The following is a 115,343-nucleotide window of genomic DNA, read 5'->3' as shown; positions in this document are numbered from 1 at the left end:
ATCACTGTTGGGTTATTAATATGACCTTCCACTACATATGGTAATTGCGGGAATAACACCAATTCAGGGTCTCCATCTTTAGATAGATGTCCTTTCACAACACCATGATGACGAGTTTCTTCCGCTGCTGCTAAGGCATCAGAAATAGCAGTACCTAAGTTTGTTACATCTGCTTCCGTCACTCCACCAGGTAACATCATATTTGTATAATCATAAACAAAACCAGAGTCTAATTGAATCCGTTTCATAGTTTCCTCCTATGTACAGTATGATTGTAATTGTACTTTTATTGTACATCAAATCATGGAGAGATTAAAGGAATTTTATGAGAAATTTCCTACCAGTGTTATTTTAGTAGCGTTCCTTTCTTTGCTAATGCATCTGCACGGTCGTTATAGGCAATACCAGAGTGAGCTTTTACCTTATGAAAGTCGATACGAAGTTGTTTGCTAGCTTCTTTCATTCGTTTCGCATAGTTAGTTGTTAATGGATTATTTGTTTTCCATCTACCTGTAGCCCACATTTCAATGCCCATATAATCATAATAAAGAGAGCATGAGGTATATCCATGGTTTAGTGCATAATCCACTACATGAAGAGCTGCTAATAGTTCCCCAGACACATTCCAATATGCCACATGATTCGGATCGACACTAGAAAGAGAAAACTCTACTTCTTCCGTACCAATGAGCATAACTCCACCAGAGCCAACCACACCTTTTCGCTTATCAAAACTGCCGTCGATAAAGGCACGAATTTCACAAGGATCCGATTCTACGATTTGACTTATGTTATCAGTCTGTGTCTTAAGGTATTCACCTACGCTCATACGTTTAGACGCACTAGCAGATGTTTTCTTTGTACCAGTTCTAGTCGGTTTAATCCCTGCACTCTTAGGTAAATCGATAGAGCCCATATAGGCTTTTGCTTCTGCTTCTGTAGGGAATGACTTATACTGCGCACCAGAAAAGCCTTTGACTTGCACTTCACAGTCAGCCCAAGTCACATAGATTCCTGGATTGTGCCCTACTCGAACAGCATAATATTTCTTTGCCATACTTACCCCATTGTCAATGGCGCTATCGTGCCACCTACTACGTCTACTAATGCTTGTGGATTGACCTGTACTTGCATCCCTCTAAGACCTGCACTGACATAGACCATAGGAATAGATGTAATACTATCATCAAAATAGGTAGGAAATGCTTTTTTCATCCCTAAGGGAGAGCAGCCACCTCGTAAGTAACCCGTCAAAGGCAATAAATCTTTTACTGCAATCAGTTCTACCGATTTATTTCCACTCACTCGTGCGGCTTGTTTCATATCCAATTCCCCTTCTACAGGAATACAGAACACCACATGACCAGTTACATTGCCTTTCCCCACCAACGTTTTAAACACTTGTTCAGGCGGAATATGCAAAGATTCAGCTACATGTATACCAGCTCCGCGTTCTTCAGACCATTCGTAGGTAAACACTTCATAGTCAATATGGTGAGTATCTAATATGCGTAATGCATTTGTTTTTTTATGTCCTTTTTTACTCATAAGACCCCCTATTTGTTGGTAATCTTTGAAATATTTTTTAATTCAATACGTAAGGTACCATTTTCATTCGTTGAAATTTCTATGAACTCACGATCATTCATATATTCTACTGGAAATGAAAGTTCAATACCTGTATCTGTTTTAATTTTATGTTGCTTGCCCACTTTAGTAGCATAGGTCCGACTCACTGGCAATGGTTCAAGTAAATCTTCTTCTGCTAGCTCTTTCATAGCTGCTTCTCGCTGAATGGGGTTCGTACTAAACACTTGCTCAATAATATGTCGTGCTTCTAACGTGTCAGATACTTCTGCATTCTTAGCCAGTAATTCTTTTGTTTTAGCCATAGCTGCCACACCATCTTGCTCATGAGCTTTAGAAATTCGATCTACCACAGTGCGTACTTTTTTCACTGTATCTTTAGAAGACGGATTCGTCGTAACCTGAAAGATTCGTTCTTCCAAGAAGTGCATTTTCTCTCCATCATATTCTCCTTTCGGCTCAAAGAGACGAATGGATAAATCTGAAAGTTTAATACTTGCAAAGGCATATAGTTTTTGTGTCACTGTTGGTAAGACCACACGATGCTCTACTAATTTTGTTGCTAATGAACCATCCTCTTCTGAATATAATTGATGAGTATATCCATCATGAGCTTTACAAAGAAGAACACAAAGGTAAGCTTGCTCTCCTTGTGCTTCACAGACAATCATATCTAGTACACAAGGGTCCATTGCTTGTGCCATATAGGTAAATAAAGTCTCACCTAGTTCTTTACCAAACTCTACAAGGCTTACTTCTTGATTCTCCAATTGTTTGATCTTTCGCCCCCATGGTGTTTGGTCCGAGATATAACCAGTTCTGGCTCCAGGGTCTTGTAACGCTTTCATTACATGCATTTCAAGATAGCTCTGTATTTCTGGTTCAGTAATATCCATAGGATGATCTGAATAGGCCGACATAGATGATGTAAAGTCAAACACTTCTAGTACAGCTGCATTAATTTGCATAGTTCCTCCTCAATAACAAAGAGCTTTGCCTTCGCAAAGCTCTTATGATGTTATCTATTATCTTTCACATAGTGATAGGTATTTTCCAGTCCTTTTTGTAATGTCCATTTAGGCGTATACCCTAAACATTGTTTTGCTTTTGCAGTGCTCAATAAAGAATGTTTAATATCACCAATGCGCGGTTCTTCATAATGACGTTCTACCGTAGTGCCAGCAATATCTTCTAATGTATCAATTAAATCATTCACGGAAATTCCAGTTTCTGTACTCACATTGATGACACCTGTTACATCATTATTCAATCCCAATATATTTGCTTCTACTACGTCATCCACATAGACAAAGTCACGTGTTTGTTCTCCATCGCCAAAAATTTTGATGGATTCACCATTCGCCACATGTTCGCAGAAAATGCTAACAACGCCACCTTCACCACCATTTCCTTGACGTGGTCCATATACATTAGAATAGCGATAGCAAATATAAGGTAATCCAAAAGATTCTTGGTAAATACGCAAATAGCCTTCCGTAGTTAATTTTGTCAATCCATAGCAAGAACGAGGCACTCCTGCCAATTCTTCCGTAAGAGGTAATACCTCTAAATCACCATATACAGCAGCAGAGGATGGCATAAGGAATTTTTTTACTCCCACTTTAACTGAGGCTTGTAATAAATTCAATAGTCCCATTAGATTGATATCACAATCTTCTGTTGGATGTACCATGGATTCTGCTACTACTGTTTGCGCTGCCTCATGAAATACATAGTCCGGTTGAAAGTCTTCAAACACGTCATATATTCTTTCATCTCGTATATCCAATTCTAAAAATTCAGCTTGTTCATTCACAAATATTCGCAATCCACTGCTTAAATTGTCAATGACAAGTACACGATGTCCCTCTTGAATCAATCTGTCTACTAGATGTGATCCAATAAAACCGGCACCGCCTGTTACAATTATATTCATGTTCCTCATTCCTGTATCAATGACTGTCTTAGTAATATAAATTATACACCGTATCTAGTATAGCGCAATAGTATGTATCCTATAGGGCACTTAAGCGTCTATATACTGAACTAATTGCTCACAGTGTTCTTTTGCTTGTCTATGAATCACTTGTAGCTGTGCTTCTTCACCTGTATACAGCATATTGCCAGTGAAAACACCACCTTTAAAATTCATTTTACAGAACTTACAAGTAGCTTCACAAGTTTTAAAGATTTCATCAATGGTAATGCCTTTATCACCTTGCAATGTATATTCATCATTACCACAAGCAGCGGTAAGACCAACAACCATATCCTTACCGGCTACTGCATAGGTATCTGCTCCATAGGCCCAACCATAAGCAAACACTTCTTCAAACCATCTCATAATCAGAGATGTTAAAGAATACCAAAATAAAGGAGACTGAATCACAATCGTATCCGCCCATAACAACTTCTCACGTTCTGCTTCTACATTAATCTTGTAATCTCCGTAGAGCACTTCCAAACGATCAAACTCGGCATTAGGATATTTTTCTTTAAGCAACGCGAGAATCTCTTTGTTTGCCACAGAATTTTCTTCGTGGGTATGACCTGTTACAATTAAAATGTTTTTCATTTCTATACCTCCCCTAATTTAGATACTTATATAGTACACTCTATTATCGTTCTCGTTGGATATCATAGTCTGTACCATTTGTCCGAATGGTAACAGTCCCCATCGTATCTGTACGATAGATATCTACATGTTCCTCCAATAAACGTGCCATAGCTTTCTCACCAGGATGTCCATAAGAATTATGTAAACCTGCAGAAATAACAGCTACTTCTGGTCGAACAGAACGAATAAAATCTTTTTGACTGGAACCATTACTACCATGGTGTCCCACTTTTAAGACCTTACTAGACATTTTTGTATTTTGCTCTTTAATAAGACGTGCTTCTTCTTCTTTTTCCGCGTCACCAGTCATAAGCATAGAAAACTTACCAAATGTCAGCTTACCTACAATGGAGTTATTATTTTGATGAACTTCACCTTTTTTGTCAGCCATCACTTCCCCTTTCCAAGGGGCATAGACCTCAAAATACGCTCCATTTCCTAAGTCTAACCGATCACCTTTATGAAGTGTTTCACGATGAATCTGTTTTGTCTCTATCGTTTTTAAATAGGTTCTATAGGTACCACTATCGATATCGATGCCATTATCATAGACATGTTTAATCGGGATTGCTTTGGCAATAGCATAGAAACCGCCAATATGGTCCGCATGAGGATGTGTCAAAATGACATTTTCTAATTCCTTCACACCATATTTTTTTAATAAGGCGACCACCTGTGGTCTATGTTCAATATCACCTGTATCAATCATGGAAAATCTATCACCAATTTGGAGTAAAATTGCATCTCCTTGTCCGATATCTAGTACATGAACTTTCATAGTACCAGTTGGTGCTTGCGTAGATTGACTGACTTCTGTCTTTGCAACATTTGCATTCACCTGTGAAAGTTCTTTTCCACAACCTAGTAGGCTAAGTAGTGATACTACCAACACACCTAACAAGAGTAGATATTTATATATTGTTTTTTTCATTTTGAAGTACTTTCTAATTTCTACGTATTATCACGATTATCTCAGAGGTATCATCTGCATATAACCATCTATCGTTGGTAATACACGTCCAATTCGCTGTGCCACCTCTGTAGGAGTAAACCCAGGACCAAGGTCCTCTAAGGCTATATCTCCGGCTCGACTATGGGCATATATTGCAACATTGATTGCATTTGTAGGATCCTGTTCTTGATTCAACATAGAACCAATAACACCAGCCACTACATCACCCATGCCACCAGTCCCCATATATGGGTTACCATTCGTTGTTACAAACACCTTACCATTAGGCGTAGCCATTATAGTAGGTTGTCCTTTTAGGACAACATATACGCCGTGTTCTTTCGCAAATTCACTAGCATATCCAATAGGATCTTGGTTAATGTCTCCTATACTTTTTCCTGTAAGAGCAGAGAATTCGCCTAAATGCGGTGTTACTACAACGACATACCCTTTCTTACCTAATGTATACGAGCACTGTTTTAACAGCGATACATCATTAGAAATCGCTATGAGCCCATCTGCATCAACCACCATATGGCTACCTGTAACAGATTGCATCCATTGAAGTAAATGTTTCCTATCACTATTGCTTCTGCCACCACCAGGGCCAATGACTACTGTTCTATTTCCATCTAGTTGTTCTACATTGTTACAATCACGAATCATCATTTCAGGGCGACTCAAGGAACGCAACGCATCTAACTCATTTGTACCAGACAGTATAGTCACTTTTCCAGCTCCACTGCGTAAAGCTCCTTCAGCACTTAATATAGGGGCCCCATAAATCCCTGGAGAACCACCAACAATATAAACATGTCCATTTGTCCCTTTATGGGCAATAGGAGAACGAGGCTCTACAGACAAGGAGTCTGCATTGTTCCAATAGATTTCCTGACAATTCTGATCAGATTCCCCTAATGCATGATGGGGAAAAGGATATCCAATACTGCCTAAAGTCATTTTCCCTACGCATTGACGCCCTGGATACATGAGCATTCCCACTTTAGGAGCTAACAATGTAATTGTTTCATCTGCTCTGAATGAAAAGGCGTCGGCATTTCCTGTTAAGCCGTTCACACCACTAGGAATATCGATGGCAATACATGTTCGTGTCTCACTATTACAACGCCATGCTTTACATTGCTCAAAGATAGTTCCTATCTGTTTGGGTAGTTCACCATGGAAACCTGTACCAAACACACCATCTACCACAACACTTACATCCCGTAATATATGGGAGGGTATTAGATTTCCATTAAACTCCATCATCTCATCAGTCACAATCGTAATCGTATCTTCTAGAGTATGTACCACCTTCCATTGTTGTTGAAACAAAGGAGAACCTTCTTCTGGATTCCCACATACAACAACATAGGGCGTCACTTCAGGCACTTCTGTTAACAATCGTGCTGCCACTAAGGCATCACCACCGTTATTGCCAATGCCACAAAGAAATAAAACTCCCTTGGGCCCCTTTACTTCTTGTATATATCTATGTACTACCTCAAAAACAGATCGTCCCGCTTGTTCCATTAAATGAGATACTGGAAGTCCTAAACTTTCAATATATTGATCTACTATGTTAACTTGCTTTGGTGTTAATAGTCGCATAGGTCTATCCTCTAATATACAATGACAGTACTCGTAGCATATTCACGACAATGACTAATAGAAACTTGCATCGTTTCATATCCTAAGGCTTTCATTTGTTGTCCAAAATAACCGGTACAAGTCAAAACAGGAGCTCCCCAAGCATCATGCGTCACTTCTATATCTTGCCACGAACCATGGCGAAATCCTGTCCCCAAGGCTTTTACACACGCTTCTTTAGCCGCAAAAATGCCCGCAAAGGATGCTGCTGCTTGTTTGTTACGTCCCCACGCATAGTTTCGTTCGTATTCTGTAAATACTCGTTGTAAAAAAGTATCCCTTTCAATCGCTTGTTCCATACGATGAATTTCTATGATATCTGTACCTACTCGAATCATCTTAGCCTCGTAATTTGGCAATCATCATCGCTCTATCTTCTGCTCCGAATACAGCAGAACCAGCTACTAATAGAGTAGCCCCGGCTTCACGAACTAATGGAGCTGTTTCCAAGTTAATACCACCATCTACTTCTACAACAGCTTTTGTATTACCTACCGAGTCCAATAGTTCTCGAGCTTGCTTTACTTTTTTCACTGCATTATGAATAAACGATTGGCCGCCAAATCCTGGATTTACACTCATAATTAAAATTAAATCTAAATCTTCTGCAATATCTTCTAGTAAGGATACTGGCGTAGATGGATTTAAAGAAACGCCTGCTTTCATACCAGTTGCTTTGATAGCTTGAATCAAACGATGCGCATGTGGCACAGCTTCCCAATGAAAGGTAAAATACTCCACCCCTATCTTGGCATACTCTTCTACATAATCACCTGGATTTTCTACCATTAAATGTACATCAAAAGGCAATTTCGTATGTGGACGCAATGCTTTTACCACAGGAGCACCAAATGTTAAGTTTGGCACAAAATGTCCATCCATCACATCAATATGTAATAAGTCAGCACCACCTTCTTCGATAGTACGAATATCTTCTCGCAAATTAGAAAAATCTGCCGATAACATAGATGGGGCAATTTGAATCATTTTATCGTCTCCTTTGATCTTCAAGTTCTGATTTAATCGTCAAATAGGATTGGTATCGTTGCTCACTAATCTGCCCATTAGCTAAGGCATCTTTCACAGAACAAATAGGTTCATGACTATGGGAACAAGGACTAAACTTGCATCCCCTATCATGGTCACCAAACTCGGGGAATGTATGCACTAACTCTTCTACAGTCATCCCTGTATGCTCTAGAGCTGAAAATCCTGGTGTATCCATGATAAAGGAACTTTCATCTAAGCTGTATAAAGAGGCATGGCGCGTCGTATGGCGACCACGTTTAATCTTATCGCTAACAGCTCCTGTTTGAAAGGCAAAATTCGGATCTACTGCATTTAGCAAACTACTTTTACCTACTCCAGAAGGGCCGGCAAAGGCACTGATTTTACCATGTAATACATGGCGTAACTCATCAATCCCTTCACCAGTATACGTGGACGTACAGAGTACAGTGTAACCGATATTTTCATAGATAGATTTCAGTTTCATCGTATCTTCTGTATGCAAATCATATTTATTAATCACTAGTACTGGAGGAATACGACTATGATGAATCATCACTAATAAACGATCCAATAATAAAGGATGAACATCTGGCTCTCGAGCGGCTACGACTACAATGACTTGGTCAATATTGGCGATAGCTGGTCTACGTAATGAGTTTCTTCTCTCTTCAATAGAATCAATCCAACCATCGTCTGTAATATGCACCGTATCTCCTACTAAGAGAGAATATCGTTCTTTTTTTAACCGTCCTCGAACCTTACATTCATGTACATCTCCACTTGGAGTTTGTACATAAAAGTACCCATTCATATTCTTAATTACAACACCTTGTTTCATAGTTTCTCCTATAAGGATTGCTCTTGTACTAATGCATTATTTAAGTAAATCTGAACTCGTACATTGCCGGATCCAGACACACTTTTTACAATGCGATCTCCTGGTGCATTAGTGCCATCATAGACAACACGTCCACCGTCATCATCGATGACTACTAATTTCACATGTTGCGAGGCACGTCCATTCGGTACCGTTACATCCACAACACCTTTCGTAGTACCTTGTTTCGCATTAGCTCCGTCTTTTTTGCCATCTTTTGGTTGTCCAACCAATGTGATACTTTCATCTCGTTTCACCGAAGACCCTGGAGCAGGGCTGACAGCTGTAACAACAGCAGAATCTTCATTAGAACCAGAAATTTTACTAATGCTTAAGCCTAAATTTCCTAAAGCTTCTTTCGCTTCTTTAATGGTCATACCCACAACATTCGGAATCTCTACAGTAGTCGATTTAGTTTGATTAATCGTAATATCTACAGTGGCTCCTTTGGAAGCTTTGCCTCCAGCTTGTAGACCTTGGCTAATCACTACACCATCTTCTTTACTAGAATCACTTTCATAAGATATTTTACCAATTGATAAGCCTAACGCTTTTAATTTTTCTCTAGCTTGGTCAAAGCTCATACCCTGCAAGTCTGGTATCGTAATATCTCCCGCACCTTTGCTGACTACTAAATGTACCATACGCTGTTCTTTGACAGATTCCCCTGCTTCAGGGCTCTGTGAAATGACCTGTCCTGCGGGCACATCCGAATTAGTTACTTCTGAGCTAGATACCCGTAGATGTCGTTCTTCTAACAATCTCGTAGCTACACTTAGTTGTTTACCTACCACATTTGGTACGTCTACAGTAGAATTACTCCAGAAGTTGCCAAAGCTCAAGAAGGCCCATAAAAAGGCAAGTAAGAAAGCAAATACGGCACCACCAATGACATATTTTTGTGGCAAACTACCTAATTTTGCCAATATGCCTTCTTGCTGTTCTTCCTCTTCTTCTAGTACCTCTGTCTCCAATGGAGGCAGCACTTGTGTCGCAAAATCATGTTGCATTGGCCGTGCTGATGTGCCGCCACGATAGCCTAATGACATACGTAACGCCTGAATCATTTCAGAAATAGATCCAAACCGTTTGCCTGGCTCTTTTTCTAAAGCTATCAATACCACCTGCTCTAATTGTGGCGGAATCATAGCATTCTTAATACGTGGTGCTACTACAGGGTCTTTCACATGTTGTAATGCCACACTAACAGGCGTTTCCCCTCTAAATGGAACTTCTCCTGTTAGTAATTCATAGAGAACAACACCTAATGAATAAATATCGGTACTCACATTGATGCTCTTACCGCTAGCTTGTTCTGGAGAAATATAATGGGCTGACCCCATCACAGAATTGGTATACATCATCGTCGTAGCTGAGTTAATAGCTCTGGCAATACCAAAATCTGTTACCTTCACACGTCCAGAATCAGTAATCAATATATTATGTGGCTTTACGTCACAGTGAACGATACCCATCATGTGAGCATGCTCAAGGCCCTCTGCAATGGCTACTGTAATTTTTACAGCTTCTTGCACAGTCACCTGAGCGCCATGATGCTGAATGTATTCTTTCAACGTACATCCAGATACATATTCCATAATGATGTAATGAAAGCCCTGATCAAATCCAACATCGTACATGCTCACTACATTGGGATGATTTAGTTTCCCTGCCGCTTGTGCTTCCCGTTTAAAACGAGCCACAAAATCTTGATCGCTACCAAAATTTTGATGCAGAATTTTAATAGCCACAGGTCGTCCCAATAGTGTATCTTTTCCACGATATACATCGGCCATACCACCAACGCCTATCTTCTGTTGTACCTCATAGCGATGGTCAAAGACCAATCCCACTAATGTATGTCTATCCATAAGTCACCTCTTTATATACGTCCAAGTACGATTGTTACATTATCTCGTGCTCCCGCATCATACACAAGGTGCACTAAATCTTCCAAAGCTCTACTTTCATTGTTTTCTTCTGAAAGCACTTGTTCAATCTTAGATTCTTCAATATAACCAGACAAACCGTCACTACATAATAGGATACGGTCATTCTGATGCACTTCAACTACGCCTGTATCTACTTCTACAGTTTCATACACTCCGATGGCTCGAGTCAACATATTTCGTTTCGGATGATGAATGACTTCTTCTTCAGTAATCGTTCCTGCTTCTACTAATTGCTGTACCATAGAATGATCTTTTGTCATACGGTGCAAACCATCTTCTCCATACCTGTACAAGCGACTATCACCTACATGAGCCCAATACAGGGTATCTTCTTGTACATAGGCGACAACCGCTGTTGTACCCATACCTTCCAGCTCCTTGTAGGATTGGCTCTTTTCATAGACAATGCGATTTGCTTTTAGAATGGCGTTCTTTAATACTTCTGTAGACATTTCAGTAGCCTCATTAACTACTTCTACAATGGTATCAACTACCATGGTACTAGCATATTCTCCACCTGTGTATCCACCCATACCATCTGCTACTATTAGCAGTGGCCCTTGGGCATAAAAACGATCTTCATTACGTTGGCGAACTAATCCAGTTTTACTGATTCCTAAACTAATCATAACATCCCTTCTTTCAAAGATTGTTGATGTTGTATTTTCAACTGTCCACAAGCTGCTTGAATTTCATCGCCCATTTCTTTACGAATCGTTACAGACACGCCGTAGGACTCTACAATAGACTTAAACTCTTGCATAGCTTTCATAGACGGTTTATATAAATTAATATGTTCATTTCCATTCACAGGAATTAAATTAACATTACAATGAGGAAATTGTTTTGCAATCGTACCTAACTCATGAGCTTCTTTATCAGAGGCATTCACATCTTTAATTAAAATATATTCAAAGGTTACACGGCGTTCTGTCCGTCGATAATATTCTGCCACAGCATCTAGCACATCTTGTAACGCATAGGTGGCACCGATAGGCATAATTTTCTTTCTACTTTCATCTGTAGTAGCGTGCAGTGATAAGGCCAATGTTATGGGTAATTCCAACTCGGCAAATCGGTAAATATTCGGCACTAATCCACAAGTGGATACTGTCATACGACGATAACCTATATTAAAGCTTTCTTTTTTATGAATGAATTGCAATGCTTCCATCGTATGGTCAAAATTTTGTAATGGTTCTCCAGATCCCATAACAACGATGGAGTGCACTTCTTCTTTAATGATGCTTTCAAACAGTAATAACTGCCCTACAATTTCAGCTACCGTCAAGTTCCGAAATAGGCCTTCTGTGGTGGATGCACAAAAAATACATCCCATAGCACATCCCACTTGAGATGACAAGCACACAGAGTTCCCATAATGTTGCTTCATCAGTACCGTTTCTACTTGATGCCCATCAGAATATCTGAGCAGTAATTTTTTTGTATTTCCATCTGAACTAGTAGATTCTCTCACCACTGTAGGAAGTGTAATCGTACAGTGTGTGGTAAGCCATTCACGCATTGTCTGTGGAAGCTGTAACATATCTTCCATAGAGAATACGTGACGTTGATAGATATAATCCATAATCTGCTTCGCTCTAAATTTGGGAAACCCTCCATCTGTCACAAATTTACTTAAAGCTGGCAATGAAAGTCCAATTAATTCTATCATGCTCTCTCCTTACGTAAACGGGCTATAAAAAATCCGTCCATATCATATACGTGTGGCAATAAAGTAACCATATAACCTTCTGCTGCAAACGGCAACAGTGGAGCCACATCTTCTAAGACGAAATTAGGGTTATCTTGTAAAAATCTTTCCACAACCCCTTCATTTTCCAAAGTATTGATAGTACATGTAGAATATACTAAGTGTCCTCCTACTTTTACATAGGAACTAGCATTTTGTAATATTTGTTGCTGCAACTTTGGCAATTCTTGTAATTGGGATTCTTCTTTTCGCCAACGCATATCTAGTTTTTTCTGTAAAATTCCTAGACCTGAACATGGTGCATCTACAAGTACGGCATCAAAAGAATCTTTCCATTGTGCCTCTTTTACTGTAGCATCACCTTGTTGAGTCTGTACATTAGACATACCCATGCGTTTAGCATTTGCCTGTAACAGTTCTACTTTATGCTCATGAATATCCGTAGCTACAATGGTTCCTGTATTGCCCATAAGGGTTGCCATATGCAATGTTTTGCCACCCGGTGCTGCACAGATATCTAAAATCTGCATATGTTGTTTAGGTTGTACTGCATAAGCTACAGCCATAGAGGCTTCGTCCATGAATGTCATCAATCCCTCTTGTACCCATTTTGCTTCCTGCAATTGTCCTTTGTGAGATTTGATGATAATCGCATCTGGAATCATATGACTAGGCTCTACCATCCAGTTTGCCTCTGAGAGCTCTTCTAATAAATCATCCCGGCTAATTCGTAAAGTATTCACTCGCGCTGTCAATAATGGAGTTTCATTGAACCATTCGCAGAGATCTATCGTTTCTTCTACGCCTCGTTGCTCTATCCATAAACGGACTAGCCATAAAGGTTGATTATAAATATAGGAAATTCTCCCCGCTTCCGAAGTGGCTAAAGCATCTACTCCAATATCTTCACGCTGTCTATCTACATTACGAAGCACAGCATTGACAAAGCGGTCTGTACCAGGAGCCACTTTTTTGGCAAGCTTTACACTTTCATTCACAGCCGCACTCGATGGTACCTTATCCATATAGAGTAATTGGTACACACCGAGTCTAAGAATCTCTAATACAAAAGGAGATAATTTTTTTACTGGTTTCTTAGTGAAGTGAACGATAATCGCATCTAAATAGTTTTGACGTCGCACCACACCATATACCAATTCTGTGAAGAATCTACGATCTAAATCTTCTAGTCTTTCTTGTATCATATACTGAGGCAATACAATATTGGCATATTTCTTATCTCGATGTATATCTACCAAGGCTTTCATAGCTAGGCGCCGAATATTTTTATGTTCTTTCTTTTGTTTCGTTTCCATACAGTAACCTTTCTATGACAAGTCTAATGTCTTCTGTATTGACTCGCGTATTACAACAAGGGCCACAAGGTCGTTCATTTAAGACACCTATTACGGGAATGGGAAACACATCTGCCATACCACTAACTAAGTCTCTTTCACAGGCAATTGCCACAATCGCTTGAGGACGAATTTCCTTAATTTTTAAACGTGCTAAAGTACCACCTGTAACGACCACAAAGTGGCATCCATAGGTATCGGCAATATCTAGCAAGGTTCCTACTTGGCATCCCCCACAACGCTTACAATTATGTACATCTGTAGTCACTTTATGTACACAGCTAGATAATTGTATGCAATGCGGTGTAAGTAATAATAATCGTTCTAGTTCCACGCGATATACTTGAGTGCTCACAAGATGATTGATTAACGCAATTAAGGATTGACTCACTTCATCCTTCGTATATCCAAAGCATCTAGCTAAGACCGTTACCAAAGGAAATAAAAGATATAACCCACGATTAGACAGTCGCAGTAGAATCGGATGTTGTATAGGGTACATTGTAACTAATGCCATGTATATCCACATGGACCACCCTATCAATATGGGTAGTAGTAGCGCCCCTTCTCCGATAGATCCTGCAACAGGTCCCCATTGAGACAAGCTAGGATGCATCATCCACACAATCCAACCCCATACCATTGATATCAATAGTATTGCCACAGCCGTCACTGTTAAATACAGACGATAGGATTTATTCATCGCCAAAACAAGCTCCTACTGCTAACTGATGACCACGAGCAAAATCACCGGCATTCATTCGTTTTTTATTGTCTGGCTGCACTTCAGTGACACGTAAGACGCCATGACCAGTGAAAATACTGAAAGATTCTTTATCTACATTTACTATTGTACCCTCTTTAGGATAGCCACAAGCTCCTTGTAAATGCTCAGGAGAATACTTAGAGGTAGGGTCAACTTTCGCATGCCAGAACTTAATCCGTTTTCCCTCTAAGAATGTATAACACCCAGGGCTTGGATTGAAAGCTCTAATTTTCGCAGCTAATGTATGTGCTGGTTCTGTAAAATTGAGATGCCCCATCTCTTTCGTAATTTTTCCTGTTCCAATGGCTTCTTCATGATTTTGAGTGATTCTAGTTAATGTACCTGCTTGTAAAGCATCTACGGCTGGTACAATCATTTGTGCCCCTAATTGTGCTAAGGCGGTAAAAATCGTACCAGATGTATCTTCTTCTGTCACTGGAATGCGTTCCATTAGTAGAATATCCCCTGTATCTAAGCCTTCATCCATATGCATAATCGTCATACCAGTTTCTGACTCTTCATGAAGAATCGCATATTGGATAGGCGCTGCACCTCTAAATTTAGGTAGCAAAGAGGCATGTAAATTAATGCACCCCAATGGAGGCTGATGAATGAGCCACGGAGGTAAAATCTTACCATACGCAATGACTACGACAATATCAGGAGCCAAAGTTTGCAACACTTCCTCTGCTTCCTCATTGCGTAAGGATTTCGGTTGATACACAGGAATATCATACTGTAACGCCAATTCCTTCGTCGGTGGCATTTGCAATTTATTGCCTCGTCCTTTCGGCTTATCTGGTTGGCAAAAAACACCTACTACTGAATGGGTACTGTCAATTAAAGCCTGTAACGTAGGAACTGCTATATCTGGCGTTCCCATGAAAACTATACGTAATGGATTCATTATTGTTGTTCCTTTTTATGGATAAAAATCTCATTGGGATTCACTAACTTTTCCACAAATAAAATGCCATTCAAATGGTCGATTTCATGTTGAAAAATACGCGCTAAAAATCCTTCTGCTTTGATTTTAATCTTTTTGTTATTTCGATTGATGCCATGTACTTCAATTTTATCGTATCGCTCTACATCGCCAAATAATTCAGGTACGCTCAAACACCCTTCTAAACCTATTTGAGAGCCTTCTTTTTTCACGATTTCTGGGTTAATTACTTCAATTAATCCATTTCCATCATCTAACACAATGATTCGTTTGGATACATTAACTTGTGGTGCTGCTAAGCCTACACCATCTGTTTTATACATCGTTTCCGCCATATCATCTAATAATTGACGAATTTTTTTATTTACGAACTCTACTGGTTCTGCAATTTGTTTTAATACAGGATGACCTGTTTTCATTACTTCTAAAACTGCCATATTCCCTCCTATACTGGATCCACATCTATATAGATATGGGGCAATGTAAATATATCTGAATGATACATGTATGATTTTAATTCTGATAAATCAATTCCACGAATCATAATACAAAGTCGATACATATCTCGTATCTTTGCGGCACCATTTTCATAAGGGCCTAGTATATCTATCCGCTGACCTGTACAGGCCTGACGCAACGTATTGACTAATTCTGTCGCTCTTGTTCGCACTACTGAAAGCTTTTCATCCAACAAGGTTATTTGTATCATTTCGCCGATGGGTGGATACAACAAGGCTTTTCGAGCTTCTATTTCTTCTTGATAAAAGCTAACATAATCATGATGTGTACTATGCTGAATCGCGTAATGTTCAGGACTATAGGTTTGTACTACTACGTTTCCTGGTTTATCGCCACGGCCAGCACGGCCAGCTGCTTGTGTTAATAAATTAAACGTTCTTTCAGAGGCCGTATACACAGGAATGTGCAAGACAGAATCAGCTGTAATAATTCCTACTGCGGTAACATTTGAAAAATCATGTCCTTTTGCCACCATTTGCGTGCCCAATAAAATATCATATTGACCTGCACCAAAGGCTTCCAAAATACGCTGAGATTCACCTTTTTTAGATGTTGTATCTTGATCTAAACGAGCAATTCTAGCTTGGGGAAATCGTTTGGCTAATTCTTCTTCAACTTTTTGTGTACCTGTACCGAAAAATTTAATCTTACGGCTACCACAATGAGGGCAGATTTGAGGTACTTTTTCATGATGGTCGCAGTAATGACAACGCAAATCCTGTCCCGCTTGATGATACACCATTGAGATATCACAGTGAGGGCATTGGATAGGTTTACCACAGTCTCGACACATCACAAATGTACTATGACCTCTTCGATTCAACAAGAGAATTATTTGCTCCCGTTTCTGTAGCGTTTCTTGGATTAATGTATCCAATGCCATAGAAAATACTGAGTAATTCCCATAGAACATTTCTTCTTTCATATCCACAACATTTACCTTAGGCAATGGTTGATGAAAGATACGATGTTCTAAAGATAGTAACTGATACTTGCCTTGGTTAGCTAAATAATAGGCCTCTATAGACGGTGTGGCAGAACCAAATATAATTGGACATTGATGACTTTCACTGCGCCATCTTGCCACCATACGTGCATCGTAACGAGTCATATCCTGTTGCTTATATGATGGATCATGTTCCTCATCGACTACAATGAGACCGATATCTTCTGTTGGTGCAAACACGGCAGAACGGGCACCTATGATAATATGGCTATCTTTCCGGCGTAATCGCTCCCAATTATTGTAACGTTCTGATTTTGTTAACTGACTATGGAAGACCACAACTTCTTGGCCAAACTTTTCTACAAATCGTCTTACAATTTGCGTCGTTAAAGCAATTTCTGGAACTAAAATAATAGCAATCTTATCTTGTCGAATCGTTTCTTGCGCAGCTTTTAGATACACTTGTGTTTTTCCGCTGCCCGTTACACCATGGAGCAAAAAGGATTTATTTGTATGATTAGCAATACATTCCTGAATAGGATCGTATACAGACTGCTGTGCTTCTGTCAGAGGAATGTCTATCCTACCTGCAACTTCCTCGTAGCGTGTTTTCGTCATTGCATAGCGCCATTCTACATCGATATGAGAAGATTCTTTTACTTGTTTAATGACAGGTAAACTAAATCCTGCCAATCGTAAGGCACTCACCGAAGTTGCTCCATGCTCAACTAAATATTTCGCCAATAAACGCTGCTTTTGTTTCCTCACTCCGAATAGTTCTATGTGAAAGGAATCCTTAGGCACAATCCATTCCATTTTGGGTCTGTCATAAGATTTTAATTTACTTTTATCCACAGTAAATAAGCTTAATGCCTCTGCAAAGGTGCATAGGTAATACTCACTTAGCTTACGAGCTGTACTCAGCATTTCCGATGAAAACCAAGGCGTTGGATCTAACACGGCTAATATGGGTTTAATCACAAATGGTGGATTTTCTATGTCACAATAACCTACAAGGATCCCCTCTTCTTTGGAGGATCCCAACGGAACTGCCACACGGGTTCCAATAGGTACGTCCCCAAATGAGTCAGGTATTTCATAGGTTAACGGTTTATTCAATTGTTTCGCAGGACGATTGATAATAATTTCACCTAAACGCATCATAACCTCCTGACTAAACACTCTCCATTATACCACGTTTATACCTATGATTCATACTATTTCATACCCTAGTCCTACACATTTTCACGTCATAGTGTTTCTTATAAGACAAATATATATGAGGGTACAGGAGCAAATAAGTTAGTGCACTAATCCCATCCTCTATATGAAATGTCTGCAAGATAACCTAAACTCTTATAATTAATACTGGAATAACAAAAATAGAGGACAAAGACATATGTCTCTATCCTCTATATATGTATCACTCAAAAGCGAATGACAATTCTTTTACCTTATTATAAACCAGCTTCTTTACGAAGTGCTTCTGCTTTATCTGTACGTTCCCATGGAAGGTCTACATCTGTACGACCGAAATGACCATAAGCAGCAGTTTTTTTATAATGTGGTTTCAACAAGTCTAACATTTCAATGATGCCTGCTGGACGAAGATCAAAATGTTTGCTTACTAATGCAGAGATTTTTTCTTCTTCAATTTTTGCAGTACCAAATGTTTCCACCATGATAGATACAGGTTTTGCTACACCAATCGCGTAAGCTACTTGTACTTCACATTTATCAGCAAGTCCAGCTGCTACGATATTTTTAGCTACATAACGAGCTGCATATGCTGCAGAACGGTCAACTTTTGTAGGATCTTTACCGGAGAAAGCTCCGCCACCATGACGAGCCATACCGCCATACGTATCTACGATAATTTTACGACCAGTCAAACCAGCATCACCTTGCGGACCACCGATTACGAAACGACCAGTTGGGTTGATGAAATATTTAGTATTTTCATCAATAAATCCTTCTGGAAGCACTGGGTCAATCACATATTTTTTAATATCTGCTTGAATTTGTTCTAATGTTACTTCTGGACCATGTTGTGTAGAAATAACGATAGTTTCAATACGTTTTGGCTTGCCATCAACATATTCTACTGTTACTTGTGTTTTACCATCTGGACGAAGGTAAGGCAATGTACCATCTTTACGAACTTTTGTTAATTGACGAGATAAACGATGCGCTAAGCTAATAGGCATAGGCATTAACTCTTCAGTTTCATTAGATGCGAAACCAAACATCATACCTTGGTCACCAGCACCGATTTTATCGAACGCATCACTACCGCCTTCGCGAGATTCTAATGCTTCATCTACACCCATTGCAATGTCTGCAGATTGTTCGTCAATCGCTACATTAACGCCACAAGTATCCGCATCAAAACCAAATTTTGCACGTGTATATCCGATTTCACGAATTGTATCACGAACAATATGAGGAATATCTACATACGTTTTTGTAGTAATTTCACCTACTACATGAACTTGACCTGTAGTTACTAATGTTTCGCAGGCAACGTGCGCTGTTGGATCTTTTTCTAAAATAGCATCCAATACAGCATCTGAAATTTGGTCAGCAATTTTGTCTGGATGACCTTCTGTTACAGATTCAGAAGTGAAAAATACATGTTTTTCTGCCATGAATAAAACCTCCAATAAAAAAATTCCTCATCACAAGATGAGGAATCATATCCCCATCTTCCGATCAAAGATCGTTGGATTTAGCACCTTCTCCCCTAAGGAATGGTTGCTGTAGCTTCAAAGGGCCTCTCCCTCCACTACTCTTGATGAGACTTGTATCATACATATAATACTTAGTTTAAAACCACTACATGTCATTATAGCACACATTTATAGGTCTGCCAAGGCTTGAATAATACGTTCTGCCACATCAAGTTTTGACATATTCGGTAAATTTACAATTTGATCTCCAGGATAAATAAAGGTCACTTCATTCGTATCCACATCAAATCCAGCGTTGGATTTACTCACATCATTAGCCACTAACATATCCAAATTCTTTTTGCGCACTTTTTCTTTTCCATAGGTAATGACATCTTGCGTTTCCGCAGCAAAACCAATTAATTTTTGATGCTCTTTACGGTCCCCTAAGCTTGCTAATATATCCGGATTTTTTACCAACTCTAATGTCATAGTTTCTTGTTTTTTTATTTTATTATCCGCTACTTCAGCTACACGATAGTCCGCCACAGCTGCTGCCATAATCACAGCATCTGCAGAGTCATAGTGACTATCGATAGCCTCTTTCATCTCCGTAGCAGAACGAACTATAATACATTCTACCCCAATCGGTACAGTAAGATCTGTGGGAGCGGACACCAAAATTGTCTTAGCTCCCGCTTGGGCCGCTTTTAGAGCCACTGCATATCCCATCTTTCCACTGGAACGATTCGTAATGTACCGAACTGGATCAATAGCTTCTTGCGTACCACCAGCGCTGACAATCACAGTTTTGCCTTCTAATAGTTCTGTTTTACCTAAATGAAAGTCTACCCAATCCATAATTTTTTGTGGATCAGGTAAACGACCTTTTCCTTCTACCCCACATGCGAGAAGTCCGCTATCTGGTTCTAACACATGGACACCTCTACCACGTAAGGTGCTTAAATTTTCTTGCACAGTTGGATGGGCATACATGTTACTATTCATAGCTGGACATACAAATACTGGAGCCGTTGTGGCCAACAATTGCGTCGATAACATATCATCTGCAATACCATGAGCCATCTTCGCAAGCATATTAGCCGTAGCTGGAGCTACTACATAAGCATCTGCCCAAGTTGCATAGGCAATATGCTCCACATTCCAATCCTGTACGTTTTCAAACATTTCCACGGCCACTTTATGTTTACTAATTTCACCAAACACAAGAGGACTCACAAATTTAGTGGCATTTCTAGTCATTACCACTTTTACTTCTGCTCCCACTTTATATAAACGGCTTACTAACTCCACTGCTTTATAGGCTGCAATTCCTGCTGTTACACCTACTACAATATGCTTACCCTTCAAAGGTCTCACCTTCCTATAGAACTAATTCGATTAACAGACTCTCTTCACTCACCCTATTATACAGTATCTTGCCTAGTAATACATCTATATTTTTCTCTATGAAAGGTCAAGAAACTCCATTTGTAAAAAAGCCGTAACAAATTACGATGTACATAATTTGTCACAGCTTCTTTCTTATGTGTCTTATGAATAAAAAATCCATCAATGATTAGCCTCTATAAAGGCAATGATAGATGAACTACAGTTTTTACTGCTTTTTTCGTATTATCTAATTTTTTAAATCCTAACGTTGTGTATAACTCTTTTGCATTTTCCATACTCGGTAATGTATCTAACAATAATGCTTTATATCCAAATTCACGAGCATCTTCCACTACTAATTTTGCCATATTGGTACCTAACGAGCTATGCCTAAATGCAGGGCGAACGTACAAGCGTTTCATAGCTGCTGTTTTACTATCTACATTGCGTAACGCTACACAACCAGCTGGTTTGTTATCAATGAAAGCAATATACAAAGCTTCTCCTTCACCTTTATATTTGTCCTCCAACCCATGAAACTCCCTCACATTAGCCGATACACCTAAGGATCGTACGTACTCTACAAATAAATCTTTAACTTCATCAATATAATCGTGGCCATTACGAATTTCAAAATTCATAGTATACCTCCTTTTAGTATTACATGAAACTGATATTGTTGGTATTCGACAAGAGTATGAAAACTCCTTTTAATTTCTTTAAAAATTAACTATGAATTATCCCTTGCTTACATAGGCATATAGTACTTTAAGTCGATAGTATCTAACATGGCATTTCTAATACCGTTAAAACTAAAAGTGTATACCATCTATTTTACATACAAAAGACTGTAACAAATTATATCTTGCTACAGTCTAAAGTGAATTATTTATATAATGTTTGACGATTTTCTTGTAATGCTTCTAAAGTGCGTTCTAAATTAGATTCTACATATTTGAACACATCACTAGCGTATTGAATAGAGCTATTTTTAAGTTCTTCGGAGGATTTGTTAGCTTCCGCAATAATATGATTAGCATGCTCTTGAGCTTGTTTCACTAATTCACTTTCTTCTGTCAACTTTTGGATATATTCTTTTGCTTGCTCAATCAAAGCATCTGCTTGTTTTTGACCTTCCGCTACAATGCGATCACGTTCTGCTACAATACGACGAGACTCTTCTAATTCAAGTGGTAAAGATTCTGTTAAGGCATCTACTATACGCATAATTTCTTCTTCTTCAATTAATTTTTTATTTGTCATAATCATATTGTTACTTGTAACAATCAAATTTTCCAACTCTTCTAATAATTTTTCCGTTCTCATAGTCTCCTCCTATTGTTCTTGTACTGTTTTAAATTTATTCTCTAGGGCTTGTTTCACAACAGTAGGCACCAAACCCTCTAATTTACCACCATATTTAGCTAATTCTCGTATACCCGTAGAGCTTACAAAGGCATATTTATTATTAGTCATAATAAATACAGTTTCAATATCATCATCCAAATATTTTGAAAATAAAGCACGCTGAAACTCGTATTCAAAGTCACTTAGTGCACGTAGACCACGGATAATAATATGGCTATCTCTTGATCTGACATAATCATTCAACAAACCAGTTCCAAAATCCACTTCAACATTTGGGATATGTGCTACTGATTGACGAATTAACCGAGCCCGTTCATCCAAGGTAAATAAATACTTTTTATTCGGATTTTCTAAAATCACTATGATTAACTTATCTACTAGTTTACTAGCTCTCTCAAATATATCTATATGTCCATTGGTGACAGGATCAAAACTACCTGGACAAACCCCAATTCTCACGATATAAGCCCCTTTCTACGGTTCTCGACATAAAATGTCAACGCGAGTATACCCAAAGGATAAGGCTTTTACAACCACCCACTTGGGCAATAATTCTAATGTTTCATTCTTATGGCGTTCTATAATTAAAAAGCCATCTTCGGTAAGTAATTGTAACTCTTCCACTAAGACCAACGTTTTTTGAACATACCCTTTTTCGTAAGGAGGATCTGAAAATATCAACTGAAACTGCTTCCCTTGTAACCTTGAAAGTGCCGATTCCATAGTGCATTTCATAATTTCCATGCGGTCTTCTACCTTACAATGTTGTGCATTCTTCCTAATACACGTATCAGTACGCGTATCCACCGCAATAGCATGACTAGCACCACGACTTAAAGATTCAATAGCTAGCGCACCTGTCCCCGAAAATAAATCAAGTACCTGCATCTCAAAAAAGCCTTTACGACTTTGTATGACATTGCAAATGCTTTCACGCACTCGATCTTGCGTAGGTCTAGTATCTATACCTTTCGGAGCTTGTATGGTATGCCCTTTGGCTGTTCCTGAAATGATTCTCATATATTTTACTACCTATACCTGTATATTCTACATGATTTTACTATGTGGTACAATAGATTTTTTATGAAATCTTCCTCATAGTTCATTACTTATTGCAAACTTCTTGTTTTACATCACGCATCATCAACTGCATCAACACTTTCGTAGGAGGAACCTGATGATATAATACCTCATACAGTGCATTCGTGATAGGCATATCAATCCCCTTTGCCTTGGCTAAGTCATAAATGATACGAACAGCAAAAAATCCTTCCACCACCATTTGGGAATGATTGATAATATCTTCCATAGTCTCTCCATCGGCTAACTTTTGACCCGCCCGACGATTTCGACTATGAGGACTCATACATGTAGCGATTAAATCCCCCATTCCTGAAAGTCCTGCATAAGTTTCCGCCTTTGCTCCCATGGCAACGCCAAACTTCGTCATTTCATGAAGTCCACGAGTCAGTAAGGCTGCCAACAAATTATCTCCTAAACACATGCCATGCGCTATACCTGCTGCTAAGGCTATGATGTTCTTTGTAGCCCCCCCTAATTCAACACCGATTACATCTGTATTACCGTACACCCGAAAGCTTGGTCCCCCCAAAGCTTTTTGTAATATACAGATAGCCTCTTCCTGTTGGCTGGCTACCACTGTAGCCGCTGGTAAATTTCGCCCCACTTCTTCCGCATGATTTGGACCAGATAAAATAGCCATCGCTTTCACTAAGCCTTGAACTTCTTCTTCAATAACCAAGGATAATCGCTTTTCACTATCTTTTTCCAATCCTTTAGAGCACCCTACAATAATCATAGATGGTTCTAAATACTGTTTCAACTCCTGTAAAGTACTTCGTACATAACTAGATGGTGTAACTAATAACACTACATCTGCACCTTCCAAGGCAGTTTCGTAAGAATGCTGAAACTCAAGTGAACTCGGTAATACTACCTCTGGTAAATAAGGATTAATCCGATATTCACGTAAATAATTGGCCTTTTCTTCCGTACGGCAATACATAGTCACTTGATGACCTGCCTCTATTCCTTTCAGAGCTAATGCTGTTCCCCAACTGCCAGATCCAATAACTGCAATTTTCATACTTACTCATCCTTTGTAATACGTTTCACAGCTAACTCTTTTCCTTGTAAAAGACGCATAATATTTTCTCTATGACGGAATACAACGAACAACGCCGCTACAGCACCAAAGATAATATACGGCAAAGGTTCAGATAAACAGTACATCACGATAGGCACTAGGGTAGCCGCTACAATGGAGCCTAGGGATACATAAGAAGTAAACTTAACAATAATAGCCCATACAGCAAAGCAAATTAACGCTGCTATTGGTGATAATGCAATGAGCACTCCCAATCCTGTCGCCACTCCTCTACCACCGGAAAACCCAAGAAAAATAGACCAATTATGCCCGATCATAGCGCATAATCCACCTACAATCATCCATTCTGGATTCGGTGAAAACAAGAGTACACCTACAGCACCTTTTCCAGCATCACCTAAGAACACAGGTAAGGCCGCTTTCATACCTAACACTCGATAGGTATTAGTAGCACCAATATTTTTACTACCATATTGGCGCACATCAGTATGGAAAAAGAGCTTTCCAATAATTAACCCTGTTGGAATTGATCCCACTATATACGCCACCAAAACTAATATTGCAATTTCCATAGTTATCATTCTTCATCAGTTCCCTTCTTACCACGAAGTACTAATCGAATCGGAGTACCTTCAAATCCGAAAGATTCACGAAGGCGATTCTCCAAGAAACGCATATAGGAGAAGTGAATTAATTCTGGCTCATTTACAAATAAAATAAACGTAGGAGGTTTTACACTTGCCTGTGTCATATAGTAAATTTTCGGGATCCGTCCTCCACGAGATGGCACTGGGTTGACTGTTTGTGCATCCGATAACAGTTGGTTCAATACACTCGTAGAAATACGCATATGTTGTTGCTCAGATACATATTTAATTAATTCTGCTAAGCGATGAACGCGTTGTTTTGTTAAAGCCGACGCAAACAAGATTGGTGCATACCGCAAGAAAGCCATTTCATCATAAATGTCTTCTGTAAATCGTAAAGTGGTCTTGTCATCTTTTTCAATCAAATCCCATTTATTCACAACGATGACCAAACCTTTACCAGATTCATGGGCATAACCAACAATTTTTTTATCCTGTTCTGTAACCCCATCTGTAGCGTCCAACACTAATACTACAATGTCAGAGCGATCAATGGCTCGAAGTGAACGAACAATACTGTACCGCTCTACCGGTGCATCAATACGGGATTTACGTCGCATGCCCGCTGTATCGATTAATACAAAATCCTGTCCATCATGGCTCCAATGGGTATCGATAGAATCACGTGTTGTACCAGCCACATCACTAACGATAACACGCTCTTGCCCTAACAATGCATTTGTAAGAGAAGATTTACCAACATTAGGACGACCAATCAGTGCAACATGGATTGTATCTTCATCTTCCTCGCTAGCACTTTGTGGAGGGAAATGTTTCACCACATCATCTAGCAAATCACCTAAGTTCATCAAGTTTTTCGCAGAAATACCGATTGGATCGCCAATTCCTAAATTATAAAATTCATAAATATTTGCTTCTTGGTTCACACTGTCAATTTTATTAACTACAAGAATCACAGGCTTACCGCTAGCACGCAATAGATTTGCCACTTCTTCATCAGCAATGGTAATCCCTTGCTTACCATCTACAACAAAAAGGATAACATCCGCTTCTTCAATAGCTAATTGCGCCTGAAAGCGCATCATTTTAGGAATTTCATGACTTTCTGCAGTGATGAACTCAATTCCACCAGTATCGATCATAGTAAATTCTCGTTGTAACCACTCTGCATCGAAATAAATTCTATCTCGTGTTACACCTGGAATATCTTCCACAATAGAAATTCGTTTATTCACAATGGCATTAAATAATGTAGACTTCCCTACATTTGGTCTCCCTACGACCGCAACTAATGGTTTCGACATACTTTCACCTCATATTTCAACTTCCTCACAGGAAGAGTAAGAACACATACTTTATCAACTTATATTGTATCACATAAACGAAAGCAAAAAAAGAACAGTAAGTCCATTGGACCTACTGTTCTTCTATTATGTAGAAATTATTCAGCTTCTTCTTCAGTTGCTACTGGTTCCATTAACTCAGTTAATTTTAAACCTAATTTCTTTTCGTCTTTGTTGAAAGAAATTACTTCTACTTCTACTTCTTGACCGCGGCTCAAGTAATCTTCTACTTTCGCATTGCGTTGTTTAGTCACTTGAGAGATGTGAAGTAAACCTTGGATGTCATCGTTGATAGCAACGAATGCACCGTATTGAACTGTGCGAACTACTTTACCAGTTACTTTATCGCCTACATGGATAGTTTCTTCTGCAACGTCCCATGGGCTTTTGGATAACGCTTTTAAAGATAAAGAGATTTTGCTGTTTTCTTCATCAAAGGATTGTAATTTAACGTCGATTTCTTGACCTACTGCTAACACGTCTTCAACGCGTTTAATTTTTTGCCAAGAGATGTCGGAAATGTGAAGTAAACCTTCGATTCCTCCGATATCAACGAATGCCCCATAAGGCATGATTTTGCGAACAGTACCTTTGTAAGTACCACCAACTTCTACATTTGCTAATGCTTCTTTTAATTTAGCTTGGCGTTCCACTTCAAGTACTTCACGACGGGAAAGAACCAAACGGTTTTTCTTTTCTTCAACTTCAAGTACTTTAGCTTCGAATTCTGTACCTACTAAGTTATCAAGGGATTTCACGAAGTGAATGTCACCTTGGGAAAGTGGAATAAAACCACGTAAAGACTTAACAGTTACGACTAAACCTGCAGGAATTGCATCCACACCTTTACAGATGATTGGCTCATCTTTTTCTTGTGCTTCAATAACATATTGCCAATCTTCATCTTTAGCCAAACGAGTGATAGAAAGATAGATTGGGCTATCTTCTTTGATGTGGTTAAGGATAACAGCTTTGATTTTATCGCCTTCCTTTAATACATCTTTAGCAGAAGCTGGTGTAGGGTATGCCATTTCTTTTCTTTCTAACTGTGCTTCTGTTTTGTAGCCAAAGGATACGTATGCACGTTCGTCATCGATTTGTACAACTTCCCCTTCAATCACATTACCTTTCTTAAATTCTTCTGCTTGCGCTTCTGATGCTGCAAATAATTCTGCAAAATTTTCCATCGTCTGAATGACCTCCTTAATTATCCAGTCTGGTGTCGATGCACCAGCCGTGACTCCTACTGTTGTGACGTCCTTCAACCACGTCATTTGTATTTCAGTAGAAGTTTCTATGTGATATGTAGTACACCCTACATCACGACATACTTCTGCTAATCTAGTCGTGTTGCCAGAGTTCTTCCCACCTACCACGATCATAAGATCCACTTCTTTCGCCAAAGCTACAGCAGAATTTTGACGTTCCTCAGTAGCCTGACAAATTGTCTTGAAGATCTTTTGATCATTAGATTTTTGTTCTAATATTTTTATTATACTTTGAAACTTAAATTGTGAAAAGGTAGTTTGTACTACAACCCCAATTTTTTCCACGAATTGAATATTTTTGGCATCTTCTTCTGTTTCTACAATAATACCTTTATTACCTGCCCACAGATTAATACTCTTTACCTCTGGATGTTTCTTCTCCCCGAGAATGACTAAAGTTAATCCTTCATCCACTACAGACTTTGCATCTCGCTGTGCCTTCTGTACATGTGGACAAGTAGCATCAATCACTGGTAATCCACGTGCTTCTGCCTCTTCATATACTTCTGGTCCAACCCCATGGGAGCGAATGATAATAGTACCTTCTTCTACATCATTCAATTCATTAATGGCATATACACCATTATCCTCTAGTCGGCCTACTACTTGAGGGTTATGAATAATAGGCCCCAATGTATAACTCACATCTTTTGAGTCTGCTGCTTTTTCTGCCATAGTGACAGCACGCTTTACGCCATAGCAAAAGCCACAATTTTCTGCCAATCGTATTGTAAACATAGCATTCCCCTATTTATACTTACCTGCTTTATATTCATCAATCATAGTTTGAATAGCTGTTTTTACCACATGGTTCACCTCTGCAATAGCTTCCACTGTTGCTTTTGCTTTTTCTACGGCAATCGGCTTTCCAATAATAACAGCTACTTCTCCACGAATCATTTTGTCGCTACCGACAATGGCAACCGGTACTACTGGTACACCTGTGCGCAATGCCATCGAAGCTACTCCATCGTGAAAGCGACCTAAGGTGTCACCCTTTTGTCGTGTACCTTCTGGAAAAATACCTAGCATTAAATTATCTTTCAGCAAATTCATAGCATGACGGATAGCTAATTTATCGACTCCACCACGGCGTACCGGAAAAGCTCCTAACCAAGTACAAACTAATTTAGAAATCGGATTTCTAAATAGTTCTTCTTTCGCCATGAAATTCACATGACGTGGCAAGGCAAATCCACATAAAGGGGGATCATTATTGCTCTTATGATTGGGAGAAATGATAACCGGCCCTTCTTTAGGTACATTTTCTTTCCCATATACCTTTGTTCTATACCACCATCCATAAACGATGGTAAATGCAGAACGCCATAAGCATTCAGAAAATTTATCCATGACGGCCTCCTAATTCCGCTTTACGAATTAAGTCGATAAGAGTTTGTACAGTTTCTTCTATACTGAGATGATCCGTTTCTATAACCACGGCATCATCTACACATACAAGAGGAGATTCTTTTCGATTCATATCCATCGTATCTCGCTCTGCTACAGTACGACATACCTCTTCTAGAGAAATGTTCTCGGAATCTTTCAATTCCAACCATCGTCGATGACCACGAGTTTCCACAGAGGCTGTTAAATAGACCTTTAGTTCCGCATTAGGTAACACAACGGAACCAATATCCCTGCCATCTAGAATCACTCCGCCCGCTGAAGCCATATCTCGTTGCATTTCTACCAACTTAGTGCGCACTGCTTTTTGTGCAGCCACTTGAGACACATGACTTGTCACATATTGTGTACGGATTTCCTGAGATACATCACGACCATTTACCAATATCACAAGGCCACTTTCAGTAGCTTGTAATCCCAATTGAATATGAGGTAAAGCTTGTGACACAGCCTCAGCATCGTCAATAGCTACACCCATATCTAATAAAGCCCATGTAATGCCACGGTACATAGCTCCTGTATCAATATATAAATAGCCTAATTTCTTGGCCACTACCTTAGAAATACTGCTTTTACCTGCCCCAGCAGGACCATCAATAGCTACAGAAATTCGACGACTCATATTAGATTCCTCCTTCTGCTGCATGAGTAGCAGCTACATAGGCTGTAGAAAAAGCAACTTGCAGGTTATAGCCCCCTGTGAAAGCATCCACATCCAAGACTTCTCCTGCCATATATAAACCATTCACCAGCTTAGACTGCATCGTTTTGGGATCTACTTCTTTTACAGAAATGCCACCAGCTGTCACAATGGCCTCCGCTATAGGGCGAGGTTTATGTACGGTGAGTCGCATATGTTGTAAGGTATCCACCAGTCGCAAGCGCTCCTCTTTCGTAATATCGTGAATAGCCTTGGTTCCTTCCAATTCTGCTAATTGACATATAACTGGAATTAATTTAGACGGTAATAAACTTTTCAACACATTCACTAATTGCTTATTTTGAGATTCATTAAAATCACGTTGTACTCGCTTATCTAAAACCTCTCGAGATAAAGCTGGTTTTAAATTGATTTCAACGATAATTGGGTTTACTTGTTTCTTTAATAACTTTGTCACTGTATGTGAAGCCGATAAAATAATGGGCCCTGTCACTCCAAAATGGGCAAATAGCATTTCTCCAAATTGCTTTGTTTGCATTTTGTTTTTCGCAAAAATAGAGACTTCTACATTTTTTAAACTCAGCCCCATTAAGTCTTTCACCCAGTGCTCTTTCGTTTCCAAAGGAATTAAGGATGGCCTGAGTTCCACGATGGAATGTCCCACAGAAGAGGCTAATTCATACCCATCTCCAGTGGAGCCAGTCAATGGGTAGGACATCCCTCCTGTAGCGATGATGGCTGCATCGCAATTATAGGTTCCCTTATCTGTAATAACCCCTGTAATAGTACCGTTTTTTACAATTAAATCCTTAACAGTTTCTTCTAAGTGAAGTTGCCCCCCTAATTTACGGTACGTATCTATAAATGCATTACGTACATCTGTAGCTTTATCAGACTCTGGAAATACACGGCCACCTCGCTCAACCTTAGTGGGGACACCCCAACTATTGAGCAAATGAACCATATCTTCATTCGTCCATTGTTGGTACGCACTATATAGAAATTTACCATTTCCAGGCGTTTGCTTAATAAAATCTTCTATAGGAGCCGCATTCGTCACATTACAGCGTCCCTTGCCTGTAATCCCCATTTTAAGGCCCACCATCTTCATTTTTTCAATGATGCGCACAGAGGCACCTAATTGTGCAGCTCGAACGCCAGCCATAAGACCTGCAGCGCCGCCACCGATGACAATAATTCGTTTCATATTCATCCTTATTTTATAGCTTGTAATTGTTTCACTTCTTCACGGGTTAATTTACGAAAAGCCCCACGTTTCAACCCTTTCAAATTCAATCCTGCATAGTTGATGCGTTTCAAATTATGAATAGAGTACCCAAAGTGTTCAAACATACGACGGACTTGACGATTACGCCCTTCATGGATGGTAATTTCTACAGTGGTAAGACCTGTTTTTCCATTGAATCCGTAGTCTGTAATTTCACAAGGCGCCGTCATACCGTCTTCTAATTTGACACCTACTGCTAACTGTTCCAAATGTTCATCAAGCACACGATCTTTTACTTTTACTTCGTAGGTTTTCGTCACACCTTTTGATGGATGGGCTAAGTTTTGCGCCATAGTTCCATCATTTGTCAATAGCAATAATCCTTCTGTATGGTAATCTAATCGACCTACAGGATAAATACGAACTTTTACAGAATTAATATAATCCATGACAGTTTTGCGTCCTTCAGGATCTGTGATGGATGTAATCACCCCTTTTGGCTTGTTAAAAATATAATATTCCAATGCCTCCGGCTCCAATAGTTGTCCATCCACTTTAACGCGGTCCCGTGTAGGATTTACCTTTGCACCCAGTTCTTTTACATATTTACCATTCACAAGTACTTTGCCAGAAGTAATCAATTCTTCTGCTTTTCGTCGTGATGCCACACCACAACGGGCAATATATTTTTGCAAACGTTCTAGTTCCATATTAATCTCCTTCTATATCTATGGATAACCCCGCTGAAAGAGGCATAGACTGTTGCAATTCTTCAATAGAATTGGCACCTACAGTCCTTAAAAAGTTATCCGATGTTCCGTAAATTACAGGACGTCCGATAGTTTCCTTTCGTCCTAACTCTACAATCATGTCACGGGCCAATAATTGTTTTAATACTTTTTCACAGTTCACACCACGAAATTCTTCTACTTCACCTTTTGTGATAGGCTGTTTGAAAGCAATTACAGCCAACGTTTCCATAGCCGCTCCAGATAGCTTTTCATCTCTATGGCGAATTTTAGTAACAAATTCACTGCATTCTTGGGCGCTCACTAGTTCTATGCCCGATGCACTTTTACGAATCCTAATTCCTCGCCGTTCCTGTACTAACCTTTCTTCGTAACCTTTGATAGCTTTTTCAACTTCTGGTGCATAGACTTCAAAAATATCTGCTAATGTATCTATCGTTAAAGGGGTAGCTGCTGCAAATAATACAGCCTCTAACTGCTGAAATTCAATGCTATTCACAGCGCATCTCCTTCTTCTATACCTTCTACAATCACATTATATATATCGTGATTGCCCACTATAATTCGCAATAGTTGACGTTTCATTAACTCTAATAACGCCAAAAATGTAACCACACTTTCTTCCTTCGTCTGTACCGAAGCAAATAAATTTACACAGGGCACTTGTTGATTCCTCGTCGCTAGTAATACATCTTCAATCCCTTGTTCCAATGTATATTCTTCACGTTCCATCATAACTTTGGGAGCTTCTACCTCAGGTCGATCATATCGTTCCTGCACTTTCTGAAAGCATGCCACTAATGCATCCCACTCCACAGTACAAACAAGATCTAATCCCACTTGGCTAAGCTCTTCCGGTCTATTAAATACATAGGATCCATCGGATACACGTTCTTCTAGGAGCTCCGTCAATTCTTTGATGCGTTTAAACTCCACCAATCGATTCACCAATTCGTCTCGTGGATCTTCTGTATCACTTTCATCCTTATGATTTATCTTAGGCAATAAAAGGCGTGACTTAATCTGCAACAACGTAGCTGCCATCACTAAAAACTCACTACTATAGGCAATATCAAATTGATTCCAAGTTTTGAGTATATCCATATATTGTGAGGTGATATGCACAATGGGAATATCGTATATATCAATCTGATTCTTTTCAATCAAATGCAACAAAAGATCCAAAGGACCTTCAAAAATATCCAGTTTAAAATCGTAGGTATTCATGAAAACTCCTTTCTACCAAAAATAAAGGTATGGCTTTCACCACACCTTGTATGAAAAAATTGCATTTCCTATTAGAAACAGTTAGAATAATACATAGACATACCAACGTATGTATCTAATAAGTATTATAAATGAAATGGGCGAAAATTGCTACACCCAGAAAGAGAGGCGACACTATGCATCGTCAAAGATGGAAACAGCTAGGACTGTATACCATCGTGTCCACTATCATCGCAGTGGCACTATTTTACATCTACGAACCAATTACTTTAGGGTTTGACATAGAAGATATACTTACCTTATTCGTTCCTACCATTGTAGGATTAACAGTCTTACAATTGATCATTCGTAGCTCCTTTACAAAAGGATATCTCATTGGTCATGGTATCGTGGGTATCAGTTGGGCATTAACATTCCCGCTCCTATTCCATTGGTCCTATGAAAAGCCTTTTTACTTCTACGAATTCGCCAACGATTTTTTATTTGGTCTAGTCTTATTCTGTGGTCTTAGTGTCACCCACTATTGGCTACTACAATGGGGAAAGGCAAAACGTATTTGGTCTGCTCTATACAGCATCCTTGACGTAGTATTGCTCCTCATCCCAGTTGGTCAAATCGGGTACTATCTATCCACTTGGCATTGTATTACTCCTGCCACTATGATGGCATTGTATCAAACCAACCCCGAGGAAGCCTTAGGATTTGTAAAAAATATTATCGGCGTAGGTGGCATCGGAGGGGCTATCATAGGTATCGCTATCATATTTGGTCTTTTATACTTTGCCAATGTAAAAGCTCAAACGAACGATGAGCCTACTGTGTTCTATTCCTCTTTCTTTCAGCGATATCAAGATGATATAAAATGGATTCTATCCATCGCCCTCATCGTGTATGGTGGATATTACCTTTTCCCTCGTACAGATATTGTCAGCAATTGGCTAGAAGTTCGAGCCTATATGAAAGAGTTGCAATCTTATAATGATAAGCATGTTAGTGTATTTAACAATTTACAATTAAGCACTACCGAAACAGCGGCGCAAAAAACTCCAGGTACTGTCATCTTAGTCATTGGAGAATCTTCTTCTAGAGATTACATGAAAATGTATACTCCTGACTTCCCTTACGATGATACTCCATGGCAAGGTTCCCTGTATCAAAATCCAAACTTCAATGTCTTTAAACACGCTTACTCTTCCTATGTGCAGACTGTACCAACCTTGGAAAGAGCCTTAACAGAGCGCAATCAATATGACGACAAACCATTCTTTGATGCCACAACCATTATCGATGTAGCAAAAAAAGCTGGATATCACACCTCTTGGTTATCTAACCAAGGTGTATATGGTGAATACGATACAGCTATCTCTCTCATTGCAAAAGCAAGTGATACGCCCCGTTGGGCTCATGAATCCTATGCCTTCTCTGATCAATATGATGGCGCTTTGTTACCACTTTTAAAAGACGTACCAAAGAACCAAAATAATTTCATCGTCATCCATATTATGGGTAGTCATATCTACTACAACGATAGATATCCTCACGAGTTCAGCAAATGGAAACAAGGTCCAAACCCTGAAGGAATTGAAGCCTATGCCAATAGCCAACTATATACTGATTGGCTGTTACAAGAAATTTACACCTATGCTAAGGATAACTTAAACTTACAAGCCATGGTCTATTTCTCTGACCACGGAGAAAATATTAAAACATCTCACAATCCAGACATTTTCAACTTTGGAATGACACGGATACCAATGTGGGTGTACTTATCTCCTACATATCGTAATGCGTATCCAGAAACAGCAATTACCCTAAGCAATCATGAACAACAATATTTCACCAATGACTTATTATATGATATGCTAGTAGGCATCATACATGCTCCATCTGGTAACTATGATGTAACACGAGATTTCTCCAATAAAGCCTATCGCTTTAATGTCAATAACTTAACTACAATGTTAGGTACACAACCGTTGTCCTTAGATCCTGAGGCGAAATAAACTACTACAAGCACAAAACAGGCACCAGCTATTGCGTTGGTGCCTGTTTCATATCTATTTTTTATTTAAACAAAGTATAAATTTCTAATTATCTTTTTATATTTTCTTAAATGCTCGTAAAGCCTTATTCTATGTGCTTTCGAGTATTTTTACTGTAGGAAGATACTTCACGTTTCTTTGCATATTTCCTCATGTCTTAGCTGTCAGAAGTGGTAAATAAGTAGTAAATTCATTTGTACTACTAAGCAACAAGACGCTCCTGTTGCTTCTCTTTATTCAAGCGTTTCATTTCTGCCATTGCAGAATCGAATGTTGCATGTGCGTAATAGTTCAGCGTCATGGCTATATTAGCATGTCCCATAATGTACTGTAATGCCTTTGGATTCATTCCTGCATTTGCATAGTTGGTACAGAATGTATGTCGCAAACTATGTGGAGTGATGTGTGGCAATTTATCCTCGTTATACTTATTGTATTTCTTAACAAGACCTTTCATCATGCCGTTGTAATCACTTGCCACTTTTGGATAGTTCTTTCTATTAAGAAAGAGAAAATCACTATATCCATCAATCTCAACACGCTTATCATTCTTTCGATTCGCTAACACTCGCTTAAATGCTTGATAGGCTTCTTCAACCATAGGAACTTGACGTTCGCCACTTTTGGTCTTTGGTGTTTCAATGTAGTACCCAATTTCAGTATCTCTCAATAGCTGATGGTCTATATTGACAAGACGATTCTCAAAATCTAAATCTGGAAGTGTCAAACCACCAAACTCTGAAATACGAAGACCTGTTTTTAAGAGTATCAGAATTTCATCATAATTTTTGCTGTAGGTTTTATCAGCTTTTGCAAAGGCTAACAGTTTTTCTTCCTGTTCTTCTGTTAGTACGGTCTTAGGGACAGTATCATCATCAAGAACTGCTTTCAGTTGAAAGTCAAATGGATTCTTCCGAACACAATCATCTTGTATAGCAATATAGAATGAAGCCTTTAAAGAACGTTTGTAGTTATTGATGGTTTGATAAGCATAACCATTTTCACTCATTCTAATAGCCCATTCTTTAGCGTCTGATGGCTTAATACTGTCAATACTTCTTACACCTAACTTGTCTTTCTTCAAAATATCCATAAGATATTTGCGTCCAGTTTCAGTGTTTTTTCTAACCTTTGGTCTTTGAGCGTTCTGTTTTGCGTAAAGCTGGCAGAGTGTCATTTTCTTTCCTACAACATCAATACCATCATGAATGTCTTTCTGTAACTCTGCGATTTTCTCTCTAAGTGAGATACAATCACGCTTTCCTGCTGGTACTCGGTCTGTAGCCACAAGTTTCCACGAGTAAACAAATTGCGGTTCTCCAAATGAATCTATATATTTGTATAAGTATCTTCCGTCTTTTCGTTGGCTCTCTCCAGTCTTTAAGATTCGACCTTTATTGTCACGTCTTTTTTCTGACATGGCATTTGCTCCTTTCCTTTATGGAAAGAGCCTTGATACGACTTAATACTATTTTATCATATACAAGACCCTTTGGCGACGCTAGATTGCGTCCAATGTATCTATAATTTTTTCAAATTGTTTTCGTTTAATCTGAATACGATTGCCATTCATAATCAGCCAATTTGCATTTTTATTTTCCTCTGCCAAGCGTCGTAGCTTGTTTTCGCCAATACGAAAATATTTTGACGCTTCTTCAATGGTTAGGGTATAACGTTCCCAAATAGGAATGTCAGTCTGCTTCATAAAATCCTCCTTTCCAAATCACTTATTTGGATTTCATAAAAGTTGTTTTACCAGCAATCGAACAGCTTTAGCAAAGCTCACGGGAGTTCCACCCCTGCATGGTTCTCATGTAGCCATACTCATTGCCTGCGACGGTTTTATCACGCTCGGACTATTGACTGTATGGGAGTATCATTATCACGATAAGAATGTCGTTGCAGGCAATCCTGCTAAAGATTGCTTCTCGGATCACTAACATGAATCGCTCGCTATCTTTATAAGATAGGTCATGGCGGTTAGTTCCGTTGGCTCTTTTCTTATCGAAACGTATTCGATTACTTTTATTCAGTTTTCAAAGAACAATGGCTCGTTAGCCTATCAAAACACATTGAAAGCTCAATATGCTTTGGTGGAATAACAAACCTCCCTGTTCGGGAAGCGTGGAATGGTTTAGCACGCTTCCACGAAAGGAGAGAGGATATTACTTAATTTCAAATGACAAAATCTTTGTAATCAGTCTGGTTTCCATTCTTCCACGTAAGACTTCATCAACGACCATACTTTGATTGCCATATTCATCTTTCATAAGTCGTAGGGAACGCTTCGTTATGTACCCTCTGTAATGATGTAGAATCTGGTTAATCGCTTCGGTATCGCCATCTGTTGCCTTTACAATGAGAGGAAAGGGAATCATAGGATATTGTGTTTTCATTCTTCAAATTCCTCCATAAACTTTTTAATTAAGGCTAGTCCACTGGTTCTATGCCGATAGACAGTAGAACGTTTCAATTTCAACAGGTCTGCAATTTCTGAATCGCTCATGTCCATAAAGTAAAACAGCAGTAGAATTTCACGTTTCTTGTCTGGCAACTCACGTAATGCTTCACTCAACAAATCATTTTCAACGCCTACTGATAACCCATTGAGTGTAAAAATCTGAAAGTCAGTTGAATAGTTATCTGTTGTCGCAAACTGGCTAACAAGATAATCGCCAACATCCGAAAAGGACACCTCACGCTTTGCAATCCTTGAAAGATAAAGCATATAATTCTTTCGCTCGTCTTCCATAGCACGTTTACAGATATAGTCAAACTGATTTTCTATTGTGGTCTGAAAAGAAGATGGTTTCATGTTTCTCACCCCCTTTCTGTCTAGGAAAGGAAGTGAGCCTTGCTCGTTTATCTCCTTTCACTCTTAGTCCCAATGTGAAAGGGGGATTTGTTGCATTACTGATAAATAAACTTTGTAAAAAAGTTCTGAATAGCCAAAAAAGCATATAAACAGATTTATTTCTCTGTTTACATGCTTCTGTTATTCTATCTATATGATTTATAAAACCACATTGGTGGACGTACTTATCTATTGCAGATAGACGACTTTTTTTGACAAGAACCCAATGTAAGGAAATTTATTGTATATGATGTACTTCATGGCGACGTTGACCTCCAACAAACCGCCATTTGGAAGTAATATACAATATTTTAACAGCGTAAATAGCACTACCATATAACGGTTTTTTTTATTGGCGTTTAGTAGTGCTTTTTATTAAATATAAACCTATAAACCATATAACACGTTTTTCTATACCTGTTTTTAATTCAGTAGGAACAATAAAATGTATAGAGGTGGTCTACTATGCGTAAAAAAGAAGATAAATATGATTTTAGAGCCTTTGGTTTAGCCATTAAAGAAGCTCGATTGAAACGAGGTTTAACTCGTGAACAAGTGGGAGCATTGATTGAAATTGACCCACGGTACTTAACTAATATTGAAAATAAAGGGCAACACCCCAGCATACAAGTTCTTTATGACCTTGTATCGTTACTTCATGTTTCCGTTGATGAATTTTTCTTACCTGCTAATAACTTGGTAAAAAGCACCCGACGATTACAGATAGAGAAATACATGGATAGCTTTACAGACAAAGAACTATCCTTAATGGAATCTTTAGCCAGCGGTATCAACGAAGCAAGAAACATCGAAGACTAATTAAAAGAATCCATACATAACGGAAAGAGCCGATAAAATGAGATTGTATTAATCTCATTTTATCGGCTCTGCGTCTTTGCGTCTGGCTCTGTAATCACAGTTACTTTGAACTGCTTTATTTCAATTAAATTTTCTTGTCTGCATTTCGGACAATAGAGGGGGAATTTTTTAATTCAGTATCTTCCCTTATCTTTAATCGTGTTTTATTTCCACATACAGGACACAATATCCACTTGTAGTTTATAATAACTATCTCCTCCTTTACACTTTAATTCAAATCTTTATTAAAAAATATTTCATCTTATTTAACAAGAAACCATATTTATATAACAACATAAAATACACTAAGTTATTTTATTGAACATATATCGTACTTTATCTATCCGACTATTTGGACGACGGGGCTGGCAAACAGGTTCACCGGTAGTAACATGGTACCCTTTTAACTCTGTTAAACAAACACTACGTCCATTTGTAAAGAAAGTTAAATCACTACGATATTCTTGAATACACCGAGCAGGGATTTCTCCACTAAGAATGACCTCATTATTTTTCAATTGAGTGTCTACGATGTTCGCACAATATTTAGGAGCATCGTTGTATGCTCGTGAAAGATATTCCTGTGGCGCATAAATTTTAAAACTAAGATATGGCTCTAACAATTCTGTTCCAGCTTTTTTTAAGACTTGTTCCAATACAATAGGAGCAAGCATCCGAAAATCTGCTGGGGTACTAACAGGGCTATAGTATAAGCCATACTTAAAACAGATTTTACAGTCCGTCACATTCCAACCATACAATCCTTGTTCACAGCCATAGCGTATCCCCTCCATAACTGCATTTTGAAACGATTGATTTAAGCATCCAAGAGAAACCGAGCTCTCATACTGCATTCCACTTCCCAACGGAAGCGGTGATACAGATAAACCAATGGAAGCCCAGAAAGGATTTGGCGGCACTTCGATGTGAATGGTATATTCTGCATTTTTTAACGGTCTCTCCATATAAATGACTGTAGGCTCTTTTAGTTCTATCTCCACATGATACTTTTCTTGCAACAGTGCACTAATCACTTCCATTTGTACTTTCCCTAAGAAAGAAAGTATAATTTCATGTGTCGTAGAATCCACGTAATATCGTAGAAGCGGATCACTATCTGAGATTTCCAAAAGGGCATCAAGCAACATTTCTCTCTGTTCAGGTTTACTCGGTTCAACAGTTGTTTGTAGTAGAGGGTGCGGATTTTCAATCTTTTTTCTCTGTGGCAATAGTTTTGTATCTCCAAGAACACTATTTAACTTCAAAAACTCATTTTGCAAAATAACAATTTCTCCAGAATAAGCTCTATCAATCTTACATAATTCACCATTTATTGAAGTATACATTTCTGTAACTTTTATTTTTTCTTTTTCTGATACTCTAACCGAATCTCGTAAATGTAGTACTCCACTATAAAGGCGTATATATGCAAGACGTTGTCTTTTTTTTGTATATTCAATTTTGAAAACATTTCCGCAAAGTTCAGACGGACCTCGATGTGTTGATGAATAAAATTTATTAGTAATAACTTCTATAAGGTTATCAATCCCTATATTACTTTTTGCACTTCCATGATAAAGAGGGAACAGAGAACAATTCTGAAATCTTATGCTTTCCTCTTGTTCGAGTTCCAATGCTTCTAATGATTTACCGGACATATATTTCTCTAAAAGGTAATCGTTTCCCTCTATTACCGTATCCCATTGTTCAGATTCGGTAAAGTTCGTCACACACATATTAGGATACAGTTCTACCTTCTGTTTGATTACAATTTCGGCAGAAAGTTTCTCTTTAATATCCTGATAAACCGTTGATAAATCAATTCCATTTTGGTCAATCTTATTGATAAAAAAGATTGTGGGAATCCCCATTTTCCTAAGTGCATGAAATAATATACGAGTTTGTGCTTGTACGCCATCTTTTGCAGAAATCAGTAGAATTGCCCCATCTAAAACTGATAATGAACGATATACTTCTGCTAAGAAATCCATATGTCCTGGCGTGTCTATGATGTTCACCTTCGTATTTTCCCACTGAAAAGAGGTTATTCCTGTCTGAATTGTAATTCCTCTCTGACGTTCTAAAAGCGTATTATCCGTCCTCGTTGTACCTTTGTCCACGCTTCCTAATTCTGTAATCGCTCCACTGTTATATAATAAGCTTTCTGTTAAGGTAGTTTTTCCCGCATCAACATGAGCTAAAACTCCAATATTAATAATTTTCATGTGATTTTCCTCCATTCAAAAGCCCAAAAGGGCATAAAAATCCCAGTGATAAATACTCTTATCACTGGGATTTTTATGCATAACCATAGGCATACAAAGCATACAGATATTCTCCGGATACTTTAGAATCACATGATAAAGGTATTCTTAAACTGGGTACAAAAAACTAAGCCCTCCTAAAAAAGGACATCCAATTATTTGTTCCCACTATCAAATTGACAGTTTATTTAAGAATACCTTGCCGCATATTTATTAACTCCTTTTAAATAGATACTTAAATAATAGCACGTAAGAGCATATTTGTAAAGGAATCTCCAATTTTTTATCAAAGAGAGTACGTGATTACAAAATAGCTGTAATAATGTACCAATATTTGTTATTCTATAATCTTCCAATTACTCCCGTTCTTTTCAAGTACCAAATCAAATTGAGATACCTGCGTTGCTTTGGTCTGCTGGTCGATATACTCCACTGTCAGCGATACCGTGACTTGATTATCCTTACGATTGTGAATAGGATTTACCAGTTCTTGAAAGATGTACTCTTTTCCGATTGGTTTTAATATCCCGTCATTCACATAGTAGGAAAGTTCACTGGCTGTCGCTGTAGGATAGAGCTTGAAGAACGTCGTTAAAAACTCATTGATTTCATTGGTTGTAATGGAATCAACCGTCCCCTCACTTTCAATGGCTTTTGGTTTATAACTTGATTTCTTAGGTATGTTGGTAATGGTCGGATTCTTAACCAGTACCATATTTCCAGAACCATCTACATAGACACTCACTATATAAGCAGAGTGGACGGTCTTTGTATTTTCTCCCTCTGTAATGAGCTGGTCTACACTGTAGGTTACATTAAACTCATTGTCGCCAGTTGGCTCTACCGTCCATATCTGAAATCCTCTTACAGAAGACGATACAGGAATATCTTTGCGTACTGTATCAACATTGAGAGCTTGAAGTTCATCTGTCAGATAGCCTTTTAGACTTTCCATTCGATTATCAATGGACTTATCGGATTGCTCCCATGAATAGTAGACTTTCGCAAAGTTCTCTACAAAATTTTCTACATGATGAGTATCAACGTATTCCTTTTCTATGATAGTTGTTTCGTGAATAGTATGAGTATCTATAGCTGTAAAGTGCTTGAATATCGCAAAGCTGAAACTAAGCCCTAAAAGTACCCACAAGGCAATCACAACCTTTTTATGAGGATTGACCTTATAGACACGAGGTTTCTTTTCCTTTGGTATCTGTTTTTCTTTATTCTGATTTTTTCTAAATTTCATCATTAAATCTTCCTTTCTCATTGTTTGATTCGTCCTGCTCCCACTAAATGCTGTTGCCAGTAGGGGCTTGTTAAGTCGGCATAACCGATTGGGTCGCCTGCATGAAACATACGGTTATTGCCAAGGTATATCCCAACATGAGTAATATAAGAGCCAGCGTTATAGGTAGAATGAAAGAAAACCAAATCGCCAGCTTGTGCTTCCGATAGTGGGATATGCTGGGTCACATCATATTGCTGTTGTGCGGTTCGTGGTAAGTTAATTCCAGCTTTTCCATACGTCCATTGTGTCAGTCCGCTACAATCAAAAGAAGTAGTCGGGGAAGCTCCACCGTAAACGTATCGCCAGCCCTCATATTTCAGTGCTTCGTCCATGATGGCTTGTACCGTATCATCATCAAACTCTGTTGTGACAAGATACTGCGTTACCAGTTGCACATAAAACATATTGCCATAGTTGTATCGCCAGCCCCCATTGATAGGTATGGCTATGGGATTGGGGTAAGACACTTTTTCGCCACCTGAATACTCTTTTGAGAAACTTTGAGCCAGTTCAAAGGTATATTTATTTCCACGATTAGCCACATACCCTAAGAAACCACCACCATAATTGTAGGACTGGATAACCGATTCTAAATCTACACTGAGCCTTTCGCTACTGGCTAATAATTCACTGAAATACTTCACACCTTGCTTAATGGATTCTTCTGTACTCAATGAATTAGGTGGAAGACCGAGGGATTCCGAGGACTGCATAACATCTTCTGCTGTACCACCCGATTCCACCTGTATAATCGCAAGAAGTATATTGACGTATTCTTCAATTCCATATTCTTTGGCAACTTTTTCTACCATAGGCTTATGAGCCAGCACTTCTGCGGAAACATCCACACCGCCATAGTGAATGTTGGAAAAACCGCCATCTTGTTCATCTGAAAATAAAATGGCGACAAACAGAAGCAGTGAGAAGACCATCAAGAATAATCCCGAACCACCAATCACTAAAGTTTTCAACTTCATGGTTTCTTACCGACTTTCTTAATGGTGGCGGTTTTGATTGGTGGTCTACTTCTTGTATTTTGTAGTGGTACTCTTTGAACAGTAGACGGACGTTCTTTTGTGATTGGACGTTGTGAAGTTCTATCTGCTGTAGTGGTTGAAGTTGCTGGCTTTTGAACGGTTTTTTCTTGAACGGTATTGCCTTGGCGTTCCACTTTTGGACTTGAAAAATCGGACTTAACTGCTGGACGCTCTTGTTTGGCTTGTTGAGATTCCTTATATGAAGTCTGAATATTAGACTGTTTTGAGGTCTGTTCATCATGATATTGTTCTTGTCTTGTAGTCGGTCTTTCATGAACAGAAGAAGCAGGCTGTTTTTTCTGTTTGACCTGTTCCATTTCAGAGCGACGCTTCGCAATGGTTTTTCGCCTTTGTTCCTGCTGTTCCTTGCGTCCACTGGCTCTGTCCGCTTTGGTTTGAGAAATACTACTGGTTAAATCACGGACATTCTCTTTTACTTTGGATTTTCCTTGATATACTGCATATCTTGCATTGGTCGGCAAATCTTTAACCTGTTCTTTCAAACCACTAGCAGTGTCTACCATTCTGTCTTTGGTATCAGCTACTGTACCGATGGTTTGACCGATACGTTTTCCAAGTGTTGATTTTTCCTTTCCGTCTGGTCGGGAGTGATCTGCTTGTGTCCTTGCAGAACTCCCCGAACCCGACTGTCCTTTTTTACCTGTAACAATGGCAGACCCAGCCCCTAGAGTAGTCATGGAACGTCCAAGTTTCCGCTGTAGACGGTGCATGTGAGCGTGCATAAGCATACGAGGTTTTCTCATCACACGACTTCCCACACTTTGAGAATCGTTACTCTGTAGAGAAAACATACTCATTAAATCGCCCAGCTTGAAGTAGATTCCTGCAAAGGTCACAATCTGTAGAAAAGCAATCAAAAAGAACGGATAACCAGCCGATAAGGTATAGAGCATGGTTGAAATACTAAATGCTGTCGTAATAATCAATGTGATTCCAGCTCGTGTCAAAATGGTATTAAAGAGCTTTGTTATGGCTCGTTTTGACATACCATCAAATGATGGAATCATGCTTAAAATAAAGCTCACAGGCAGAAACATAGCATAGATGATAAAAAGTACCTGCGAGAAAATCATGATTCCTGTTAATAGGAATACAAATATGGAAATCCCAATATTGAAGACAAATAGGAAGAAGACTGTACCTAAACGGTTAATGGTCTTTGTAATGGTTAGATTGGTATTGCTTCTGTCTTCAATTTCTTCCGCAACAATTTTTTCTCTATCTTCGCCATTGTTGGAATCTGGGCTGGTGGAGAGCAGGCTTTCCACACGGTCAATACCGATACTTTCAATGTCTGAACTGTTGTATTGAAGCAGTAGCCACGGTTGCTGAACCTGTATGGAAAACAGGCTATCTCTGATTAAGTCCACGCTGTCCTTGCCTTGACTATCGGAATGGGGCATGACAATCTTCGTGCCAAGTGATAAACTGGCATTACTGATGTCTGATGAAAAGTCATTGATTTTTTTAATGTAGTCGGGAGCGTAGGCAATAAAGGAAGCCGATAGGATAAACACCAGCACAAAATTCATAATGGCATGAATTGCCTTTGTGGTTTCTCTCTTTATCAGTCCCGTATAGGCAACATAAACCCCAAGAACCAAAATCAAGAGTAAGAGGAATCCAACATAGAAACCCTCTGTTGAAAATCCGTTTGCACTCACACCAGCTAAGGTCTGCATATTCTTACCAATGGAATCTGCTGTAGCGGAAATGAAGTCTAAGGAATAGGCTTCCTGTACTAAGTAACCTGTCGCATTGGAAACATACAAACTGATTGTCCAAATAAAATTGGTAATGGCATATAGTCCATACATGACCTGTTTTCCAATCCCGTCCGACCAGTTCCACGGAAGCCAGCCCCAGCTATTATCCACATAAAAATCCAGTTGATAGTTTTCAAGTGGGTATCGGCTGTATTCATTTGCCACATTGACCGTATCATCTACCAAGCCCGCAGCTTGAACCACCGTTCCCAGCATGGCTAAAAGAAAAATGGCAATCACAAGTGTGAAAGCCACTGTCATTGCCACTTTACCTAGACGTTTCAGCGTCCAGTTTGATTTTATTCTGTTTACTATTGATGGTTTCACATTTACACCTCTTTTCGCACAGGTGGTCTGGTATCAAAGGCATGGAGCAGTTCTTCAAATACAGGGTGGAACTGTATCACACCGACACGACCATATAAATCACTGATAAGGCATTGCCCGTTTTCCAAATCACGCAATCGCTTCTGATTGTTTTCGTCCTCTGGGTCTACACCAAAAAAGGCTAAGGTCTTTTTAATCTCGTTAAGGTCAGTGGAACGAAATGCAAATTTTAAGCCGAGGTTATTTTTCAGTTTTTCATCTAAGAGGTCGTCTGTATTTTGGGTCACGAAATATACCCCAGCGTTCATAGCACGACCAGCCCGAACCAGCTTCATAGATAGTGTTTTTCCTTGTGCTACCTGTAAAAAGCTCCATGCTTCGTCTAAATCTACAATCTTGAAAATGCTTCGGTCTGTATGGATAAAGTCTAAAGCAAAGGTACTAATGACAATCAGCATAGCAACGGATAAAAGCTCCATAGTGGTATATTCCTCAAAGGAAGTTTCCTTGTCGGGAAGTACCAAGTCCGCAACCTGTATAATGTTCAGTTGTTTTTCTAAGCTGATAGACTGCTCCACATAACCATTACTGAATAATAAATGTGCAAAGTCATAGTCTGTAAAACTTTCGATATGGTCGGCTATACTGGTACTTAGTGGCGTATTCTCAACCCGTAATTCCTCAATCACTTTCATCAACCCTCGTACTTCACTATTGGTTACTGCACGAATGGCTTTTCTAAGGATTGGGAAGCGTTCCCCATCACGAGAGGAAATCCCCGTAAGGAATGTCAGAATATCAATAGCCAGTGATTCAGAATCTTTGGGATTTTTCATAATCACATAAGGGTCAAGTAAGCCTTTGTTTTTCTCATCAGAAGTCAGAGTGACGATATTGATTTCATGGGAAATCTCTGGCAAGGTTTCTTTCCATCTGCCACGTTCTGCTTTTGGGTCTACAATCACTGCTTGTGCCCCATAAAGCACCGCATAATAGACGATAAGGTTATTCGCAAAGGATTTACCACCACCCAGCGAACCAACAAAAGCCGACGCTAACGCATTGGTTACTGAACCCTTAACCCCTTGACTGGCAAGAGCAGGTTTCAGATAGACATTGCGTCCAGTATCTAAGCTGTAGCCAACATAAATCCCCTCATTTTCCCCCAGCATTTGAGTAGCACCAAAACCTAAACCAGCGAGGAAATCAGAGGTCACGTATTGAATATAATCATTCATATAACGCTTGCTGGCAGGTAAAAATTCTTCATGTAAGCCGAGCATATCCCCAAATGGTCGTACCAGTTTTACGCTTAAATCGTCATAAAAATCTTTCACTTCATTACAACGACGTTTGAGTTCGTCAAGATCATTTGCTGATACCCTTACCACATAAGACAGCTTGTACATAGATTCCTTGCTTTGGTCTAAATTGGTTTCCAGCTCATTCACACTTTCCAGAGCTTCCGCCACATTGGAGCTGGTTTCATTATCACTTTGCCAAGCGTGGTTATCCAAGTCTTTCAGTTCTTTCTTTTTATTGCGGACAGTAGATAGGGCTTTACGATTCGCTACAATTTCCACATTCATTGACGTATCAATCGGGAATGTAAATTGCTGTTGCTGGTAGTAGAAGATTTCAGAGGACGGGAAGTCCAGTTCTCCGACAATGCTGTTAATGGTAAAGTAAGCTACATAGACGGTTTCATCTTCCTGCTGGATTTTCAAATATCGCTGTTTTTCTTCCACCAAACAGCGAGTAGGCTTAATCAAGTCATAGTATTTAATCAGCGTTTCATTATCCAGCTTTTTCTTTGATAGATGGTACTCATACTCTTCATAGGCAGTGCCTGTCTGTCCGTAAAGGTGTTCAATCAGATAGCCGAAGTCGTCCTTATCTAACCTGCGGATTTTGAAACGACGAGAGATTTTATTTTCTAAGAGCTTTTCCATCTTCTGAAAACGCAGGATTTCATCATTACTCATACTAACAAAATCGCCCATCAGCTTATGGTTCACATCATAGACAAAATCAGACAAAGCATTTTTTGCTTCAACGGTAAGACTTTTCATAGAAAACTCCTGATCGTTGAGAAGCAACTTAAAGCCGATAAAGAAACGGTAGTTCACTTGATTTTCGCCAATCATGGATATTAAAGCGTCTGTCTGTTGGTCGATTTTGTCATAGGCAACCGCTTTGAGCTTGCCAGTGACTTCATTTTTGGAACGCTCTTGTGCAGAACGTATGCTGGATTCTGTACTGATTTGTAAAGCATGAATTTTGCCATCACGATTTTGTGCGATAAGCTGTCTGAAAGAATCATGCACTTGTATTTTCTGTTCTGGACTTAGAAATGAGTAATTGTAAGGAACAAGCTCATAGTAAGCATAACATTCCCCGTCTTTATTCCAGACGAGATTGTTTTCAATGTATTTAATTGGATATGCCATAAAATTCACTCCTAACTGCTGTAATGGCTTCTTGTGGCTGGTTTCTGCCAAGCGTTACTTTTTTTCCTGCATAGGTCAGCTTTGGTCGCAGTGCATAAGCAATGACAGACTTCAAAAATCCATAAGGCTTTTTACCATCAAAAGTTTTTGTAGACATAAACCATGTGAAAGCCACAGGAATCCCAAAGTATTTGAGAAATGCTCCCTCTATCATGGAAAGAGGGGGCAAGTTGCCAAGTATCATCACTGCAAAGAGTGACACGACAAACCATGTCATTTGCGTAAAGGTTATGGGAAACGGAAGTCTAAAATCATTGATAGAATACAGTACCTTTTCCACAGACCAGATACTGGTATAGCTTCGTATTTTCTTCATGTAATCAATCCTTTCATAAAAAATAGGGGTAGCTGATTGAGCCACCCCGTAAAATAGAAAATCTGCCAGTAGTAATGTACCGACAGATTTAATAGACGATTTCAAAAATCCCATGATTGGTTGAGATAAACGTTCCTGAAAGGTCTAAATCCCGACCATAGGCTTGATAATCAATATAGTTTTGAAGACTAGCTGGTACTTCGCCTAAAGCACCCGTTTCTTCAATGTAGTAGCGTGCCACGTCATACATATCATCACAATCGGAATGAATGATAATATCCTCTTGATGTTCGCTTAGTTCTTCAATGCTTGAAAAATGAGTGAGCAGAGCAGATAGCTCCGATTGTAATTCTTCGGGTAATTCCGATACCATTTCCCATAGTCGATTGAGTTCGCCAATGGAAGTGTATTCGTCAACCGTAAAGGGTAACTCGTAGTCATGAATGGCGTATTCCTCATATTCATCATTCAAGCCGATTTTCTCTTTGACTTCCTCAAAGTCAATGGGAAAGGTAAACCACGCACCGACCAATTCGCCCTCATTGTATTTGCCTAAATTCGCAATATAGACTTGCATATCGTCCATATATTCACGTCCTTTCTTTGTAGAGATTCAAAAATCCCTACCGCACTTCGTTTGGTGTACCATTCCTTTGCGGAACATAAGAAAACCACTTATATTCCACAAAAGAACGGTTTTATTTAAGCACCAATAATGCGATTGAATAGCTCTAGTAAAATGTCTTTTACTCCAGCAGCGTTGAAGACTAAGCCAACCGCAATAATCGCAATAATTAAAAAGCCAATCAGTTTGCTAAACTCACGCTTGAAGCCAAGATACAAGCCAATCACAACGATTGCTAAAAGCACCAGTGATTGAGCGTTTGATAGAAACCAGTTATAAAGGTTTTGTCCAAAATTCATAAAAATGTTCTCCTCTCTATATTCAATGAATTTGTATTTGAGTTATTTTTTTGGGGTATACACTTTCTGGTATGGATAGAGATTCCATGCCAGATTTTTTTATACAAAAAAGAGGACATTTGCTGTCCCCTCGTTATACAATCAATTCACCACAAAAATCATGAAAGAAGGTTAAACAAATGTCCCATAATGATTCTATCCTAAATATTCTTGGAATTAAAGATAAAAATATTAAAATTATTTCTGTTGAAGAAGCTGAACACAACAACGATTCTGTTAAAGAGTATATAACGCTAATAACAGCTACTCTTTCTTATCCGATTAATCGTTGTCGTAACTGTGGCTTTCCCACAGTTAATAAGGATGGCTTTCGCAAAACTCATGTACGACTGGCAAGTTTAAATGGGAGAAGATATGAACTAGAGCTTCGTAAACAACGCTATAAATGTAAATCATGCCATACTACTTTTGGTGCTATTACTAATTTAACCAAAGAAAATCAAACCTTATCCAGTGATCTCAAAAATCAAATCATGCTTTTAGCTCGTAAAGGCTTATCTGGTCAGCTTATTGCTGAAATGTGTCACTGCTCTCCTAGCAGTGTTCGTCGAACAATCTTAGAGCGCATGGAACCACACTATCGTGTGGCTAAGTTGCCTAAGCATCTATGTTTTGACGAGTTTCGTTCAATTAAGTCTGTGATGTCCTTTATCTGTTGTGACGCTGAAACCCACCAAATTGTCACAAAGTTACAGGATCGTCTATCACCTACCATTGTTGATTATTTTGAAAGTCGTTATTCAAAAGCCGAACGCGAATGCGTTCAATCAGTTGTAATTGATTTAAATGCTCAATATCAAAGTTTTATCTATCGCCTTTTCCCTAATGCCAATATCATTATTGATCGCTTCCACCTTGTACAATTAGCTGGTCGCGCTTTGGACAATTGTCGTATCTCTATCCTAAAGCAACTTGATAAACAGAGCCAAGAATATAAAATTATGAAGTCACATTGGAAGCTATTCCATAAAAAAGCTGAAGATCTTCACCCTGAAGAAGTAGTTTTTCTTCGCGGCGTTAAACAATATATGACTCGCCAAAATGCTGTTGATCTCATTACTAGTAAATTTTCCAAGTTCGCTGAAGTATACCAAACTTACCAAGATATCACGAAAGCCCTAAACGAGCGCAATAGTGAATTACTAGAGTCAACCATCTTAGACTACCAAAAAACCAATACAGAAATGGATACTGCTATTCAAACCCTTCGTCAAAACAGAAAATATGTCTTAAATAGCGCTAAATTTGAATACTCTAATGGTCCTTTAGAAGGCATCAATCGCAAAATCAAAACCCTAAAACGAACTTGTTATGGTTTTGCCAATCAAAAATTTTTCTTTTTAAGAATCGATTGTATTTTTTCGTAAAAAAATACCCCCTACATTTTCGTAGGAAGTATTTTTAGTCAACCATACCAGTTGACAGATATCCCACTTAGGACATTTTCCTACAAGGGGTCCCGAGCGCTTAGTGGGAATTTGTACCCCTTATCGATACAAATTCCCCGTAGGCGCTAGGGACCTCTTTAGCTTCTTGGAAGCTGTCAGTAGTATATCTAATAATTTATCTCCATTCCCTTTAGTAACGTGTAACTTTCCAAATTTAAAAAAGCGACTCATAGAATTATTTCCTCCCGTTAAATAATAGATAACTATTAAAAATAGACAATACTTGCTCATAAGTAATGGTACTTAAATTGTTTACTTTGGCGTGTTTCATTGCTTGATGAAACTGATTTTTAGTAAACAGTTGACGATATTCTCGATTGACCCATTTTGAAACAAAGTACGTATATAGCTTCCAATATTTATCTGGAACATCTGTGGTATGGCGGGTAAGTTTTATTAAGACACTGTTTACTTTTGGTTTAGGATGAAAGCATTCCGCTGGCAGCTTAAGCAATTGCTGAATCGAGACTTGAGTGTGCAAGAGCAACCCTAGTGTTCGGTGAATATCCAAGGTACGCTTGTAGAATCCTTCTTCAACAATCAGATAGATGTCAGACGCACGGCTTTCAAAAACCACTTTTTTAATAATTTGTGTGCTTAAATGGTAAGGAATATTCCCAACAATTTTATACCTCTGTTTGTTAGGGAATTGAAACTGTAGAATATCTTGGTGAATTAAAGTGACACGAGTATTCAGTTTTAATTTTTCTGACGATAAGTTGAATAGATGACTGTCTAATTCAATAGACGTTACCTGTTTACTTATTTTAGCCAGTTTCGTCGTTAAATGCCCTTTACCTGTTCCAATTTCGTAAACGGTATCGGTTTCTTTTAAATTCAATTGTTTTATTATTTGGTTGAGTACTTTTTCACTCGTTAAAAAGTTTTGAGAATATTTTATATTTTTGTTCATGTAATCACTCCTGAAGTGATTACATCTGTAAATAAATACAGAAGTTAAACGATTTGTTTGTAATTTTAGTTATCTGTTTAAAAAGTCATAAGATTAGTCACTGGTAGGAATTAATCTAACGTATTTATTTATCTGCGTAATCACTGTTTTTAGTCTGTTTCAAAACAGTAGATGTTTTATCTACATTACGCATTTGGAATACCAACATGACGAATCCCTCCTTCTTAATTACAAATTTTTAGCATCTAATTTAACTTCAATTCCTATTATACACAAAATTTTAAGATACTGCACTATCAACACACTCTTAAGTTTGCTTCTAAGTCTTATTTCCATAACTTCTTTTACGTTTCCGCCATTCTTTGCTGTTTCGATTTTTATGATATGGTGCAAGTCAGCACGAACACGAACCGTCTTATCTCCCATTATATCTTTTTTTGCACTGATTGGTGTATCATTTCGTTTTTCTTTTTGTGCGCCTAAATTTCCCACAATCACTCACTTCTTTCTATTTCTTCTTATTCTTATTTTATCATCAACAATCACAAATCACTTGTGATTTGTGATAAGTGATTTGTGATAAGTGATTTGTGATTAATATATAAAAGCCCTCTTTAAAGGGCTTTTATATTTATTTTGAGAAAGATATAAAATCAATATATCCCTTTTCCCCAATTTTTACAACGGCATTGTAGGGCATATAGTTTTTTATATGAAAGCATTTGTTTTAATATTTGTTCCAAAGAGCCATCATGGCTTTGACAGAGCTCTTCTTCTATGCAAATGCTTTTAATCCGATCCACACGAAAATTCCTATATTCATTTCTTAGCCTGCAAAACCGATTAAGTACCAGTTCTGTTCATAAAACCCCAGTGATATAGGCTCTATCATTCTGCTTTCCGGTTCTTGCCCTCCTGATGCAGGATATTGAATTGATATTACCCTTTTATTGCAGATTGCAGTCTGAATTGCTGCAATAACGTTATCCGCCAATGTATTTTTCTGTCCAGATGTGCTGTACACGTTAATACTGTTCTCCAACTCCTGTGCATAGTTTTTTTCACCATGCTTCAAAATAGATTTGATTTTATACATAGCTGAATCAAAATCCTTTATAAATGATTCATCTCCATGGCAATTTAAAAATTTCCCTGCTGTAATCAATGCACCCACTTCCGCCGCTGTAAACATTACCGGCGGAAGTAGGAAGCCCTCTACAAGAAAATATCCTTTTCCGGCCTCAGATCCAATTGGTATTCCGGCTTCTTCAAGTGTCCGGATATCTCTGTAAACTGTCCTTAAGCTTATATTAAATCGCTGTGCAATTTCTTTGGCAGGAATTATTTTTTTTTGATTGCAGCTGAATAAGAATAGAGGTTACTCTGTTAATCCTGTTCAAATTTTATTCCTCCTCTGTGACTTCCATAAAAAGTATATCCTATGCGTTCTTAAGCTAGCTGCTGTTAGTGCTTTTCATTGCACCCTGGTTATAAAAGCCATACTCACAAACCTCTTCACCAAAACTCTTTACATCTCTAATATAGAACTCTATCTAGCGAACTTTTAGAAAAGATATAAAACATCAGAGTATGGACAGTTGCGGATGTACTTCAGAAAAGATTAGATGTCTAAAAAGCTTGTAGTTAAAGCTTTTTAGACATCTAAATCTAGGTACTAAAACAATTCATCCAGTAAAATATAATATTTTATTTTCTCCCAATCAGGCTTGATCCCCAGTAAGTCAAAAAATAGCTCGACATACTGTTCTTCCCCGATATCCTCCCTGATCGACCGGACGCAGAAGGCAATGTCATACCACTTGTCCGCCCTGCCGCTTCTCCCAAGATCAATAAAGCCACTTACTTTGCCATCTTTCACAAAGATGTTGCTGTCTCCCAGGTCGCCGTGGGAAAAGACAAGTTCCTCTTCGGGCTTTTCCGTCTTTAAAAAATCATACAGCTCGCGCGGATCTTTAAATGGAGTGTCTTCTTCCCAGTTTTCGCAATCCACATCGGCCAGATCGTTATTCAGTAAGTAATCCAATTCGGCTAAGCGGCTGTCTAAGCTATTCGTATAGGGACAATCCGATATGTCGATGGAGTGAAAGAGCCTGATGCACTCCGCATACAGCTCGATAATCTTTTCAGGGCTTTGTTCATCTTCATACTCTTCCGAGCAAAGGACGCCATCGGCCTCACTCATGAGCAGATTGCTCCAGCCATCATGCCGTTCAAAGTGCAGGACCTTTGGAACAGGCAGCTTTCCTTCCAGCCATAGCATCATGTCCTTTTCCCGTTCCACATCATAGGTGGTCCCTTTATACCGGCTGTCCGTCATTTTTAAATATAGGTTTTCATTTTCTCCCACCAGCTTATATACCTTAGCAGGAGACATTCCTTCCGTATCTTTTACGCAGCGGTATTTTTCGATCAGTTTTTTCAATTCCGGTGATATTCTCATTTTAGCCATTTATTATTTCCTTCCTCTTTTCTACAGTATTTAAAGATACCCCAAGAAGCTAATTATAACAAGACGAACTCCAATTCACTGTTCCTTGCATTCTAAAACCTTAAATACCAGAAAACAGCTTTTTCAAAGTTGTTTTCAAAGTTGGCGTATAACATAGTATCGACGGAGCCGATTTTGAAACCACAATTATGATAGAATTTACAAGCTATAAGGTTATTGTCCTGGGTTTCAAGCATTAGTCCATGCAAGTTTTTATGCTTTGCCCATTCTATAGATATATTGATAAGCGCGCTGCCTATGCCTTGCCCCCTGAAATCCTTACATACGGCGATATCTTCTATATAAGCGTACCGGTTCCAATTTTTTCGCAGTTTAACTTTTCCGACGCATTTATCGTCTTGGTAGTAAAGATATATTATCTTATCAGTATTGTCAATATATTCAAGGCAATCTGCCTCCTCATCCTCTTCATCCTCTTCGTCTTGGTAGCTTTTTAAATATGGCGCTTCATAGAGTAATTCTGTAAAGGTCCAATTCTCGTTTTCATACCTCGGTATAATCTTACCTATCACCTCAAATGGTTCGCTGGGTTTATCGATATCTTTCAGGTGCCCTGCTTTCATTTCTGTAATCACTGTTCCCGCCTCTCTTCTATATCAGCGGCATATGTGCTATCCAGGCAGCCGGTTTTACCAGTGTATTTTTTATACATGTCCCTGGTATATTTTGTTATATTCCTATCATACTCCGGATAGGCATAATGAAGCCTTTCCGCCACCTCACCGGATACCGCCCTGAACAATTGATGGCATAGAAATAATGCTTCCCATATGTTTTCATAGGAATCCATCCGGTAGGTGGACAAAAGTTTCTCCCACAAATCCTCGGATATATACCTTTCAATAAACTTATAGTTCTTGCCTACACTTAATTTAAAGCCTGTTTCGATGCCGACCTTCCATGATATCATTCTCAGCAGCTCATGGCGAACAATCTGATTAAAATGATCAATAGCAAATAAAATTTCCTCCCGTTAAATAATAGATAACTATTAAAAATAGACAATACTTGCTCATAAGTAACGGTACTTAAATCGTTTACTTTGGCGTATTTCATTGCTTGATGAAACTGATTTTTAGTAAACAGTTGACGATATTCTCGATTGACCCATTTTGAAACAAAGTACGTATATAGTTTCCAATATTTATCTGGAACATCTGTGGTATGGCGGGTAAGTTTTATTAAGGCACTGTTTACTTTTGGTTTAGGATGAAAGCATTCAGCTGGCAGCTTAAGCAATTGCTGAATCGAGACTTGAGTGTGCAAGAGCAACCCTAGTGTTCGGTGAATATCCAAGGTACGCTTGTAGAATCCTTCTTCAACAATCAGATAGATGTCAGACGCACGGCTTTCAAAAACCACTTTTTTAATAATTTGTGTGCTTAAATGGTAAGGAATACTCCCAACAATTTTATACCTCTGTTTGTTAGGGAATTGAAACTGTAGAATATCTTGGTGAATTAAAGTGACACGAGTATTCAGTTTTAATTTTTCTGACGATAAGTTGAATAGATGACTGTCTAATTCAATAGACGTTACCTGTTTACTTATTTTAGCCAGTTTCGTCGTTAAATGCCCTTTACCTGTTCCAATTTCGTAAACGGTATCGGTTTCTTTTAAATTCAATTGTTTTATTATTTGGTTGAGTACTTTTTCACTCGTTAAAAAGTTTTGAGAATATTTTATATTTTTGTTCATGTAATCACTCCTGAAGTGATTACATCTGTAAATAAATACAGAAGTTAAACGATTTGTTTGTAATTTTAGTTATCTGTTTAAAAAGTCATAAGATTAGTCACTGGTAGGAATTAATCTAACGTATTTATTTATCTGCGTAATCACTGTTTTTAGTCTGTTTCAAAACAGTAGATGTTTTATCTACATTACGCATTTGGAATACCAACATGACGAATCCCTCCTTCTTAATTACAAATTTTTAGCATCTAATTTAACTTCAATTCCTATTATACACAAAATTTTAAGATACTGCACTATCAACACACTCTTAAGTTTGCTTCTAAGTCTTATTTCCATAACTTCTTTTACGTTTCCGCCATTCTTTGCTGTTTCGATTTTTATGATATGGTGCAAGTCAGCACGAACACGAACCGTCTTATCTCCCATTATATCTTTTTTTGGATATCTGTCAACTGGTATGGTTGACAGATATCCTTTTTTTGTTGTTATCACGTCCTGTTCTTTTACTGACTGTTGCTTCAAAATCTGCTTGTGTCGGTCTGTCAGTTTCGCATGGTCGAGAATGTCTTTTACAACCTGCGTCTGGTTGATTTCATCAAGTTTAATCGCAACCTTTAAGGTCGGGGCAACTTGATGAGATAGCCAGTTCAGCGTCCTTTGGAAGGAGTAAGGCTCTGGTTTTGTGGTTAGTTTTAATCGTTCACGATTGTTCCCAATAAACCAAGCCCATTCTTCATTCAGTTTCCAATCAGAACGAGGTTTGGAATCGTCTTTATCTACAAAACGGATATACCGATTGATAATTTTAAAGGCGGTATGCTCTGGATTGTCATAGACGAGTAAATCACGGACTGCATAATAGGCACGCTCATTTTTCAATCGAATCTCAAAACGGTTTTTTACTTCTGCGTCTTCAATGGGAATATCATTTTTCTTGTACTGCTCGTAGTCCTTTTCATAGATACAGAAATAAACTTCACTTTGTAATGAACCGATATAGAGGGTGTTTCCCATACATTCCTTTTCCTCTTTGCGTACCAGTTCGCCACTGCGATAGCTTTTAAAACTGCGGAAGACGGAGATACATTCTTCCTGTTGGCACTTTTCAGTGAGTACAGGGATATTCAAAATCCCTGTCTTATCGTTAATGGCAAGGTCAAGGCGTTTCATCACACCGCCAGCCACCAAAACGTCCATAAAGAACTCATACCAGCTTCTTTGTTGTGCCAGAAGATAGCTTTCAAATTGTCTGCACCCACGACCTTTCAATTCCACCAGAACTCCTTTGTCCAGTTCATGGGAGCAAAGGACGAATATGTCGCCTAAAGCATAATGCTCTGAATAAGAATAGAAACCATAGTCCTCATGAAGAAAATAGGACAGTTTCAGTTGTAAGATGTTTTCGACCACCTGCTGTACGTCTGTTGTCGGAAAGCGAATCCTTACATAATCAAACAGCATTTCAAGGGGAGCGTCGGGATTGAAGCGTTCCAGAGCTTCCCAAAGGGACTGCTGTAAATCCTCTGATGGCTTGACTTTTCCTGTTTCAATATCGCTTAGATACTGCCTTGTAATACCAGTCGCAACAGCTAAACGGTTTTGAGATAGTCCATAAGCCAAGCGTTTTTCTTTTAAATGCTGTAACCAAGTTTGTTCATTCAGTAAAAATCCCTCCAATCAAAAAGGCGTATGTCAACTTTTAAAGCCCATTTGACATACGCTGAAATTTTGTAAATCCCTTGTAACCAAAGGATTTTCTAATGTTTTTTTGACTGTTTCCTGTCGATTTGTACCCCCCTGTTAGATACGGGGGGTTAAGTGCTGGCGTGGCTATTGCCACACCAGCCAGCAAGATCAGTCCACACCTGCGACTTCCGCTTCGCACGTCGCCTGCGTGGACTGTCTGCTGTTGGATAACTTTTTAATTTCCTCCAAGAAATCATATCCTTTTGGTACAAGGGGAGTATAAAACTCTGATATGACACTTGTTCCTACATCAACATAGCCACGACCTTTGATTCGCTTTAAGAAGAAATCCTTTTGTACGTCACTGCCAAACATCATGCCATAGCCCATTTCAGACATACGACCTAAAGCCACTCTGAAATTAAACTGATCACGGATTCCGTCGCCTAAATATTTTGCGTCTGGACGTTGACAAGCCAGTATTAGAAAGAAGCCAGCTTGACGACCTAACATGACAATCTGTTTCAGCTTATTCATAACTGCGGTGTTTTCTTTTGTTCCCAGCATTTCCATGAAAGCGACGTATTCATCAAAGATTAAGAAGTGTGCCGGGAGACCTAAGTAAGCATAATTTTTGCCAGTCTTATAGTTCTTCATCTGCTTCATTTCCTCACTACGTTTCATCATTTCTTCATAGAATGTTTCAATGCAAGAAAGCAAGTCTTCTTTTCTATAGTAGACATTTGCCATCACAGAACCTAAGTCCGCAAGGTCAGCATTTTTCGGGTCAAGAATATACAGTTTTGAATCTGTATGAAGCAAGGCTTCAATCAGTGTCAGTATAAAGTAAGTTTTACCGCCACCTGTACCACCAGCAATCAACATATGAGGGAGCTTATCATATTCCCACCATACGTTTTTCATTAAGCGAAGTTTACCATCTTTAGCTTCTACTTCATCAATAGAAATACGACTGGCTATGGTGTCATAGAGCAAAGTATATTCCACATAGGAATCCTTTAACTCTTTATCCGTCAGCTCACAGTACAAGCCACTCTCTAATTTCTTTTCCAAGTGTAAGAGTTGGTCTTGATATTTTCCCAGCGTGATTTCCACCCGTATCTGTATCAAGCCATTTTTAAGTCGATAATACATTTTAGGGAAGTAGGTTATCTTTTCCTTTGTACGACCAGCACTATCTTTAAAGAAACCCTCTGTTTTGACCTGTTCAGATTCATACCACTTGTTTTCAAGTATCATCTTTGCCAGTTTTTGACGGTGGTAAAGTTGTTTAACCGTATCATAGCGAACCCGTTTGAATACAAACGCTACCAGCAAGCAGATAAGAATTGCGACACTGAAACTGATAATTAAATAGGGAATGTCAATCTTATCTGCTTGTGATAGGTTAAAATCCTGCCAGTTGATCTGCTGGATTGTCTTCACATGAAACAGTCCGACAACCAGCAGGAAAACAGGCAGGAGTGACGCTATCGTAAAATGAAAGACTAAATCTTTACCAGATGGGCGAATCCTTTTACCACGCTGTTTCATGCGAAAAAGTCTCCTTTCTACCTAGCGACTATTTGTCTTGTGTCGGTTCTTTCTTTGCTTGTGGTTGAGCTTTGAATGAACTAGAATCCTTTGTCAGCACAATATCGTCTGCCTTGATATACCAGTCAACATCTGCTCCTTGATAGGTGGCAGTAGCAACGGTGTCCGCAATGGGATTGATAAGTTCCACCCGTGCGTTATAATCAAACTCTTTCAAAGGCACGCTGGCAGGAATACTTACTTGAATCATGCGTCCTTGTCCTTTGGATTTTAAGTCATAGGTACGTTCCTTGATTTCATCTGAAACCGACCCGTCTTCATTTTGGATTCTCACTTCACGACGTAGAGCAGAGAATTTCAATTCTCCAAAAGTCGTGTCTTTATCTAATACAATGCCATTTGCTAATCTCATCATTTTTCCTCTCTTTCTTTATTCTTTTATCATGTCGTCAGCATGTAAAAGGTAATTTGTAAAACCACGAGTGCCGATTTTGTAGCCCTCTGCGGTAATACGTGGATTGACTAACTTCACACGTTCCTCAAAGCCGAAATGTTTTTCGCCAGCTTCAGCAGGAAGCACCACCACAATATCATCTGCTCTTTGAACATCAGAATAGAGATTATAGCTTCTTGATAAGACAGTTAGCCGTCCGTTGATTCTTCGCTGAACGACTTTATCCTCGCCAGCAAATTCTAAATTGCCGAATGTTTTTTCCATGTTGGGAATCACAAATTTAAGTTCCATATTTTTACCTATCCTTTCTTTTTTATTGGCTGAATGAATGTTTGATGGTCTTAAAGAGTGGGGAACGACCTTTTGATTCTTGATTTTTTGTTTTCATAAGTTCACTTCCTTTCAAAATCGGGTAAAAAAATAGACACCTCATTTTTTGAAGTGTCTACCTATTAAATATTCAAATTTTATTGGAAGTATCTTTATATCTTCACTTTTCAAGGATAAATCGTCGTATCAAAGCTCATTCATAAGTAGTAAATTAGTAGTAAATTGAGTGGTTTTGACCTTGATAAAGTGTGATAAGTCCAGTTTTTATGCGGATAACTAGATTTTTATGCTATTTTTATATAGAAACATAAGCCTTTTAGAATCGCTTTCTCTGTCCTCCTTCATTTATTATCGAGTCATACAATATTCCTTGAATGTAGGTCTCATGCCGCCTGTCCTATAGTAACAGAAACTTATTGGGGATACTCCCTAGGAGCATCCCCAATACTATAATTACCATTATTTTGCTTTGTAAAAGACTCCTAGAGAATTTCTTTCTACAGGTTGAACCTGGTCATATAAATTTGTTTCTTTAAAATACGTTGCGTATTTATTTGGCACATAAATCAAAGCACGTGATAGTTTCTCTGTATCTTTTGCCAAGTCAGTAGGTTTCACCATAGGCATGATATTTTTCCCATTTTCCCAAACACTTTCATGTTCTTTGTAATGTATAAAGGAAGTAGTTCGTCCCAAATAATAGGATAAAGACGTACGATAATTACCATATTGATACACCTCTAATGGCGTAGTGCCTTCCAATGTCATCACTTCATTGGCTAATACTTTTCCAGATTGGTCTTCCATAACTGGCACTAAGTTAGGAACTAATGCTAAATAAAAAATGATCGCACTCGTTGCCATACTGCACACTAAGACAGACCCTGTTCGTTTACTAGCGGCATAAATAAACGTCAACACAGTCACTGCCAAACTAATCCAAAGATACGCACTATGTGACAAAGACACACTCAATCCCACTATGACTAATCCTAGTAAAAATGGAAATCCACCCAGCGCATATAGGATAAACACCTTCCACGGCATCTTACGCTCTTTGTATCCTTCTATACAAGCATGAATACCCATGCCTGCCCATAATGCCAAAGGAATCAGCATAATAAATGTGTAGGTAACATATTTAGTGGCCATACACGTGTAGAATAGAACGGTTCCTACAAACCAGAAAATAGACCAATACCAAATATAGGCGTGTTTCTGTTCATTAATACCACGAACTACAAAGCTAGTCCATGGCATCATACAGATTGGTAATAAAGCAAAATACAAATACCACCAATTATGCTCTGGATGCTCTGGCACTGTGGCTCTCATCACATTATGTAGCCCTAAAAATCCTTGGATAAAAGCATCACCATGAACATAGTACATATATCCATACCACGGCGCTACGACTAGGATAAAAGCAAGGATACCTTTCCAAGAAAAGACATACTTAAACCAATCCATACGGCGATTTAAGGCCACATACAAAATTAAAATAATCCCTGGTAGCACGATCCCTACAGGGCCTTTGGTAAGTACCGCTAAGCCTGCAAACAGATATGCATAGACCATATGGCGATGACTTTCACCTGTGATACCACGATATAAATAGTAAAAAACACCCATAGAAAAGAGAAATAAATATCCATCCGTCACGACAGCATGACCGATGTACCAAAATTCTAACGCCGTTCCTAGGGCAATGGCACTCCACATGGCAATCCGTTCTACTTGATATATACTGAAAGCCATCCGATACATCGCTAATACCGTACAAGTAGAAACGACAATGGATGGCAATCGAGCAGCCAAATCAGAGATACCAAACAAAGAGTAGGACAGTATAAGCCCCCAATATGCCATAATTGGTTTATCATACCAATACATGTCATAAATCATAGGGGACAAAAACTCTCCATGTTTCATCATGGTCACGGCAGATAAAGTGTAGTTTGATTCCACTGTATCCGTCACAGGCAACGCCCATGCCATAAACAAGTAGAACAAAAACGTTCCAATCCCTAGCCATGCAAACCGTTTCCATGAAAATGTTTGTTCCATAGCAATACAACCTCTGTATTCAGATTTAAAAAAATAGTTTCCCCAACAAACGCATCACTAGCCAAGCTAAAATAATCACAAAAGCACCAGCAATGATAAATTTAGCTAATGTGAATAGCACTAAAATAATCACTGCTACACCTACAGCTAAACCTGCTTTCCACTTCCAATTAAGGGCATTCCACAAGAATACCTTCATATTGGGTATGGTCTGAAAACTTTGTTGTTCCTGTTGAGAAGATTGATGATGATGAGGAGCATCGTATGTTCGCCCCTCTTCATCAATGGTTGTTCCGTCAAAATCACGTAATTCTTCTTCTGAAAGAACGCGGGTTCCTTCTTCATACTTTTGTTCTTGACTCATAGTCACTCCTATAGAGCTTGTAAATGTTTTTCCAACAATTCATTCACGACTCCAGGGTTTGCTTTCCCCTTGGAGGCACGCATTACTTGACCTACCAAGAATCCAATAGCTTTACCTTTACCAGATTTGAAATCTTCTACAGATTTTGGATTATCTGCAATGACTTGTTTTACGATTTCTTCAATAGCTCCTGTATCGGTAATTTGCACTAAGCCTTCTTCTTCTACGATTTGGTCTGGATTTTTACCAGTTTCAAACATTTTGACAATGACTTGTTTTGCGATTTTACCAGAAATCGTTCCTTTTTCAATTAGGCTAATCATATCAGCCAATTGTTTTGGTTGTACTTTGCTATCCGCATAAGAAATACCAGCATCGTTCACAAGTTTCGCCAAATCACCAATGATCCAGTTAGACGCTGTTTTTGCATCGGCTCCAGCCTCTACGACAGCATCGAAATAATCGGCGGTAGCACGTTGGCTTGTCAATGTACGTGCATCTTCACTGGACAATCCATAGGATTCCATAAAGCGTTGTTGTTTTGCTTCTGGCAATTCTGGTAAGGATTGACGGATTTCTTCTACATAGTTAGGGTCTACTACAATAGGTACCAAATCTGGTTCTGGGAAGAAACGGTAGTCATTTTCTTTCTCTTTCTTACGCATGGAAAGAGTGATGCCTTTGCTATCGTCCCAAGTACGAGTTTCTTGTACGATGACTTCTCCATCTTCTAAGGCTTCCGCTTGACGAAGTGCTTCGTATTCAATACCTTTTTGGATGCCAGTTAAGGAGTTCATGTTTTTGATTTCAGTTTTTGTGCCTAATTTAGTTTCCCCTACAGGACGGATAGAAATGTTTGCATCACAACGCAAACTACCTTCTTCCATACGTCCGTCAGATACGCCTAAGTATTGTACAATAGCACGAATTTTATCCACATATTGGCGCGCTTCTTCACCAGAACGAAGATCAGGTTCCGATACGATTTCTAACAATGGTACACCGGTACGGTTATAGTCTACATTGGAACTATCAGAGCTAGAAATAGTAGCACCACTATGCACTAATTTACCTGCATCTTCTTCCATATGGATACGGTTGATACGAATGCGACGAGTTTCCCCATTCACTTCTACATCGAGATGACCATTTACGCAGATAGGCAAGTCAAATTGAGAGGTTTGCCAGTTTTTGGGCAAATCTGGATAATAATAGTTTTTGCGGTCAAATTTATTGAATAGTACGATTTCGCAGTTTAATGCTAAACCGACTTTGATAGCATATTCCAACACTTTTTGGTTAAATACAGGCATCGTTCCTGGTAAACCTAAGCAAGTTGGACATACATGTGTATTGTGGTCGCCCCCGAAGGCCGTTGTACAGGAGCAGAAAATTTTTGAATTTGTTTTCAGTTCAGTATGAACTTCAAGGCCTACGACTGTTTCATATTTCATAGTTTCAATTCTCCCATAGTTGGCAATTTTGTAAATTCAGGACATTCTTGTTCAAAGCTATAGGCTGCTTGCAACAATGTACTTTCACCCATAGCAGGCGCCAATAATTGCATACCGATTGGCATACCATTAGAACCAAATCCAGCAGGAATACTGATACCTGGGATACCTGCCAAGTTAACTGGCACTGTACATACATCCTCTAAATACATAGTCAATGGATCGTTGATTTTTTCACCAAATTTAAAAGCTGTATTCGGAGCGGTTGGTGTTAATAATACATCACATTCTTGGAATGCTGCATCAAATTCATTTTTAATTAAACGGCGAGCTTTTAATGCTTTTAAATAGTAAGCATCATAGTAACCAGAGCTCAATACATAGGTACCCAATAAGATACGACGTTGTACTTCTTCGCCAAAGCCTTGAGTCCGAGTTTTAGTAGACATTTCCACTAAATTATCTGCTGGCACGCGAAGGCCGTAGCTAACTCCATCATAACGAGCTAGGTTAGAACTAGCTTCTGCTAAAGCGATGATATAGTACGCAGACAAGGCATATTTTGTAGTTGGCAAGGAAATATCTACGATAGTAGCACCCATATTACGATACGTTTCGATAGCTTTTTCCAAAGCTACACGCACTTCTGGATGTAAGCCTTCACCAAAATATTCTTTAGGCACACTGATGCGCAAGCCTTTTACATCTTTCACAAGAGCTTTTGTATAATCGACACGATCTCCTGGGATGGATGTAGAATCATGGAAATCATGACCAGTAATGGCATTTAACACGATGGCTGCATCACGCACATCTCTTGTCACAGGGCCAATTTGGTCCAAAGAAGATGCATAGGCAATTAAGCCATAGCGAGACACGTTGCCATAGGTTGGTTTCAAACCAACCACACCACAATAGGATGCTGGTTGACGAATAGATCCACCTGTATCGGATCCTAATGCCCAAATAGCACTACCGCTGGCAACCGCTGCTGCACTACCACCGGAAGAACCGCCTGGCACATAGTCTGGATTCCATGGATTTGTCGTTTTGCCTAAGGCAGAATTCTCTGTGGAGCTACCCATAGCAAACTCGTCCATATTTAATTTACCTAAAATAACTGCATCTTGGGATTGTAATTTTTCGATAACCGTTGCATTGTAAGGTGGTACAAAATTTTCCAACATATGGGATCCACATGTGGTGGCCACACCTTTTGTACAAATATTATCTTTAATCGCCCCAGGAATCCCTGCTAATGGAGAAATAGCTTCCCCTTTTGCGATTTTAGCATCCACAGCCTCTGCTTGTGCTAACGCCGCTTCATGAGAGTCAGACAAGTACGCATGTACTGTTGGCTCTACATTACCTTTATGTGCCAATACAGCTTTTGTAAGCTCTAGGGCAGAAATTTCTTTATTTACTAATTTTTGATGTAATTCAAAAAGAGTCATGTATCTTCTCCTAGTTCTGTACAACACGAGGTACTCTGAAATACCCATTCTCTTCTTCAGGTGCATTTTGTAACGCCGCTTCACGTGGCAATGATGGTTTCATCTCATCTGGACGATACACATTTTGTAATGGCACCGCATGAGCCATTGGCTCTACATCTGTTAAATCTAATTCTTCTAATTCCTCCACATAGGTAAGGATATTACTGAGAGCTTTTTCAGCAGCCTCTAAATCTTTAATTTCTAATCGGGATAATAAGGCAATATTCTTAATTTCCTCTTGACTAATTTTCATAGACACACATCCTTTCAATTTATATATTATACCATACTTTCATGATGAAAGTACCTATTCATAATGTAAGGCATCAATAGGATTTAACTTCGCTGCTTTTCTAGCTGGATATAAACCAAATACAAGACCTATCGTCATAGAGAATCCAAATGATAATAAAATAGGGCCTGTGGTCACTACAGTTTTTAACTTAGCTACTGTAGCAATCAGCTGTGAAGCCCCAATACCTACTACAATACCAATGGCACCACCTACAAGAGAGATAACCACAGCTTCAATTAAAAACTGTGTAATAATCGTTCGATACGTAGCACCTAAGGCTTTACGAACACCAATTTCTCGAGTACGTTCTGTGACAGACACAAGCATGATATTCATAATACCAATGCCCCCAACTAACAAAGAAATCGCTGCCACAGCACCTAGGAATAAGGTCATGGTAGCTGTATTTTCTTCTACCGCCTTCATAATGGACGCCATATTGTTCACATTAAAATCATCAAGATCAGGATTTTTGATGCCATGACGGACACGCAAAATATTTTCTATATCTGCTTGCACCCGTTCTAAGTCTTCGCCTTCTTTTGCTTGAATGTAGATCATACGCAAATAATCAACACCCATCACACGTTCCATCATAGTTGTATACGGTACTACAATAACATCATCTTGATCATTCCCCATAGTGCCAGAACCCTTTTCATCAAGGACACCTACTACTTTAAAAGAATTTTTATGAATCCGAATATCCTTACCAATGGGATCTTCATTACCAAACAAGTTTTTTGCCACTGTGGCACCTATGACTGCCACCCGTTCACGGCGTTCAATTTGACTATCTGTAATAAAACGACCTGATTTCATAGTCCAATTGTTTACATACTGAAAGTCTGCATTAGCACCATTCACCGTTGTGGTCCAATTCTTGTTCATGTACACCGTCAAATACGAATTAGCTGCTACTGGTGAAGCTGCTTGCACGCTATCCATCTTTGAAATAGCTTCATAGTCGCCCATTTTTATCGTTTTATTAGCACCTGCCACAGGACGTACCCCCGGTGTTCTAGGTGCCCCAGGATAGACCATTAATAGATTACTGCCCAAACTGGAAATAGATTCTGTGATTTGTTGACGAACCCCATATCCAATGGATACCAATGCAATCACAGCCGCTACACCAATGATGATACCTAGCATCGTCAGTAATGACCGCATCTTATTCGCAATCAGAGAAGACCAAGCCATTAAGAAACCTTCTTTATACATGGCTTTCACCTCCTAGCTGCAACCCTTTCATATGAGGATTGATTCTATCTTCCACAATGAGGCCATCTTTTAAGACCACATTGCGACCTGCATATTCTGCAATATCTGGTTCGTGGGTGACTAAAATAATCGTACGTCCTTCTTGGTATAATTCCGTAAAGATATGCATCACATCTAAACTTGCTTTTGAATCAAGGTTACCTGTAGGTTCATCTGCCATAATAATCGCCGGGTCATTGGCCAATGCCCTAGCAATGGCTACCCGTTGTCGTTGTCCCCCAGATAATTCTGCTGGCATATGATCCAACCGAGTACCGAGCCCTAATTCTGTCAATAATTGACTAGCCCTCGCTGTACGTTCTGCTTTAGACACTCCTGCATATACCATTGGTAATGCTACATTATCTAGGGCTGTTAATTTTGGCAATAAATTAAAACTTTGGAAAACAAAACCAATTCGTTTGTTCCGCACATAAGCCAATTCATCATCCCCTAGGTGGGCTACTTCTTCTCCATCTAATCGATAGGATCCACTGGTAGGTCTATCAAGACACCCTAAGATATTCATAAACGTAGACTTCCCCGAACCAGAAGGTCCCATGATAGAGGTAAACTCCCCTTCATAAATGGACAAATCAATACCATGTAATACAGGTACCGTTAATTTTCCATTCACATAAGTCTTCGTAATGCGCTCCAAGGTAATGACTGCTTTTTTGGGAGTTTCCATTAGAATGGCCCCCTCTGTTGTTTTTTTGGCGTACTTACATCACCACTGATAATGATTTCATCACCTTCTGCTACTCCAGAAATAATTTCAATTGTAGAATCACCCGTCATACCAGTTTTTACACTGGTTCTAACAGGCTTACCATTTTTGATGACATACACAAATTCTCCTACTTTATCGGAGCGAACAGCAGCCAATGGAACTACCAACACATTTTGTCGTTCTTCTCCATGAATCGTTGCCCGTGCAGTCATACTTGGAAAGAAATGGCTTACATCACCAGCAGGAATTGCTACACGCACTGTATAGTACACTACGGACGAGCTGGTCGTTCCCATACTACCTTTTGTGCCTAAGGAAATACTTTTAACCGTACCTGTGAAAGTCTGACCTGGATGCGCATCGACCGTGAAATCTACTTTGGCACCTTCTTTTACATTCCCAATATCTGTTTCATCAACTGTCAAATAAATTTCTAAATCAGATAAATCAGCGATAGTGGCAATGATCATTTGTGTAGAAATACCAGTGGCGATAGTTTGACCTGCTTTCAAAGGCTCTCCAATAATCGTCCCATCCATAGGAGCTGTAATCGTACTATCTGTTAAGTTTGCTGCTACTTGATCATAACTAGCTTTTGCTTTTTCATAGGCTGCTAAGGCATTATCATAGGTTTGCTGTGAAATGGCACCTTGTGACACTAACGTACGGTATCGATCCAAATCTGTGGCTGTTTGGTTAAGTGTGGCCCTTGCATTATCTACAGAAGCCTGTAATTGACGAGAATCAATAGTAGCGATGACCTGACCTGCTGTTACATGCTGATTGGCTTTCACCAAAACAGATTCTAATTTACCAGGAATATTAGTAGATACATCTACATAGCGAACAGGATTAATGGTTCCCGTTGCACTAATAGTAGATGAAATACTACCTTTTCCTACTTTTCCCGTTGTATAGGTAGGTGCCTCTTTTGTTTGGCTACTACTATACCATTGCCATCCACCAATAGCTACCACTAAGATAGCTACGATGGCAATCCATAATTTTTTATTTTTCCACATGAAATATCTCCTTTCGTTTATTGATTGTATATAAAATACACCAACATAGTGTTCCCTTACTCTAATAGGAGTAACCTTCAACATATAGTATAGACTTTCATCTCCATAAACTCGTTTACACCTGATGATTTAAGATCTTTATATAAGTAGCTCCTAAAAATAGTATAAAGTGCGATATACAGAGGATAAAAAGAAAAGAAAACTAAGGTTAGTTTTCTTTATCTTATACAATACGATGATGAAACTGCTATGAAATTATTGTCCTAATACACGTATTAATTGGTATAAAGAAGTATCTAAAGGATACTCACAGGTCGCAGCTTCCTCATAGGCTATGGCATCAATATGATTACAATGAACGCCTATCAGATGATGTGTATGCCCCTCTAATAAAGCACGTACTCCTGCCTCTCCTAAGCGAGCAGCCATTAGTGCATCATAGGCAGACGGTGAGCCACCACGTTGTAAATACCCTAATACAGTGACAGAAGGTGCATAGGATGTATGCTCTTTAATATATTGAGCTACTTCAAAGGCGCTGTACGCGCCTTCTGCCACGATGATAATACTATTCTTTTTACCATTACGAGTCGTATTTTCTAATGATTCTTTTACCTCTTCTAAAGTCATTGGCACTTCTGGTGTCAGTACCACCTCTGCACCACATGCGACGCCTGCGTACACAGCAATATGGCCTGCATGTCGTCCCATCACTTCTACAATGGCTACACGATCATGAGCTGTAGAGGTATCACGAATTTTGCTCACTCCATCAATGATGGTATTAAGAGCTGTATCAAAACCGATTGTATAATCGGTACCATTCATATCTTTATCAATAGTACCTGGAATTGTCACCGTAGGTAGCCCTAAGTCAGACAACACTTTGGCACCACACATGGACCCATCACCACCAACAACGACGAGCCCGTCAATACCATGACGACGTAAATTATCATAACCTCTCTGTTGATGCTCAGGTTCTTTAAACTCAAGACAACGGGAAGATTTTAGAATCGTTCCTCCCTTGTTCACAATATTCCCTACACTGCGTCGAGTCAAAGGAATAAAGTCTTCTTCTAAAACGCCCAAAAAGCCTCGTTGTATTCCTACTACATCGAGGCCTTCATATATTGCACTTCTTGTAATGGAACGAATGACTGCATTCATCCCTGGTGCATCTCCACCACTTGTCAAAATAGCTATACGTTTCATATTATTCACCTTGGTGTACTTTTCGCCGCTTAAAATATATGCCCTTAGACTTTATAGATCCGTCAATACTTGTCACCAGTTCATCAGTATGGCTGTATGTAGTATCTAACACATGGTCACATTTACGATACAATGGTTTCCACCTACGCATCATCCATGCTACATAACCAGATACATCATCATAGTTCATCGTCGGTCGTTTACCAACCCAACGATTAACACGATTCACAATTCGATAATGTGAAGCACGAATGCCCACAATAAAAGAATATTTTTGCATATATCGTAGTGTACGCATATCCACTGGGAAATTTCCACCTACGGAAATCACCGCTTCATGATACATAGCCACTTTTTTAATCACTTCAAATTCCGCACGGCGAAATGCCTTTTCACCTATTGTCTTAAAAATATCAGCAATAGGCATATTATATCGTTTTTCTAATATACGATCCGTGTCAACAAATTGCCAGCCTTTGGCATCCGCTAAATTTCGACCTAAGTGACTTTTTCCGCTCCCCATAGAACCAATGAGGATAATGTTTCTCTTGATAGTCGTTTTCATGTTGTATAATATCTCATTCTTCCATCTAGTAGTAAATTTTAACTTTATTTTACTATACTCGACTATACTTTGACAAACCATTAGGACTATTTTTTAGTATTTTCATAAATCTTACATTGTAAAGTAGTCACACCTTGTGCGTGAATTATTTTTTCTATCCTAAAACGTAACGTAGGATGTACCTTTTGCATCCCCACCAACCACTGCACCATATCTAGAGTAGAGCCTTGCACTACCACATCTAGAGTTCCCTCTTCTTTATGTGTACTGACCATGATTAGAGGTGTATCTTCTATGGAGGATAACACCAAATGATACAGCCCTTCTAGGTCTAATACAGTATCATCTAATTGTTTCACAAATTGATAACTTTCACTATTTAAAAATGTTGTTTCTGCCTCCTGTGAAAGTATCTCTTCATCAATCTCTGCGGAGATTCGTTTTGCTTCTCCCTGAAAGTACACCGTCATACTAATGCTTATAGTTACCACACAACAGTACATACTAATGACTAGGAGCAGACTTCTTTTGGGAATGGGCAGGGCTTTCCACAGTGCCTGTAATACGACTGCGGTATAGTGTAGTTCCGGATTCTTTTTCCACCACTTCATCATAGTGACGGCGACCTCCTAATCGACTCAATACCGAACTAAACTGATGTAATTCATTTTCATTAGTCCCTCTAGCTTCCACATACCATTGATTCATGGTAGACCACTCGACTAATTGGATGTGATATGTATTCGATGCGTCTAGTAAGTATATACATTCCTTCAACGTTCCCTGTGGTGATGGTTCATCTTTTTTATTTTCTTGAACCATGGTTTCATACACACTATGTGCCTCCTTAGCATCAATATGGTGTGATATTACCTCAGTTTGTTTTTCTACTATATCTTGATACTGTATATATGCTTTTGTACCCATCGCTACTGCACCTACTAAACCAGCAATCAATAGAACCAATAAAGCCCACCATATGTGTTTGTACCGAATATACCAACACATCCACTGTATATCCGGTTCTATGAAAGTAAGATTTGCCTTATTTTCCATCAGTAAGTAACCTAATCGCTAAACCAAATGCCATTTCATGATTTATATTCTGTGGATTATAATTTTCTCCTTTATCTACTATATGAAGAGGTACCTGATCGATTGTTCCATAAGTTTCTAAAATAGACTCAAAGTCAGTAGTTCTCGCTTCATCAAAACCAACTACTATAGCTCCCTTAGGATAGGGTACTTGAAATTGTTTGCTATCTTCATAGACCATTTTACATGCTTCCAATACTTCGTTCACATCTAATGACACTAAGGTATGCGCCGTACAGAATTTATCATTCCACAACGATACTCGCACCTTATCCTCTTCTGGAGTGATACAAAGCATAGATGATTCTCGACCACGACTGAACGCAAGCGGTGCTGTCCAGTAATCGATAACACAAAGATTGCCCCCGCCTTGTTGAATCCCTCGCGCCACCTGTTTAACTTGGTTACGTTCTAAGGCCACGATAAGAATGAACATTAACTCCTCCGTCGTACCTGGCCTAGACGCAAAATCAATGGCATTAGGAAATTCTCCATTCTGAAAGATTCGTTTTCCCTCACGTTGGGCAAATAGATATTGATCTATTTTATGCATCCTCGGTGTTTCCATGTATACTGATTGAAGTGGCGATACAAAGACACAACCAATGGATATGCCTGTTTCTCCATAATAGTCAAAAAACTCTTTCATATCTGTTCCCATATCACTATGCCGCTTTTGAATGATTACATCTTCTAGCACAGCAGTGCCTTCAATGTTGTAGGCTTTCACTCCCACAATTTCATCATGTCCAATGGCAATAGCCATTACTGGATTGGTTTTCATATTGACCCCCTTATTCTTGCACTCCTTCTATGCGTATAGCATCCAATACATCATTTTTATATACTGTTCTAAAGTACACGTCTTGCCTCACATTTGTTTCTGTGCCTACATCGATACATATAAGCCGTAAAGAATATCGTTGTGGCTCTTGCTCTTTATATATAATAGCTTCAATTCGTTCCGTATCTGTTTCTTCTAATACATATTTCGGTGAACCGCTACCAATTATTTCCTTTTGATGTGCTAGAAAGAATTCTTTTCTTGTGCCTAATACTATGCCCCGTTCAATACCATATTGACATCGAACAAACCGATATTCATCCATCATGCTTTGATACGTAATCTGCATCGTCTGTTGCCAAGCTATCCAGGTACCAATAGTCATCATGGCTATCAGCAAAATCATGTACGACACAAAGCCATTTTTCTTTCTCCCTTTCCAGCGGAACATACTAGCTAACCTCTCATGCATTCCTCAATATCACCGTTCTACAATATCTATTTCTAACTACAACTGCTTTCCTTGCCCATTTTTCTAGATATACCTTTTACCTGCACTAACTGCAATCATTTTTTACATATATTTTATATGTAATCTCCCTTGCTCATGACTCAATTCATACTCTTATAAATAGATTATGCATACTAACATCCATGCTTAGTATTTCACTGATGCTATTATTATTCCCTAAAATGACAAGGTACCACCTTACTTTGCCGTATGGTGTAATCTCTGAAGATAGGTAGCATACGGCAGAATGCCTGTCTGTACATGATATCGGTTCTGTCCACCTTCCATAAGTTGAATGTGATCTCGTCTCCAATAAGGTCGTACCTCTGAGTACCAATGTAAATCAACGAGACCATCTGATCGTTCCTGAAAAAATGTAGAACCTTCTGAAAATACATGTATTTTCCCTATCTTGGGACTGATCTCACTTTCCGTAATATCCTGTAATTGTCCATCAGATAGGATAGTCACGAAAGCATCTTGATAGACCCGTATCCGCCAATTGGAAGGAGATACTAACCAGGAGCCATCTTCACTGACTCGTGTTTTTTTCTCACTATAACGAAGACGATTCATAATCTGTATGCGACTAAACCTAGCATCTAATAGTAATTCATGACGGTGATGTAACATATGTAGCCACTTCACACTATGTGATGTGATAAGGAAAAATCCCGTCACTATGGTCACTAGTAACAAGCTACCTAATAGTGCTTCTACTAGTAAAAATCCGTCTATTTTACCTGTACGATTAGTACACCTATAGAAAGGCCTAACAATTTTTACACTCAACATTGTACGTTTCACCCATATATACCTACCTCTCTATGGCCTCTCATGTATTTTATATATTTTACTTCCAGTATGCTCTATATCTCATCTGATTGCATTGTCACTATATTAACTGATTATCCTGTTTCTTGTAGTACCCATGATGCAACTCATTGACTAGGTTCCAACAAATAGGTAGTGAACCGATGTATTTCCTCTCCATGCCGATAAGCGATTACCGTCAATACATGTATTCCATCTCGATGTTCTTCCTCTATCCTCTGAAAGCTTGTAGTCCCTACACTTGGAGGTTCATCAGACTCTAGAGTTTTTCTGTATGCCCAACTAGCTTTCCCCTCTTCCATATATAAAATCATAGCTTGCAGTGCTCTATCTTCCTCCATCATTTTCCCATATTGCTGGATACTGCTCATCATGAGCACAAATAAAGTAGAGCATAATAGGCTCATGACAAACAGTGAGGCTAATACATCCATGTAGAGAAATCCCTCTTGTTGTGCTTTCAAAATTTTGATTCCTCCCAACGTATACGCCCAGATTGTCGAGCAAAAATAAAGGTTCGTTTATAGCGAATCACAGAATCCACTAAGGTGACGGTAAACACTTTCCCTACCCCCTTATGACCTGCAAAGCGCAACACCTGAGATGTACCTGTAAATTCAATATGCATAGAGGGAGGTAACTCACGATAGACCATAGTACTAGACCCATTGATATATCCATATCTAGTTCCGTCTAATACTATACGATTACCACCTCCAACACGCTGTAAATTCCCATATAAGGTAGCTATCTGCATACGCTTGATATGCGCAAATAAAATACGTCCTTCTCGATCAAAATGGTAGTACTCTCGTTGTTCTCCATTATTTAAGAGCAACACCATGCCGATGATAAGAGAGCAAATCGTCATATATAGCAAGACTTCCACTAACAAGGAGCCTGTTTCTGTGTGCCTAACTACTTTCATCATAGCCACCTCTCAAAAGGATAGATGAATAGTAGAATCGTTGCCACACTGAAAGAAGGACCAAAGGGAATATAGGTATGATTTGGAGATGTAAGACGCCACACACAACTGTACAAGATGCCAATCATAGAGGAAAGTCCGCATAATGCCAAGCATTCCCCTGATGTGAGCCAACAACTAATGGCCATCAACCATTTGATGTCACCCAGTCCCACACCACCATGGCTAAACCACCGTAATGACCACCACAATCCGCCCATACAGAGAGCATTGATGACTATCATCAGCACATCACCATTACCTATCCACTGGTAAACAAATCCACATATACAAATTAGAATCGCTCCCTCATCGGGAAGAATATAATATAGCTTATCGATGGTTGATCCCCAAAAGAGCGTTACCTCCAGCATATAAAGAAGTCCCAGTTCATAGATATTCGTAATGTATCCAACTTGATAGGCATAGCAAAGCCCTACTGTCCCTATGATATGAGCAGAGATAGACATAAGGCACCACATACTGTGTGTTTTCATATAGGTCCAAGAAACAATGAGATAGAGGCTTGCAACTCCTGTGACACCAGCAATACCTCCTAGTACATACTCCATATTTCCCTCTTCCTTCTACTAATTACTTGTCCGCATCAGGTGCTGTGACAGCAATATGTTTACCTTTACCACCTTCATTTTGTACACTGGTGATTGTGTACTCTCCCCCTTTAGGAGTTTTCACATGTTCTGTCAAATACCCTTCTTTGTACAATGTATCTACAGTCGGTACTGTATCCGTAGATTGTTCCATCATATACAGCTGTGCTGCGTTGGAAATCGTTGTGACATCCGATTTAACTTTCGCTTCCTTCGCCTTGTTTGAGGCATTTAAAAATTGTGGCATTGCTAAGGATGCTAAAATGGCAATGACTGCCACCACAACCATTAATTCCACTAATGTAAATCCATCTTGTTGCTTACGTTGTCGTAAGGACAAACGTTGTCGAAATGCTTCCATACTTCCTCCTATTGAATAGCTGAAATTGAATTAAACATCGGTAGCATTACTGCTACCACAAGTAAAGCGATTATACTGCCCATAATACTGAGCATAATAGGTTCTAATAATTGTTCTCCTCGTTTCACAGTCCGTTCCAAAATTCCTTTATAGTACGTATGCCCTTGATCTAACATACTTTCTAGGTCACCCGTTTCTTCTCCGATGCGAAGCAAATCCCATATAAAAGAAGTCCCTAATTGCACCTCTTCTAATGAATCCGTAAATCCATGCCCTTGGGAAATACGAGTTTTCACCTCTCTTTGTAAGGTACTCGCCCAACGATTACCCCATAGCGATTCTGTCATATCCAACAGTTGTAACAAAGGCATTCCACTTTGTAAAAGTAGCTTCCAAATCTGACACATGCGTACCATCGTATACGCCATAAGCCATTCTCTTCGTGCCATACATAGCCAAACCTTACGATGCACGCTAAACTTCACAGATTCTCGTTGGTACGATTTCCACAACCCCATACCCAATACTAGTAAGCCAATCAATAGATATACACCTTTTTGTTGTAACCAAGTACCTCCAGTAAAAAGGGCTGCTGTAAGAGGTGGCAATTCTATTTGCATGCTCTCGAAGACAGATTTAAATTGCGGTAAAATAAAATCTACTGCAACACCTACAAATACTATCATAAGTACCACCAAAAATGATGGATATGTAACGGCTGATACCAATTGTTGGCGCAATCGATGCTCCTCTTCGTACATACTTTGAATCATCCCTAAGGATTCCACTAAGGTTCCTGATGCTTCACCCGCTTCCAGTATAGTTGTAACAATGACAGGGCAATGGTACTTGGTTAAACTTTTTGACAATGCCATACCACGTCCTACATCTTCACGAATATCTTCATAGGGGATAGTAGATCCTTTCGTATTGGTCATCATATCTAAGGCTTTTCGTAACGATATACCTGCACCCAACAACATATGCAATCGATAGGCAAAGTGAATCATATGAGCTGTTTTCCATTGTTTCTTTTTTTCCTTCCCCACAACACATTCCAAGTGAATCGGCGTTATGGATTGATAGGCTAGCTTTGCCTGCACTTCTTCTTCTGAATCACCCCATACTTTGCCTGACACTATTTTTTTGTCCGTCGAAAATCCTTCATAGGTATACCAACTCATAGATGTTCTCCACTAATTTACCTGTAATACAGACTCTAACACTGGCGATGACCCATAGATAGACCGTAGCTCGGCAACTGCCATTTCCAGTGTTTTCATAGGCCTTTGCGTTTCTTGTAAGGATACGATTTGCGGTTCCTTTCGTTGACGGATCAAGTTTGCTACTGCTGGGGTATTAATCAAAATATCTCGTACCGGTATAAATCTATCGTCGATGACTATCAATTGTTGACAGATGACGGCTCGTAATATCTGTGAAAGTTGTGTTCGTACTTCTTCTTGTTGGTGCGCAGGGAACATGGAAATCATCCGATTAATGGACATGGTAGCACGTTGTGTATGTAACGTAGCAAATACGAGATGCCCCGTTTCCGCCGCATGTAATACTGCTTCCAAGGTTTCCCTATCCCGCACCTCACCAATTAATATCACATCTGGATCTTCTCGCAATGCATCTCGGATACCGTCCGCCATATGATGAAAGTGTGTATGCAATTCCCGTTGATGTATCAAGGACAGTTGATGGTCTAAGACATATTCAATGGGATCTTCTAACGTAATAATATGACGGCGCATACTTTCATTAATATGCATTAAGCAAGACGTAAGGGTATACGATTTTCCTGAACCAGTGGCACCAGCTATGATGACCAGCCCCTCTTTGAAAGAAGAAATACGGCGCAATAAATTACCTTCTTCCGAAGTGTCTAGCCCCATTTTAGGGGGATACAAAATACGCAAGGTACCGCCCCAACCAGAACGCCAGCGGAATAGATGCACCCGAATACGTAAACCTTCAAAAGTCATGGCTCCATCATAGGACATCATAGTATCCGATATGGTAGATACTTGGTCGGTTAAAAACGTTATCATATCTTCATCAGATAGTTCATATTCCGTAGGCACTACATCCATACCTAATCGCCAATAGACCGTCCCACTTTGTACATGAATATCTGTGGCTCCTCGCTCTATAGCTTCGTGCAATACCTGTGACCAAATCATAATACTACCCCCACACGGCGAACTTCCTCTTCCGTAGTCAACCCCTCTTCAATAGCTTGGCGAGCCGATTCTTCCAAAGAACAAAGCAGATATGAATCTAGCTGTTCCCAATGGCAATCATAGTTGGGAATAGCTAATAACTCATACAATCCACAGCGACCACGATACACCCCATCCACTAAAGTTCGTACCAATCGTTGCGAGATAACACCAGTCAAGGTGGCACGTACTAGATACTCTTCCACCCCCATATCTACCAATCGTTCCACCACACCTAGGGCATGGTTCGTATGAATTGTGGATAGCACACGATGCCCCGTAAGCGCTGCCTGTACCGCTAACTGCGCCGTTTCTTGATCTCGAATTTCACCAACCACTATGGTATCTGGGTCATGCCGTAAAATAGCACGCAATCCCTTACTAAAAGTCATACCAATCTGTGGCTGTACACCAATTTGAACAGCTTTTTCTACGATACGTTCCACTGGATGCTCCAAGGTAATAATTTGCTCCTCATCCCCATTGAGTTCTTGCAATAATGCATACAAGGTAGAACTTTTACCAGACCCTGTAGGCCCACACACAAGCAGTAACCCATGTGGACGTGCCAATAACCTGCGCACCTCTGCACTAATATGTTCCGGCATGCCTAATTCTTCTAAAGATTTTATCTGCTCATCATGCCAAAAGAGACGGCATACAAGACTTTCACCATACACAGACGGCAAGGAAGACATACGTATCGTTCCTGAGTGATTTTCATGAGTCCACACATAACGCCCATCTTGGGGCAATCTTTTTTCACTAATATCTAAAGACCCTAACACTTTCAAACGATTCATCACTTGCTCGCCTTCTGGCATGGGAATCCGAGCTATCTCTTGCAAACGACCATCCAAACGAAATCGTACTTGCACCTCTTTTTCTAAGGTATCAAAATGCATATCACTAGCTCCACTTTCATAGGCACGCTGAAAGAAATGATCCAGCTCAATCTCCACATGGTACATAATGTCACCTCCTTTACTTGCGTACTTAGGATTTCTCTATGTTCCCGCTAAAATCCTAGAAAACACTCCTACCAGTCAACCTTGACTGGTAGTGCTATTTTAGGAGAAATAAATCAAAAAAGGCTGCAACAAAATGTAAGTCTACATTTCGTTACAGCCCTTGCGTATTGGCATGTCTAGCTAATCTCCTTATCTCAAAATAAGTTCCTAGCGTTTTTTCTGTTTTTTATTGGCTTCACCTTGTTGGAGCAATACTTTTTTCACTTCATCATGAATGAATTTAGAGTATTCTTTCACACCAGTATCATTCGGGTGGATGCCATCATCTCCGAGCCAATCTCGATGTTTCGATGCTAGGCTAGCCCAGTCGATGATATGTACATTTGGATGTTCTTTGGCAAGCTTAGTTAAGTACGCATTGTTGGCCTCAATCCACTGGATACCTGGCGCATAATTGTTAATCCAGAAAATCTGACGATTTGAACCTAAATACTGCACCAATGCTTTTGTTTCATCTTCATAATAACCTGTAATAGGTCCATTAGTACCAAGACCAATGAGGACCGCATTGCCTAATTGTTGGTTCGCATCCATTTGTTTCGCAATCCCTAAACCTGCCCCTACATAGCGAGATACTTTAGCATCGATTTGGATACCTGCAAAGTCTTGTCGCAATGCATGAGCGGAGCCAAGCATGACAGAATCACCAATGGCTGCCATATGCACCATATCTTGTGGATCGCTGACAGTAGACAAATCGATCACCTTCGCATTTTCTGCAGCTTGGGATTCTGCATTCTTCGCCAATCGTACTTGTAACTCTGTCACGTCTTGTTGCTTCTCTGCAGGTGCTGTAGCGAAAGCATACACACCTAGGACAATACAAACAGTCCCAACGATAGATAACACTTTCACATAATAGGAACGAATGACATCCACAATGGCACGGACACTGTCTTGACGGACACACCAATTTGTCACCGCTTCAGACCAAAGTGTAAGACCAATGATAACCAGCACTAAGACCAAATAATAGGCAATGGGTGATGCAAAATAGTCCATAAGCCCCATATGTTCAAAAAGGTAAATCATTGGATATTGCCATAAAAACAATCCATAACTATGTTTACCTAACCATGCTAGAACAGGCATATCCACCAATTTTCCAAGTGGTGCATTAGGATGTTCTACTAACCACACCATGAAACCAAATAAGCAAGTAAATGCTACCATACCATAGGTGTAAAGAGAAGGACTTTGTCCATCTAAATAGATATATCCTACTACGGTGGCAATGATGCCTGCCAATAGGAATATACTGCTGATGACATTTCCTTTCATAGTGCCCAACGGATATAGTTTTTGTTCACTCCGATGCAATCCTAAAAAGGCGCCCAATAGCAAGGCGAATAACCGTGTGTCTGTACCGTAATAAAAACGAGATACGTCCATACCCTCTGTATATAGTAGTGGCATAATGACAGAGGAACCTAATGCCAACACCAACATCCATACTAGACCGATGGTGTAACTCCACTGCTTTTTCAGTGCTGTATAGGTCCAATATAAGAGGGGCCAAATGACAATGTACTGGATTTCCACCCCTAAAAACCACATATGGGTGAATGGCGATGTGTTCACTAAACGGGTGAAATAATCTGCATTTTGTGCGATTTGCCACCAGTTATTATAGCCTAGCAAAATGGACATCACTTCTGGGCGTATGCCCGCTAGTTTGTCAGGTAACAGCAAATGCCACAGTCCTAAGATGACTGCCACCATCAACACTAAGGGAATGAGAATCCGCTCCGCCCTACGTTGAAAGAATTTTGAAATGCTGTAATTTCCCAACTTCCATTGTTGATTGGTGGTGAAAGCTAATAAATACCCCGATAATACAAAGAAAAGGGAAACCCCCATGAACCCGCCACTGGCTGCATGGGGAAATAGATGAAAGATAGTGACGCCTAGAATTGCTAAGCCTTTTAGCCCGTCAAGGCCTTTCACAAACTGACCTGGTTTGACTCCTATAATACGTTTTTTCTGTCTGGAACCGAGCCCTTGATGCGGTTCTTCTAACTCTGGTGGCATACTGTGTCTTCCCTTCTGTCATGAATACTATACAATGCATTTTTCGATACGTAATATACATTATAGCATAGAGAAAGAGCACTGCGTAGAGTGAAATTGATGAAATTATCCCTTTAATGTTAACTTGTAAATACGAGATGCATCGACATTCGGATTCTTTCTCATTTCATCATGAGTAGCTACTACACATTCGATAGTAGTAGGATCTATTTTGCGGATGAAAACGTAGCCGTCGTCAGTGTCAACGTGCTCTTCTTCAATGAATAAATTCTCATAACTAACTTCATCAATAGGCATATTCCCTTCGTGAGCCCGCGCTTCTTTTGTGTAATAAATGTCTAACTCATCGCAAGTGCATGCCATGAAAGGAGCCCATGACTGATATGGTACTTTCTCACCAATCAAGCACTCAAATGTCTCCTTACGACTTTTGATACCTAATAAGTAAGGAAATGGAACTTCACCCTCTTCATCCACCTCATAAGGAATAACAAAAACATCACGAGCACTATCAATACTACGAATCAGTCCAAACGCAACACCAGTTTTACCTGTGCGCATGGTTTCAAAATTTTGCATATCTGTTTCCTCTTTAACTATCATATAAGATGTTGGTAGCCTGTTAGTTCACTGATTCTCTGTATCTTTTTATCAAAATCTGATACATAGCTAAATGCGACATTAAATGCTACTACTAATGGCTTCAACCGCAACGAATACCCGTTCATCTTTTATACTTATTTTTTCTGTATACAACATAGTATCTAAAATATGCTTCCGTTCCTCTGTGATGTCTACCCCAGAATCTGTAATGGACTTCACTAGTGCTTCTACATTGAAAGATGCTCCTAACGGTGGATATAATCGGAAAATATTAGACACATCTCGTTCTCCTGATAAATAAGCATCCAAGTCATCTAGTTCATCTAAGAGACGGATTACCAATTGTTCCTGTAATAAACGAGCTTTACAAGAGTTACCGGCTAATAAAATATGCAAAGGCCATGTCCATTCTGATTCATTCCCTTTGTAAGCACGATGAAAGGTAGACATGAAGTTATCAATGCCATCATTTATTTGTTGTTTGATAACTTTTTGTAACATGCTTACATCTACTTTTACAGGGACTGTTTTCTTTTCCTTATTCGTAGTGTATAAATCAATGTTTACATCTCCCGTGCTATATTCCGTAGCATAATCACCTTTTTCTTCCCAAATCGGACGTAGACGACTCGCTAATAATTTTAAGTTTAGATAAGAAACTTGATCACCACTATCTACATCTTTTACGAGCATTTGACTACCATCGAAGCGTTTACATTTCTCATTCGGAAGAACGATGGTAATCTTATTGTCACGCATCACTTGTTGGTTTGCTTTAAACACTTCATAGGCTAAGATATTAATGATATTTTCACCGCCTAATAATGAGTCCCCACCATTATCAAACTGTTTGATTTCATAATAGAATTTTTTATTTTCTGAAATGTATTCTTTTCCAAAATCAAAGTCAGTAGTACCTCCTCCAAAATCGAAGACACCATAGGTCGGAGATGGATCTGTATCTCGCTCAATCGGTTCTACTTGGTATGCTTTTAAAGCACTCAGTGCATAGGCTGCTGGCTCGCTTGCCCCTGGTTTTACTTTAAAACGCTTCATAGCTTCTTTGTCATTGAGAACTCGCTCTGGTAAAGATTTACGAATACCCCGTTCAAAGCTTTTTGTAATTCTATCACGAATATCGGAAGCGTAATTCACTGGGAATGATAGATAGTATTTGACACAAATACCGTGTTGCATGTTATTGATATATAAACCTAAATAATAGGCATAGATTTCAATAGGGTCAAAATCACCATCTTCTAATGTGGTATATGGTTTTAACTCAATCTTCTTCCCTGTACTGTCTTGTAATAATTGACGGCGACCTGTGGCATTGGCCCATTGTTTCAACTCATTGAATACAGAATAATACACATCGGCATGAATATCTTTTTGATAGATTTTTTCTGCTGCATGATGGGATACGGTCATATCCTCCCAGCGTGTAGGTGGACGCCCCTCCTTGCTATGATAGTCCTTCATGAAGCGGTCGTAATCAATGATGTGCAAGGCTGTTGGGTTTTCATAGTCTTCCATACGAGGCTCTGCCCATTGATCCGAGGCGCCAATCCGTAGCAAGGAAGATTTCCTATCATGATACACCACTACCGTGCTTTTCGTACCGAAGTCGATGGCACAAGTAACCTTTGTATTTACATCGGCTAATGGATCACGTGCCACTAACGCTTCTCCTTTTGGCAATGGAATTAGCACTTTATCTTCACCCATATCACCTTGTAACATTTCAAATAAGTCCCAATGACCTTTATTCACATCTCGCAATATATCCATTTCATAGGGCTGAATATTAGCACGAGTAGTTTCTACTTCTAATAGGGATTGAATCGACCGATTAAAAAAAAGCCTTCGCTATATATGAATCTGCATCAAGATATTGTAAAGCATCATCATATGTTTTAAGTTGTTCTATCTCGTCAACAAGTAGTTGAATTAATTTATTTATTACTACTTGTTCATCACAAGTGTAGATAGCATTACCTACTCCATCCTTATCTCTTTCTTTGAGAATGGCAAAATTACTAATCGTCATTTTTTCAGATTCTGAAAAAACGTCTTGCTTATACAACTGTTCCAACAATGTGTACAATCTTCTGTCCCACTTCGTCATTTGTGGGTGATTCGGTTGTTTAAATTCAGAAAGGGCATAGTCCAAAACTTCATCTGGATTGGATACATTTACGTGTTTAGTGATAACAATAGCAAAACCACCTGTGTGAGTGTATTGATACGATGCATATGGTACAACTCTAAATCCTTGATATTCACCATTATCATATGAAAAGCTTGTAAATTCACTAAATCCATTTGCATATGAAGGATTAATTAAACAGCGTTTATATAATTTTTCATTCTTTTCAGACAAACTTTGTCCATACTTTGCATAATATGCTTGTAATGCGCCCATAGAAATCAATCGACATCTGTTTATATTCGTATAATCAATTTCTTTTTCTTTATAAAATTCTCTATGCTCATTTAAAAGAGTACTATACCTATTACTAAGACTACCAACAAAACTAATAATCCTACTTCCATTTTTATAACTATCCATCACATCATGATATATGATATCTTCCGTCCCTTTATAAAACGGCACTAAATCATTAGAATTCCGCAACCACCCAAATCCATCTTCTTTGAATACGATGTATTCTTCGTTAAATATAACGGCTAATTTATCGAGGAAGGATTTTATTTTTTCAACTACTAGCCCTTTAGTAATCTCTTGTAATTGTGTGACTTTCATTGGATAACTAGTAAGTGCTGTAGATTGTTTCTCCACTAAGGATTCACGTAATCGTTTCCACTCTTCTTTATCCTTGGACATAGGTACACTTTTTTTAGGTTCCATTGTCTTTGTCATTTCATCTTTGACATGATTTCTATTTTTTTCTTTATTCTTCATGCTTTCATGTATCCCTTACACTAATATTAGTACTGACCACTTTGGTTATACTATTCAGGTTCCTTCACCCCATGGTTATATCCTTCTGTTCGTTTTCTAATGAATTTAGAAAGGTCCTGATTATTGGCAAAGTTTTTTCCCAATGGGTTCAGTAGAGACTGTGACTCTTCTAGTTCGTCATTAACCTCTGCTTCAGTGATAGTTGTTACCTGCTTCTTCTTATCTGATTTAGGTGTTGTATCTGGGAAACAAACTTGTGGAACTCCCTTAGTTCTCGCTTTTTTCGGTTTATTAATGACAGGTGGTAAGGGAGTCTCTTCCTGCGATGCTACAGGTGTTGGAGTTTCTTTTGATATTTCTTCACTTTCAGAAACGTTCGTATCTTCAGTTTCCTCTATAATGATTGGTTCTATCACAACAGTTTCTAACACGATATACTTCGTTCCTTGGCTAGCCACGATGTCCATAGTACCCGTAGCATGTGTAATCGTTGTTTCTCCTATCTCTGGATCGTCGATTAATAACTCATCTTCTCTAGCATTTAGTATAGTTTGAATATCCTCTTCTTCCCAAATGCACTCACCTTCATCTACCATTTTGGAGCCATTATGGGATTGAATCATCTTAGCAATCGCCTCCGCCACTTCTGCATCGAAGGCAAAACTACGATCAACTAATATAATGGAGGAAATATATTCATCAGAAGTGATGCCAATTTTATTCCAACAATGATCTTTAAAGTATTCTAGTTCGCTATCTACTAGGACAGTTCTATTGTTCTCTTTACTTATATCAAAGGTGAACATCACATCACCATCCCATTTTTTGATTTCCAAATGTCCTCTACGATAGTAGAACAATTGCAGTTGATGATGATGAATACACCAAAGTAATTTTTTTATTTTCATCTGTATCCCTTTCACATAAGAGGCTATCCTACAATACAATCATAAGATAGCTCTTGTATATTATGCTTTTAGCCAAGCATCTAAATTTTCATCTTCTAATTGAGTAAACTCTAAAGCAATTTGCTCCATAGATAGAAAGTTTTGTACTTCTTCCTTATCCGATAGATCAGGTATTTCTGTCATGTATCGTGAATCCATATGATTGACAACTCGACATAAATCTTTATCATTTGTTTTCGCCAATCTCTGACCTTCTTTTTCATGACGAGATACAAGTTCATCATAATTATCTAACAAATTTTGACTTTTAATAGCCCCTTGTTTATTAAAAATCTGTTCTTTCTTAGAATGAACTTTGGTGAGTACCTGCTCTTGCGTACCTACCTCTTGTGAGTGAGGATAGCTTAGACTAGCCTGGATTTGTTGAAAGTCAATGTAAGCATTAGAAATTTTCCTCAATACATCGCTTTTTAATCTATCTAAGGTTACTATATTGGCTGATACGTCTGATATACTTGCTCGTTTCTCTATATTGAACCCATTTCTAAGTTTTTCATGAAAGATTAAAAATTCTTCAGTAGTAGCACTCTTTTTTAGTTTTCCGCTCATAATTAATCCTTAGTTGTGCTTTTCAACTTCGTCTAAAGTTTCTAATTCATCTTGCAAATTATACTCTTTATATTCTGCTTTAAGTGCATTTATATCAAATAATTTTTCTTCACCCATTGTTTCAAATGCTTGAATTTCAGATTTATATGCTTGAAGTATCGTGTCATTACTTGGATCTGCCTTCATATTATTAAACTCTTTATACGCAGAAACAATATCCAAGGTTTCACCCTTCTCAGCTTTTATCTCACGAATCTTATTGACTACTGCTTCGATATATTTTTCTTCCTCTTCAGGCGTCATCTTGCCTTCTTTAAAATCCATATAGGGAACTGTTGTGTATCCTAACTCTTTAGAGGTATCTAAAACAGATCTAAATTCATCTTTATCAAATTTTTTTAACCCTGCATGAACCAAGAACTCTCTAGCAATCGTAAGTCCTTCTTTTCGTTCCAATCGCTCCCATAAAGCAGTCATACCAGAGGCACGACGACGGAGGGACTCTACAGAAAAACGCTTCGCTTCTGTCATATGAATACCTTCACCTTCAGCTAGTTCTTTTAATTTTAGATAATGTTCTTTTGCGGAACTGAAGCTTTCCTCTTTAGGCCACTCGGGATGCTTTTCAGACTCTTCAACAAGGAATCCATATTCTTCAATTTCTTCCTCTTCCATTTCTGGTTCACCTTTGTCGATCAGTAAATTCATAATTACATTAGCCAACATATTAACAATAATATCACTAACAATCGGTGCTAATGGTCCTAAAACAGGTGTTAGAAAGGTTGTTAAGCCAGCTGTAAGGCTACCTAAAAAAGCTGATGCTTTAGTGGCAATAGCTCCTCCGATTTTAGCCAAACCAGCCATAGCACCTTTTACAATGCCACCACAAACTTTTGCGGCCGCACTTACACAGCTACCTACAATGCTACAAGCTGAGCTAATTGCTGAGCTAATTGCTGATCCAATATCTCCTAAAATTCCCATTTTTCCTCCTTTTATTTCAAATATTTAATAAATTCTTTTTGTTTTGCATGAAATCCTTTTTGCTCAGAGGACATATATTGTTCCCTCTTTAACTCATCATTTTCCAAAATTAATTGTATAATTTCACTCAATATTGAGTATAACGTTTCTCTATTCGCAGAGTTCACTCTACATCCTAATTGTCCCCAAAAATAAGATTCATGTAAATTTTCTTTTTTCGATAATACTTTATCTGTCATAATAGACAGATTAAAATCTGTAAAAATTGATGTTAAATAAGTAAATAACGTATCGGCATCTGAAATGTTTACTCTCCCGGATAATAAGTTTCGTAAACGCTGATCATGCAACATTACATCTTTCTGATGTAACTCAAAATATTCTTTTACAACATTCGGTGTTACTTGATCATGGAAGGTGCTAAACCCTGGCAATACTCCAGTACTATTATGTTCAGCATAATAAGCATACGCCTTTTCTGCTAGCTGTTTCTCCAGTTCTTTAGGATTCAATCCAGATATACTATCATTGGTTTCCGCGCGTGGATGTACTTGCACTTGTACAGGTTTCTTCCAACCTTCCGTAATAACGATGGCTCGACCCACCTCTAAATAGGATAAGAACTCTTTTTGCTCATCATTCAATGCCATCATATTGCCAATTGCATCTTTATCATCGGTAGCAAAGATTTTATGAACAATTTTAGTATTCGTATTTTTTAATACTTCTGGAGTCATTTTATTTGGAATTTGATCCACAATAATTAGGGACTCCCCATATTTACGAACTTCGGCTAGCATGTCTGCAAAAATATCGACACCACGTTTTTTATTAGGGCTGTCCCCTGGTTCGTATTTGCTCAATAAACGATGGGCCTCTTCCACCAATGTAATATGCTGAAAATTTTGATTCTCTCTATACTGATATTTAATAGCTTCTAATAAGTTTGTAATAATAAAGCCCATAATTAAGGACTTTTCTGTACCATCCTTAATTTCTTCTAGTTCAATGACTACACGCTTATTGACTAAACTTTTAAAATCAATACTACGAGGGGTATTTAGCATCATCCCTTTAGCACCTACTGTCAGCGCCTGTAATCTTGCTTTTAAAGACCCTAAGTATTCAGCTTCCAAGCGTTCTCCAAATCCTTGTGCTTTTGTTACAGTTTCTACAACATTGATAAAGTCGCTTAACATAGGGAATGCATAACTATCTGGTGCAAATGGATTATCTTCTTTGCCTGTGCTAGGATTTGTCCATACATTGGTACGAATATTCCACCCTTTTTTCTTATACACTTCATAGGTAGCCGCTTCGATAATTTGAGGGATAGCCGCTTCCGATTCAAAGGCAGCATTAATGGCAGCTTTCAACATATCTGCACGACTGGTAATACTTTCTCCTTCGATAATCTCAAAAGGGTTTAGGAAAAATGGCGCTATATCTTGTCGTCCCAAGGTGAAATAAATGACATCTTCTCCACCCGGTTGATTCATAAGCGCTCGATACTCTGTTTTCGCCGGTTCAATGACTAAAAATGGCAAATCTGTGCCTAGCAGAATACTTTGACAAGTGGTCGTTTTACCACTACCCGTAACACCACAGATGAAGGTATGCTTACTAAGGTTTTTCTTTTCAATGTAAATCTTATTATCTTTACGCACATCACCATGGTGCACAAGAGAGCCTAATTCAATACTCTTGTCTACATCAATCTCATTTGTTGCCTTAGGGTTTAGACCATATTCCACTTCATTTCTTGCTGATACACCTAGTACCTCACGTTGTGGCATACCCATTAGCAATCCAAGTTCATCACCAGTCAGCCAAGATCCAACACTTTCCTTGTCCAGTGTTTCATACACCACTTTAGAGTATACAGATTTCCAAATTTCCTTTTTACTTTCAATAACAGGAATCTGGAAATTCTCAAAAATCTTACGAGCTGATAAGGCTTCTTCATTGTCCTTATTTTGCCAATGCGTGAGTTCTACAAATGTAAGTGGCTCTAAATTACCTTTTTCACCACCATATAACCCCATTACGGTATTGGCTAGGCGATATAATGTAGCACGATTGGTCCGTGTTCCCAAGTATGTGCTAACCACGTAGCTTCCTTTACTTTTCCCTTTGTCTACCCGTTGCTGAAAGACCTCATCTATATATTTCAAGACATTGAGGACTGCTTTCTTCTCTAACTGTAAACTATACGTAGTTTGCAACGAATCACTACTACTTTTTCCTGTCCGATTAGAAATATTATGACTTTTTTGCACAGACATATTACGACTTTGGGAAGTTCTCGTATCGCTACCTTTGGAAACACTTTGGCTTGATGTAGTACTAGTGGAAGTAGTCTTAGAATCTGACCACTGGTTCGTATGAGCCACACTCTTAGATGTATTATCTTGATAGCTCATATTGTTATCTGTTGATTCCGACCGTCTATTTACATCCGGATTTCTATCCGACCCTGTTTGGTTTGATATATCTCGAGATTGAACCGTATTCATGCCATGACTTTGTGTCTGCGCTGTTTGGTCGGTGGTAGTATCATTTTTTGATGCATTGGATTGTGTAGAAAAATCTTCTCGACTATCCTTTACATCATTCTTAGTGTTACTCACAGAGCTACTAGAATCAACTGACTTCGCAGTCCCTACATTGCGGTTTACCCCCTCTGTAGTATCTTCACTCTTTTGATATTGATCCATCAAGGTTTCTTGCTTACTAACTTTACCAATAGGTTCCACTAGATTTACAAGACGATTTACTCGATGTTCTAGCTTCACCACGTCTTTACCTGTACATGGTGTAGCAATCACTACCAAGGCAAAGTCAGTACCCACCATGGTGTCCACCAAACGTTCTACCCCTTGAAAGTCCTTAGATTCTCCCAATGCTTGTTCCACAAATCCAGGAACCCCATTGATAAATCCAGAAGATTTAGATGCTCTAATACGGTCAATAATGCTTTGTTTCTCAGCGTAGTCTGCTACTTCAGTAATCTGACTACCAACAAAATTACCTTCCAAACTTGGCTTCATAATATGAGGTCCATAACTTTCAATAGATAAGTCGGCTTTCCCCTGTTGCTTCTGGTCCCAAGCTTCTAAATAGAGGTTTTTACTAACCCCTATATAAAAGTTTACTTTATCTGTATCTCCTAGGATTACATAGAGAATGTTGACATCATCCATACCTCTAAATGTAGATAATACATTTTCGATGGCTTCCCGCTTCAAGCCTTCTTTTTCAGAATAGACCAATTCATCGATACGATATAGATGCCATTCATTCAAATCAATACTTTCATCCCCTAAATAGGTAAGCACTGACGTATCTACTTTGCCAGAAAAGATACCATCCATGCATTTCATGCTATATCGTTCCATGGATTGCATGACTTGTTCCGCACGAAGCATGCTTTGCGTCAACTCTTTTGACAATTTTCCTGTTTCTTTCATTGTTAACCCTTATGAATTTCTCTCTATATAACAGTGTTTATGCTTCTAATACTTTGGAATACACTTTTAACTCTGATGTGTCACCTGTGAAAGTATCTGGGTCCGCCACCACGTACTCAATGGTATCGATGGCTACCTTTTTAATCAGAATTAATTTATCTTCATCTACGTCATCTTGATCAATACGGCAATGAACACGTTTTACTTCATTGATAGGCACACCATTATACAGAGCCCGTGAGTCATCCGTATAATAAAGCTCAAATTTAGCTTCATCAGCCCAGCAGAAACTTTGCCATTGATGATACGGAGTTGCTAAGTTAATTTCTACTTCAAAGTTTCGTTTTTCCCCTTCTTTACCTAAATAGTAAGGGAAAGTATTTTCAGTCGCATCAGAACCAATAGACACTTCGTTATTATTGACAATTTTTATATCTTTACCACCACGACGACTACGAAGCAAACCAAATACGACACCTGTTTTACCTGTACGTATGCGATCGATTTGAGTGGAATGGCGTGCCTCTGCTTGTGTTAAACTAGCACCAATCAACTCAGCTACAATAGCTCTATCTAGGTCACTACCTAATTTACCATTAATAGCTTCTATGTCCATCGTACTTCCTAATGGTGGATATAAACGGTAAATGTTAGAGGCATTTTTACCCAATTCTTCTGTAGCCTCTTTCGTAATATCCAGTAGGGCATTCACAAACTCTTCTTGTAAAATACGTGACTGACAAGAATTGCCGGCTAAGAAAATATGAATTGGATATTGTACATCCGTACGCAATGTAAAGACAGACATCATTTGGCTAATAAAACTTGTAACGCCTACCTTAATATGATCTCGGAGCACATCTTGAAGATGATTGATATTTACATTCAATCTAACCGGTTTCCGTTGCATTTCCCCATTTTCTTTTGTATAGAGGTCAATGGTAACTGGACCATCCACGAAGGCATCTTTATAATCCTTATGTTCTTCCCAGATAGGACGTAATAGACGCATTAAGGTACGCATATTTAAATGTGCTTCTTGAGAAGCTTGGTCCATATCCATCACAAGTAATTCACTACCTGCAAATGGTGTGGCTTTCTTCGGTAATACGATTTGAATCCCTTCTTGGCGTAGCACATCAACATTATCCTCATATACTGTATAGGCTAATAGTTGTAGTAAGTTTTCACCCCCTAAATACGGGTCTCCCCCTTTACCAAATTGGTGAATTTCAAATTTTCGTCGTCCATCTTCTGGTTTCTTTTCAATACCAAAATCAAAGTCCGTAGTACCGCCACCAAAGTCAAATACAGCATATGGTACTTCTTCTCCTTCTACTTTTGGTTCTAACTCATATTGTTCCAAGGCACTAATGGCATAAGCAGCTGGTTCACTAGCCCCACCATAGACTTCAAAGTTTTCCATCAATTCTGTATCGCTTAAAATACTTTGTGGTAAGGATTTTTTCAACCCTTTAGTGAAACTTTCCAGCAATTTTTCTTGTACTTCTTTTCCGTAATTTACAGGGAAAGAAAGGATATAACTTAAATAGATTCCATTGGTCATATTGTTGATATACAAACCTAAATAGTAAGCATAGAGCTCTATAGGGTCGATATGTTTCGCACGGTTTTGAATTGTCAAATACGGAATAAGTTCAATTTCATTACCCGCTTCATCTTTCAACACTTGATGACGTTTCTTATCATTTGCCCATTGTTTTAATTCACTAAAAGTCGCATAGTAGGTAGTATTATCTTCGATATGGTCATAAAGATGTTCTGCCGCCTGATGGGATACCATCACATCTTCCCATTTTGTATACGGTCTACCAGCTTGCTGTGCATAGCTTTTTAAGAAACTTTTAAGATTACTGAAGTACACAGTAGTAGGATTTTCATAATCTTCTTTGCGTGGCGCTTGTGTATAATCCCCTGTGCCAACACGTAATAATCGTTCCTCTTGATCACGACATGCTACAACTGTACTTTTCGTACCAAAGTCAATAGCGCATACCCCTGTATCTCGTACATCTAAATGAGGCGCACGAGCATAGGCAAACTCTGTGGAAGCTGATTCTTCCTCTATATCAAAATTATCACGATCTAGCGCTTCCTCATACAACTCCCAATGACCCAAGTTCGGATCTAATAAAGTATTATCATGATACGGTGTGATGTTGGCACGTTCTGTATCACAATGAAGTAACCAGTTTTTATACCAGTCAAGGTCTGCAATACGACAATCTTCCATCGTCGTTTGATGAGCATTTAAAAAAGAAACCAATTCCTCACGGATGTTTTTAAAACGTGGGTGAGATAATAAGTTCATGATATCAGATTCAGATGCTTTTTTGTGTAACCAATACTTAAAAACATCTCTGAAATTAACAGTAACATCAAAGAGTTGGACGTGGTAGACTTGTTCGTAAAACTTCTCATCATTGATGTTAATATTCCTTAAAGAGTTTTCATTCGTATTTAAGCTCAAGGGACTTAAATTTCCCAAATCAATTCCAAAACGACCAAAAGAAATTATGTTCGGAGTGCGCTCAAAAAATTGAGACATAATATTAGCAACTGAACCTCCTACTATTTCACCTGTTGATCTATTTCTTATTTCTCCCGTATTGGGGTTAACTTCAAATTTATCTAAAATCGAAAAGTCATCCCTTTTCTTCTCTTCTTCTTTGCCTTTTTTGTAGAGTTCTGCCATCTTCTCAAATTTTTTCTGTATTCTTTTTTCTTTTTTTACAATATAATATTCTTCTTTAGATAGATTATATTTCTCTCCAGAGGATAATGTTAACTGATTGCCATTCACAATACCTTCAACAGTTCTTGTTTTGACCCCACCAATATCAGCACCAGTCATAGTATTTAAAAAAGTTTCTGTGGCTGAGCTGAAATTATCAAACTCTTTTGCTTCAGCAATAGTAAAATTCATTGTTGTATCAAATATCTTTACTAAGCCTTTAAACTTATCCACATTATTAGGCGCTATATTAGAGAAATCTACATTCTCTAAATCCATTCGAAAGGGTCTGTTTTTTTCTAATGTCAATTCACTCATGATTTACTTCCTTATACTCGCACACAAGATTTTCTTAACCGATCTCCATTATAGGCATTTTTAAACCCTTTAATATAAATGGTTTGAATATTTCCACGAGAAGCACTACCTTGCACTGCCTCATAGTCATGTACAACGTAGCTATCTCCTTCAGTTACTGAATCAATCACGAAAATATCTTTTTCTCGCCCTTTATTAAATAATTCACAGGCGTATTCAAAATATGCCCATAACACATTAAAGCTACTTGTATCATTAGACAACGCTGCATTCTTAGCCGCATCCCAAATTCGCTCTAGTACACTTTGTTTCATGGTGCTACTAATGATAAAGCTTTCGAGATCATCAAATTTAACTTCAAATCCAATATATGTAGTATAAGATTCTGGCAATGATTGAACCGCTGCAAATAATTCTTGCCCGCTTTCAAAAGAAAGTCTTAATTTCTCTGCTAATTCTTGATTTTGTACTTTATATGCGTTGCATTCCTTCTCTAATTCATCATGGTTAGAGTGTAATTTGTCATACGCTATAGATAACTCTTGGTATTTTTGTTGTAATTGAGCTAATTCATTTTGCGTAATATTCAATTCACTAGATACCTTACGATTCGTATCTTTTACATGCAATACCTCTTCATTCAGTCGATTTTGTTCTTGTTTTAAAGTATCAGTATTCTTTTTATTTGTTTTTTCTTGATGTTTAAAGATTGATAACATTGTATCTAGTAAACCCATAGTGTCTCCTTCTTGCATGCCACAGTTCTTCATTGTTTGTGTCATAACATCATTAATTTGTTGATGCTCTTTTTTCAAAGATTCATATTCAGTGGCAATCTCCTTAGCATTTGTTACCATCTGATTATATTTTTCTTGTAACTCTTGATATGCCTCTTTTAATGCTTCATACTCTCTTGTAGTTCTTCTATCCTGTCCTGCCATTTGAAAGCCAGCTGGGCGAGGCATTTTTGATGATTCAATATATTCACTGATATCATCAGACTTTCTTGAACGATTCAGATCTGCGGTACTGGGCATGTCTACTGTCATACTAGAATTTATTTTATCAGACACTACATTTTCTTGTTCCGATGCAATTTCCCTCATCACTTTCCGCATCACTCGTTCTAGCATATCTTCATCGATAACGATTTTTCCAAGTGTCAATTCTTTCTCCATATAAATTCCTTTCTCATGTACCTCGCTAGAAATACTTTCTTAAAAATATACACAAAATGTCCCCCCCCGAGTACATCGTACGCGAGAGAGGGACATTACATATACTATGTATGTATCAATTATTATTTTTTATAAACGATCATAAAATCCTTGAGTAAAGTATTTCTCTCCAAAGAATTTTTTACCTGTCATAATATAATATACCGCTTCTGCTGGTTCCATAGCTCCACGAACCTGATATTCTGGTCCTGTAGGATCAACATATCTAACTTCTATTGGTTTATCTCTTGACTTTTCTATAGAATATAAATCACCAAGTTCACGGTCAAATACAAATGTATGTGTATTATTTTTAAATATTTTAGGATGACTAGTATCAGCAGCACTCACTACAAATGTATTTACAGCAATAAATACATAAGGACCTTTCTCTTTTAAAATAACTGCAGAAGTTTTATCCAAATACATTGCTGTACTCATCCGGTAATATACTTCTGGAAAATTAGTATTAAAGTCATAATAAGCTGGTGTTCCATTACCTAAATATGTAGTTGGCGGTACTGTAGCCTCAGCTGAATACATTGTTCCAAGTGCCAAGATAATTGCAATTATTGCACCTTTAAACATAATAACTCCTTCCCGTATTTAAAAATAATTTATATACCTATTAAGTCGTACTAAAACACTACAACTCCTCCACGGTAACATCCGTCACCGCATCCCCCTGGCTCCGTATCCACCGCCAGATGCCCGTTCCATACACTTCCGCACGGATATGGTAGGTATGTGTTTCTTCTTCGTACCAGGTAATGGTCGCTGTTGGTAAACGGTCTAGTATGGCATCGATATCGTGACCTACGTAAGTAAAGGTCACTCGTTGTAATCTACCGCCGTACATAAACTGAATCCGTTTACGAAACTCCGCTTCTTGGTACCGTGATGTATAGGACGGCACTTGGTAGTGCTCCTCTTCGACGGTCAAGCTATGGATACGATCTAAGCGATAAATAGTTGGAAAATCCTGCAATTCTTTCGGAATTTTGCTTCGTTCTTCTCGGTCCATATAGGCAGTTAAGTAGAAGTAGTATTCCGAAAAACAGATGCCCAATGGGGATAATTTCCGTGTTACCAATTCCTTGTTCGTACTTTTTTCGTAGGATACTGTTATATATCTCTGTTCTTGGATGGCTCTCGATAAGTCTTGCAACAGAGGCAACACATTTTTCTTGTGACGTAATTCTACATAATGGTGCAATTCATTACGAATCAAATTTTCTACCAGCTTTACCTCTTCATGTGGCAAGAATGTTTTCAACAGTTTATTCAATATGCGCCCCATATCATCTCGTAATAGGGAACGACTATCTAACATTACCTTTGCAATGGCCACTAGTTCATTGACGGATAAGCAAGCGGACTCGCCATGGCTGAGGACATAACCTTTCCGCTTTTGATCATAGACGATCAGCTGTTCGTTTCCGTAGAGAGTGCTTTCATCATGCAAGTACGCGCGTAAATCGTCGATATCTCGTTGCACGGACCGCTCATTAATCCGAAACTCTTCCGCCAGTTCCGGTTTGCGCAGCACTTCCCCTTGTAACAGGCGACGTTGCATCGTCAAAATTCGCTGCGTCTTGTCTATCTTATCCCCCATCTTATCGCTCCACAGTAGCAATAATTTTCACAATACGACCACATCCTGCTTCACGAGCTTTCACCTTGTTCGCCGCCTCACTACGGGAATGGGCACTTTCATAGGCAGTATGTACCGTCGTGCTATTAGGATAGTGAAATTTGACCATGTATCGTTTCATCTCTTTTGTCCTTTCTCTTATGAAAGTATTTACTCTAGAAATACCAATTAATTCAATTATAAAAAACTCTATCAACTACGGTCAATAGTTTTTTATGTATACATAAAGCCACCGTCTCACCATGAAGTTTCATAGGCAAGATGGTGGCTTTCTCTGTCAGGGATTACCTGCAATACATTATGCAATTTGTTCTACAATGGACTGACATTTTGCATCGACTAATGCTTTCACAGCTGTCACATACTCTTTCATCAGTAACTGCACCTGCTCTTTTACATATAGGTTTAAATCGCTAAGTTCCACTGAATGTGCCAAGTCCTTCGACAGTTCAAGCGCCGCATCTCCCATATCACCATAGATATAACAAGTATCAAAACCAAGTAGAGATAAAAATCCTTTATCACGTATCATATCATGGACTTCAATATAGTCAATATATCGCTCAGGTTTATGATAGTATCCCTTTTCAAAGTCTTGCACGATGGTGTTTACCCAATAGGCATTCGTATCCAAGCCATTCAGATTATCCAACACATCTTGTAAGGAAGGTACCACAAAGCATTGTGTGAACTGACTATCCAATGAAATAGTATCACCGCAAGTAGCCACGATGGTGTCCTGCAACTCTTGTAAAATTTGGCGAACCTGTTCATTACATTGCTGGTAAATACCATCCGATTCTAAGGAAAGATAATTACGTACAGGAAACTTTGTTTCTCGTACTACTTCTTGATATGCTTCTGTCTCCTCATCCTGTCCTAATGGGTCCGCTACATATTCCACTTCATAGGTCCAGTCATATCGTTTTAATGTCCGTTCTACATAGGTAGCAATCATCTCTTTCACAGCTTCTTTTCGTTGGCTATACACTTTGTTTATGAAATATGTTAGACCGGCTTTACGAGCTCCACTTTCAGTACTATGCTCATCCTCTCTAGACTCTAGTGCTGCAATCACATCTACACCGAAAAAGTACTGTAAATCCTTATTGCCTGCATCAAATTGATGGCTTTCAAAACGGCTCACATCCTCTAGCAGTGCATCCATTTTCTCCTTTGCCTGTTCTACAGCAGACAATACTGTTTCTTTTTGTGTCATTCTTCCTCCTTAAATGATTAACAATATTCTAACTAGATATCACATGTTCTCTCTCTTCTATGTCCCCAAGTATTAGAACTATGTGCTCTATATTCTTAGTATGCCATATGAAAGTGACATATTTTGTCATTGGCAATACTTTTTTATATAATATTTCTATTTTTTTGTAATTCTTCTTCCACTGTTACATTGCCGAGCCACTGTCCAGCCTGCAAAGACGATACCAAGGTAGACACTGCTTCTTTCACCATATCACTAGTGATGACCAAAGTTTTATCTGCTGCATGGTTAATATTGTTGCGAAGATGGCGAATGTAATGGAATTCCACCAAGAATTGTAGTGCCTCTAATTGTGGTAAGTCTGTTTTTGCACTGCCATAAGCAAGCATGGCTTGGCAATCACGGATCAACTTAATGCGCTGTTTTTGGAATGTTTCCTCCGCTACAGACTCCAAAGATTCCTCATCTTCTTCATCAAAGCAAACACCTTTGTACAAATCAAATTGTTCTACCAATTCTGCTGTCGGTGCTTGTAAGAATTGACGGATGAAAGCGCCGTAATCGGATGCACTTTGTTGTAAGAATTGATAATATTGTTTGTGGTAACTGATGCTAGTGCATTGGATTTCATAGTATTCACGTAAGTATCCTTCAATCTCTGGGTATTGCGCTTGAAAATACATGACATCCACAACAGAGCGTATATTTTGTTGTACATGTAAATAGGCTGGGTACAAATCGAGCATAAATGGTAGAATTTTTTCTTTGTTATAAGAGAAATTAGCAAAGGCTTTCATCACTTGATTTTTATTAGTAGCCCCACGCAATTCATCACGGATTACAGATAATTCTGCTCCTACTGTATCACCACCAGCCACACTGACTGCTTTATTCCCTGCATAATCACGGTAGGTAATGACAAAACACTCTTTCCAAGTCCGTTGCATCGATTCGATTTCTTTTTTAAATAACACTTCCATATCAGTGCGATCGGTATAGTAAACGCCTTTATTGAATAAGATCGTTGGCACCCATTCTGTACTTAAGGTCACCGATTGTTGGTATAAACCACATTGTAAGCACCATTGAATCATAGCTAATTGTAATTCTTGACTATGAACAGTAGCATCTAATAAGTCCCCTAAACTTTCTTTTAAAGTTGGTAAGTACTGTAAGAACGCTGTATCCACTTCCCTATTAGCTGTGATAGCTTCACAATCTTTGATACCTTGACGAATGGCATGGACTGCAAAATCCATATCGTCACCTTTACATAAATGAGCTGCCTCTGCAAAGTCAGATAGAGAACCAATCAAGTACTCAATCTCCTTATGTACATCCTGTTCCTGTACTAATTGAGCTAACATATCTGCTCGACCAAATCGTGCAAAAGCTTCCACTGCACAATGAACTGATCCGGATAAAACTGAAATTGTGTTGCTTTGATCTGATTCCACTGTGTCCTTAGCTTGTGCAGATAATTGGGGATTCTCTGCACTATCAAACTGCGCTTGACCTTCTTCTACAGATACTTGCATTTGAGCCATAGTATCCTCTTGTGCTAGTTCTACTGGCATAGATACCGTAGGCTCTTTCACAAGCCCCTCTGTGATATCTATTTCTGTTTGTACACTAGTACAAGGCACTACTTGAGATTTTACTACCTCAGTAATTGTGCTAACTGTAGGTTGACCATGTACACTAACTTCCGTTCCAAGCTGACTAGGATGTGCCATAGGTACGACTACCTTTGATGTGTCTTGAGATACATCAAACCACTGTGTCCCCATGTGTACATTCCGTCCCTTTTGTTGTTGCTTCGCTGTAATTGATTCCATTAACACTTTCCAAAAATTCATAATCATTTCCTTTCCGTGGTCTTATACCACTTGTAAAACACTAAGTATGAGTACAGTATACCCACCAGCAATGACATATTTTGTCATTGGCAATAGAGATTTTAAAATTCTTTTTGCCTCTTTTAGTATATAGAAATATGAATTTTTGAAATGATAAAAACCCCGATAGTTGTGGATCTAGAATATATTTTGGGCTCTATATTAAATGTGGCCCTATAATAAATATTGAGGCTACTCATATAATAGTAGACACCAACATTTATTCTAGGGCTCTATTTTTAGGTTCTACATTATATTTTTTTGGGATAGCAAAAGCCCTGTTGCAATATGTGAACTGCAACAAGGCCTATATCTATAATGTATGTAATTCATCTTCCAAGGATCTCAACACATCAATAATATCGTCAAACTCAGGATATTTACCAAAAAACATTTCTTGCATCTCTTTGTAATCTAATCTGATTTCCTCAATTCTATCATTATCTGGTATTAGTTTAATTGTTTTACTAGTGGCATTTTCATAGTGTGCCCATCCCCTAGGATAAAACTTTTGTTTAAATTCGACTACTTCCGGTAAAAGTTCTATGTTTTTTAAAGCAGCATCCTTATAGATAGAGTTAGTCATACAAAATAAATCATAATAATGTCTAGCATATCGTTTTGGCATTGCTAATTCTTTAGGACGATTTGCCTCATGATGTAAGATAGTCGCTTTTTCCCAAAATGTTCTTTCTGGTAAAACCGTGCGCACCTTTATACCGCTTCCATTAAAAAGCATAGGATATATTTTTTGTAATTCGGGAACTATTGTAACAACATCTGAAGGAATCCAAGCTGCTAATGCTCCTATTTCAAGTCTCACAGATTGTGTTAAATAAGTAGATCTAAATGATTTAGGATATTCAAACAGAATAGTTTGTTTATCATTTTCATCGATTTTCAGTTCAAATGTATCCTCCAATAATTCACTAAAATCTTCTTGTAAGTGCGGTAAAAATTCTGACTTTAAAAAATCTTGTGTTTTTTGATTAGTCTCTTTATTGAATTTATCCTGTTTTGTATTACTACGATTATCCCATGGTTCATTTATACTATAGCCAATGTATCTCCAATCAAGTATCAAATCTATATCCTCAGAAAATCTACCGATGAGATTAAAGCATTTTGATAAGCTCGTTCCACCTTTAAATGTAAATGCTTCATTCCATTTACAGCTTGAAAATAAATAATTAAGTGTAAAACATACCCAGTAGTCTTTTTCAAGGATAGATTCATGAACTCCCAACTTATGAGAAGCATTGCGTATAACTTGCTCTAAATCTGTTTTAGAAATCTTCTTATACTCAAACATGTTCCACCTCACATATTTTCATAATAATATAATATACCCAAACACTTGTGCTTTTTGCATTATATAGTAATTCTTCTTTTTCTTTTGGTGATATTTTTGCTTTTAAAAAGTTAATCTCTTTTTCGGTCACATTATCTTTCCCGATAGCTTTAATGGCTTGTATAATCATAGCCGTCATTGTACTCATCTTTGAAATATCTCCATTAGTTCTACGTTTAAATTCTATTACCGTATTACCAATGGTAAACTTTGCATATCTACCATCAGATATGTATGACCACGTTGCCGGTACCTGTGTAGATAAACCTAATACATTTAATGCTGTATTACCAGATGGTGCGATTGTCCAATTATATTTTCTAGCAATAGCCTTCGCTACTTCATCAATAGATGGTGTTGTGTATTCATCAATAAGTTCAATATATCTAGACTTAAAATATATTCCATTCATGATACGAGTAATTTCCTTACTCTCAACAAGGCGATTTAAGGTACTACGAATTGTTTCATATCCAGCAATATCAAAAAAATCATTGGCTATAAAAACATATCCATCCTTTAGAGTATTAATTCTATCTAAAATTTTCTCTTTATATGTCATTTTTCTCCCTCCTCGCACCAAATATTATATAATATTTGGTGCAAATTTACTACATTCAGTTAATCAAATAAATGTATTAACTGATAAATCTACATCCAAAATTGTACACTTTCAGCTCTAATCCCTTAACTCAACCATCTCAAATAGCACATAAAAAAGCAACAGAACCAAATGATCCTGTTGCTCGTATCATATCTTATTCTTTTGTTTTTCGACTGGTATCGCCCATACGGGTTAGTTTCACTTCCCCTAATGCTACCCCACGGGTATGTTGTGTATGGGACCATACTTTATCGTGGCGATTCAAATATCCAAGGAACGTAACTGGTACCCAAGAATAAATGAATAATGGATACAATAGATAATACAACCACACTTTCGGTGGCACTTTAATTTGTGCTAACACAATGAGTGGAAATAAATATTGTCCAATACCGATAATCTGCCATACTTGCACTGGCAAGATTTGGTAGATAATATTTGTATACAACGGCACGATACCATTGATATAAGTCATAATAATATAAAAGGCTGACAGTAACAAGAAGTACGGCTGTGTAATCTGCACAATTCCATCTAGGATTGTCCATTTTCCTTTCTTGATACCTTGTACAAAGAGTTTCGGAATATACCGTTCTCCTGTATCAAAATGCCCTTGCGCCCAACGTTTCCGCTGATTCCAGGACTGCATAAAGGTCAATGGTTTCTCATCATAGACGATGGCATTGTGAGCCCATGTTGTTTTCACCCCATGAATCAACAATTTCAAAGAAAATTCCATATCTTCTGTCAAGCTATTACAAGACCAACCATAGTCGCGGATGATATCTGTACGAATACACATACCTGTACCACCCAAGGCTGTGGAAAGTCCCAAGTTATATTTCGCCAAGTGCCACATATGATTGACCATCCAAAAGGCAATGGCAAAGGTACCAGCTACCCATGTATCGGTTGGATTCTTCGCATTCAAGTACCCTTGAATCACTGGCTCCCCTTTTTCCAAATGACGATTCATTTCATAGAGGAAATGAGGATGCACTAGATTATCCGCATCAAAAATTACGAATGCATCATACTTGCGTTCCATGGCGAATACTTTGTCAAACATCCAGCCCATGGCATATCCTTTACCCACTTCTTCTGTGTTAAAACGTTCATACACTTCAGCACCAGCTTCACGAGCAATCTTAGCGGTGTCATCTTTACAATTATCTGCCACCACAAAGATATCATATAAGTGGCGAGGATAATCTAAGACTTGTAGATTATTCACCAATTGACCTATCACGGCACTTTCATTATGGGCACAGACAATAATAGCAAAGGAATGTTTCGGCGGACATTCTGTTTTATCACTTTTATGCCACATGCCACAGACCATCAACACAAAGTAATACAAGGTATAAAATACGATAATTACCTGTATGGGAATCATAATTAGGTCAAACCAAACGTAATTCATTCTAGTTCCTTCCTATTTACGAATGTTGTTGATGATAGTATTACTAATACCATATACAGCATATAATACAAAAATCAATACCGGCCAGGAACGATAGTCCATCAATAGGCAAAATACACCACAGCCTACGGTAATACCTACGGCAATCGGTTGCACTGGATCGCTACCTTTTCCTTTGAAATCTGGATGATGCACATTGCTAACCATCAAATAACCTACGAATATCATAGCTAACATTAATGCCACATCAGGAATACGGACACCACTTAACACGTAGGTCGCTGCCATACAACCTGCTGCTGGAATCGGTAACCCTTGGAAGTAACCGTGTACTTCTTCTGTCATAATATTAAATCGTGCCAATCTGAAAGCCCCTAGTACAGAGAATACCAACAATGGCACATAGCCTAGCCAACCATAGTGATCTAAGCTCATCATATAGAGCATAAAAGCTGGGGATACACCAAAACCGACAACGTCCGCTAAGGAATCTAGCTCACGACCAAACTCTCCAGATACTCCCAATGCACGAGCAATTCGTCCATCTAAGCCATCGGCTAATAAAGATAGTAGTACACAAATCGCAGCTCCTGTAAAATTCCCTGTTGCAGATAAACTAATCCCTACAACACCACAGGCTAAGTTTGCTGCTGTGCAAAGATTGGGAAATATAGACTTATTCATCTTTCACCCTCCCAATAATCGTTTCTCCACCAACTACATGTTGCCCTTTTGTAACGCAAACCTCTACGTCTAATGGAACAAATAGCTCTGTGCAAGAACCGAATTTAATCATACCATACAAGGTACCTTGCTCCAAGGTATCTCCTACATCTGTCCAAGACACGATACGTCTAGCCAACAATCCCGCAATCTGTGTCACCACAATTTCCATCTTGTCATTTTTAATGCTAATTGTATGACGTTCATTTTCATATCCTACTGAATCTTTATAGGCTGGTAAGAAACGACCTTCTGTATATTGTCGAAATGTAATTTCACCTGCCATTGGCGCCCGATTCACATGGACATCAAACACAGATAAAAAAATCGTTACTTTTTTACATTGTTGATGTAAATATGTGTCCTCAAACACTTCTACTACTTCCATCACTTTTCCATCCGCTGGTGATACTAACACCATTGGATCATGAGGAATACGGCGATTAGGATTTCTGAAAAAATAAGTAAAGAATAATGCCAGTACAAATGGTATAATTCCTAACCACCATGATAGAAAGTAGCCTACCAGTGCTGTCACAACAAGACAAGCACCGATTAAAGGATATCCTTCTTTAACAATCAAACCCATACTAAACCTCTCTTAACTAGTGATGGCTCCAACAAGATACAACTATACTGTATCAATGTTTATGGCGCCATACAGTCCACATAAATTTAGGCAATGCTAACATACGAATGATACGTTTCGGTTGCAATGCCAAGCGATATAACCACTCTAAGCGGTTTTCTTGCATCCATACAGGAGCTCGTTTCAACATGCCCGCTAATACATCGAAAGAACCGCCCACTCCCATGGCGACTACACCATCTAAATGGGCTAACTTTTCTTGAATCCAAAACTCTTGCTTTGGCACACCAAAGGCAACAAACACTAATTGAGCGCCACTACGTTGAATCTCATCAAGAATGTCTACTTCTTCTTCCGCTGTGAAATATCCAGAATGATATCCCACTACCGGTAATTCTCCAAGTTCTGCTGTCATATTTTCGATAGCTTTTTTGACAACTCCCTCAGCTCCACCTAAGCAGTATATCTTAATATTATGTGCTTTAGCTGCCTTCAATAACTGTTGCAATAGGTCACAACCTGTCACTCGTTCTGGAAAACGCTGTCCCTGTTGCTCAGCTGCCCATAAAGCACCTGCTCCATCCGGTACAACAAGATCCGCTTGTTGCAGAACCTCTAACAATCTTTGATCATCCTGTGCCATCATAATCATTTCTGCATTGGCCGTTGCCACCATATGTAATTTGGGTTGTCCCACTAATGAAAGCACTTTATCTACGGCTTCCGTCATCGTTACCACATCAATTGGGACGGATAGCACATGTATTTGATTCTGCACCATTCACCTCATCTACTCTAGTATGTAAACAAGAAGGACAGGACATATGAAAGAGCTTACACCCTATCATAGACCTATCCTTCTGGTAGGTAATTTTCCTAATTATTTCTTTTCGCAGCGCATAACGCCAGCTTCCATATAGTTGTCAGCTTTCATGTCCACGAAAATTACTTTTACCGCTTCTGCAGGTACTTTTACAGTTTCTACAGTTGCTTTTGTAATCGCTTCGCCAAGAGCTTTCTTTTGTTCAAAAGTACGACCTTCAACAAGTTCTACATGAATAATAGGCATGAGTCTTTCCTCCCTCACCACTAGGTATCCATAGCACTGTGCTACAGATAAAATCTCACCTTATTGTATCATAGATGACCCTTACTAAACAACATGTAGTAGGTAAGATTAACTATACAAAATACGCATATACTGTGGTCCAAAGCGTGCTTCCATTTGATGACGCAAAGTCGATTGTACTTCATCAAATCCGTGGGATTGTAAATACATTTTAGCATCCTCTCTAGCTTCCACAAGAATCGGAATATCTTTGATGATGTTCGCCACTTTCAAATCTGGCAATCCCGACTGAGCCAAGCCAAATAATTCCCCTGTGCCACGAATGAGCAAGTCTTGTTCTGCCAGTTCAAATCCGTCTTGCGTTTGTTCCATCAGTGAAAGTCGAGTTTTACTATCAGGGTTTTTACTATCACTAATCAGAATACAATAGGCCTGTGCCGATCCACGACCTACACGACCTCGCAATTGATGCAACTGGGATAAACCAAACCTCTCCGCATTATGGATACACATAATCGTCGCATTCGGCACATTCACACCTACTTCAATCACCGTTGTGGATACTAACAAATGAATCTCTCGACGATAGAACGCATCCATAATGTCTTCTTTTTCCTTTGGACGCATGCGACCATGCACCAAACCTACACGATAGTGTGGCTCAAAGTATTCTTTATATTCGTAATAAATCTGTTCCGCAGCTTGCAAATCCATTTTTTCAGACTCTTCCACTAATGGGCACACTGCATAAACCTGACGACCCACTTGCATTTCTTTTTCAAAAAAATGTAGTAACCGCTCTTTGTAGGACGAATCTACTGCATAGGTCTTCACTGGTTTACGGCCTGGGGGCATTTCCTTAATCAAAGAAACTTCCAAATCTCCATAAATGGATAAGGTCATCGTCCGTGGTATCGGCGTCGCCGTCATGATTAACACATGAGGGTGATCTCCTTTTCGTTGTAATTTCGCCCGCTGCTCTACACCAAATCGATGTTGTTCATCCACTACAATCAACCCTAATTGATGAAATATCACTTTGTCTTGAATCAATGCATGAGTCCCTACCAAGACATCGATATCTCCTCGTTCTAACACATCATAGAGGTCTTGTTTTTTCTTCGTTGAACCCGTCAACAATGCCATTCGTATTGGTGCATCTTGAAAGAGCTCCTGAAAACTTTCAAAATGTTGTGTGGCCAAAATTTCTGTAGGCGCCATAATGGCCCCTTGAAATCCATTTTCTACTGCTTTAGCTAACGCCAAAGCGGCTACCACCGTTTTACCAGAACCTACATCACCTTGCACTAACCGCTGCATAGCTTGGGGCTGTTCCATATCCTTAGTAATCTCTCCTAATGCTTTCTCTTGATCCCCAGTCAAAGTAAATGGTAAACCTTTTCTAATTCGCTCCACTAAAGATCCATTTTTAGTCATAGGGAATCCCCCTTGCCCCTGTTCATGGGCACGAAGGAGCAATAGCCCCATTTGCATAATCCATAGTTCTTCATAAGCTAATTGTTTGCGTGCCTCTTGGTAGCGTTCCCAAGATGTAGGAAAATGCATCTCCCGAAAGGCATCATAACGGCTCATGGTAAACTTATTCCCCATCACATCTTGAGGGACCACATCTTCTAAAGTGCCATTATGGTCAAACCAGTTTTTTATGGCCAATCTGATCCCCCATTGTTTCATACCTTCCGTCAAACCATAGACTGGCACAATACCACGCTCTATCACTTGCCCAGCTTCTATCATTTCCACTTGTGGTGTATTCATCTGGTAACTACCATAGGCATGCTCTAGCTTTCCATAGGCATAAATACGTTGACCTGGTTTATAAAAGTTTTTCTTATAGGCTTGGTTAAAAAAGGTCAAGTTTAATTGACGTATCCCATCAGATAGAGTAACCGTTAGAATATGCATACGCGGTCTCGGTCGTTTTTCACTGACCCGTACTACATGGCCCATCACCCCTACCATCTCTCCTATAGGAGCTTCACAGATTGTATACACTTGCCGTCTATCTTCAAAAGTGCGTGGAAAATAATGCAACAAACCTGTTACCGTATAGATTCCTAATTTATTCAATTGTTTCACTCGTTGCGGTCCCACACTCTTTATGGATTGCAATTGTTCGTTCATATTCTATCCGTACTCTTTCCTATTTCATTCTTTATGAAAGTATTTCCTACTCTACCAATACTGAAATCGTGTGACATAACTTATTCATATCAGCTGAGCAAGACATGAGAAGCACTATACATTTGCCATATGTCGAATATTTATCAACTGGTCAGGACATGACAACCGCTATAGTATACATATGCTACATGATTAATTTATAACAGCTAGTCAAGATATAAGAAACGTCATACTCCAAGTACATACTAAACACTATAAGTACATACAAATACACTGCTATGAGCAATATCTCTGTATCTATCTATGTATGCAACTATGGTACACTGTCATACATAGTAGACATTTAATATCCTATATTATACCATAGAGAAGCTATACAATATGAACCCCACCTAAAAATGGGCGCAAAAAAAGAAGACCACTTTGTTAAAGAGTTACGTGAGTTAGGTTATGTAACAAAGTGATCTCCTATGTTTTAAATTATACATCTTGTTTAAAATAAACGCAAGTTATACTTTCACAAAATTTGACAGATTTTACTATTTTAGTATATAGTTAATAGGCTAGTATAATCTTATCTAAAAGGAACAAATGCACTTGCATTACTACCTCTTTTATGATAAAATACATATGCTATATTAGTAGTAAACACTTTGGAGGTGGAAACAAATGGCAAACCTTTGCGAAGTATGTGGTAAATCCACTACTACGGGTATGAATGTTTCTCATTCCCATATCCGTTCCAAACGAACTTGGAAACCAAACATCCAAAGAGTACGAGCAATTGTAGACGGCGAAACTAAACGAGTTAACGTTTGCACACGCTGCCTTCGTTCTGATAAAATTACACGCGCGTAAGATTTTGAAGGTACATGTACTCAAAAAAGAGGCTATCAGTTAGGAAGAATTTTCTTCAGTACTGATAGCCTCTTTTGCTATGTTTAACTTTATTATAGTACTGTATACTTAGACCCACAAAACTCAGGGTTCATTATACCCTAATAATAGTTCATCGTGTGTTATAAATTGCATCGACTCAGATTTAGCTTGACTTATCATAATCTTATCAAATGGATCATGATGTGCTTTTGACGATTCCATTCTAGTTAAAGTCCTAATCATAAAAATATTTTCTGGAGATAACGATAATAATCGTAATCCCGACTGCTTAGCTAGTTTATAAATTATTTCTGCATCATAAGGGAATGTTTCTGGATACTTATTATGCTTAATCGCAATTTCCCAAAGAGAAATAACACTAAAATATGTATGGGTATCTTGCCCTCTTAAAATATCTTTACAAGTATTTGAAATCTTTTTATCATCAAATAAAAGCCATAATAAAATATGTGTATCTAATAGAATATTCATATGTACTCCTTAAATACTTCTTGAATTGCGTCATCGCATTCATGAATATCATCTGGAACTTTAAACAATCCGTTTCCTAATCCAAACTGTATCGGTTGTGGTACATCTTTTATTAGTTTTATTTCTGCTACTGTATCCTCATCTTGTAAAAAAATAGAATCTGCCGCTCCATCGGTTAGCAATTTTACAAGGGCTTTTAGCTCTTCATTTTTACTTATATTTATAGTACACATTTTATCACCTCCTCATTTTCACATGTATCTTATTTTCATTATACGCCTAACTCTACAAAAAAGTAAGTAAAACCACTAGTTTCCTAGTTCACATAAGAAACTTTCCCCCACAAATGATTCTTTAACTCCAAAGTTTTCCAATATAGTTTGTCCAATATCTGCAAAGCTCCTTCTATCCCCTAGATCAATGGGGCCTATAAAAGCTGGTGAATACGCCAAAAGGGGCACGAGTTCCCGTGTATGGTCTGTTCCCTTCCAAGTCGGATCGTTACCATGGTCTGCCGTAATCAGTAGCAAATCATCTTTGGTCAATAATTCCAGCAATCCCCCTAGTTGATAGTCAAACATTTCTAGCTCACGGCCATAGCCTTGTACATCACGACGATGTCCATACAAGCTATCGAATTCTACTAGATTGACCATCATATAGCCATGAGTAAATCTACCTTCTGACGTAGTATCAGATCTATCATGCATACTATGTATACTATCTGCACTATGCCCCAACAAAGCAGCTACTAGGTTCATGCCATGAGCATTAGATTTTGTTGAATAGGATTGATCCAAACCGATATGAGCGTAAATATCCCCAATCTTTCCTACTCCGATAGTCGTCACTTTCGCATCTTGTAAGGCTTGCAACACAAAACGTCCTTCTGGTAATCGACTATAATCATGACGATTTGAGGTGCGCACAAAATGACCTGGCTCCCCCACAAAGGGACGAGCAATGATACGCCCTACATAATACTCCCCTATACAAACACGTTCCCGAGTAATTTGACACATCTTGTATAGGTCCTCTAAAGGAATAATACTTTCATGAGCGGCAATTTGAAATACCGAATCAGCAGACGTATACACAATTGGTTTCCCCGTTCTCATATGCTCTTCCCCAAGGCGCTCAATGATTTCTGTCCCCGATGCCGCTTCATTGCCTAGAAATCCATAGCCAGTTTCCTTCGTAAAAGTATCCATCAACTCCTGTGGAAACCCATCATAAAAGGTTGGGAAAGGAACTTTCACAGGATGTCCCATCATCTCCCAATGACCACTGGTCGTATCTTTACCTGTACTCTGCTCATGCATGCGACCAAAGGCACCCACCACTGTATCTTGTTGCGGTGTGATATCTGCGATCTTACCGATGCCTAATTTTCGTAAATTCGGAATTTGTAAAGGCCCTACCGCCTCTTCAATATGGCCCAATGTATTGGCACCCATGTCCCCAAAGCGTTCCGCATCGGGACTATGACCAATCCCTACACTATCTGTAACAATCGTAATAATTCGTTTAAACATAGAGACCTCCTCTCTATCGCCGTTCATATACAATCTATGCCTAGGAAGTTACACTCCTAGGCATTCTTTCACTATTTCAAATACGGCATAGCTAATAACAACGCGGACAAAGATTTACTATCTTTGATTTTTTCTTCCTTAATGCGTTGTAGCAATTCGTCGAACGTATAGCGCTCCACTTCCACATATTCATCTTCATCCCAATGGATTTCCCCTTTGGAAAGCCCTTTTGCTACATACAAATGAATAACTTCATTGCAAAATCCAGGAGACGTTGCAATAGTACCTAGACTAATCCATTCCGATGCAATGATACCAGTTTCTTCTTCTAACTCACGTTTAGCGCATACTAAAGGATCTTCCCCAGCATCTAATTTACCCGCAGGAATTTCCAATAAATAATCATTCAAAGCATAGCGGAACTGCTTTTCCATAATGATACGATTGTCTTCATCAATGGCTACCACAGCACTAGCTCCTGGGTGATGCACCACCTCGCGCCACGCTTCCTTACCGTTGACATCGGCAATATCATAGGTTACTTTAATCAATTTACCATCGAATTTTATTTCAGATGAAAGTTTACGTTCTTGCATGGGTCCTCCTTAATTTATAATAATAGGTTCTGTTTGATTATGAAAAATAATAGTTCCTTTATTACTCCATCGTACACTCATCTGCCATACCACATCTTTATCTATCGTAGTTACATATCCGTTTTTGCTGTATTCATTTTTAAATTCTCTTTCTACTATTTGTAGAGTATACTGTAGCTCTAATAAAACTGCAAATTCATGTTTACAATGTCCATCACAATAACAACTACATGAGATATCTTCTATGATTCCATTGTTATATTCAAACTCAACCTCATAGTACTCTGATCCACTTACAATAGCATATCCATATCTATCATCGATACACACATATACAACTCGTTGTTCTTTGTAGTATTGTAATCCTCTTTCTAATCGAGCATGCTCTATAGGAACCTGAGTTAGATCATCCAGTGGAAATGGATCCGGTCTATATGTAGAAATATATGGTTCTTCACCTTGGGGAGGAAAAAACCATTGACTGATTTTTTCTTTACCTAAACTTTTGCGGTCAAAACTCAATAACAGTCGATTGAAGATTTTAAACTCCCCTTGTAATTGGGTATCGATCTTAGCAATGACTCGTTCATATTTTGAAGGTCTTACTTTAAATTGATGACGTACATCTACAACTATACCTAACATATCCTTCATTTTACCAGAAACATAGACATGATCTCCCTCATGAAGAACTATATCTAGAACGCATCATCTTTTGCCACAAAATATACCTGAACTAATGTGATATTTTGGTGAGACAACATTGATTTGGAATTTACTAACTCTTTTCTATCAGTTATTTCAGTCTCAGGAAGTTCTATATCCTTTAGGTCCATATGATGTCCTTTCTCCAAACGTCAATAAAATAAATTATATTATTGATTTTAAAACACCATTACTTAAATCGTTGATATTATATAAGTTAGGCAATATCTCAAATGTTTCCCGTAAGTTATTTTTAGCTTTATGCCAACCTTTTCCATCGGTAAACCACATAAACTCTACATTAGGAATATTCTTAGTTTCTTCTGTAATCATTTTGTACGATCTTGCTGTTTCGTTTAACTTAGACCCGCCTGTAGCATAAAAGTTAACTTCAATTAAATATATTGTTGTATTACATTTAATTACATAATCAAATCGTTTTTGAGTAGTACCTTCATTGGTGATAGCAGATAAGTCGACATTAAAGCGTTCTTCAATTTCATTTTGATAGATTTCTTTAAATATGGTTTCTCCCATGACATATCCTTCCTGCTCTAGGTATTGTTGAACAATAGCTTCCATGGAATGACCTGTTCTATTTTTACGCCCATTCGTATCCATACCTACTTCTACACCAGTTACATAGTCCAATAGACTTGCAACTAAATGATGCTCTAATAAATCATATATCCCAGTTTTCTCCATAAATAAGGAATATTCTTCAGGGCTATAATCATGTTTTTTGAAGTCAAAATAGAAATCTTTTTCTGGGTCTTTTACAACAACGATGTCTTTAAGGCGTTTAGCAATAATAATAGGTACGGCACGCAATACTTCTGGATACTCATTATATAACTTTAAAAAATCTTGTTTGATATTCTTACTTCCTATTAAGCTATTTAAAAGGCATAATGGAATTTTAATATCATTGACATTTTCATACACCTTTTCAAAGTCCGTATAATATGTCCAACTTGCTACTGAATCCGTCATGGTATTTAACCATTCATCAAAGTTTCTTAAGACCACGTTTTCTCTCCTTCATGCTCAATTCTTCTTATCGCTATATCTAAATACTCTTTTTCTGCATCTATTCCAATGAATCGACGACCTAAACGCTTTGCTACCACTCCAGTAGTACCACTGCCCACAAAAGGGTCTAAAATATAGTCCCCCTCTTTTGTGCTCGCCAAAATGATTCTTTCCAATAAATACTCTGGTTTTTGCGTTGGATGTTTTCCTGCCCATTTTTCAGCTAGTTTTGTCAATGGCCCTGTCCATACATCTTTCATTTGTTTACCTGAATTAATTGACTTCATCAGCTCATAATTATAGTAATGTCTTGCTCTTTTATCGTTTTTACGTGCCCATAATAAAGTTTCAGTAGAATGTGTAAAATATCGACAAGATAGGTTAGGAGCTGGATTTGTTTTTTGCCAAGTAATGTTATTTAAGATTTTATAACCTTCTTGTTCTAATGCCATGCCTACAGAATAAATATTATGATAAGTACCTGAAATCCATATTGTAGCATTAGGTTTTAAGATTCTTCTACACATTCTAATCCAAGTACGATTAAAATGATGCTTATCTTCTAAAGAATTTATTTTATCCCAATCACCTTTATTAACTGATACAACATGTCCACCAGAATTTGAAATACCATCATTACTTAAAAAATATGGTGGATCCGCAAAAATCATATCGATACTATTATCTTTCATTTTTTCTAAAAAAGAAAATGTGTTTTCACAAATTAAAATAGAGCTTTCTTTATGATAATACGGTGTTATCATATTTTCCTCCTTGAATATATCATGGTTCATAATTTGTTACTAAAATCTCCTTTATCTTTCCTCGACTCTTTTGTGTTGCTCCATTAGTTCTCACTACATCAATTAAGTGTACATTAAAATCAGCATATAGCTCTTGTGTTAGCTCACTTGCAGAGTTTGAAAGCATAACATAAGCGCCTCTATGAGTTAATTCTTTTACCGTATCTCTTAATCTAACTTGGTCTTCATAAGAAAAACCCTCATGTGTATATGATGTAAATGAGCTTGTTTCATTTAATGGAATATATGGAGGGTCAAAATACACAAAATCGTCTTCTTTTACTAATTCTACGGCTTTATAGAAATCTCCTTTAAGAATAGTAATATTATTTTTATTTAAATATGAGCTTATATTATAAATCAGTTCTTCATCAACAATTTTAGGGTTTTTATAACTTCCATACGGTACATTAAATTGGTTTTTGCCATTAACACGATATAATCCATTAAAGTCAACTCTAAGCATATACATAATCCTTGCAGCTCGCTCTACATCACTTAAATTAGCATATGAGCTATCTCTGTCCCAGGATCTAACTTCTAAATAATAATCTTTGCTGTTATTATCTCTATGTTCAGATAATAACGCAATTAACTCTTTAGGATTATTTTTTATCACTTGATAGCAATTAATTAACTCTGTATTAAAATCGTTGATAATAGCACTAGATGGTTGCAACTCAAATAGAACAGCTCCACCACCAATAAATGGCTCAAAATAAGTATTAAATTGTTTTGGTATTTTTTCTAATATGACTGGTAAAAGCTGGCGCTTACCACCAGTCCATTTAGTGAAGGGTTTTAAATTCATAATGTATGTTTAGTCCTATAAATTAACCTAATAAAAAAGTTAACCATAAAAGTGATGGCAAAATTGTCTACAAAATATAGATATAAATATTCAGACAATATATGTAATTTAATTAAAAGCCTCTTTTCTTACATAATTCATCAATCGTTTTATAGTTCATACCTCTCATAAAATTAGCTGATTTATAAACTGATTCATCATCGATTAATAATGTATATACGCCTAATCTTTTAATTCTTTTTCCAAGTTTTGTAAATTTTTTATTTTCTTCTGCTATCATACCCATATATAAGATACAAAATATAATCTCTATATCAATGCAATTATCACCATAGACTGAAGAAAGCTTGTTTATACTCTCAAATACCTCAGGATCCGTTTCTTTACCTGTAATCTCATAGAATGAAACAAAATCTTTATAAATTTGCTCCGCACCATATTTTTTTGAAAACTCTTTTAATAAAGTAAAATAATCTGTATCTCGAGGCGCTGAACGATTCCCTTCTGCATCTGTAAGATATACACACCAATTATCAAAGCTTCCTTGATCAAACTCCAAGTATACTCCATTTTTAAACTTTATCACTTTATATCCCATAAAATTCTCCGATAATTTCTTTTTATAATATAATATCTTTTATTATAGCATAATATATTTATATACAATTCATTGTTTTGTATATACTTTTGATGATATAATTTTATCATTTGCACCTTCCTATTTGCTCCTGGCTGTGGGTTTTATACGCCACTTCTGGGCTTTAAAACCTTACAGCATTTCTTTTATCCGTTATCCTTTTGTTCCTGACTGTGGATTTTATTCGCCCTTTTAGGGCTTCAAAATCTTACGCTAGGAACTAAGCGATGCTCTATGATTTATGCGTCGCTTCTTCTTTTTTTACCTTTTTGCATTTTCCTTTTCCTACTTTGTTCCTAGCTGTGGGTTTTGTGCGCCCCTTTTGGGCTTCAAAATCTTACGCTAGGAACTAAGCGATGCTCTATGATTTATGCGTCGCTACGCTCCTTTAAATCATGAGCCCTGCTTATCCCAGGCCTTATCATATATAACTTAGTTACTACTTGATTAATCTGTCTGGAAACGGTCAGACCAAAATAATATATTAAATGAGAAAATAAAAAAGACGCCTTTCGGCGTCTTCTTTATTTTCTTAATCAGCGACTTCCTATCCTTCCAGGCCGTTTCCAGCCAAGTACTTTCGGCGTTTACGAGCTTAACTACTGTGTTCGGGATGGGAACAGGTGGTTCCT

At 38.4% G+C, this 115,343-nt stretch carries 118 protein-coding genes, 1 rRNA gene, 6 pseudogenes and 1 riboswitch (1 of these 126 running past the window's edge); of the genes and pseudogenes, 5 read left to right on the top strand and 120 right to left on the bottom strand.

Translation table 11 applies throughout. The annotated features are described in order from the left end of the window. The 35 genes from EO121_RS01480 to EO121_RS01310 form a co-directional block, all read right to left on the bottom strand. Positions 1–248, bottom strand: partial view of a glucose-6-phosphate isomerase gene (locus tag EO121_RS01480; protein ID WP_127165509.1) — the 5' portion only. The gene continues 1,204 nt to the left of window position 1, outside the view; 248 of the gene's 1,452 nt are visible here — the first part of the coding sequence; the start codon lies at positions 246–248; its stop codon lies beyond the left edge, outside the window. 98 nt (positions 249–346) lie between these two features. After that, positions 347–1,057: a viroplasmin family protein gene (locus tag EO121_RS01475; protein WP_127165507.1), complete on the bottom strand. Its 711-nt coding sequence runs from the start codon at positions 1,055–1,057 to the stop codon at positions 347–349. A 2-nt stretch (positions 1,058–1,059) separates the two neighbouring features. Next, entirely contained in the window at positions 1,060–1,548 is a 489-nt protein-coding gene (gene ybaK, locus EO121_RS01470; RefSeq protein WP_127010845.1) for a Cys-tRNA(Pro) deacylase, read from the bottom strand. Positions 1,549–1,556: 8 nt separating this feature from the next. Next, positions 1,557–2,555: a nucleoid-associated protein gene (locus EO121_RS01465; RefSeq protein ID WP_127160840.1), complete on the bottom strand. Its 999-nt coding sequence runs from the start codon at positions 2,553–2,555 to the stop codon at positions 1,557–1,559. A 50-nt stretch (positions 2,556–2,605) separates the two neighbouring features. Continuing rightward, a complete protein-coding gene (locus EO121_RS01460) occupies positions 2,606–3,523 on the bottom strand; it encodes an NAD-dependent epimerase/dehydratase family protein (protein WP_127165505.1) in 918 nt (305 codons plus the stop codon). A 90-nt stretch (positions 3,524–3,613) separates the two neighbouring features. Then, positions 3,614–4,162, bottom strand: coding sequence for an NAD(P)H-dependent oxidoreductase (locus tag EO121_RS01455; RefSeq protein ID WP_127165503.1), 549 nt, complete (start codon positions 4,160–4,162; stop codon positions 3,614–3,616). Between the two features lie 43 nt (positions 4,163–4,205). Next, positions 4,206–5,135, bottom strand: a complete 930-nt coding sequence (locus EO121_RS01450; RefSeq protein ID WP_127165501.1) for a ComEC/Rec2 family competence protein — start codon at positions 5,133–5,135, stop codon at positions 4,206–4,208. Positions 5,136–5,171: 36 nt separating this feature from the next. Next, a complete protein-coding gene (locus EO121_RS01445; RefSeq protein WP_127165499.1) occupies positions 5,172–6,767 on the bottom strand; it encodes an NAD(P)H-hydrate dehydratase in 1,596 nt (531 codons plus the stop codon). Between the two features lie 11 nt (positions 6,768–6,778). Then, the gene (acpS, locus tag EO121_RS01440; RefSeq protein ID WP_164725825.1) at positions 6,779–7,141 is read right to left on the bottom strand and encodes a holo-ACP synthase; all 363 of its coding nucleotides are present in this window, start codon (positions 7,139–7,141) and stop codon (positions 6,779–6,781) included. A 4-nt stretch (positions 7,142–7,145) separates the two neighbouring features. After that, the gene (rpe, locus tag EO121_RS01435; protein WP_127068454.1) at positions 7,146–7,793 is read right to left on the bottom strand and encodes a ribulose-phosphate 3-epimerase; all 648 of its coding nucleotides are present in this window, start codon (positions 7,791–7,793) and stop codon (positions 7,146–7,148) included. Between the two features lies 1 nt (position 7,794). After that, complete coding sequence (gene rsgA / locus EO121_RS01430) at positions 7,795–8,655, bottom strand: ribosome small subunit-dependent GTPase A (protein WP_127165495.1); 861 nt, start codon at positions 8,653–8,655, stop codon at positions 7,795–7,797. An 8-nt stretch (positions 8,656–8,663) separates the two neighbouring features. Further along, a complete protein-coding gene (gene pknB, locus EO121_RS01425; protein ID WP_127165493.1) occupies positions 8,664–10,565 on the bottom strand; it encodes a Stk1 family PASTA domain-containing Ser/Thr kinase in 1,902 nt (633 codons plus the stop codon). A gap of 11 nt (positions 10,566–10,576) precedes the next feature. After that, positions 10,577–11,275 (bottom strand): Stp1/IreP family PP2C-type Ser/Thr phosphatase, encoded by a 699-nt coding sequence (locus tag EO121_RS01420; RefSeq protein ID WP_127165491.1) that lies wholly within the window; start codon positions 11,273–11,275, stop codon positions 10,577–10,579. Further along, complete coding sequence (gene rlmN, locus EO121_RS01415; RefSeq protein ID WP_127165489.1) at positions 11,272–12,321, bottom strand: 23S rRNA (adenine(2503)-C(2))-methyltransferase RlmN; 1,050 nt, start codon at positions 12,319–12,321, stop codon at positions 11,272–11,274. Before rlmN ends, EO121_RS01420 begins: the two co-directional genes overlap by 4 nt. Further along, complete coding sequence (gene rsmB / locus EO121_RS01410; protein ID WP_127165487.1) at positions 12,318–13,676, bottom strand: 16S rRNA (cytosine(967)-C(5))-methyltransferase RsmB; 1,359 nt, start codon at positions 13,674–13,676, stop codon at positions 12,318–12,320. Before rsmB ends, rlmN begins: the two co-directional genes overlap by 4 nt. Then, the gene (locus EO121_RS01405; RefSeq protein ID WP_127165585.1) at positions 13,648–14,418 is read right to left on the bottom strand and encodes a DUF116 domain-containing protein; all 771 of its coding nucleotides are present in this window, start codon (positions 14,416–14,418) and stop codon (positions 13,648–13,650) included. The genes rsmB and EO121_RS01405 overlap by 29 nt, the downstream gene beginning before the upstream one ends. Continuing rightward, the gene (gene fmt / locus EO121_RS01400; protein ID WP_127165486.1) at positions 14,411–15,388 is read right to left on the bottom strand and encodes a methionyl-tRNA formyltransferase; all 978 of its coding nucleotides are present in this window, start codon (positions 15,386–15,388) and stop codon (positions 14,411–14,413) included. Before fmt ends, EO121_RS01405 begins: the two co-directional genes overlap by 8 nt. Further along, entirely contained in the window at positions 15,388–15,864 is a 477-nt protein-coding gene (def, locus tag EO121_RS01395) for a peptide deformylase (RefSeq protein WP_126938717.1), read from the bottom strand. Before def ends, fmt begins: the two co-directional genes overlap by 1 nt. Before the next feature lie 8 nt (positions 15,865–15,872). Next, a complete protein-coding gene (gene priA / locus EO121_RS01390) occupies positions 15,873–18,053 on the bottom strand; it encodes a primosomal protein N' (RefSeq protein ID WP_127165583.1) in 2,181 nt (726 codons plus the stop codon). Between the two features lie 296 nt (positions 18,054–18,349). Next, positions 18,350–19,540: a methionine adenosyltransferase gene (gene metK / locus EO121_RS01385; protein ID WP_127165484.1), complete on the bottom strand. Its 1,191-nt coding sequence runs from the start codon at positions 19,538–19,540 to the stop codon at positions 18,350–18,352. A gap of 50 nt (positions 19,541–19,590) precedes the next feature. Continuing rightward, positions 19,591–19,693, bottom strand: a riboswitch (SAM riboswitch). A gap of 57 nt (positions 19,694–19,750) precedes the next feature. Further along, complete coding sequence (gene coaBC / locus EO121_RS01380) at positions 19,751–20,932, bottom strand: bifunctional phosphopantothenoylcysteine decarboxylase/phosphopantothenate--cysteine ligase CoaBC (protein WP_127165482.1); 1,182 nt, start codon at positions 20,930–20,932, stop codon at positions 19,751–19,753. Positions 20,933–21,147: 215 nt separating this feature from the next. Then, on the bottom strand, positions 21,148–21,594 hold the full coding sequence (locus tag EO121_RS01375) for a GNAT family N-acetyltransferase (protein ID WP_127165480.1): 447 nt from the start codon (positions 21,592–21,594) through the stop codon (positions 21,148–21,150). Between the two features lie 244 nt (positions 21,595–21,838). Further along, positions 21,839–22,279, bottom strand: a complete 441-nt coding sequence (locus EO121_RS01370) for an ATPase (RefSeq protein WP_126938712.1) — start codon at positions 22,277–22,279, stop codon at positions 21,839–21,841. A gap of 9 nt (positions 22,280–22,288) precedes the next feature. Next, positions 22,289–22,780: a pantetheine-phosphate adenylyltransferase gene (coaD, locus tag EO121_RS01365; protein ID WP_126938711.1), complete on the bottom strand. Its 492-nt coding sequence runs from the start codon at positions 22,778–22,780 to the stop codon at positions 22,289–22,291. Positions 22,781–22,795: 15 nt separating this feature from the next. Beyond that, positions 22,796–23,341 (bottom strand): 16S rRNA (guanine(966)-N(2))-methyltransferase RsmD, encoded by a 546-nt coding sequence (gene rsmD, locus EO121_RS01360; RefSeq protein ID WP_127165478.1) that lies wholly within the window; start codon positions 23,339–23,341, stop codon positions 22,796–22,798. Between the two features lie 85 nt (positions 23,342–23,426). Then, positions 23,427–24,428, bottom strand: a complete 1,002-nt coding sequence (locus tag EO121_RS01355) for an NAD(P)H-dependent glycerol-3-phosphate dehydrogenase (RefSeq protein WP_127165476.1) — start codon at positions 24,426–24,428, stop codon at positions 23,427–23,429. 2 nt (positions 24,429–24,430) lie between these two features. Further along, entirely contained in the window at positions 24,431–25,021 is a 591-nt protein-coding gene (gene plsY, locus EO121_RS01350) for a glycerol-3-phosphate 1-O-acyltransferase PlsY (protein WP_127165474.1), read from the bottom strand. Positions 25,022–25,026: 5 nt separating this feature from the next. Next, a complete protein-coding gene (der, locus tag EO121_RS01345) occupies positions 25,027–26,361 on the bottom strand; it encodes a ribosome biogenesis GTPase Der (RefSeq protein WP_127165472.1) in 1,335 nt (444 codons plus the stop codon). Between the two features lie 137 nt (positions 26,362–26,498). Then, complete coding sequence (locus tag EO121_RS01340) at positions 26,499–28,406, bottom strand: bifunctional 4-hydroxy-3-methylbut-2-enyl diphosphate reductase/30S ribosomal protein S1 (RefSeq protein WP_127165470.1); 1,908 nt, start codon at positions 28,404–28,406, stop codon at positions 26,499–26,501. A gap of 9 nt (positions 28,407–28,415) precedes the next feature. Beyond that, positions 28,416–29,021, bottom strand: a complete 606-nt coding sequence (locus EO121_RS01335; RefSeq protein WP_127165468.1) for a lysophospholipid acyltransferase family protein — start codon at positions 29,019–29,021, stop codon at positions 28,416–28,418. Then, positions 29,014–29,700, bottom strand: coding sequence for a (d)CMP kinase (cmk, locus tag EO121_RS01330; protein ID WP_127165466.1), 687 nt, complete (start codon positions 29,698–29,700; stop codon positions 29,014–29,016). The genes EO121_RS01335 and cmk overlap by 8 nt, the downstream gene beginning before the upstream one ends. 1 nt (position 29,701) lies before the next feature. Then, entirely contained in the window at positions 29,702–30,946 is a 1,245-nt protein-coding gene (locus tag EO121_RS01325) for an NAD(P)/FAD-dependent oxidoreductase (RefSeq protein ID WP_127165464.1), read from the bottom strand. Positions 30,947–30,954: 8 nt separating this feature from the next. After that, entirely contained in the window at positions 30,955–31,677 is a 723-nt protein-coding gene (locus EO121_RS01320; protein WP_126938703.1) for a pseudouridine synthase, read from the bottom strand. Position 31,678: 1 nt separating this feature from the next. Next, on the bottom strand, positions 31,679–32,215 hold the full coding sequence (scpB, locus tag EO121_RS01315; protein WP_009353824.1) for an SMC-Scp complex subunit ScpB: 537 nt from the start codon (positions 32,213–32,215) through the stop codon (positions 31,679–31,681). Beyond that, positions 32,212–32,943, bottom strand: a complete 732-nt coding sequence (locus tag EO121_RS01310; RefSeq protein WP_009353860.1) for a ScpA family protein — start codon at positions 32,941–32,943, stop codon at positions 32,212–32,214. The genes scpB and EO121_RS01310 overlap by 4 nt, the downstream gene beginning before the upstream one ends. 176 nt (positions 32,944–33,119) lie before the next feature. Here EO121_RS01310 and EO121_RS01305 point away from each other — a divergent pair, with 176 nt between their 5' ends. Next, positions 33,120–34,946 carry a phosphoethanolamine transferase gene (locus tag EO121_RS01305; protein WP_126938804.1) on the top strand — a complete coding sequence of 609 codons (1,827 nt, stop codon included), beginning with the start codon at positions 33,120–33,122 and terminating at the stop codon, positions 34,944–34,946. A gap of 241 nt (positions 34,947–35,187) precedes the next feature. Here EO121_RS01305 and EO121_RS01300 read toward each other — a convergent pair whose 3' ends face one another. Together EO121_RS01300 and EO121_RS01295 are read right to left on the bottom strand one after the other, a co-directional pair. Beyond that, positions 35,188–36,405 carry a tyrosine-type recombinase/integrase gene (locus EO121_RS01300; RefSeq protein ID WP_001291561.1) on the bottom strand — a complete coding sequence of 406 codons (1,218 nt, stop codon included), beginning with the start codon at positions 36,403–36,405 and terminating at the stop codon, positions 35,188–35,190. Between the two features lie 81 nt (positions 36,406–36,486). Beyond that, positions 36,487–36,690, bottom strand: coding sequence for an excisionase (locus EO121_RS01295; protein ID WP_000814511.1), 204 nt, complete (start codon positions 36,688–36,690; stop codon positions 36,487–36,489). Here EO121_RS01295 and EO121_RS08730 point away from each other — a divergent pair. Then, positions 36,674–36,925 (top strand): hypothetical protein, encoded by a 252-nt coding sequence (locus tag EO121_RS08730; RefSeq protein WP_001845478.1) that lies wholly within the window; start codon positions 36,674–36,676, stop codon positions 36,923–36,925. The two genes, EO121_RS01295 and EO121_RS08730, sit on opposite strands and share 17 nt — an antisense overlap. A 225-nt stretch (positions 36,926–37,150) precedes the next feature. On the opposite strand, the gene EO121_RS01285 is transcribed toward EO121_RS08730, so the two are convergent. Together EO121_RS01285 and EO121_RS01280 are read right to left on the bottom strand one after the other, a co-directional pair. Beyond that, the gene (locus EO121_RS01285; protein ID WP_000857133.1) at positions 37,151–37,381 is read right to left on the bottom strand and encodes a helix-turn-helix domain-containing protein; all 231 of its coding nucleotides are present in this window, start codon (positions 37,379–37,381) and stop codon (positions 37,151–37,153) included. Beyond that, on the bottom strand, positions 37,378–37,800 hold the full coding sequence (locus EO121_RS01280; protein ID WP_127165462.1) for a sigma-70 family RNA polymerase sigma factor: 423 nt from the start codon (positions 37,798–37,800) through the stop codon (positions 37,378–37,380). The genes EO121_RS01285 and EO121_RS01280 overlap by 4 nt, the downstream gene beginning before the upstream one ends. A 504-nt stretch (positions 37,801–38,304) precedes the next feature. Here EO121_RS01280 and EO121_RS01270 point away from each other — a divergent pair. Then, positions 38,305–38,658: a helix-turn-helix transcriptional regulator gene (locus tag EO121_RS01270; RefSeq protein ID WP_001227347.1), complete on the top strand. Its 354-nt coding sequence runs from the start codon at positions 38,305–38,307 to the stop codon at positions 38,656–38,658. A gap of 59 nt (positions 38,659–38,717) precedes the next feature. On the opposite strand, the pseudogene EO121_RS01265 reads toward EO121_RS01270, so the two are convergent. From EO121_RS01265 to EO121_RS01220, 10 genes and pseudogenes are all read right to left on the bottom strand, one after another. Further along, positions 38,718–38,884 (bottom strand): annotated as a pseudogene (locus tag EO121_RS01265) (cysteine-rich KTR domain-containing protein). 118 nt (positions 38,885–39,002) lie between these two features. Continuing rightward, positions 39,003–40,922, bottom strand: coding sequence for a tetracycline resistance ribosomal protection protein Tet(M) (gene tet(M), locus EO121_RS01260; RefSeq protein ID WP_127165460.1), 1,920 nt, complete (start codon positions 40,920–40,922; stop codon positions 39,003–39,005). Positions 40,923–40,937: 15 nt separating this feature from the next. Further along, positions 40,938–41,054, bottom strand: coding sequence for a tetracycline resistance determinant leader peptide (locus tag EO121_RS01255; protein WP_001814923.1), 117 nt, complete (start codon positions 41,052–41,054; stop codon positions 40,938–40,940). Positions 41,055–41,298: 244 nt separating this feature from the next. Next, positions 41,299–42,231 (bottom strand): conjugal transfer protein, encoded by a 933-nt coding sequence (locus tag EO121_RS01250; protein WP_001224318.1) that lies wholly within the window; start codon positions 42,229–42,231, stop codon positions 41,299–41,301. Beyond that, positions 42,228–43,229 carry a lysozyme family protein gene (locus EO121_RS01245; RefSeq protein ID WP_000769862.1) on the bottom strand — a complete coding sequence of 334 codons (1,002 nt, stop codon included), beginning with the start codon at positions 43,227–43,229 and terminating at the stop codon, positions 42,228–42,230. The genes EO121_RS01250 and EO121_RS01245 overlap by 4 nt, the downstream gene beginning before the upstream one ends. After that, a complete protein-coding gene (locus tag EO121_RS01240; RefSeq protein ID WP_000804748.1) occupies positions 43,226–45,403 on the bottom strand; it encodes a CD3337/EF1877 family mobilome membrane protein in 2,178 nt (725 codons plus the stop codon). The genes EO121_RS01245 and EO121_RS01240 overlap by 4 nt, the downstream gene beginning before the upstream one ends. Positions 45,404–45,405: 2 nt before the next feature. Next, entirely contained in the window at positions 45,406–47,853 is a 2,448-nt protein-coding gene (locus tag EO121_RS01235) for an ATP-binding protein (RefSeq protein ID WP_000331160.1), read from the bottom strand. After that, positions 47,837–48,229 (bottom strand): conjugal transfer protein, encoded by a 393-nt coding sequence (locus EO121_RS01230; protein WP_000723888.1) that lies wholly within the window; start codon positions 48,227–48,229, stop codon positions 47,837–47,839. The genes EO121_RS01235 and EO121_RS01230 overlap by 17 nt, the downstream gene beginning before the upstream one ends. 88 nt (positions 48,230–48,317) lie before the next feature. Continuing rightward, positions 48,318–48,815: an antirestriction protein ArdA gene (locus tag EO121_RS01225; protein WP_000342539.1), complete on the bottom strand. Its 498-nt coding sequence runs from the start codon at positions 48,813–48,815 to the stop codon at positions 48,318–48,320. Positions 48,816–48,931: 116 nt separating this feature from the next. Further along, positions 48,932–49,153 carry a hypothetical protein gene (locus tag EO121_RS01220; RefSeq protein WP_001009056.1) on the bottom strand — a complete coding sequence of 74 codons (222 nt, stop codon included), beginning with the start codon at positions 49,151–49,153 and terminating at the stop codon, positions 48,932–48,934. Between the two features lie 179 nt (positions 49,154–49,332). Here EO121_RS01220 and EO121_RS01215 point away from each other — a divergent pair, with 179 nt between their 5' ends. Beyond that, a complete protein-coding gene (locus EO121_RS01215; protein WP_000019067.1) occupies positions 49,333–50,580 on the top strand; it encodes an ISL3 family transposase in 1,248 nt (415 codons plus the stop codon). A gap of 256 nt (positions 50,581–50,836) precedes the next feature. Here the strand turns inward: EO121_RS01215 and erm(B) (EO121_RS01205) are convergent, their stop codons facing one another. From erm(B) (EO121_RS01205) to recG, 61 genes and pseudogenes are all read right to left on the bottom strand, one after another. Beyond that, positions 50,837–51,574, bottom strand: a complete 738-nt coding sequence (gene erm(B) / locus EO121_RS01205; protein WP_001038795.1) for a 23S rRNA (adenine(2058)-N(6))-methyltransferase Erm(B) — start codon at positions 51,572–51,574, stop codon at positions 50,837–50,839. A 124-nt stretch (positions 51,575–51,698) separates the two neighbouring features. Then, entirely contained in the window at positions 51,699–51,782 is an 84-nt protein-coding gene (locus tag EO121_RS01200) for a 23S rRNA methyltransferase attenuation leader peptide (protein ID WP_001814874.1), read from the bottom strand. Positions 51,783–51,830: 48 nt separating this feature from the next. After that, a pseudogene (locus EO121_RS08820) lies at positions 51,831–52,072 on the bottom strand (peptide-binding protein). 133 nt (positions 52,073–52,205) lie between these two features. Then, positions 52,206–52,283, bottom strand: a pseudogene (locus EO121_RS08840) (topoisomerase); the annotation flags it as partial. Continuing rightward, positions 52,273–52,766: pseudogene (locus EO121_RS08835) on the bottom strand (helix-turn-helix transcriptional regulator); the annotation flags it as partial. The pseudogenes EO121_RS08835 and EO121_RS08840, both read right to left, overlap by 11 nt. Before the next feature lie 483 nt (positions 52,767–53,249). Next, positions 53,250–54,044, bottom strand: a complete 795-nt coding sequence (gene aph(3')-IIIa, locus EO121_RS01175) for an aminoglycoside O-phosphotransferase APH(3')-IIIa (RefSeq protein ID WP_001096887.1) — start codon at positions 54,042–54,044, stop codon at positions 53,250–53,252. A 92-nt stretch (positions 54,045–54,136) separates the two neighbouring features. Beyond that, a complete protein-coding gene (gene sat4, locus EO121_RS01170) occupies positions 54,137–54,679 on the bottom strand; it encodes a streptothricin N-acetyltransferase Sat4 (protein ID WP_000627290.1) in 543 nt (180 codons plus the stop codon). Then, positions 54,676–55,077: pseudogene (locus EO121_RS01165) on the bottom strand (aminoglycoside 6-adenylyltransferase); the annotation flags it as partial. The gene sat4 and the pseudogene EO121_RS01165, both read right to left, overlap by 4 nt. Next, positions 55,017–55,802: a 23S rRNA (adenine(2058)-N(6))-methyltransferase Erm(B) gene (gene erm(B), locus EO121_RS01160; protein WP_127165458.1), complete on the bottom strand. Its 786-nt coding sequence runs from the start codon at positions 55,800–55,802 to the stop codon at positions 55,017–55,019. The gene erm(B) (EO121_RS01160) and the pseudogene EO121_RS01165, both read right to left, overlap by 61 nt. Positions 55,803–55,926: 124 nt before the next feature. After that, positions 55,927–56,010: a 23S rRNA methyltransferase attenuation leader peptide gene (locus tag EO121_RS01155; protein ID WP_001814874.1), complete on the bottom strand. Its 84-nt coding sequence runs from the start codon at positions 56,008–56,010 to the stop codon at positions 55,927–55,929. A gap of 20 nt (positions 56,011–56,030) precedes the next feature. Next, the gene (locus EO121_RS08830; protein ID WP_223716794.1) at positions 56,031–56,294 is read right to left on the bottom strand and encodes a peptide-binding protein; all 264 of its coding nucleotides are present in this window, start codon (positions 56,292–56,294) and stop codon (positions 56,031–56,033) included. Further along, a pseudogene (mobT, locus tag EO121_RS01150) lies at positions 56,277–57,479 on the bottom strand (MobT family relaxase); the annotation flags it as partial. The gene EO121_RS08830 and the pseudogene mobT, both read right to left, overlap by 18 nt. Before the next feature lie 22 nt (positions 57,480–57,501). Then, positions 57,502–57,654, bottom strand: a complete 153-nt coding sequence (locus EO121_RS01145; RefSeq protein ID WP_000879507.1) for a hypothetical protein — start codon at positions 57,652–57,654, stop codon at positions 57,502–57,504. Between the two features lie 2 nt (positions 57,655–57,656). After that, entirely contained in the window at positions 57,657–59,042 is a 1,386-nt protein-coding gene (locus EO121_RS01140) for an FtsK/SpoIIIE domain-containing protein (RefSeq protein ID WP_000813488.1), read from the bottom strand. 28 nt (positions 59,043–59,070) lie between these two features. After that, positions 59,071–59,457, bottom strand: a complete 387-nt coding sequence (locus EO121_RS01135; RefSeq protein ID WP_000985015.1) for a YdcP family protein — start codon at positions 59,455–59,457, stop codon at positions 59,071–59,073. Between the two features lie 15 nt (positions 59,458–59,472). Continuing rightward, a complete protein-coding gene (locus tag EO121_RS01130; RefSeq protein WP_000420682.1) occupies positions 59,473–59,787 on the bottom strand; it encodes a YdcP family protein in 315 nt (104 codons plus the stop codon). A 498-nt stretch (positions 59,788–60,285) separates the two neighbouring features. Further along, on the bottom strand, positions 60,286–61,893 hold the full coding sequence (locus tag EO121_RS01120) for a glycosyltransferase family 39 protein (RefSeq protein WP_127165456.1): 1,608 nt from the start codon (positions 61,891–61,893) through the stop codon (positions 60,286–60,288). Positions 61,894–61,918: 25 nt separating this feature from the next. After that, entirely contained in the window at positions 61,919–62,257 is a 339-nt protein-coding gene (locus tag EO121_RS01115; RefSeq protein WP_127165454.1) for a hypothetical protein, read from the bottom strand. Between the two features lie 8 nt (positions 62,258–62,265). Beyond that, positions 62,266–63,711, bottom strand: coding sequence for an Asp-tRNA(Asn)/Glu-tRNA(Gln) amidotransferase subunit GatB (gene gatB, locus EO121_RS01110; RefSeq protein WP_127165452.1), 1,446 nt, complete (start codon positions 63,709–63,711; stop codon positions 62,266–62,268). Further along, on the bottom strand, positions 63,708–65,165 hold the full coding sequence (gene gatA / locus EO121_RS01105; RefSeq protein ID WP_127165450.1) for an Asp-tRNA(Asn)/Glu-tRNA(Gln) amidotransferase subunit GatA: 1,458 nt from the start codon (positions 65,163–65,165) through the stop codon (positions 63,708–63,710). Before gatA ends, gatB begins: the two co-directional genes overlap by 4 nt. A gap of 10 nt (positions 65,166–65,175) precedes the next feature. Then, a complete protein-coding gene (gene gatC, locus EO121_RS01100) occupies positions 65,176–65,460 on the bottom strand; it encodes an Asp-tRNA(Asn)/Glu-tRNA(Gln) amidotransferase subunit GatC (RefSeq protein WP_126938694.1) in 285 nt (94 codons plus the stop codon). 54 nt (positions 65,461–65,514) lie between these two features. Next, the gene (locus EO121_RS01095; protein WP_127165448.1) at positions 65,515–66,726 is read right to left on the bottom strand and encodes an ABC transporter permease; all 1,212 of its coding nucleotides are present in this window, start codon (positions 66,724–66,726) and stop codon (positions 65,515–65,517) included. Further along, entirely contained in the window at positions 66,719–67,456 is a 738-nt protein-coding gene (locus EO121_RS01090; protein ID WP_127165447.1) for an ABC transporter ATP-binding protein, read from the bottom strand. The genes EO121_RS01095 and EO121_RS01090 overlap by 8 nt, the downstream gene beginning before the upstream one ends. Further along, positions 67,456–68,520 carry an efflux RND transporter periplasmic adaptor subunit gene (locus tag EO121_RS01085; RefSeq protein WP_127165445.1) on the bottom strand — a complete coding sequence of 355 codons (1,065 nt, stop codon included), beginning with the start codon at positions 68,518–68,520 and terminating at the stop codon, positions 67,456–67,458. The genes EO121_RS01090 and EO121_RS01085 overlap by 1 nt, the downstream gene beginning before the upstream one ends. Before the next feature lie 255 nt (positions 68,521–68,775). After that, a complete protein-coding gene (gene pfkA, locus EO121_RS01080) occupies positions 68,776–69,735 on the bottom strand; it encodes a 6-phosphofructokinase (protein WP_127165443.1) in 960 nt (319 codons plus the stop codon). 1 nt (position 69,736) lies between these two features. Continuing rightward, complete coding sequence (locus EO121_RS01075) at positions 69,737–70,300, bottom strand: shikimate kinase (RefSeq protein WP_127161280.1); 564 nt, start codon at positions 70,298–70,300, stop codon at positions 69,737–69,739. An 86-nt stretch (positions 70,301–70,386) separates the two neighbouring features. Beyond that, positions 70,387–70,791, bottom strand: coding sequence for a hypothetical protein (locus EO121_RS01070; protein ID WP_164725823.1), 405 nt, complete (start codon positions 70,789–70,791; stop codon positions 70,387–70,389). 13 nt (positions 70,792–70,804) lie between these two features. Further along, the gene (locus EO121_RS01065) at positions 70,805–71,356 is read right to left on the bottom strand and encodes a hypothetical protein (protein ID WP_127165440.1); all 552 of its coding nucleotides are present in this window, start codon (positions 71,354–71,356) and stop codon (positions 70,805–70,807) included. Beyond that, the gene (locus EO121_RS01060) at positions 71,346–72,179 is read right to left on the bottom strand and encodes a hypothetical protein (protein WP_127165438.1); all 834 of its coding nucleotides are present in this window, start codon (positions 72,177–72,179) and stop codon (positions 71,346–71,348) included. The genes EO121_RS01065 and EO121_RS01060 overlap by 11 nt, the downstream gene beginning before the upstream one ends. Before the next feature lie 10 nt (positions 72,180–72,189). Then, entirely contained in the window at positions 72,190–72,651 is a 462-nt protein-coding gene (locus EO121_RS01055) for a hypothetical protein (RefSeq protein WP_164725822.1), read from the bottom strand. 237 nt (positions 72,652–72,888) lie between these two features. After that, positions 72,889–73,497: a hypothetical protein gene (locus EO121_RS01050; RefSeq protein ID WP_127165434.1), complete on the bottom strand. Its 609-nt coding sequence runs from the start codon at positions 73,495–73,497 to the stop codon at positions 72,889–72,891. Between the two features lie 134 nt (positions 73,498–73,631). Further along, a complete protein-coding gene (locus EO121_RS01045) occupies positions 73,632–73,988 on the bottom strand; it encodes a hypothetical protein (RefSeq protein ID WP_127161274.1) in 357 nt (118 codons plus the stop codon). Beyond that, entirely contained in the window at positions 73,985–74,452 is a 468-nt protein-coding gene (locus EO121_RS01040; RefSeq protein ID WP_127161273.1) for a hypothetical protein, read from the bottom strand. Before EO121_RS01040 ends, EO121_RS01045 begins: the two co-directional genes overlap by 4 nt. Then, on the bottom strand, positions 74,452–75,063 hold the full coding sequence (locus EO121_RS01035; protein ID WP_127165430.1) for a prepilin peptidase: 612 nt from the start codon (positions 75,061–75,063) through the stop codon (positions 74,452–74,454). The genes EO121_RS01040 and EO121_RS01035 overlap by 1 nt, the downstream gene beginning before the upstream one ends. A 22-nt stretch (positions 75,064–75,085) precedes the next feature. Next, positions 75,086–75,463: a competence type IV pilus major pilin ComGC gene (locus tag EO121_RS01030; RefSeq protein ID WP_127165428.1), complete on the bottom strand. Its 378-nt coding sequence runs from the start codon at positions 75,461–75,463 to the stop codon at positions 75,086–75,088. An 8-nt stretch (positions 75,464–75,471) separates the two neighbouring features. Continuing rightward, complete coding sequence (locus EO121_RS01025) at positions 75,472–76,647, bottom strand: type II secretion system F family protein (RefSeq protein WP_127165427.1); 1,176 nt, start codon at positions 76,645–76,647, stop codon at positions 75,472–75,474. Between the two features lie 12 nt (positions 76,648–76,659). Continuing rightward, on the bottom strand, positions 76,660–77,652 hold the full coding sequence (locus tag EO121_RS01020; RefSeq protein WP_127165425.1) for a type IV pilus twitching motility protein PilT: 993 nt from the start codon (positions 77,650–77,652) through the stop codon (positions 76,660–76,662). Then, positions 77,649–78,662: a GspE/PulE family protein gene (locus EO121_RS01015; protein ID WP_127165423.1), complete on the bottom strand. Its 1,014-nt coding sequence runs from the start codon at positions 78,660–78,662 to the stop codon at positions 77,649–77,651. Before EO121_RS01015 ends, EO121_RS01020 begins: the two co-directional genes overlap by 4 nt. Before the next feature lie 207 nt (positions 78,663–78,869). Next, entirely contained in the window at positions 78,870–80,753 is a 1,884-nt protein-coding gene (locus EO121_RS01010) for an acyltransferase family protein (protein WP_127165421.1), read from the bottom strand. Between the two features lie 105 nt (positions 80,754–80,858). Further along, positions 80,859–81,332: a hypothetical protein gene (locus EO121_RS01005; protein WP_127165419.1), complete on the bottom strand. Its 474-nt coding sequence runs from the start codon at positions 81,330–81,332 to the stop codon at positions 80,859–80,861. Between the two features lie 102 nt (positions 81,333–81,434). Beyond that, positions 81,435–83,147, bottom strand: a complete 1,713-nt coding sequence (locus EO121_RS01000; RefSeq protein WP_127165417.1) for a hypothetical protein — start codon at positions 83,145–83,147, stop codon at positions 81,435–81,437. A gap of 61 nt (positions 83,148–83,208) precedes the next feature. Beyond that, positions 83,209–84,282, bottom strand: a complete 1,074-nt coding sequence (locus EO121_RS00995) for a hypothetical protein (RefSeq protein WP_127165415.1) — start codon at positions 84,280–84,282, stop codon at positions 83,209–83,211. Between the two features lie 50 nt (positions 84,283–84,332). Then, positions 84,333–85,190: a hypothetical protein gene (locus EO121_RS00990; RefSeq protein ID WP_127165413.1), complete on the bottom strand. Its 858-nt coding sequence runs from the start codon at positions 85,188–85,190 to the stop codon at positions 84,333–84,335. 60 nt (positions 85,191–85,250) lie between these two features. Continuing rightward, positions 85,251–85,799, bottom strand: a complete 549-nt coding sequence (locus tag EO121_RS00985; RefSeq protein ID WP_127165411.1) for a hypothetical protein — start codon at positions 85,797–85,799, stop codon at positions 85,251–85,253. Between the two features lie 9 nt (positions 85,800–85,808). After that, on the bottom strand, positions 85,809–86,786 hold the full coding sequence (locus EO121_RS00980) for a hypothetical protein (protein WP_127165409.1): 978 nt from the start codon (positions 86,784–86,786) through the stop codon (positions 85,809–85,811). Positions 86,787–86,797: 11 nt separating this feature from the next. Then, the gene (locus EO121_RS00975; RefSeq protein ID WP_127165407.1) at positions 86,798–90,256 is read right to left on the bottom strand and encodes an ATP-binding protein; all 3,459 of its coding nucleotides are present in this window, start codon (positions 90,254–90,256) and stop codon (positions 86,798–86,800) included. A 37-nt stretch (positions 90,257–90,293) separates the two neighbouring features. Continuing rightward, positions 90,294–93,329 carry a hypothetical protein gene (locus EO121_RS00970; protein WP_127165405.1) on the bottom strand — a complete coding sequence of 1,012 codons (3,036 nt, stop codon included), beginning with the start codon at positions 93,327–93,329 and terminating at the stop codon, positions 90,294–90,296. An 11-nt stretch (positions 93,330–93,340) separates the two neighbouring features. Continuing rightward, positions 93,341–94,507, bottom strand: a complete 1,167-nt coding sequence (locus EO121_RS00965; protein WP_127165403.1) for a hypothetical protein — start codon at positions 94,505–94,507, stop codon at positions 93,341–93,343. 129 nt (positions 94,508–94,636) lie between these two features. Continuing rightward, positions 94,637–95,134, bottom strand: coding sequence for a hypothetical protein (locus tag EO121_RS00960; protein ID WP_127165401.1), 498 nt, complete (start codon positions 95,132–95,134; stop codon positions 94,637–94,639). Positions 95,135–95,192: 58 nt separating this feature from the next. After that, positions 95,193–96,161, bottom strand: coding sequence for a YafY family protein (locus tag EO121_RS00955; protein WP_127165399.1), 969 nt, complete (start codon positions 96,159–96,161; stop codon positions 95,193–95,195). A gap of 1 nt (position 96,162) precedes the next feature. After that, the gene (locus tag EO121_RS08605; protein WP_164723915.1) at positions 96,163–96,321 is read right to left on the bottom strand and encodes a hypothetical protein; all 159 of its coding nucleotides are present in this window, start codon (positions 96,319–96,321) and stop codon (positions 96,163–96,165) included. Between the two features lie 177 nt (positions 96,322–96,498). Continuing rightward, positions 96,499–97,419 (bottom strand): hypothetical protein, encoded by a 921-nt coding sequence (locus EO121_RS00950; protein ID WP_127165397.1) that lies wholly within the window; start codon positions 97,417–97,419, stop codon positions 96,499–96,501. Between the two features lie 143 nt (positions 97,420–97,562). Further along, entirely contained in the window at positions 97,563–99,278 is a 1,716-nt protein-coding gene (locus EO121_RS00945; protein ID WP_164725821.1) for a TM1812 family CRISPR-associated protein, read from the bottom strand. 352 nt (positions 99,279–99,630) lie between these two features. Continuing rightward, on the bottom strand, positions 99,631–100,629 hold the full coding sequence (locus EO121_RS00940) for a nucleotidyl transferase AbiEii/AbiGii toxin family protein (protein WP_127165394.1): 999 nt from the start codon (positions 100,627–100,629) through the stop codon (positions 99,631–99,633). Then, positions 100,622–101,230 carry a DUF6088 family protein gene (locus EO121_RS00935; protein ID WP_127165392.1) on the bottom strand — a complete coding sequence of 203 codons (609 nt, stop codon included), beginning with the start codon at positions 101,228–101,230 and terminating at the stop codon, positions 100,622–100,624. Before EO121_RS00935 ends, EO121_RS00940 begins: the two co-directional genes overlap by 8 nt. A 196-nt stretch (positions 101,231–101,426) precedes the next feature. After that, positions 101,427–102,695: a glycosyltransferase family 2 protein gene (locus tag EO121_RS00930; protein WP_127161407.1), complete on the bottom strand. Its 1,269-nt coding sequence runs from the start codon at positions 102,693–102,695 to the stop codon at positions 101,427–101,429. Between the two features lie 12 nt (positions 102,696–102,707). Continuing rightward, complete coding sequence (gene pssA, locus EO121_RS00925) at positions 102,708–103,379, bottom strand: CDP-diacylglycerol--serine O-phosphatidyltransferase (RefSeq protein WP_127165390.1); 672 nt, start codon at positions 103,377–103,379, stop codon at positions 102,708–102,710. Next, positions 103,372–104,007, bottom strand: a complete 636-nt coding sequence (locus EO121_RS00920; protein WP_127165388.1) for a phosphatidylserine decarboxylase family protein — start codon at positions 104,005–104,007, stop codon at positions 103,372–103,374. The genes pssA and EO121_RS00920 overlap by 8 nt, the downstream gene beginning before the upstream one ends. Before the next feature lie 52 nt (positions 104,008–104,059). Further along, on the bottom strand, positions 104,060–104,785 hold the full coding sequence (locus EO121_RS00915; protein ID WP_127165581.1) for a WecB/TagA/CpsF family glycosyltransferase: 726 nt from the start codon (positions 104,783–104,785) through the stop codon (positions 104,060–104,062). Between the two features lie 102 nt (positions 104,786–104,887). Continuing rightward, positions 104,888–105,076, bottom strand: coding sequence for a 4-oxalocrotonate tautomerase (locus tag EO121_RS00910; RefSeq protein ID WP_009353866.1), 189 nt, complete (start codon positions 105,074–105,076; stop codon positions 104,888–104,890). 108 nt (positions 105,077–105,184) lie between these two features. Continuing rightward, on the bottom strand, positions 105,185–107,221 hold the full coding sequence (gene recG, locus EO121_RS00905; protein ID WP_127165386.1) for an ATP-dependent DNA helicase RecG: 2,037 nt from the start codon (positions 107,219–107,221) through the stop codon (positions 105,185–105,187). 669 nt (positions 107,222–107,890) lie between these two features. Between recG and rpmB the strand changes: the two genes are divergently transcribed. Then, positions 107,891–108,079 carry a 50S ribosomal protein L28 gene (gene rpmB, locus EO121_RS00900; protein ID WP_038144954.1) on the top strand — a complete coding sequence of 63 codons (189 nt, stop codon included), beginning with the start codon at positions 107,891–107,893 and terminating at the stop codon, positions 108,077–108,079. Positions 108,080–108,202: 123 nt separating this feature from the next. Here the strand turns inward: rpmB and EO121_RS00895 are convergent, their stop codons facing one another. The 10 genes from EO121_RS00895 to rrf all read right to left on the bottom strand — a co-directional run. Continuing rightward, complete coding sequence (locus EO121_RS00895) at positions 108,203–108,592, bottom strand: type II toxin-antitoxin system VapC family toxin (protein ID WP_127165384.1); 390 nt, start codon at positions 108,590–108,592, stop codon at positions 108,203–108,205. Next, complete coding sequence (locus tag EO121_RS00890; RefSeq protein ID WP_127165382.1) at positions 108,589–108,825, bottom strand: hypothetical protein; 237 nt, start codon at positions 108,823–108,825, stop codon at positions 108,589–108,591. Before EO121_RS00890 ends, EO121_RS00895 begins: the two co-directional genes overlap by 4 nt. A 75-nt stretch (positions 108,826–108,900) precedes the next feature. Continuing rightward, positions 108,901–110,127 carry a phosphopentomutase gene (locus EO121_RS00885; protein WP_127165380.1) on the bottom strand — a complete coding sequence of 409 codons (1,227 nt, stop codon included), beginning with the start codon at positions 110,125–110,127 and terminating at the stop codon, positions 108,901–108,903. 71 nt (positions 110,128–110,198) lie between these two features. After that, a complete protein-coding gene (locus EO121_RS00880; RefSeq protein ID WP_127165379.1) occupies positions 110,199–110,723 on the bottom strand; it encodes an NUDIX domain-containing protein in 525 nt (174 codons plus the stop codon). 9 nt (positions 110,724–110,732) lie between these two features. Further along, positions 110,733–111,377, bottom strand: a complete 645-nt coding sequence (locus EO121_RS00875; RefSeq protein ID WP_164725820.1) for an SWIM zinc finger domain-containing protein — start codon at positions 111,375–111,377, stop codon at positions 110,733–110,735. A 216-nt stretch (positions 111,378–111,593) separates the two neighbouring features. Beyond that, positions 111,594–112,457: a type II restriction endonuclease gene (locus EO121_RS00870; protein WP_127165375.1), complete on the bottom strand. Its 864-nt coding sequence runs from the start codon at positions 112,455–112,457 to the stop codon at positions 111,594–111,596. Further along, a complete protein-coding gene (locus EO121_RS00865; protein ID WP_164725819.1) occupies positions 112,448–113,224 on the bottom strand; it encodes a site-specific DNA-methyltransferase in 777 nt (258 codons plus the stop codon). The genes EO121_RS00870 and EO121_RS00865 overlap by 10 nt, the downstream gene beginning before the upstream one ends. Before the next feature lie 19 nt (positions 113,225–113,243). Beyond that, positions 113,244–114,074, bottom strand: coding sequence for a DNA adenine methylase (locus EO121_RS00860; protein ID WP_127165371.1), 831 nt, complete (start codon positions 114,072–114,074; stop codon positions 113,244–113,246). A 112-nt stretch (positions 114,075–114,186) separates the two neighbouring features. After that, the gene (locus EO121_RS00855) at positions 114,187–114,672 is read right to left on the bottom strand and encodes a hypothetical protein (protein WP_127165369.1); all 486 of its coding nucleotides are present in this window, start codon (positions 114,670–114,672) and stop codon (positions 114,187–114,189) included. 573 nt (positions 114,673–115,245) lie between these two features. Next, positions 115,246–115,343, bottom strand: a 5S ribosomal RNA gene (gene rrf / locus EO121_RS00850); the annotation flags it as partial.

It is taken from the genome of Veillonella sp. CHU732 (assembly GCF_003992085.1).
GTDB lineage: Bacteria > Bacillota > Negativicutes > Veillonellales > Veillonellaceae > F0422.
The sequence above is the reverse complement of the archived record's forward strand: the minus strand, read 5'-3'. Positions and strand labels throughout refer to the sequence as shown.

Excerpts from the sequence above, each read along its gene's own strand:
- EO121_RS01475 (WP_127165507.1), bottom strand. The coding sequence starts at position 1,057 with ATGGCAAAGAAATATTATGCTGTTCGAGTAGGGCACAATCCAGGAATC.
- ybaK (WP_127010845.1), bottom strand. The coding sequence starts at position 1,548 with ATGAGTAAAAAAGGACATAAAAAAACAAATGCATTACGCATATTAGAT.
- EO121_RS01465 (WP_127160840.1), bottom strand. The coding sequence starts at position 2,555 with ATGCAAATTAATGCAGCTGTACTAGAAGTGTTTGACTTTACATCATCT.
- EO121_RS01460 (WP_127165505.1), bottom strand. The coding sequence starts at position 3,523 with ATGAATATAATTGTAACAGGCGGTGCCGGTTTTATTGGATCACATCTA.
- EO121_RS01455 (WP_127165503.1), bottom strand. The coding sequence starts at position 4,162 with ATGAAAAACATTTTAATTGTAACAGGTCATACCCACGAAGAAAATTCT.
- EO121_RS01450 (WP_127165501.1), bottom strand. The coding sequence starts at position 5,135 with ATGAAAAAAACAATATATAAATATCTACTCTTGTTAGGTGTGTTGGTA.
- EO121_RS01445 (WP_127165499.1), bottom strand. The coding sequence starts at position 6,767 with ATGCGACTATTAACACCAAAGCAAGTTAACATAGTAGATCAATATATT.
- rpe (WP_127068454.1), bottom strand. The coding sequence starts at position 7,793 with ATGATTCAAATTGCCCCATCTATGTTATCGGCAGATTTTTCTAATTTG.
- rsgA (WP_127165495.1), bottom strand. The coding sequence starts at position 8,655 with ATGAAACAAGGTGTTGTAATTAAGAATATGAATGGGTACTTTTATGTA.
- pknB (WP_127165493.1), bottom strand. The coding sequence starts at position 10,565 with ATGGATAGACATACATTAGTGGGATTGGTCTTTGACCATCGCTATGAG.
- EO121_RS01420 (WP_127165491.1), bottom strand. The coding sequence starts at position 11,275 with ATGATTAGTTTAGGAATCAGTAAAACTGGATTAGTTCGCCAACGTAAT.
- rlmN (WP_127165489.1), bottom strand. The coding sequence starts at position 12,321 with ATGATAGAATTAATTGGACTTTCATTGCCAGCTTTAAGTAAATTTGTG.
- rsmB (WP_127165487.1), bottom strand. The coding sequence starts at position 13,676 with ATGGAAACGAAACAAAAGAAAGAACATAAAAATATTCGGCGCCTAGCT.
- EO121_RS01405 (WP_127165585.1), bottom strand. The coding sequence starts at position 14,418 with ATGAATAAATCCTATCGTCTGTATTTAACAGTGACGGCTGTGGCAATA.
- fmt (WP_127165486.1), bottom strand. The coding sequence starts at position 15,388 with ATGAATCCATTACGTATAGTTTTCATGGGAACGCCAGATATAGCAGTT.
- def (WP_126938717.1), bottom strand. The coding sequence starts at position 15,864 with ATGGCAGTTTTAGAAGTAATGAAAACAGGTCATCCTGTATTAAAACAA.
- priA (WP_127165583.1), bottom strand. The coding sequence starts at position 18,053 with ATGCGTTTAGGTGAAATTATTATCAATCGTCCTGCGAAACAATTGAAT.
- metK (WP_127165484.1), bottom strand. The coding sequence starts at position 19,540 with ATGGCAGAAAAACATGTATTTTTCACTTCTGAATCTGTAACAGAAGGT.
- EO121_RS01375 (WP_127165480.1), bottom strand. The coding sequence starts at position 21,594 with ATGAATTTTGAAATTCGTAATGGCCACGATTATATTGATGAAGTTAAA.
- EO121_RS01370 (WP_126938712.1), bottom strand. The coding sequence starts at position 22,279 with ATGAGAACGGAAAAATTATTAGAAGAGTTGGAAAATTTGATTGTTACA.
- rsmD (WP_127165478.1), bottom strand. The coding sequence starts at position 23,341 with ATGAGAATCATTTCAGGAACAGCCAAAGGGCATACCATACAAGCTCCG.
- EO121_RS01355 (WP_127165476.1), bottom strand. The coding sequence starts at position 24,428 with ATGAAAATTGCAGTTATTGGATCTGGCAGTTGGGGAACAGCATTAGCT.
- plsY (WP_127165474.1), bottom strand. The coding sequence starts at position 25,021 with ATGGAAATTGCAATATTAGTTTTGGTGGCGTATATAGTGGGATCAATT.
- der (WP_127165472.1), bottom strand. The coding sequence starts at position 26,361 with ATGTCGAAACCATTAGTTGCGGTCGTAGGGAGACCAAATGTAGGGAAG.
- EO121_RS01340 (WP_127165470.1), bottom strand. The coding sequence starts at position 28,406 with ATGTTTACAATACGATTGGCAGAAAATTGTGGCTTTTGCTATGGCGTA.
- EO121_RS01335 (WP_127165468.1), bottom strand. The coding sequence starts at position 29,021 with ATGGATAAATTTTCTGAATGCTTATGGCGTTCTGCATTTACCATCGTT.
- cmk (WP_127165466.1), bottom strand. The coding sequence starts at position 29,700 with ATGAGTCGTCGAATTTCTGTAGCTATTGATGGTCCTGCTGGGGCAGGT.
- EO121_RS01325 (WP_127165464.1), bottom strand. The coding sequence starts at position 30,946 with ATGAAACGAATTATTGTCATCGGTGGCGGCGCTGCAGGTCTTATGGCT.
- EO121_RS01320 (WP_126938703.1), bottom strand. The coding sequence starts at position 31,677 with ATGGAACTAGAACGTTTGCAAAAATATATTGCCCGTTGTGGTGTGGCA.
- EO121_RS01310 (WP_009353860.1), bottom strand. The coding sequence starts at position 32,943 with ATGAATACCTACGATTTTAAACTGGATATTTTTGAAGGTCCTTTGGAT.
- EO121_RS01305 (WP_126938804.1), top strand. The coding sequence starts at position 33,120 with ATGCATCGTCAAAGATGGAAACAGCTAGGACTGTATACCATCGTGTCC.
- EO121_RS01300 (WP_001291561.1), bottom strand. The coding sequence starts at position 36,405 with ATGTCAGAAAAAAGACGTGACAATAAAGGTCGAATCTTAAAGACTGGA.
- EO121_RS08730 (WP_001845478.1), top strand. The coding sequence starts at position 36,674 with ATGTCAGTCTGCTTCATAAAATCCTCCTTTCCAAATCACTTATTTGGA.
- EO121_RS01295 (WP_000814511.1), bottom strand. The coding sequence starts at position 36,690 with ATGAAGCAGACTGACATTCCTATTTGGGAACGTTATACCCTAACCATT.
- EO121_RS01285 (WP_000857133.1), bottom strand. The coding sequence starts at position 37,381 with ATGAAAACACAATATCCTATGATTCCCTTTCCTCTCATTGTAAAGGCA.
- EO121_RS01280 (WP_127165462.1), bottom strand. The coding sequence starts at position 37,800 with ATGAAACCATCTTCTTTTCAGACCACAATAGAAAATCAGTTTGACTAT.
- EO121_RS01270 (WP_001227347.1), top strand. The coding sequence starts at position 38,305 with ATGCGTAAAAAAGAAGATAAATATGATTTTAGAGCCTTTGGTTTAGCC.
- EO121_RS01250 (WP_001224318.1), bottom strand. The coding sequence starts at position 42,231 with ATGAGAAAGGAAGATTTAATGATGAAATTTAGAAAAAATCAGAATAAA.
- EO121_RS01245 (WP_000769862.1), bottom strand. The coding sequence starts at position 43,229 with ATGAAGTTGAAAACTTTAGTGATTGGTGGTTCGGGATTATTCTTGATG.
- EO121_RS01235 (WP_000331160.1), bottom strand. The coding sequence starts at position 47,853 with ATGGCATATCCAATTAAATACATTGAAAACAATCTCGTCTGGAATAAA.
- EO121_RS01230 (WP_000723888.1), bottom strand. The coding sequence starts at position 48,229 with ATGAAGAAAATACGAAGCTATACCAGTATCTGGTCTGTGGAAAAGGTA.
- EO121_RS01225 (WP_000342539.1), bottom strand. The coding sequence starts at position 48,815 with ATGGACGATATGCAAGTCTATATTGCGAATTTAGGCAAATACAATGAG.
- EO121_RS01220 (WP_001009056.1), bottom strand. The coding sequence starts at position 49,153 with ATGAATTTTGGACAAAACCTTTATAACTGGTTTCTATCAAACGCTCAA.
- EO121_RS01215 (WP_000019067.1), top strand. The coding sequence starts at position 49,333 with ATGTCCCATAATGATTCTATCCTAAATATTCTTGGAATTAAAGATAAA.
- EO121_RS01200 (WP_001814874.1), bottom strand. The coding sequence starts at position 51,782 with ATGTTGGTATTCCAAATGCGTAATGTAGATAAAACATCTACTGTTTTG.
- EO121_RS01155 (WP_001814874.1), bottom strand. The coding sequence starts at position 56,010 with ATGTTGGTATTCCAAATGCGTAATGTAGATAAAACATCTACTGTTTTG.
- EO121_RS01140 (WP_000813488.1), bottom strand. The coding sequence starts at position 59,042 with ATGAAACAGCGTGGTAAAAGGATTCGCCCATCTGGTAAAGATTTAGTC.
- EO121_RS01135 (WP_000985015.1), bottom strand. The coding sequence starts at position 59,457 with ATGATGAGATTAGCAAATGGCATTGTATTAGATAAAGACACGACTTTT.
- EO121_RS01130 (WP_000420682.1), bottom strand. The coding sequence starts at position 59,787 with ATGGAACTTAAATTTGTGATTCCCAACATGGAAAAAACATTCGGCAAT.
- EO121_RS01120 (WP_127165456.1), bottom strand. The coding sequence starts at position 61,893 with ATGGAACAAACATTTTCATGGAAACGGTTTGCATGGCTAGGGATTGGA.
- EO121_RS01115 (WP_127165454.1), bottom strand. The coding sequence starts at position 62,257 with ATGAGTCAAGAACAAAAGTATGAAGAAGGAACCCGCGTTCTTTCAGAA.
- gatB (WP_127165452.1), bottom strand. The coding sequence starts at position 63,711 with ATGAAATATGAAACAGTCGTAGGCCTTGAAGTTCATACTGAACTGAAA.
- gatA (WP_127165450.1), bottom strand. The coding sequence starts at position 65,165 with ATGACTCTTTTTGAATTACATCAAAAATTAGTAAATAAAGAAATTTCT.
- gatC (WP_126938694.1), bottom strand. The coding sequence starts at position 65,460 with ATGAAAATTAGTCAAGAGGAAATTAAGAATATTGCCTTATTATCCCGA.
- EO121_RS01095 (WP_127165448.1), bottom strand. The coding sequence starts at position 66,726 with ATGTATAAAGAAGGTTTCTTAATGGCTTGGTCTTCTCTGATTGCGAAT.
- EO121_RS01090 (WP_127165447.1), bottom strand. The coding sequence starts at position 67,456 with ATGGAAACTCCCAAAAAAGCAGTCATTACCTTGGAGCGCATTACGAAG.
- EO121_RS01085 (WP_127165445.1), bottom strand. The coding sequence starts at position 68,520 with ATGTGGAAAAATAAAAAATTATGGATTGCCATCGTAGCTATCTTAGTG.
- pfkA (WP_127165443.1), bottom strand. The coding sequence starts at position 69,735 with ATGAAACGTATAGCTATTTTGACAAGTGGTGGAGATGCACCAGGGATG.
- EO121_RS01075 (WP_127161280.1), bottom strand. The coding sequence starts at position 70,300 with ATGAAAACGACTATCAAGAGAAACATTATCCTCATTGGTTCTATGGGG.
- EO121_RS01065 (WP_127165440.1), bottom strand. The coding sequence starts at position 71,356 with ATGGAAAATAAGGCAAATCTTACTTTCATAGAACCGGATATACAGTGG.
- EO121_RS01060 (WP_127165438.1), bottom strand. The coding sequence starts at position 72,179 with ATGAAAACCAATCCAGTAATGGCTATTGCCATTGGACATGATGAAATT.
- EO121_RS01055 (WP_164725822.1), bottom strand. The coding sequence starts at position 72,651 with ATGCATGAGAGGTTAGCTAGTATGTTCCGCTGGAAAGGGAGAAAGAAA.
- EO121_RS01040 (WP_127161273.1), bottom strand. The coding sequence starts at position 74,452 with ATGAAAGTAGTTAGGCACACAGAAACAGGCTCCTTGTTAGTGGAAGTC.
- EO121_RS01035 (WP_127165430.1), bottom strand. The coding sequence starts at position 75,063 with ATGGAGTATGTACTAGGAGGTATTGCTGGTGTCACAGGAGTTGCAAGC.
- EO121_RS01030 (WP_127165428.1), bottom strand. The coding sequence starts at position 75,463 with ATGGAAGCATTTCGACAACGTTTGTCCTTACGACAACGTAAGCAACAA.
- EO121_RS01025 (WP_127165427.1), bottom strand. The coding sequence starts at position 76,647 with ATGAGTTGGTATACCTATGAAGGATTTTCGACGGACAAAAAAATAGTG.
- EO121_RS01020 (WP_127165425.1), bottom strand. The coding sequence starts at position 77,652 with ATGATTTGGTCACAGGTATTGCACGAAGCTATAGAGCGAGGAGCCACA.
- EO121_RS01015 (WP_127165423.1), bottom strand. The coding sequence starts at position 78,662 with ATGTACCATGTGGAGATTGAGCTGGATCATTTCTTTCAGCGTGCCTAT.
- EO121_RS01010 (WP_127165421.1), bottom strand. The coding sequence starts at position 80,753 with ATGCCACCAGAGTTAGAAGAACCGCATCAAGGGCTCGGTTCCAGACAG.
- EO121_RS01005 (WP_127165419.1), bottom strand. The coding sequence starts at position 81,332 with ATGCAAAATTTTGAAACCATGCGCACAGGTAAAACTGGTGTTGCGTTT.
- EO121_RS01000 (WP_127165417.1), bottom strand. The coding sequence starts at position 83,147 with ATGGATATATTGCGAGATGTGAATAAAGGTCATTGGGACTTATTTGAA.
- EO121_RS00995 (WP_127165415.1), bottom strand. The coding sequence starts at position 84,282 with ATGAAGAATAAAGAAAAAAATAGAAATCATGTCAAAGATGAAATGACA.
- EO121_RS00990 (WP_127165413.1), bottom strand. The coding sequence starts at position 85,190 with ATGAAAATAAAAAAATTACTTTGGTGTATTCATCATCATCAACTGCAA.
- EO121_RS00985 (WP_127165411.1), bottom strand. The coding sequence starts at position 85,799 with ATGAGCGGAAAACTAAAAAAGAGTGCTACTACTGAAGAATTTTTAATC.
- EO121_RS00980 (WP_127165409.1), bottom strand. The coding sequence starts at position 86,786 with ATGGGAATTTTAGGAGATATTGGATCAGCAATTAGCTCAGCAATTAGC.
- EO121_RS00975 (WP_127165407.1), bottom strand. The coding sequence starts at position 90,256 with ATGAAAGAAACAGGAAAATTGTCAAAAGAGTTGACGCAAAGCATGCTT.
- EO121_RS00970 (WP_127165405.1), bottom strand. The coding sequence starts at position 93,329 with ATGAGTGAATTGACATTAGAAAAAAACAGACCCTTTCGAATGGATTTA.
- EO121_RS00965 (WP_127165403.1), bottom strand. The coding sequence starts at position 94,507 with ATGGAGAAAGAATTGACACTTGGAAAAATCGTTATCGATGAAGATATG.
- EO121_RS00960 (WP_127165401.1), bottom strand. The coding sequence starts at position 95,134 with ATGTTTAAAGGTGCAATAATTGCAATTATCTTGGCACTTGGAACAATG.
- EO121_RS00955 (WP_127165399.1), bottom strand. The coding sequence starts at position 96,161 with ATGGGGGATAAGATAGACAAGACGCAGCGAATTTTGACGATGCAACGT.
- EO121_RS08605 (WP_164723915.1), bottom strand. The coding sequence starts at position 96,321 with ATGAAACGATACATGGTCAAATTTCACTATCCTAATAGCACGACGGTA.
- EO121_RS00950 (WP_127165397.1), bottom strand. The coding sequence starts at position 97,419 with ATGACACAAAAAGAAACAGTATTGTCTGCTGTAGAACAGGCAAAGGAG.
- EO121_RS00945 (WP_164725821.1), bottom strand. The coding sequence starts at position 99,278 with ATGAATTTTTGGAAAGTGTTAATGGAATCAATTACAGCGAAGCAACAA.
- EO121_RS00940 (WP_127165394.1), bottom strand. The coding sequence starts at position 100,629 with ATGTTTGAGTATAAGAAGATTTCTAAAACAGATTTAGAGCAAGTTATA.
- EO121_RS00935 (WP_127165392.1), bottom strand. The coding sequence starts at position 101,230 with ATGACATATAAAGAGAAAATTTTAGATAGAATTAATACTCTAAAGGAT.
- EO121_RS00930 (WP_127161407.1), bottom strand. The coding sequence starts at position 102,695 with ATGAATTACGTTTGGTTTGACCTAATTATGATTCCCATACAGGTAATT.
- pssA (WP_127165390.1), bottom strand. The coding sequence starts at position 103,379 with ATGAATAAGTCTATATTTCCCAATCTTTGCACAGCAGCAAACTTAGCC.
- EO121_RS00920 (WP_127165388.1), bottom strand. The coding sequence starts at position 104,007 with ATGGGTTTGATTGTTAAAGAAGGATATCCTTTAATCGGTGCTTGTCTT.
- EO121_RS00910 (WP_009353866.1), bottom strand. The coding sequence starts at position 105,076 with ATGCCTATTATTCATGTAGAACTTGTTGAAGGTCGTACTTTTGAACAA.
- recG (WP_127165386.1), bottom strand. The coding sequence starts at position 107,221 with ATGAACGAACAATTGCAATCCATAAAGAGTGTGGGACCGCAACGAGTG.
- rpmB (WP_038144954.1), top strand. The coding sequence starts at position 107,891 with ATGGCAAACCTTTGCGAAGTATGTGGTAAATCCACTACTACGGGTATG.
- EO121_RS00895 (WP_127165384.1), bottom strand. The coding sequence starts at position 108,592 with ATGAATATTCTATTAGATACACATATTTTATTATGGCTTTTATTTGAT.
- EO121_RS00890 (WP_127165382.1), bottom strand. The coding sequence starts at position 108,825 with ATGTGTACTATAAATATAAGTAAAAATGAAGAGCTAAAAGCCCTTGTA.
- EO121_RS00885 (WP_127165380.1), bottom strand. The coding sequence starts at position 110,127 with ATGTTTAAACGAATTATTACGATTGTTACAGATAGTGTAGGGATTGGT.
- EO121_RS00880 (WP_127165379.1), bottom strand. The coding sequence starts at position 110,723 with ATGCAAGAACGTAAACTTTCATCTGAAATAAAATTCGATGGTAAATTG.
- EO121_RS00875 (WP_164725820.1), bottom strand. The coding sequence starts at position 111,377 with ATGAAGGATATGTTAGGTATAGTTGTAGATGTACGTCATCAATTTAAA.
- EO121_RS00865 (WP_164725819.1), bottom strand. The coding sequence starts at position 113,224 with ATGATAACACCGTATTATCATAAAGAAAGCTCTATTTTAATTTGTGAA.
- EO121_RS00860 (WP_127165371.1), bottom strand. The coding sequence starts at position 114,074 with ATGAATTTAAAACCCTTCACTAAATGGACTGGTGGTAAGCGCCAGCTT.
- EO121_RS00855 (WP_127165369.1), bottom strand. The coding sequence starts at position 114,672 with ATGGGATATAAAGTGATAAAGTTTAAAAATGGAGTATACTTGGAGTTT.